Genomic DNA, 113,208 nt, shown 5'->3' on the forward strand with positions numbered 1-113,208 from the left:
CTCCCCCGCAGCCCCCAGCCCGTCCGGGTGGACACCGCATGGAGAACCACAGCCAGCAGGATCGCCACGATCACGATCGTGATGTCGACCGGTGCCACCCGACCGCCCGCGAACGAGAAGGAAGTGTTGCCCGCGAAGAAATCCAGCGAACGATGGTCGACGCCCCAAACCGCCATGATGACGCCCTCGACGATGACGAAGAAGCCCACGGTGGTGACCAGTGTGCCGTGATGGCTGTCCGCGGCAAGAGGACGGATCGCCACCAGGTCCTCGACGAACGCCAGCAATCCGCAGATCACCGCGCCGGCGACCACGACCACCGCGGCCGGCAGCCCGAAGGTGACAAGACCCGCGTAAGCGATGAACGTACCCAGCACCATGAGCTGGGCTTGGGCCAGGTTGAACACTCCGGCCTGAGCCAGGGGGAGGTTCAACGTGATCGCCACCAGCGCGTATACCGCGCCGATCGCGAGGCCCGACCAGACGACCGTCATCCCGTGTCCTTTCTCGACGGTTCGTCGTCGCCGGGTGGGGTCGCGTCGGCGACCCCACCCGGCGGCGCTCAGGGCTGGGAGACGATGAAGCCGTTGTCGCTTCCACTGGTACGCAAGGCGATGAAGTCGTCCGGTTTGAAGGCGGGCCAGTTACTCCCATCCTCGAACACGCTCTGCGAACCGGCGTAGAGCGGCATGTCCGTGGCCTTCAATTGCGTACGGGCGTCGTACACCCTCTGCCCGTCGGTCGTTCCTGCCTTCTCCACGGCGTACTTGACCAGAATGAGTCCCATGTAGGTGTGGACATAGGCCTGCATGGGTTCGGCCAGCGGGCCGCCATTTCGGGCGTCCATCGCGGCGACCGCCGCCTGCATGGCCGGGCTGTCGCCGACGGGACTGCCCTTGACGAGGTAGGCGGGGGCGATGACGGTCAGACTTCCGGCCTCGGCCTGGCCTACCTGCTTGACGATGTTGTTGGCTGCGAACGTTACGTCGCCATAGAGTGGGACGTTCCAGCCGAGCTTGGTGTGGCTGCGCACAACAACGCCCGCGGACGGCCCGAACATGCTGGCGACCACGACGTCGGGCCCGTCCGCTCGAAGCCGCTCGAGTTGGGCCGTGGCGTCGGCCGAGTCCGCGGCGACCTTCTCCACGCCGACGATGCTCACGCCATGCGCGGCTCCGATCGACTGGTAGTAGGTCGCGATCGCCTGTCCCGCCTCGTCATCAGTGACGACCAAGCCGACCTTTTTGTGGCCCTGGCTCGCCAGTTTGGCCAAAGTCGCATCGGCCCCATCGGCGGCACGCGGTGTCGGCGACATGTACAACTTGAAGTCCGCGAGGCTCGTGGATACCGGAGGGCCGCTGGCGAGCACACCCGCGGGCTGTGTGACCGTCAAGGCGGTGACGGCTTCGTCGCTGGTGAGACCGGCGACGACCAGGTTGGGCACCGCGGTGTCCGCCATCGCCGCCTGAGTCAACGACGCGACCTCGGTGGAATCTCCCTTGTCGTCCTTCACCGACACGTGCACCTGGCGGCCGCCGATTCCGCCGTGCGCATTGATCACATCAGCGGCTGCCTCGCCACCGACTTGAACGGCCTTTCCATACGAAGCCAACGGGCCACTCAGTGGGGCCAGGAGGAGCACTTGGTAGGTGTTCCCATCTCCCCCCGTGGCGGCGTCACCGCCGCCCGCGCATCCCGCCGCAGCGACCGACACTACCGTCGCCAAGGGCAGCAAGCCCCATCGGATCTTACGCTTCATTGCGTTCTCCCGCAGGTCCGGGCAAATGAGTGCACACACTTTGACATGCCAAAAAGCATGGGTCAACGGATACTCACCCTCTTGCCGAACACTCGCGACAATGATTGGATGGCATGCAATAGCGCATGCTAAGTTATAGGTACGTTGCGATCCCGGCGTAAGTTGATCTTCGCGCGCGGGAGCCTCGAGGAGGCGATGGGCCCATGAGTCCGACCACTGAACGACCGGTGCGCTGCGCGCTCGGAATGCTGGCTTCCGACAAGCACAACAAAGGGCTCAGGATGGTGGCGAAACTCTTACGCGATCAAGGGGTCGAGGTCGTTTACCTCGGCGAGTACAACACGGCGCAGACCATCGCCAAAGCGGTGGTCGACGAGGATGTGGACCTTGTCGGGATCAGCGCCTTCACGGGCAACTACGTCAAGAAGATGCAGGACCTCATGACCGAGCTGGAGCGAGTCGGCGCGAGTGATGTGCCCGTCATGCTCGGCGGACTGATCCATGCCGACGACGAAGAGGCGATCTACGCGGCGGGGGTCGACGTCATCTTCGGTCCGCGCAAGGGAACCGAAGACATCCTGGAGTACATCGCGAAGCTCAAGGCTACGGCCAACGCCCGCTGAGGAGTCAGGAAAGTCCCGTCAGAGAGGAAGCAGACCGTGAGCTCCAACGACGATGCCAAGGATGCGGTCACCGACGCCGTGACCGGCCCGGGTGGGAAGACGATCATCCCGCCCGTGTCGCTCAAGCTGTCTCGAACCACAACCTGGTCCGATATCGAGACCAAACCGGTTTATAAGCCGGAAGACACCACGGGCACGTACGAGGAGAAACTCGGCAACCCGGGCGAGTACCCGTTCACTCGTGGCTCGTTCCCGCAGATGTACCGCAGCCGGATGTGGACGCTGCGCAACATCGTCGGCTACGGGACCGCTGCCGACACCCGCGAGGGCATCGAGATGGCGCGACGGGCGGGACAGGCCGGCTTCAACGTCGTGCTCGACACGGTTTCGGGGATCGGGGTGGACCCGGATCATCCGGCGCTGGAGGCAGAAGTCGGCCTCGACGGCTGCTCGATCGGGCATCTGGACGATCTCGATGTTCTGTTCGACGGGATCGACCCGACCGAGACGGACGTCGCCTGGCACGCGACGCACAACATTTACCCCCTGATGGTCGCTTTCGCCAAGCAAAAAGGTTACGACCTGGCCAAGCTTCAGGGGTCGCACATGCCCGACTACCTGAAGTACAACCTGGACGGTGGCGGCGAGAAGTTCATGTCGCCCGAGCTTTCGCATCGCATGGCGATCGACACCGTCGAGTACGCCGTCCGTAACACTCCTAAATGGGCACTGGGATATCCGCAGGTCTACAACATCCGCGAGCGCGGGATCACCCCTGCCACCGAGATCGCGCTCGGACTCGCGATCGCCGCGACGACGTTCCAGGACCTGGCTGAGCGCGGACTCAGCGTCGACGAAATCGCCCCCAGCATGGCGTGGGTGTCCACATCGGACATCGACTTCTTCGAAGAGGTCGCCAAGTTCCGCGCCCTGCGGCGGATGTGGGCACGTATGGTGAAGGAACGGTTCGGCGGGACGAATCCCAGGGCGATGCGGCTGCGCATCGCGGTGCACACCTCGGGCCGGTCGCTGGTCTACCAGCAGCCGTTGAACAACCTGACGCGCACCGCCATCGAAACGCTCGCCGCGCTGGCGGGCGGTGTTCAGTCGGTGGAGACGTGCACCTACGACGAACCGGTCAGCATTCCGACGCACGAGGCCCGCGAGCTGTCCATCAGGCAGCAACTGATCCTGGCTCACGAGGTCGGCGCAGCCCGAACCGCCGACCCCCTTGGCGGCAGTTACTACGTCGAGTGGCTGACCGACAAGCTCGAGGAGGACGCCCTTGCGATCCAGGTCAAGCTCGAGGAGAAGGGCATCGTCAAGAGCGTCGAGGACGGGTCCTTCGAGGCACTGATGGACGAATACAACCTCAAGCGCCAGGAAGAGATCGACAACGGTGAGCGGATCCTCATCGGTGTCAACGCGTTCGTGCCGGAGTCCGAGCCGGAGCCGCAGCGCTTCACCTTCGACGGCGCGCCGGTGAAGGACTACGTCCAGGAGTTCAGGGCCAAGAAGGCACGGCGCGATCTGCCCCGGCTGGTCGCCCGGATGCGAGACGTCTTCGATTCGGTCCGCGACGGCAGGAACACCCAGCCCGCCATGGTCGAGGCGTTCCTGGCCGGTGCCACGGTCGGCGAGATGTCCGGGGTACTGCGGCAGGCCAGCGGCATGCAATACGACCCGTATCTCGTGCTCGAATCCCCGTTCGACTTCGAGCGGGCCCGGTACCTCGAGCATGTCTGACCCACGCCGCCCGGCGACACCGGCAGCGGAACCGGCCAACGGCGTGCCGAGGGTGCCCGCGGGCCGCCGGCTGCTCCGGCTGGAGGTTCGCAACGCGCGGACCCCCGCGGAGCGGAAACCGGAATGGATCAGGACGCGGGCGGTCGCCGGACCCCAGTTCACCGAACTGAGCTCCCTGGTGAAAACCGAGGGCCTGCACACCGTCTGTCAGGAAGCCGGCTGCCCCAACATTTTCGAATGCTGGGAGGACCGGGAGGCCACCTTCCTGATCGGGGGCAACCAGTGCACCAGGCGGTGCGACTTCTGCCAGATCGACACGGGCAGGCCGGACCCGCTCGACCCGGACGAGCCTCGCCGGGTCGCCGAAGCCGCCCGTTCGATGGGGCTTCGATATGCGACGATCACCGGCGTCGCCCGTGACGACTTGCCGGACGGCGGGGCCTGGCTGTACGCGGAGAGTATCCGGGCCGTGCACGAGCTGAATCCCGGTACCGGGGTGGAAATCCTCATCCCGGACTTCAAGGGCGTCCCACGGCTGCTTCGCCGCGTCTTCAACGCCCGTCCCGAAGTACTCGCGCACAATATCGAGACCGTTCCACGGATTTTCAAGCGTATCCGCCCCGCGTTCACCTACGACCGCTCCTTGGACGTGCTGACCCAGGCCAGAAACGACGGTCTCGTCACCAAGTCGAACCTCATCCTGGGCCTCGGCGAGAACCGCAAGGAGATCTCGCAGGCTCTGCGCGATCTGCACGATGCCGGCTGCGAACTGGTCACGATCACCCAGTACCTGCGTCCATCGGCACGACACCATCCGGTCGAACGCTGGGTCACGCCGGAAGAGTTCACCGAACTGGCCTCGGAGGCCGAGCAGGTCGGATTCAGCGGCGTGATGTCCGGACCGCTGGTCCGCTCGTCCTATCGGGCCGGCCGGCTCTACCGGCGCGCGCTGGACCACCGAATCCGGAGCAGCGATCAATCCGACAGAGGAAGCCGACCCCATGAGTGAAGAGCTCTACCGTGCTGCCTGGGAGCGGTGCGCACACAGTCCGGAGGAGTTCTGGCTCGAGCAGGCGAAACTCGTGGACTGGATACGCCCGCCCCAGCGCGCACTGGACGAGGCCGGCGCGCCGATCTACCGCTGGTTCCCGGACGCCACGCTGAACACGTGCGCGAACGCCGTTGACCGGCATGTGGCGGCCGGGCACGGCGATCGCCCGGCGATCATCTACGACAGCCCGGTCAGCTCGACCCAGTGCTCCTGGACGTACCGTGAATTACTCGGTGAGGTCAAGGCGGCCGCGGGAATGCTGAGCGGGCTCGGCGTCTCCAGGGGCGATCGCGTGGTCATCTACATGCCGATGGTCCCGGAGGCTGTCGTCGCGATGCTCGCCTGCGCACGGCTGGGCGCCGTCCATTCGGTGGTATTCGGCGGGTTCGCGCCCGCAGAGCTCGCCACACGGATCGACGATGCCCGGCCCCGGGTCGTCGTCGCGGCCTCGTGCGGGATCGAGCCGAAGGGGGTTGTCGAGTACAAGCCGCTGCTCGACGCGGCACTGGCCCTGACCACGCACCAGCCCGATGCGGTGGTCCTCAAACAACGGGCCCAGTGCCCGGTGGAGCTGACGAACCCCCGCGAACACGACTGGGACAACCTCCTCACCAGAGCCGTTCCCTGCGAACAACCGGTCGAGGTCAAGGCCACCGATCCGTTGTACATCCTCTATACCAGCGGCACGACCGGGAAGCCGAAGGGCGTCGTGCGGGACAACGGTGGCCATGCGGTGGCGCTCACGTGGGCGCTCGGGGCTGTCTTCGACGTCAACGGCGGCGACGTCCTTTTCACCGCAAGCGATGTCGGCTGGGTGGTGGGACATTCGTTCATCGTGTACGCGCCCCTGCTCCGTGGAGCGACGACCGTCTTGTTCGAGGGGAAGCCGGTCGGCACGCCGGACGCTTCCACGTTCTGGCGCGTGGCGGCGGACCACCGCGTGAAAGCCATCTTCACCGCCCCAACGGCGATCCGGGCGATCAAACGCGAAGACCCTCTCGGGCACCTGATCGACCGGCACGACCTGTCTTCGCTCAAGACTCTGTTCCTCGCCGGCGAACGGCTGGATCCCGACACCTACGCGTGGGCCGGTGAGCGGCTCGGCGTGCCCGTGGTGGACAACTGGTGGCAGACCGAAACCGGGTGGCCTGTCGCCGCCAACCTCCGCGGACTTGCCCCGATGCCGCTCAAAGCGGGCTCTCCCAGTGTGCCCGTACCCGGGTACGAGGTCCATGTCCTCGATGCCGAAGGTGCCCGGCTTCCGCCGGGCAACGAAGGCGCGATCTGTTTGAAACTCCCGCTTCCACCGGGAACCCTGCAGACTCTTTGGCAGGCCGACAACCGTTACGTGTCCGCATACCTGACGCAGTACGAAGGGTACTACCTCACCGGCGACGGCGGTTACCTCGACGACGACGGTTATCTCTACGTCATGGGCCGTACCGACGACGTCATCAACGTCGCCGGGCACCGGCTCTCCACCGGCGCGATGGAGGCCGTACTCGCCGCGCATCCCGCTATCGCCGAATGCGCGGTCATCGGCGTCCGCGACGAGCTCAAGGGCCAGGTCCCGCGCGGCCTGGTCGTGCTCAAAGCCGGCACCGAGATCACCCTGGAACAGCTGAGCCGCGAACTGGTGGCCCGGGTGCGCGAGGAGATCGGCGCGGTCGCCGTTTTCAAGGACGTGCGGGTGGTCGACGCTCTGCCCAAGACGCGCAGCGGAAAGATTCTGCGCAAGACCATGCGGCAGCTCGCGGACGGAGACACGCCCGACATCCCGCCGACCATCGAGGATCCGCTGGTGCTGCGCTCCATCGCACCGCAGCTTCAGCAATAGTCCTGACCGCACACTGCGGCGGCCCCGTCGTCTCTTCGGAGATGGCGGGGCCGCTTTGGTCGCCGTCCGGCCGGGACTTATCGCAGTGATCCGGAGCCCCGAACCACGAAGGCGCCGTGTCGTGGATGCGACACGGCGCCTTCGTGGCCCTGATGCGGATTCGGCCACTCAACCCTTCCGGGGGTTTCCCTTCGAGTTGATGTAGGCCATGAGGGTCCTGTGGAAGTGCCGGATACGGCTTTCCTGGTAAGTCGCGAGCGTCACTCCGGATTTGGTGCGGCTGAGCGCTTTGAGCCCACGCTGCACCTCCGGGATGTTGACGCGGTCCTGGTTGACGATGGCGGCGAGATTCCCCAATTCCGGGGCCTTGAGCCAGTCGCCGTCGCGTTCCAGCCAATGCACGGGCACCGGCTTCGGCCGGGGTTTGCCTTCCGGGACCGGGGTCAGGAACATGATCTCGGTGATGCAGGAGTCCGGGTCGTCGCGGTAGGGCCGAAACCGGTAGATGATGTTGGTGACCGACTGGTCCCAAGGGAAGAAGTTCGGGAACGCGAAGTACTGGATCGCGTCCATCACCTCGTACGAGGGACGCTGGGACAGGTCCATGCCCAGCAGGGGCCCGATCTCGGTCTTGATCGTCTCGATGATCTTGCCGCGGGCTGTGATGCCGTCGGGCAGTTCTTCGCTCGCGTCGTTGCTCAGATCGCGCGATGCCACACCGAGGACCTCTTCGTAGAACGCCCTGCCCTCGAGATAATTTTCGTAGATCTCCTGTTCCTCCAGCTTGCCGAGCGCTCCGCTGGCGACGCCGCGAGGTGTGATCAGGCGGTTGACGTTGTCCCCGAACAGGTCGTACTGGCTTGAGAAATCACCCGAGCTCGGCGCCGTCTGGGGATGGGTCTGCGGGATGTGGAAAGCCTCGATGAAGGCCTCCAGACCGACCTTCCAGTTGCAGGAAACCACCTGGGCAACGTGCACGGACTTGTACCGGGATTCGTAGCCCGCGTTCTTGAAGTGATCGGGCAACGGGGCCAGGAAGTCCTCGAGCGGTTCGGCGTCGGGGTCCATGTTGATGAAGACGAACCCGCCCCAGGTCGCGACCTTCGCCTCCGGCAACGAAAAGGAGCGATTCTCCAGGTGCTCGAAGTCCCAGCCGCACGGAATATCCTTCAGTTGCCCCTCGAGCGACCAGGTGAAACCGTGGAACGGGCACCGGAACTCCGGGACCCGCCCGTCGCGCGAACGCAGGATCCGCCCGCGGTGCAGACAGGCGTTCTGCAGCGCCTTGATCTCACCGGACCGGGTGCGCACGACGATGAACGAGTCGTTCGCGATCTCATAGACGATGTGGTCGCCCGGCTCCGGGATTTCCTCCTCACGACAGGCCATCTGCCAGACCTTGCGCCACACGTACTCGACTTCGAGATCGTGGAACTCCTTCGACAGGTACCTGTCGACGGGAATGTCGTCGTCGCCGAGGTCCTCCCACGACGGCCTCAGGTAATCGGGGATCGGTTCGCCGTCGCCGGCGAGGATCTCCATGTAGCTCGGCTGGGCACGTCCGCTCGTCTTCTTCTCGACGAGCGCGGCCATTTCGTCCAGCCTCGTCTCGGGGCCGGAATTCGCGTCCTGGCTCAACGGTCACTCCCTTGCTCTGACCGGACGGGCTCGTCAGGGGCAACATAGGTGCCCCCCACAAACTCGCACATCACTTGATCGGCGTGTGTCAGCTCACCCGAAATCCAGTCTCCGGTTCGGGTGAACACGCCCGAGGTCCCGGAACCCGGATCTTCCGCCAAGACCGTTCCGTCGTCCTGAAGGGTGAACGCGATCTTGGTCGTCGCCTGCACGAAACGTTTGGCCATCTGCACTCCACTATGTTGATGACGGTCCTCTCGCGGCTCCTTCAGTCGCGGACGACCCGACGGACCCCTCGTTTGAAAACGATGACCTCGCCGGGGTCGGCGTCTGACCGCATCCGCGTCTGGCACGCGAGCCTGAGCACTCCCGGCACGGAGCCGACCTCTCCCAGTTCCGCCAGGCCTTCGAGCTCCCAGGTGCCCGCGCCCTCGAGCAACTCGGCACCCGCGGTCACGGACATGAAACACATGTGACACGACCCCTGCCCATGGCAGGTCGTCGGCCAGCGAACTCCCTGCCGTTGCGCGCATTCGAAGACCGACTCACCGGGAGCCGGCCACAGGGTCACCCCGCCCGGATTGACGCGCACCAGCGAACCGTCGCGGGTGCCGGGCCGCGAATCTTCTGACGTCCCGTGGCCAGGAAGGTCGCTCACCTCAGCTCCTCCGCGTCATCGATGACATTTAATAGGCAGAATAGCATGCAATTTGGCATGTTACTAGAATCTCGCGTCATCATTCAAAGCACGCCGAGCCCTGTCCTGGCGGCGATTTCGTCCGCGAGAGCAGACGGTGAGGCGAGCAGCCGGCGCGAGGTGACCGCGCGTTTGTAGTACAGGTGCGCCGGATGTTCCCAGGTGTAGGCGATCGCGCCGTGAACCTGGATGGTGCGCGCCGCGGTCCGGTAGAACGCGGCCGAAGCCTGCAAGGCGGCCATGGACGCCGTTTCGCGGACGTCTTCGGCCTGTTCATCGACATTCCAGGCGGCAACCCGGACAGCTGCGTCCGCGGTCTCGGCATCGACGAGCATGTCAGCGCAGAGGTGTTTGATCGCCTGGAACGCGCCGATCGGACGACCGAACTGGCGACGCGCCACCGCGTGCTCCACTGCCATTTCCAGGCACCGGGACGCGCCACCAACCTGCTCGGCGGCCAGCAATACCATCGCCTGGGCGCGGATTCCAGGCAGCAGGGGCACAAGCTCACCGCCGGAACACAGGAGGTCGGCCGCGACTCGGTCGAATCGGATCGTCGTCAGCGATCTGGTCGGGTCCAGCGTTACGAGGCGCTGCCGGGAAACACCGGACGCGTCGAGCCGGACAGCGAAAATGCCGGGCCCGTCGACCGTGTTCGCGACGACGAGCGCCACGCCGGCCAGTTCAGCCTCGATCATCGCCTCCGAAGTACCGGTCAGCGACCACCGGGCATCCTCCACCTCCGCGGTCGGCCGGCCGGTCACAGCCCGGTGGTCACTGAAAATATCCCGCCCGGCCGTCGCCACGACCTCACCAGCACCCAGTTCGCGAAGGACGCGGTCACGGGCCTCGGTCTGCGGCAGTCCCAGCAGAGTCACCGTGGCGAGCCCGGCCGACGCGAGATAAGGGGAGCAGAACAGCTCCCGGCCGAACTCCTGTAACACTACGACGAGATCCAGGATCGTGCCGCCCGCGCCTCCGAGCGGCTCAGGGATCAGCAACCCGTGCACGCCCAGCTGTTCCCGCACCGCGGCCCACGCTTTCGCCTGCTGTCCGCTGCTGGCATCGGAATCCGGCCGAAGACCGGCGTGCGCCGTGGTGAAAGCGCGCACCGCGGCGGACAGGTCGCGTTGTTCCCGGCTCAGGTCGAAGTCCACGTCAGTTCCTCCCGGTCTCGGCACGGTCGCCGCCGTCGCGCGGCAGCCCCAGCACGCGTTCGGCAATGGTCGTGCGCTGGATCTGGCTGGACCCGCCGTAGACGGTGACCGGGCGGGCGTGCAGCAGGTCCGCGGTCCAGGCCGCCGGGCTCGACGGGTCGAGGCCGCGCGGCTGTGGACCCAGGGTGGCCACCGCAGGCGCACCGCTGGGCGCCAGGATGTCGTCGCCCAGGACATCCCTGGCGAGTTCCGTCACGGTCTGCCGGTACTCGGCCGTGACGAGCTTGAACACCGATGATTCCGCGCCCGGCGGGCGCCCCGACGCCCCGGCGGACAACGCCTTCATGGCGAGACAGCGCAGCAGATGCACTGTCGTGCGGCATTCCCCGAACCGCTGGCGCACGACGGGATCCCGCCGAAGATCGTGATCGCCGATGAGGCCGGCGAGCCGATCCAGCTCGACCTGGTAGGACAACGCCGCGGCCAGCCCGCCGGCACCTCGTTCGAAGCCGAGCAAGGTCAACGCGACGCGCGCGCCGTCACCGACTGCGCCGAGAACGTTGCCCGCCGGCGCGACCGCGTCGGTGAAGAAGACCTCGGCGAACTCGGTCTCCCCCGCCATGTTCTTGATTCCGCGAACTTCCACGCCCTCCTGGTCAAGGGGAACGAGGATCAGCGACAAGGCCTTGCTCTTGCGTGCGGTGGGGTCCGTGCGGGCGAGCACGAAGATCCAGTTCGCGTGGACACCGGCTGTCTGCCACATTTTGTGCCCGTTGATCACCCAGTTCCCGTCATGGAGCTCCGCCCGCGTGCGGAGTCCGAACAGGTCGGATCCGGCTTCCGACTCCGAATACCCCTGCGCCCACTTGATCTCACCGCTCAACGTCGCAGGCAGGAACCGGCGTTTCTGCTCCTCTGTCCCCCAATGCAACATGGTCGGCGCCAGGAGGATGAACCCGTTCCCATCGCATTCGGCGGGATAGTGCGGCACGCCGGAGCGAACGAACTCCTCGCCGACGAGAGCCTGTGCCACCACGTCCAGTCCGCGGCCGCCGAACTCCCGGGGCCAGGCGGGCGCGATCAGACCTGCCTCGACCAGCTTTTCACGCCAGGTGCGGGCGAACCGCTTGCGCTCCTCGGCGTCGAGAGCGCCGATACCCCGCCACCCGGCAGGCAGGTTACTGCGCAGGAATTCATGAACCTCGGTCCTGAATTCCGCGATGTCGGGTCGTGCACGCAGATCCATCAGCAGGCTCCTTGATGCGGTTCGGGATGGCGGCCGGCGGCTACAGCTGCCGAGAGGGGTGCTCGATGGGCGCGAATCGGAGGGTGGTGATGGCGTCGCCGTGCCCGCTACCGGTGTGACGAAGCCCGACGCGTGCACCCACGACGAGCTCTCCGGGATGCCAGTCGACCAGGTGGGCCATGACTCGCGGGCCCTCATCGAGTTCGACGTACGCCAGCGCATATGGTGCGGCCGCGGCATAAGCTCCTTCGCCACGGTGGACGATCGTGAAGCTGTAAACCGTTCCCTGCCCCGTCCCAGGCCGGTAACCCACGTCCGATTCCGGGTGCCGGGGACAGAACGGCCGGGGAACCCAGAAGTAGTGCCCGGCTTCGCAGAACGGGAGCAGCAGGCGGCCGGTTGCCAGCCCCGACCAGTACGGCGCCGCGTACCCGTCCAGCTCGGCTTCCATCCGGGGAAGGCGGGCCGCGTCGAAGGTGTACTCGCTCATTCGTCCCGCCCCAGGATCATCGTGGCGCTGCCCATCCGGCTGCCGAGGTAGCCCCCGGTGCCGTGTACGAGCGCGACCGCGCAGTCGGGCACCTGGACCGCGGACGCCGCCTCCCCCCGTAGCTGACGGACCGCTTCGAGGGTCCGGATCAGGCCACCCCGGTTCGCGGGGTGGTTGTTGCACAGGCTGCCACCGTCGGTGTTGACCGGCAGCGCGCCGTGCGGGGCCCGCAGAGTGCCGTCTTCGACGAACTTCCCGCCCTCTCCCTTGGCGCAGAAGCCCAGATCCTCGATCGTCTGGACCACCGTGATGGTGAACGAGTCGTAGATCGACGCATAATCGATGTCGCCGGTCCGCACCCCCGCGCGCTCAAGCGCGAGCGGGCCGGTCACCACCGCCCCGGTGTGGGTGAGGTCGATCCGGCCGAGATCGGTGTGCTTGACCGTGGTGGCCGAGCCGAGCACCTTCACGCACTGGCGGGAGAGCTTGCGCGCCACCGCTTCACTGACAACGACGAGCGCCCCGCCGCCGTCGGTGATCACGCAGCAGTCCAGGCGGTGCAACGGATCGGCGATCATCGGGGAAGCAAGGACATCGTCTGCCGTCACGGGGTCGCGCAGCATCGCGTCGGGATTGTGCTGGGCATGCCGGGACGCGGCGACCTTGACCTCGGCCAGCTGTGCCGCCGTCGTGCCGAACTCGTGCATGTGCCGGCGTGCGGCCAGCGCGTAGGACGCGACCGTCGTATGACCGTAGATGCCTTCGAACGCGTGGAACGGGGTGTCGACGGGCGCCGAACGACGCTTTCCCGTCCGGGGGCGGCCGGCCATCGTGATCAGCGCGATCTCGCAATCACCGTTCTCGATGGCCGTGGCCGCCTGGTCCGCCAAAGTCACGTAGGAGGACCCGCCGATGTCCGTCGATGCGACGTAACGCACCCGGAGGCCGAGAAAGTCGGCCATCACGGTGGCCCCACCCGGTGCGTCACCCGAGCACAGGTACCCGTCCACGTCGTCCAGGCTCAGGCCGGCGTCGCTCAGCGCACCGAGCGCCACCTCCGCGTGAATCTGGGCCACCGACTTGTCCGGTAAGCGCCGTCCCGGATGCTCGAAGGCTCCGGCGACGAACGCCGTGGCAGCCGAACTCATGTGTCCTCCTCACGTCCTTGCGCGGGTCGGCCGCGGCGTCGGCCGCGGCGCGGGTCAGTTCCTCGGGCCGCCCGCGACATAGATGATCTGCCCGTTGACGAAGGACGCGTCCTCGCTGCACAGAAGGGAGATGACGCCGGCGATGTCGCCGGGCACGGCCGTGCGCCGCATCGGGTTGCGCTTCGCGACATCCGCCTTGAAGGCGTCGAAGTCAACGCCGCGCCGTTCGGCCGTCTGGCGCACCATGTCCGTCTCGACGAAGCCAGGCGCCAAGGAGTTCGCCGTAATCCCGAACTGGCCGAGTTCCAGGGCCAGAGTCTTGGTAAAGCCCTGAATACCCGCTTTGGCAGCCGAATAGTTGACCTGACCGCGGTGGCCAAGGGCCGCGACACTGCTGATACTGACAATGCGTCCCCATCGCTGTTCCACCATGTATTTCTGCGCGGCGCGAGCGCAGAAGAAGGCACCGTTGAGATGCGTCCCGATGACCGTGGTCCAGTCCTCGTCGGACGTCCGGAACAACAGGTTGTCCCGGATCACCCCGGCGTTGTTCACCAGGATCCCGACCGGGCCGAGTTCCTCGGCTCCGTTCGCGACAGCGGATTCGACACTGTCCTTGTCGGACACATCGCACCCCACACCGAGTGCCCGGCCGCCGTCCTTCTCGATGGCGCGCGCCACGTCCCGGGCTCCGTCCGCGTTCAGGTCCGCCACGATCACACTGGCACCGTCGGCAGCCAGCCGTTCGGCCGTGGCGCGGCCGATGCCCTGCGCCGCACCGGTTACGAACGCGACCCGCCCTGTCAAATCCGTCATCAGTTCTCTCCTAGCGTCGAAGGCACCGACGGGTCGGCGTCCCGGTAGGTGAAGGTCCCGCCCTGCAGGACGGCTCCCCGGTCGTGCACGAGCTGGAAACGCAGCCCCTCATCGGTCTGCCACGTCTCGAGGGCAAGGTCGTCGCCGGGTAGCACTGGGCGGCGGAAGCGGGCGAAGCAGCGCCCGAACCTGGTTTCGTCGCCGGCGCAGAAGGCCCGCACCAGTTCCAGCCCGACGATGCCGAACGTGCACAGTCCATGCAGGATGGGCCGGTCGAACCCGGCCTTGGCCGCGATCCGGGGATCGGAGTGCAGTGGGTTGCGGTCGCCGGTGAGCCGGTACAGCAACGCCTGATCAGGACGAGTCGTCACGCGGATTGTCCGGTCGGCGGGGCGAGCCGGTAACCCGTCCGATGCCGACTCGCCCCGTTCCCCACCGAACCCCCCGGCTCCTCTGATGAAATAGCTGCACTCGGTCCTGACGAGCGGCAAGCCGGTTTCGTGCTCGACGCTGCCCGTACTCACCCGCAGCAACGCGCCACTGCCCTTGTCGAGCAACCCCGTCACTTGGGCGGTCACCTCCGCTTTCCCCTCCGGAGGCAGCGGATTGAGCAGCTCGACCGTCTGCTCGGCGTAGACCATCGACCCCTTCGGCAGATCCCCGAAACCCAGCCGGCCAGGCAGCTGCGCCTGGTTGATCAAGGCCCCGAAGGACGGCAAGACGCGTTGCCTGATTCCGGTCGAGTTCTCCGTGGTGTAAGCCAGCTCCTCGAGCGGATCGACACCAGCCCCGACCGCGAGGCCGTAAAGCAGCGCGTGGTCACTAGTCCAGGATCGCTCGAAAGTCGCTGACCGCCCCACTTCGGGCAAAGATGTCAGACCCATTTGCCTACCATATTGCATGCAAATTGCGGAGGCAAGGCTCAGTTGCCCCCCGGCCGGCGTTCGCTGTCCAGGACGAACAGTGCGTCCACCACGACAGCTTCCTTCGTGTCGGATGTGATGACCAGTGGGTTGACGTCGACTTCCAGCACTTCATCCGGCAGGCTCCGGCACAGCGTGAGGAAGTTCTCCACCACCGGCACCACGACCGCCGGGTCCGCACCGGGCATACCCCGGAAGCCGGCAACCAGGCGCCGATGGCGAAGACCGGCCAGTGCCCGGGTGATGTCGCCCGCGGCCGCGTCGAGAGACAGGATCTGGACGTCGTCGAGCGCTTCGGCCAGCACTCCGCCCAGTCCGAGGCTGACCACCGGACCGAACGTGACGTCGCGATGCATGCCGATGAGCAATTCGAGTCCGATCGACACCTGTTGCTGGACAACCACATCGGCGTCCGGCAAGCCCAGTTCGTCGGCGAGTTCGAGGAGCCGGGTCACCTCCTGCCTGAGCTCGTACTCGGACGAGATGCCCAGCGCGACGGCGTTCACCTCCGACTTGTGCGGCAGGGCGGCGCTTCGGATTTTCGCCACGAGCGGGGTACCCAGCTCGGCCCGAACGTCAGCGAGTGGCGTCGCCACGTCACAGACACGTTCGCGCACGGTGGGAATCCCGGCCAGCGCGAGCACCTTCTTGCTCGCGACCTCGTCGAGCGCGGCGTGTCCGGCATCGACCGCCGACGTCACCAGGGAGAGTATTTCCGCCGATGGCTTTCCGACGGCCCGGTGGCGAGGCTCGGACGTGTCGCCGCCGGCACCGAGCGCCGCCGCGATCGCCTCGACGGCGCGGTCCATCTCGGAGAATGCCGCGATGCCGGCTTTGTTGAACACGTCCAGCGCTTTACCTGTACCGCTTTGCCAGATCGCGACCAGTGGTTTGCCACCCTGGCGGTACCTCGCGGCGATCTGCTTCGCGACCTCTTCCTCCGAGTCCGGCAGCGCGCAGGACGCCACGATGAGGAAGTCCGAGTTGGCGTCGGCCTGCGCCGCGTCGAGGATGGCACCGAGGACGTCGAAGTCACGGACCATCGGGCCGCCACCGTCGAACGGGTTGTTGACATTCAGGTAGGGCGGGATCGCGGCCTTGAGTTTCGCCCGCGTTCCGGGGTCCCACGCTTCCATCGTCAGGCCCTGGTTGGACATCAGGTCCGTCAGCGCCACCGCCTGGGCGCCCGACACGCTCAGGACGAGCCCCCGGCGACCTCGGATGTCAGTGCGAACGAGCAAGGAGGCGAGTTCGATCAGTTGCGTGATCGAGCGCGCGCGGATCACGCCCAGTTCACGGAAGAGCCCGTCGTACACGCGGTCCGAACCTGCCATGGACGCCGTGTGCGATGCCGCCGCGCGCGCTCCTTCGGCAGTGGTTCCAGCCTTGAGAACAACGAGCTTCTTACCGGTCTCGCGCGCGGTTCGCGCGGCACTGATGAATCCTTCCGGGTCACGCAGGCCTTCGATGTAGCACAAGATCACCGAAACCGCCGGGTCCGCGACGAGCCGCTCGACGATCTCCGGGATCCCGAGATCGGCTTCGTTGCCGACCGAGAAGTACTTGCCCACACCGATGCCCGCTCGCTGTGCGGAAAGGAAGCAGGACGCCCCGACGATGCCGCTCTGCGAGACGATGGCGACCCCGTCATCGCGCACCGAGGACAGCGGGGGGCGTACCGAGTCGATCGCCACGGTGAACTGATTGTTGGCGACGCTGGCGATACCGTTCCCGTTCGGCCCGACCAAGCGGGGACCACCCTGCGCGGCCTCGACCATGTCCCGCTGCAGGCGCGCGCCTTCCTCGCCCAGTTCGGAAAAACCGGCACTGCCGACGTAGACAACCGGAACACCCGCCTGCCTGCATTCGGCGATCGCGGCGGGCACGCCCGCGGCGGCGATCATCACGACAGCAAGATCGATCGGGCGCCCGACGTCGAGGATGCTGCGATATGCGGGCAGCCCCTGGATCGTCCGCTCACGTGGGTGAATCGGGTAGATCTCACCGGTGAACCCGTAAGCCCGCAGGTGGTTCTGGTAGTGGTTCGCCTCAGGCCGGCTCGACGCGCCGATGATGGCCACGCTCCGGGCCCCGACGGCAGCATCGTACCAATCCCCGCCGCTCTGGGAGGTTTCCGCCATTTCTGCTCCTGGTCGCCGATCGGTTGTGTGTTCGCGAGAGTATCCGTTTCAGACCAAATTTCATATACTCTTGCATGCAATATTGCCGAGGATTAGTCTGTCAAAGGCACCGTCGCCCAACCGGAAGGACCCCACGGATGTACGCAGTGATCGGCCTGCTCCGCAAGAAGCCTGGCGTGACCACCGAGGAATTTCGTACCTGGTGGCACGAGAAGCACGTCCCGTACGTACTGCGGAACCCCGGCGTGGTGCATTACGTGACTTACCCGATCGACGAGGTGCGCGCGGATTTCGACGAGGACAAGTTCTCCGACGACGTCCACATCGACGGCGTCGCGGTGATCTACTACGAGTCCAAAGAGGTGTACCGGAACGCGCTCGAGTCCAAAGCGCTGAAGGCGGACAAGGCCCACCTGCAGACCGGCGTGGACGCCGAGGTGTTGTACAGCCTCCCCCACGTGCACAAGGGAACCGTCACGCCCTGATAGAGGATCGGACCAGCATGTCGCACAGCACGACACCCGTGGCCGGACCACGCGAGGACGAGACCGACCGCCTGAAGGAACAGATCGCTCGCGCCCGGACCGGCGAACTGCGGTCGCTCGCCCGACTGATCACCCGCGTCGAGAACAACGATCCGCTGCTCCCGAGGCTCTCGCAGGAACTGCTGGCCGTCGACAGTCGTGCGCGCATCATCGGTCTCACCGGCCCACCCGGTGTGGGTAAGTCGACCACGACGTCGGCTCTGGTCACGGCGTTCAGGACCGCGGGGCACCGCGTCGCGGTCCTGGCCGTCGACCCTTCCTCCCCATTTTCCAGCGGCGCGCTCCTCGGTGACCGCGTGCGCATGAACGTCCATGCCAAGGACGACGGGGTCTACATCCGGTCACTGGCCACCCGGGGCCACCTTGGCGGCCTCACCGGATCCATCAATCAGGTAGCCCGTGTCCTCGACGCGGCCGGCTACGACGTCATCTTGGTCGAGACCGTCGGAGTCGGGCAGAGCGAAGTCGAGGTTGCCGGCTTCGCGGACACGACGATGGTGCTGCTCGCGCCGGGGATGGGCGACGGCGTTCAGGCAGCCAAAGCCGGCGTACTCGAGATCGGAGACATCTTCGTCATCAACAAGGCCGACAAGGACGGAGCCGAGGCGGTCCGCCGCGACATTCGCAACATGATCGCCCTCAACTCATATGGTCCCGGCCAGTGGAAGCCACCGATCACGATGTGCGTGGCCAGCCGCACGGACGGAATCGGGCTACTCAAGGACAAAACGGACGAGCACTGGGTGTGGCTCGAAGAAACCGGCGAACTCCGCCAGCGCAGGAAACGACGCACGCGAGAGGAAATCGAGGGGATCGCCGTCGCGGAGTTGCGTGCGCGCTGGCGCGAGGGCCAGGACAACGATCGGCTGGAGAGAGCCGCCAACGAAGTACTACACGGAAGAGGTGACCCCTATTCGATGGCTACCACCTTCCTTCGGACACGCCCTTGACACGCCAGCTTGCCCACACGATCGTCGACCAAAAAGTGGCCACTCTGACACTCCATTTGCCCGGCTTCCGGCATGAGCCGTGTGCACAAGCCGTACAATCGGAGTCATGCGGACGTCATCCACTGCACGCGTCGAGGATCCCACGGAGCCGGCGCAGACCGACCCGTTGGTCGACAGGCTCCTTGCGTTGATCACGGACGGTGAGCTCTCTCCGGGCCAGCGCGTCGACCAAAGGGCGATCTCGGAACGGCTGAACGTCAGCCGCACCCCACTGCGCGAGGCTCTCAAGGCGCTCGAATCCGAGGGGATACTTTCGCACGAGCCCAACCGCGGTTACACGGTCACGAAGCTCACGGCTTCCGACCTGCTGCAGTATCACTCATTGCGGTTCCACATCGAAGGCGAACTGGTGGCGTCGATCGAGTGGCCCGACGAGGAACAGTTGAAAGCCCTGAAGAAAGCCAACGACTGGTACCGCGCGGCCGGCGATTCCGCGGAAATAGGGCAGATGGCGCGGGCGAACCGGGAGTTCCATTTCCTCCTGATGTCCTGGTCGCCGCTGAACATCATGTTCAACGAGCTGAAGCGCATCTGGCGGATCACCGACGCCTACCACACCGGGGCCTTCTCAACCCCCGAACGCCGCAAACGCGTCGTCTCCGAGCACGACGCCATCGTGCGGGCCATCGAGGCGAGGAGTCGCTCGCGGCTCATCAAACACATGACAACGCACTCCGAGCGGCAGAAGGAACTTCTGGCCGACTTCATCGGACCGGGCATGCCGGCCTGGGCCGCTCCCGCCGTCCTTCCGAAGGCCTCGCGAAGCTAGAGCCGTGCCGGACGGAGGGCTTGAGCGATCACTCGCTCCGGAGCGCTTCCTTGGTGTCCGTGCACGAGGTGTGGTCCCGCGACGACGGATATCGAGCGACGCGGGTCTCGCAACATCGGCGTCGGCCCTAGCCATCACGTCCGGTCACCGGCTGTGTCGGCTCATGTTGCGTTGTCGGGTGCCCAGCCATACCTGACAAGCCGACCGAGATCCGGGCCAGGTTTCCACGCTCCAGGCGACGCTTCCGTGGAAGACGGCGCAGCGGTCGATGTCTTAGGAGCCGAAGCCGACGCCGACCCCGATGGCGTACCGGAGTTCGAGGCTTCTCGGCGCTTGCCCGCTGTTCCCGCCAACCCAGAACGTGAAGACGGCGACGAGTCAGTCTCTGGCAGATTCGGTGCCGTTCAGTTCGACAGAGTCGCGCTGCAGCGCGGGGCCCGTGAGGTGTGTTTCGTAGAGGGATACGGGCAGGTTGCTGTCTGTACGCCGGAACGGGCTCGTTTGTGCCCACCGACGGGCACTCGACGAAGAATCGGCTATCCGGATTGGAGGGCCGCGTGGTCGAGGTCCTCCACCGGCTTGAACTGACCGATCTCGTCAGTTCCATCCCGGGACAGTCGGCTGTGGGCACGGCAGCGATCGTGGCCGAGACCCGAGGTCCAACTCGGTTCAACAGCCGCGCACGGCGATCAAACAGGCCGGACCCGCCCCGCTCGCCATGTGCACATCCCACGCTGCGCCGATCCGGATAGCGAAAAGTCCCGGGAGCTCACGCGAATAGCCCTGTGCTCACCACCCGCAATCACACCTGACTACCCTCGTGGAAAATCCGCTTACGCGGCGGCAAGCGTGTACCGCGCTCGCCGCCGCGCCGGCCGGATGTCATCATTCGCCGACAGTCCCCTGGAACGAACAGATCGTCGACGGGCGCGCCGATCTCGCAACCGTCATAGGAAACAGGCCAGAACGAGTTCCAGGAAGGGCACGAGCTGCACTCGGCGGTACGGATCGACCTTGACCGACCTTGTACGAAACCCCACTGTCTCCTGCTCGAACTCGATTGTACGTTGTCGATTCAGCAACCCTCATTGCCAACTGCCCATTGTTGCCGTTCATGATGTCGGTGACAGTGGCCCGGGGTGATCGCGGCGGCTTGAACGAACGGGGGACCGGGCGGATCTTCCAGCGGCAGAATGGATATACCGCCAAGCCGCCGGCAGACCAGAAAATCCATCCGTGCTCCACGGTAATGCGCCGCTGTCCGTTGAAGGCGCTGACGTTTTGCGCGGCGCTGCCATTCCGGTCCGATCGCTCATGTCGCCGCGGAGATGGTACCTCCCGGTAGAGCGCGTCGAAGCATCACGATCTTGGCTCCCATGGTGAGCCAGCGGCGGGCGAAGCTGGGGCTCGACTTTCGCCGGTTCCTTGGCCCGACCGACCGCGGCAACCGTGCAGCTCCGAGCAGTCATCACCCGAAGTTCGCTGCGCACGCCGCGCATTTCGTACCCTCGGCCGATCATGAGCCGGCCGTCTTGGCCGAGCGCTTGGCGAGGCGACGGAACGGTCCGCGGCCCGTGACGTGACCGACGATCAGCGCGGCGAGGATGATCACGCCGTAGATGGCGTTGATCCAGAACGACGGCACGCTGGAGAGCACGAGGATGTTCTGGATGATCCCGAGCAGCAGCACGCCGGTGAACGCGCCGAACATGCTGCCTCGTCCACCGTCGAGGCTGATACCGCCGATCACGGCGGCGGCGAAGACGGTGAAGATCATCCCGCTGCCCTGGTCCGCGGTGACCGAGGCGATCCGGCTGGTCAGCATCAAGCCGGCGAGTCCGGACAGGAGGCCTGCGGTCACGAACAGGCCCATGGTCAGCCGAGCGGTGTGGACTCCCGCCGCGCGGGCCGCGTCGGCGTTGCCACCCATCGCGAAAATCTTGCGGCCGGTCGCATGGAATCGCAGGAAAAGACCGGCGACGAGGTAGGCGATCAGCAGCAGCCAGACCTGTGCGGAAATGCCCAAAAAGAAGGTGTCCCCGAGGAAGGTGAACAAGGGCGGCAGGCTGCTGAACGTCTTGCCGCCGGACAGCCCCAGCGACAGACCGCGCAGGAGGATCTGCATCGCGAGGGTGACGATGAACGCGTTCAGCGACAGCTTCGCGACCATGGTGCCGTTGAACAGGCCGATCGCGGCGCTCACCACGAAGGCGACGAGCACGCCGAGGATCGGGGCGAGCTGAAGTCCCAGCCCGCCGTTCGATGCCGGCGCGACGACCAGGACGGCGATAACGGGCGCGAGACCGACGATCGACTCGAGCGAAAGGTCGAACTGCCCGCCGATGAGGACCAGGCTTTCGGCCAGCACCAGCAGGCCGAGCACGGCCGAGGTCACGAGCACGTTGTTGAAGATGTTCGCCAGCGTCAGGAACTCGGGGTTCACGATCGCGCCGATGATCATGATGATGACGATGAACGGGATGAGGGTGAACTGACGCAACCAGGCGCCGGACCGGCTCGCCCGGCGGATACCCGTGCCGGCGGATGCACTGGGCGTGGTCGGGGCTTGCAGTGCGCTCACGACGCGTCCTTTCCGTTGTGGTTCGTGCTCACCCGAGCGGGAGCAAGTTCGCTGTCGGCCGGCTGGTGGTCGTCGCCGCCGTGGATGGCGGCGACAAGGGTCGCTTCGTCCCAACCGGACGCGAGTTCGCGCCCGATACGGTTCTTGACAACTGCGACGGTGCGATCGCAGATCGCCAGATCCGCGTCATCGCTGGAGCAGACGACCACCGTGCAGCCGCGTCGTAACAGCTTCACGATCGTCCTGTAGATGGATTCCTTGGCGGCCACGTCGACCCCGGCGGTGGGGTTGATCAACACGATGAGATCGGGATCGGAGGCGAGCGCCCTTGCAAGGACGACCTTCTGCTGGTTCCCGCCGCTGAGTTCCTCGGCCGCTTGGTCCGGACCGGAGATCTTGATCGCCCACTCGGAGGCCAGCCCGGTGAAGATCGACCGCCGTCGGCGGCGGTCGACGACCCCGAAGCGTCGCGACAGCCTGGGCAGGATGGTCATAGTCGCGTTCTCCTCGACCGACAGCCCCGGCACGAAGCCGTCGTGGTGCCGGTCTTCCGGCACGCTGCCGATCCCCGCGGCGATCGCGGCACGGACGTTGCCACCGTCGATCGGGCGACCGTTGAGCAGAGCCGTCCCGGCGGACACCCGGGTCGTTCCGGCGATAACGCCGGCCAGCTGAATGTGTCCCGCCCCATCAAGACCGGTCAGCCCGACGCACTCACCGCGCGCGATGTCGAGCGAGACATCCTGCACCGCCCCAGCGACACTCACCGCGCGCAGCGAGACGAGGACGTCCTCGCGCTCGATCGCTCGATCGGCGACTTCGCGCACCCCTTGAGAGGCTTCGACGGGTCCGATCATGAGCTCCACGATCCGCGCCACGGATACCTCGTTAACGGGTCCTGTGTGCACGTCCGTCCCGTCCCGCAGGACGGTGATCGAGTCGCATACCTCGTAGAGCTCATCAAGGTGGTGGGAGACGTAGATGATCGTGACGCCGCGCGCCCGCGCCGAGGCGAGCCGGTCGAACAGCAGCCGGGACGCACCCTCGTCCAGGCCCGCCGTCGGCTCGTCGAGCAGGAGGATGCTGGGTCCCCGTGACAGGGCGCGGCAAATCTCGACGATCTTTCGCTCGACCGGAGCGAGGCTCGCGACGTCTCGGTCGGCGATACGCGCACAGCCCCACTCGTCCAGCAGGGCGACGGCGTCACGGCGGACCGCACGCCAATCGAGGAATCCGCCACGGCGCTGGTGCCTGCGGTCACCGAGGAAGATGTTCTCGGCGGCCGTCAACCCCGGCACCAGGGTGGTGCGCTGGAACACGCAGGCGATGTCGCTCGCTGACGAGTCCGGCCGCACCGGTTCCCCGTAGAGCCGGATGTCACCTTCGTCCGCAGTGGACAGACCCGTCAGGATCGAGATGAGAGTGGACTTCCCCGCTCCGTTACGGCCGATCAGGGCTCTCGATTCCCCGCGGCGAACGGAGAGATCGACTCCCGCCAGGGCAGTGGTCGGGCCGAACCTCTTGGTCAGCCCGCGGATCGCGATGGCAGGCGCCCCGTCAACCCCGTCGTAAAGCATGGTGGAACTCCTTTCCGGCGACACGCCGCGCGTCAGCTTTTGTTGCCCCACAGTGCGGGGTCGCTCGCGTTGGCAGCGGTCACGATGGAGGCGGGGAGCATGTCCGCGAGGTTCCCGTGAGCGTCGACGACGATCTGGCTGCCGTGATCGGTCGGTCCCGCTGCCTGGGCCTTGCCGGCGAGCGCGTCGCCGATGTACTTGATCGCATACCGCGAATAGAGATCGACCGGCTGGGGCACCAGCGCGTCCTGATAGCCATCGCGAATCTGGGCCAGGGCCTCGGTCCCACCGTCGATGCTGATGGTCACGACGTGTCCTGGCTGACCGGCTTTCACGTACTTTCCCTGTTGTTGCAGCACTTTGGTGACCCCGGCTTGCATGACCGTGTCACTGGCTTCGTAGATGCCGTCGATCTGCTGGCTCGAGAGCACCGATTGGGCGGCGTCCGTCGCCTTCTGGGAATCCCAGTCGGTCGGTTTGGACACGACCTTGATGCCGGGGAACGTCGTCGTCATGCACTGGTTGAAGCCCTCGGTGCGGTCACGGCCGTTCGCCGATCCGAGTGCACCTTGCAGCTCGAGGACGGTTCCCTTGCCGTTGAGCCGCTTTCCCATCTCTTCACACGCTTCTCGTGCCATGAGCACGTTGTCGGCGCGGACGACCATGTAGGCCTTGCCACCGTTGGGTGCGACATCGACGGTCACGACGGGCACGCCGCGCTTGTCCGCCTGCTGGATCGCGGGCACGATCGCGTCGCTGTCCACCGGGATCGTGATGACCCCGCCGACGTTCTGCGACAACAGGGTCACGATGTCGGTGACCTGCTTGGCCGCGTCCTCGTCCGCGTTCGTCGCGGGGAGCATGTCGACCTTCTGCTCACCGGCCTGCTCGGCGAGGTTGTCGAGCAGGACGACCTGGAACGGATCGCTCAACCGGGCTCCGGACAGACCGACCTTGTCCGTCTTCGGTCCTGATGAACCGATACCGGTCGTGGTGCACCCGGTCAGCAGCGCCGCGGCGCTCACCGCGGCACAGGCCAGCACGATTCCGGTTCGACGGCGGCTACTGGCACCTCTGACACGCATAGCGCGAGACCGGGGCATGAAGGCACTCCTTGGGGACGACCGCAACGCTGCGGTGTTACTGGCAAGTGGAAGCTGAAGGCGAACAGGAAAGCGAAGTACGAAAGTCAGCGGCCGCCGGTGATCTCGTCGAGGACGTCGGCGAGCGCGTCGTTCAGCTCATCCGCTTCGTCGGCGGTGGTCGTGAGGGGCGGGCGGATCTTCAGGACGCTGCCGTGCGGCCCCATCGCGCTGATGAGGAAACGCCGCTCTCGCAGGCGGTTGACGATGTCGAGTGCTCGCTCTCCATCGGGCTGTCCCAGAGCGTCCACGACGTCCACACCCAGGTACAGACCAGCGCCTCTCACGTCACCCAACATCACGGTGCGCGCGGCTGTTACGCGAAGCCGGTCGAGGAGGCGAGCACCGACCACGCGTGAGTTCTCGAGAAGCCCGTCCTCCTCGATCACAGACAGGACCGCCGCGGCCGCCGCGATACTCACGGTGTTGCCACCGAAGGTGTTGAAATAGCGGGCGTTGCGGCCGAAGTCGTCGAGCGCGGCGTCGGTGGCCACGACACCGGCGATCGGCAGCCCGTTTCCCATCGGCTTACCCATCGCCACCACGTCCGGCACGATCCCGTGCCGCTGGTAGCCCCACATCGCGTCGCCGGTCCGCGCGAAACCGGGTTGGACCTCGTCGGCGATATAGAGGCCTCCCGCGTCTCGGACGACGTTCCGCACCTCTCGCAGGAACCCGGCGGGTTCGGGCGCCAGGCCGTCGCTGGAAAAGAGGGAATCCGCGACGAAAGCGCCGAAGCCGATGCCGTGGCGTTCGAGATCGGCGGCCGCGGCGGCGACCGCCCGTGCCAACTGCCGGCCGACCTCGGACGCCGTGGCGCCCCGCGCGGGCGCGGGGACCACGCGGACGTGCGCACCGAGCGGCACTCCCGTGCCCAGGCTCGGCGAGATCTCCGCGGCCGCCATGGTCATGCCGTGGTAGGCGTTCTCGGTCACCACGACGCCGGGCTTGCCGGTGGCGGTGCGGGCGATCCGCAGTGCGAGATCGATCGACTCACTGCCGGTGCAGGTGAAGATCGCGCGGGTGAGCGCCCTGTCGTGGGTGTCGGCCAGTCGTTCGGCGTAGTCGACGAGCCCCTCGTGGAGGTAGCGGGTGTTCGTGTTGAGCTTGGCGACCTGCCTGGTGACGGCGTCCACGACGACCGGGTGGCAGTGACCGAGCGACGTGACGTTGTTGTAGGCGTCGAAGTAGGGGTGGCCGTCCGCGTCGATCAAGTACCGCCCTTCCCCGCGGACGAAGTGCAGAGGGCGGGCGTAGAGCAGTTTGTAGCCGGTGCTGAGGACGCGACCTCGGCGCTCGACGAGATCGCGGGAACTCGCGTCGAGCTCGTCGGCGTCGGCGATGTCGAAGCCGTTGATCATCCGACCGGTCAACGACTGGGTCATGACCTCTCCATCCTGTCGGGATCACTCCCTTATTTTTTCCCAACTTGGGCGATATTCAGTAAGGTAGACCGCCCGGCGCGCGTATGGCAAGGATGTACAGCAAGTTTTCCGGGGCACAGTGGCGCATCATTTGTTTCAAGTAGATGACATACTAGGTGGATCAGTACTGAGAGGCATGAGACAAAATCGAGGGCGGCTATCCGGCGCCGGGACCGGATCCGGTGGCCGGGACGGCGCAGCCGAAGGGGGAACACATGGGCGCGGACAGCGGCATGACGGGCGCGGGCGAACGGGCACCGATTGCGGCTGCACGACAGCACAACCGCGGGGCGGTGCTCGATCTCATCCTGCGGCAGCCCGGTATTTCCCGGGTCGGCATCGTTCAGCAGACCGGGCTGAGCCGCTCAACCGTTTCCCGGGTCACCGACGGTCTCATCGGTTCAGGCATGGTCGTGGAGGAGGCCGCGCCTCAGACAGCCGGGCGCGGCCGCCCGTCGCCACAGCTGCGGATCGCGACCAGCGTAGGACAGGTGGTCGGCCTCGACGTCGGCGTGGCGAGCTGCCGCGGAATGGCCACGAACCTCAGCGGTGAGGTACTGGCCCGGTTGCGGACCCCGACGCCCGCGGATCTGGACGTGCCGCGCTTCGCGGAGTGGCTGGCCGAACAGATCGACGGCTTGCGCGCGCAAGGCGGGCCCGGCCCGCTCCTGCACCTCGTGGTGTCGTTCCCGGCGAAGGTCAGAGACGGGCTGGTGATCGAACGGCCCGCCCGCGGGTTGAACCACCTGGCGGGCAGCGAACTTTATGCACGACTGTCCCGGCGCCTCGCGGTGCCGCTGACGTTCCGCAACGACCCTGACATGGCACTACTCGGTGAGATGCACGACGGCCAGGCCGTGGGACGGAGCGACGCCGTGCTCGTCATCATCAGCGCGGCGCTCGCCGCGAGCGTGGCCATCGACGGGCAGATCCTGGGTGGACGCCGGAAGATCATCGGTGAGTTCGGCCGGATGCCGTTCGACGACGCCGGCACACCCATGTCCAGCGTGCTCACCGCCCAAGGAATCACCGACCGTGCCGCGGAAGCCGGAGTCGTCCTGGAAACATTGCAGGACCTCGTCACGCGTGCTGGCGAGCCACTCGTCGACCGGCTGCGCGAGGAGTTCACGGCAGGCCTCACCCGCCTGCTCATCGCGCTGGCGCTCTCGGTCGACCCGGAGATCATCGTGCTCGCTGGCCGGCTGCTGGACCTCGCAGTGGACGTACTCGGCGACGTCCGAGCACGCCTGGCCGAGGTGTTGCCGGTTCCACCGGAGGTCGCGACCTCACAGACCCTGGGCTACTCCCAGCCGCGCGGCGCCGCTCAGGTCGCACTTCAAAGCGCTCGCGCCGAGCTCCTGGAACGAGTGCAACACGACAACGACGCCTGATCACCGGCGCGGTGCCCGGAATCGACGCGGCCGCTCGTGGTCCCCAGGCCCCGTCAACGCCTGGGGACCACGAATTTTCGCGGCCTCGATCGTTTCTCAGAGCGCCGGCACCGTATTGATGTACTTGCTCACCAAGTAGTCCTCGATGCCCTCGGCGCCGCCTTCCCGGCCGAACCCGGATTCCTTGACCCCGCCGAACGGTGCTTCCGCGGTCGCCAGTGCCAGGGTGTTGACCCCGACCATGCCGGCCTGCAGTCCCTCAGCGGCCGCGGTGGCCCGGTCCATCCGGTTGGTGAAGACGTAGCTCGCCAGCCCGAACGGCACCGCGTTGGCTTCCCGCAGCGCGTCGTCCACGGTGTCGAACGGGATGATCGGCGCGACGGGCGCGAACGGCTCGTCCGTCATGACCTTCATCTCGCTCGTCGCGGCACCGAGCACGGTCGGCTTGAAGAAGGTGCGGCCGAGGCCGGGATCGATCCCGCCTCCGGTGAGCACCGTGGCGCCCTTCCCGACCGCGTCCGCGATGAGCTCCTCCGTCGCGGCGACCCGTCGTTCGTTGATCAAGGGCCCCACGTCGGACGCGCTGTCGAGCCCGTCGCCGAGACGCAGCCGCTCCGTCTGGCGGACGAACTCATCGGTGAACTCCTCGAGCGCACCACGCTGCACGAAGAACCTGCTGGGCGACGCGCACACCTGGCCTGCGTTACGGAACTTCCCCGCCACGCACATCGCGGCGACCGCCCGGACATCGACGTCGTCGAACACGAGGACCGGAGCGTGGCCACCCAGCTCCATCGAGGTGCTCTTGATGCCCGCGGCCGCGACCCCGAGCAGGATGCGCCCCACCGGCACGCTGCCGGTGAGCGTGACCTTCCTGACGACCGGGGAGCGCAGCACCGGCTCACTGAGCTCCGCGGGGTCGCCCGGCAGGACCGCGAGCACCCCGGCGGGGAGGCCCGCGCGCCGGCACGCTTCGGCGAGCAGCATCGTGGAAAGCGGGGCCTCGGGTGGCGGGCAGATGACGACCGGGCAGCCCGCCGCGAGCGCGGGAGCGAGCTTGCGGGCGGCCAGCAACGCCGGGAAGTTCCAGGAACTGAACGCGGCGACGACCCCCACCGGCTCCCGCACGACCTGAATGCGATGGCCGGCGTCCTTGGCAGGTACCACGCGACCATAGATCCGGCGGGCCTCGTCGGCGTACCAGTCGAACTGGTCCGCGCTGGCCTCGATTTCCCAGACCGCCTGGGCGAGCGGTTTGCCCTGCTCACGCGAGAGCACCCGCCCGGCATCGATCGCCCACCCGCGCAAGACAGCCGCGACGGCGCGCAGCACCTGCGCGCGGTCCCAGCCGCCGGTGCCCGCCCAGACCGCGGCGGCCTCGTCCGCGGAGCACAAGGCACGTTCCACATCGGACTGCCCAGCGGCCGCGACGGAGGCGACCGGCGAGCCGTCCGCCGGGTTTTCGACGACGAACGAGGACGCTCCGGTTCCAGGAGACACCCACTCCCCCAGCACGAACGGCGAGCACGGCAGTCGCTCCCCCGCCGCCGGCCCCACAGCTGTGTCCACTTGCGACACCGACATCAGGCCAGGAACTCCTTCGGGAACGAGACGCCGACGGAACCGCGCGTCTTGGCGTCGATCGACGTGCAGTACACCCGGACACGCACGCCAGGGTTGGCGTTGAAGTGCAGCACGGTGTCCTGCTCGGGCATCTTGTGCTCGTCGACGAGCCAATCCATCATCCACAGGTAGGCCTGCCTGACCGCGTCGTCCCATGGGCGCTGCGAAGCGATCTGGATCAGCTCCACCGGCGTCTCGACACGCACGAAGGGCACCTCGTGTGCCTTCAGCACCTGGCACTTGAGCCGGATGTTCGCCGCGGTCTCGATCGGTGTTCCCGAGAACTCGGTGGCCTGGCTGGCGTGCACATCGCCCGCGTAGAGCAGGCCACCCGCGTGCGCCACGGGCACGATGAGCTTGTGGCCCTTGCGGAAGTCGGTGACGTCGAGGTTGCCGCCGTACCGGCACTGCATCGTCGCGGTGTCGTTGCCCTGTTCCGGCCGCAACGGTGCGACGCCGATGCACCCGACCATCGGGGCGAGCCCCCAGGACAACCCGCCTTCGATGTGCGCCGTGCCGTCCGAGGTGGTGCCACTGGGCCCGGCCTCGAAGTCGACCATGCGGGTGAAGGTCTGCTGGGCCTCGGGATGACGCAGGTGCCCCACCAGCGGGCCCCGGTTCTCTTCCGTGGCGATGAAACCCCGGCCGACGGGCTCGATGTCCTCGATCTCGATCACCAGGGCGTCCCCGGGCTCGGCGCCCCGGACGTGAACCGGGCCCGCGGTCGGGTTGATCTTCCGGTTCTCCCACACAGGGCCGAGGTGGCCCGGGCTGAAGTGATCGGCACCGGACTGGATCGTTCCGTTGAACGCGTCGTTGGTCTCGAGCACGAAGCTCTCGCCGGGGTCCACGGTGAGTTTCGGCTCCTGAACGGCGAGCGCGTACTCCCATGCTTCGGAACGAGGCAGGCGGGCGAGGTCGGGCACGATGATTCCTCCTGGTACGTCGGGATGTGCGAGGTTCGAGCCGGGCTACGGCCGGGACACCTGGACCGGTGACCGCCCGGCAGAGGGAGCGTCTCGGGCCGCGGCACGTAAGGCCGCGAGCCGGTCTCCGGTCAGCTTTTCGTTGCGGAGCAGGTACGCGCGATGGCTGGCGGAGTTCGTTCTGGCAGCCGCGCACCGCGCCAAGGTCAGCGCCAGCGCGCACCGGCCCCGGGCGATCTCGGGGACGAGCGCGATCTCGCCGGCGTCAAGCGGAAGCACCGCGTGGTACCCCGCGACGAGGTCGCCGATCGTCTCGGAAATGTCCGGCGCACGGCAAAAGTACGCGGCGGCAGTGCCGAGGTCCTGGACTCGCGGGGCGTACACCGCGTCGCCGAAGTCCACGATGCCGGTGACCCGGCCGTCCTCGACGAGAATGTTGTCCTTGTTGAAATCGTTGTGCACCAACTGAACCGGCAGTTCGGCGAGGCGGGGAAGCACGTCGTCACGCAGCCGTTCCAGCTCGGCGGCCAGCACGTCGCGGCCGGCGACGGGCGGTGTGGTCCCGGTCAGTTCGAGCAGTGCGTCGCCCGCGCGCCGGACATCCCAGCGGACCGGCACGGATCGCACGATCTTCGTTCCCGCCAGAGCCAGATCCAGCTCGGCCAGCGCCCTTCCGACAGCTCGCCGCTCAGCAGACCCCAGCTCATCCGGCTGAGGGCAGCTTCCGGGCAGCAAAGTGGTCAGCCACGCGCACCAGCGCCCAGCAGGTCCGGGCAGCGCGATCGCCGGGTCCACGTCGAACCACAGTGCTCCGTCCCGAGTGGACAGAGGAGTGGCGACCGAAGGCCGTGGCCGGCGGTCACTGAGGTACGCGAGAAGCCGCGGGTCGGCCGGCGGCTCGGAGCCGCGCCGGCTCACCTTCAGGAAGTACCGGCCGACGTCTCCCGCACCACGGAAGTTGAGGTCGACCTCGCCGCCGACGCGCTCGAAGCGCAGCGCGAGCCCGTACCGCGCTTCGACGGCACCGGCGAGCGCAGACTCCAAAGTCCCTGGACTCATCCCACCTCCTTGTTTCACCCATCGTGACACGAAAACAGGACACACTCAAGGCGCCGATTGTTAAATCCAGTGAACAGATGGCCTTGCACGCCTCGTCGACAGTGTCTAGTTTCAGTGTTCACGATAGGACAAAAGGAGATCGAGTGTCTGTCATCAGCATCCGGGCCACCACCGTCGGGGTCCCCCTCGCGCACCCGACCAAGATCGCCACGCGAATCCTCGACCAGCGGCAGTACCTCCTCGTGGAGATCACCTCCGACGACGGGCACCGCGGTGTCGGCTACACCTACGTCGGCACGGCGGGAGGCCGGACCGCCACGGCGTGCCTCGAGGAACTCCTCGGCCCGGTGTATCTCGGCCAGGAAGAAGACATCGAGGGCCTGTGGAAGCGGGCGTACCAGGAGACGCTTCTGACCGGGCGCCGCGGTTTGGTGCTGCGCGTGCTGTCCGCACTCGACATCGCCCTGTGGGATCTGCGAGCCGTACGGGCAAACGTGCCGCTCGCCGTGCTGCTGGGCGGTTCCGTCAACGCGCCGCTGCCCGCATACGCGTCGGGTGGCTATTACTCCCCTACCGATGACCCCGTCGCCGCGGTCGCCGCGGAGATCCGCGCGAACCGTGCCCAGGGTTTCACCGATCACAAGATCAAGGTCGGTGGTCTGTCGGTCGCGCAGGACGCCGAACGGGTCCGTGCCGCGATCGGTGAAATCGCCGGCTCAGGACGCCTCGCCTTGGACGCCAACAACGCTTACCAGTCCGTGCCGGAGGCTCGCCGCGCCTGTGAGGTCTTCGAGGCGGCAGCGGGTGACGCCGGGCTGTGGTGGTTCGAGGAACCGCTGTCCCCGGAAGCCGCCGCCGGGCACTCCGCCCTCGGCGCGCAACTGCGCACCCCGATCGCCACCGGCGAAATCCAGCAGACCCGCTGGGAGTTCCGCCCCCTGCTGGAAGCAGGCGGGATCGGCTACCTGCAGGTCGACGCCGGCGTGGCCGGCGGAGTTACCGAATGGCGCCGGATCGCCGCGGCCGCGGCGGCATTCGATGTCCCCGTGGCGCCGCACTGGCACCACAACCTGCACGCCCACCTGGGCGCGGCGACACCGAACAACGCCGTGATCGAACACTTCGCCATCGAGAAGAGCATCTACAACTTCGAGGAACTGCTCACCGAGGGCTCCCGGACCCGCTTCGGCGACGGCCAGGTCCACCTGTCCGACGCAGCTGGCCTCGGCATCGAATTCGACACCGAGGTCGTGGCCAAGTACCAGTTGGCCACGACCACGCTCCGCAGTAGCTGACACAAGCGAGGCTCTGCCGCTCGCGTGCAACGAGCGGCAGAGCTCGCGGCGGGGCCCGGCTCTGTGGTGCGGGTCTTTCCGCACTTCACCTTTGCTCGCGCCTGGTGTCACACATTTCCGGCGAGTGCCACGAAGGGGGCGAGCGCGTTCGGGTTCTGCAGGGCACCCACGCCGACCGCACGCTCCGGGCTGACCCCGGCGAGAATCTTCTTGACCGGGACTTCGCACTTCTTGCCGTTGAGCGTGCGCGGCACGGCGCCGACCGGCACGAAGCGGTCCGGGACATGGCGCGGCGACAGCTCGGACCGTAGCGTCTTGCGCAGTTTCGGCTCGAGGTCTTCCATCGTCGCCCCGGGCGCCAGTACGAGGAAGCACAACAGCGAACCCTCGTCCGGTGAACCGAGTGCGGTGGTGTCGATGACCAGGGAGTCGGCCACTTCGTCGAAGGCCTCGACGACGGCGTAGAAATCCGCCGTGCCCATGCGGACCCCGCCGCGGTTGAGCGTGGAGTCCGACCTGCCGTAGATCACGTATGAACCACGAGGCGTGGCGCGGATCCAGTCTCCATGCCGCCACAACCCCGGATAGTCCTGGAAGTAGGCCTCATGCAGCCGGGACCCGTCCGGGTCGTTCCAGAACATCACCGGCATCGAGGGCATCGGCCGGGCGATCACCAGCTCGCCGACCTCGTCCCGCAGTGCCTGACCCCGGTCGTCGAACGCGTGCACATCCGCGCCGAGGGCGGCGACGGAGAGTTCGCCGAGCCAGACCGGGACCGTCGGGGCGGAGCACAGGAACGCGGTGCACATGTCGGTGCCGCCGGATACCGAGCAGATCTGGATGTGTTCACCGGCGGCTTCGGCTATCCAGCGAAAGCCTTCAGGGGACAGTGGTGAGCCGGTGGATCCCAGCGCCCGCATGGCGGACAGATCGACTGTGTCCCTGGGGCGCAGTCCCGCCTTGAGGCACGATTGCACGTACGGCGCCGACACACCGAACACGGTGACGCCGTGCTTCTCCGCCAGCCGCCACAGCGCGCCGAGGTCCGGGTATCCAGGATTGCCGTCGAACAACACGACCGTCGCACCGACCAGTAGCCCGCCGATCAAGAAGTTCCACATCATCCAGCCCGTGGTGGTGAACCAGAAAAAGTTGTCACCGGGCCCGAGATCGTTGTGCAGGCGCAGCGTTTTCAGATGCTCGATGAGGATCCCGCCGTGACCGTGCACGATTCCCTTGGGCAGCCCGGTGGTACCCGACGAGTAGAGCACCCAGAGCGGATGGTCGAAGGAAACCGGCTCGAACTCCAGTTGCCCGGGTGCCGCGGTGAACTCCGTCCAGCGCGTGGTGTTCTCCAGCGTGGCGGATTCGTCGAGGTACTGAACCAGAACGGTCTGGCGCAAAGTGGGTAGCTCCCGCCGCAGGGCGGCGACCTTGTCCCGGATGTCGAAGCCCTTGCCTCCGTACCGGTAACCGTCCACCGCCAGGAGAACGACGGGTTCGATCTGGGCGAACCGGTCCTGCACCGCCCGCGCGCCGAAGTCCGGTGAGCATGACGACCAGATCGCGCCCAGCGACGCCGTCGCCAGGAACATCACCAAGGTCTCGATCGAGTTGGGGGCGAGCGCCACCACCCGGTCGCCCTTCCCGACGCCGGCCGCGATCAGACCGGCCCGCGCCCGCGCGACCTGGTCCCGCAGTTCGGCGTGAGTCGTGATGCGCTCCATGCCGTCCTCACGAACGAACCGGACCGCCACGTCCGCGTCCCGCCGGCCAGGGCCGGGTGTCAGAGCATGCTCCGCGTAGTTCAGCGTGGCCCCCGGAAACCATTGTGCGCCAGGCATTTCCCGCGCACCCAGGACTGCATGTGGCGCACTGCGCCAGCGCAGGCCACAGAAACTCGCCACCGCGGACCAGAACCCTTCCAGATCGCGGACCGACCACGCGTGCAGCGCGGCGTAATCGGTGTCGCGTCCGATGTCGATGCTCCTGTGCTCGCGGAGCCACCGGGCGAACTCGGCCATCGCGTTTTGCTTGGCATGCAAGGGAGACGGCGCCCAGATGAGCTCTGACATGGTACTGATCACACTCCGAGGAGTTCGGGGACAGACAGCGATGCCCGGGAGAGGGCCAGGAATCAGGGTGTTCCGGCCACAGGTGCGCTCTGGCTGTGGCGACGCAGAATCTGTTGCGCCTGAAGCAGAACGGGGCCGTCGACCATTCGCCCTTCGAAGGTGCGCACACCGTGGTTGTCCGCAGCGGCGTTGATCAGCGCCGAGGCCCAGCGCACCTGCTCGGCGCTGGGCCGGTAGGCCTGCCGGATCACCGGCACCTGGCTGGGGTGGATGGCGACGGTGGCGTCGAAGCCGACAGCGGCGGCGTCTTCGCATTCGGCCTGGAGCCCGGCCACGTCGACGATGTCCGTGTGGACGGCGTCGAGCGCGAGGAGGCCGTGAGCCTTGGCCGCGATCAAGGTGCGGCTGCGTGCGTAGCGGGCGACATCCCGGAAACCGCCTTCCACGTGGCGGCTGCCGGTCCCGCCCATCGCCGCGACGAGATCATCAGCGCCCCACATCGCGCCGATCACGTTCGGCGGCCGAACCAGTTCACCGACGCGCTCGATGCCCCGAGGGGATTCGATGAGGGGCACGACGAGCTGGTCGGACAGCGCGCGGATCGCGGCCGGGTCCTCGGCCTTGGGCAGCATGACCGTGCGATACGGGATTTCCCTGAGCAGTGCCCGATCCAGCTCGTGGTCGCGGGTGCCGGCGGCGTTGATACGAAGCACGATCCGCTCCAGCGGCGCGCCGGCTTCGCGGATCGCCCGACGAGCGGAATCCTTGTTCTCGGCGGCGACGGCGTCTTCGAGGTCCACGATGACCACGTCGGCCCGTTCGAGTGCCTTGTGCCAGCGATCCGGCCGGTCAGCGGGGCAGAAAAGCCACGCGGGTCCGGTGGGCAACCGAGAGGCGCCTGCCGGGTGCCCGAGCGGCGCGAGTCCGGTCATTCGCGAACCCGTCGCCGGGGGAAGGGCATGCCGGCGACGTTCGCCGTCGCACCGCCGTCCACCGGGATCACCGCACCGGAGAGATAAGTGGTTTCGGTGCCGCACAGGACAGCGATGACGGACGCGACTTCGCGGCGCGTGGCCAGGCGCTGTTGGGGTAGCTCGACCCGGGATTCCTCGCTGAAGGCTTCACGGACCCCGTCCATCATCCCGGTTTCGGTCGAGCCGGGGCAGACACAGTTGACCCGGATCCCGTAGCGGGCATAGTCCACAGCCCAGGACCGGGTCAACGCCACGACCGCGCCCTTGGACGCGGTATAGCCGTCGGCCCAGGTCATGGCTCCGATTCCGGCCACGCTGCCGAGCGTGACGATCGCGCCGGCATCGGCGATGTGCGGGTAGAAGGCGCGCACGCTGAGCATGGTGCCGGTGAGGTTGATGTCCAGTGTCCGATGCCAGGCGTCGAGGTCGAGCCGCTGGGCCGGGCCGTCGGCGGGGCGCAGGTTCACCCCGGCCGCGGTGACCAGCGCGTTGATCTTCCCGATCTCGGTGGCCACTTCCACCTGGCGGTCGGCATCGGTGACGTCGACGACGTGGTGCACCGCCCCGGGGACGCCTTTCCCGGCACGGTCGAGGGTGTGCACGGTCCACCCCTGTTCGAGCAGGCATTCCGCGGTCGCGCCGCCGATGCCCATCGCGCCGCCGGTGACGACGGCAGTCAGGTTCTCAGGCATCGTCCCCCCTGTCGAGCGCGAAGACCGGCAGCACGGTGCCGGTGCCCTCCACCGGGTGGAACCGGACGGCGACCCGGTCGCCACATTCCACTTCGGACGCTCCGGGACCGACGATGTTGGTCATCAGCTGGACTCCTTCGTCGAGCCGGACGACGGCCAGCACGTACGGCACGAGAGTTTCGAAGCCGCTCGGCGGACCGGCGACCTGCTCGCTGTAGGTGTAGACCTCGCCGCGTCCGGCGGACTCCCGCCAGCCGAGGTCTTCACTGAGACAGGCCGGGCACAGTCGCTTCGGGTACATGATCGCGACCTGGCACGAATTGCAGGTCTGGTACACCAGCCGGCCGTCGCGGGCCGCGTCCCAGAACGGGGCGGTCCAGGCCGTGGGCGCGGGGATCGGTCGGGGGGTCGTCATCTGGGTCAGCGCTCCTTCGACAGCACGGTGACGTGGGAATCCATCCAGGTGCCGCCGGACGCGGTCTCGACCGCGTTGACGGCGTCCGGTACCTGGCGCTCGCCGGCTTTGCCCATCAGCTGGCGGAAGGCTTCCACCAGCACGGCGATACCTCCACCGACGCCTGTGTGCCCCTGGGACAGCATGCCGCCGTTGGTGGTCATCGGCATGACCCCGCCGGGCGAGGTGTGCCCGGCGGCGACGAAGGCACCCGCGCGTTCGCCGCGGCACAGTCCCAGTGCGTCCATCGCGGTCAAAGCGAACACGGGATAGGCGTCGTAGCAGGCCGCGAGGTGGATGTCCTCGGGCGTCAGCCCGGAATCCTGATAGGCCAGCCGGGCCGCTTCCGGGAAGCCGAGATTCGCCAGATCGGTGTCCTGGGACAGCGTGTAGTGGGTGACCAGCGAGCCGTGCCCGCGGACATAGACCGGCGTGCTCGTGATCGCCTCCGCGTCCGCCACCGGGGCCACGATGTAGGCCGCGGCACCGTCGGCGAGCATGTTGCACTCTCGCGACCGCAGCGGCGTGGCGATCATCTTGCTGTTGAGGACCTGCTCGACGGTGAGGTCGTCGCGGTACATCGCGTGCGGGTTGAGCTTGGCCCATTCCCGCAGCGACACGCACACCGCGGCCAGCTCCTCCTCCGATGTCTTGGTCTCGTGCATGTAGCGGCGAGAGACCATCGCCCCGACTGCGTTCATGTTGTGCCCGTATGGCCGCTCCCATTCCTCGGAGACGCCGGTCGTCGCGAACAGGTCCACACCGCGCTGCGGCGGAAGCGAGCCGACCTTGTCCGAGTGCACGCACAGGATGCGTTTCGCGGTTCCGGAGCTCACGAGCGCCTCGGCGACGGCCAGCATGGTGGAACTGGTAGCGCCACCTGACATGACCTGCACGTTCATCGCCGCGCTGCGGAGCATGCCGAGTTCCTCGCACAGTCGCGAGAACACCAGGTCCACATTGAACTGCCGCGACGCCAGCGCACCGGTGGGGATGACCACGTCGATGTCGCGGGGGCTCAATCCGGCGTCGCGCAGCGCGGCCGCCGCGCTGAGCACCGCCGCCTCGATTTCGCTGCGGTCGGGGAACCGTCCGGTCGGGACCTCGCCGATCCCGACAACCGCTGCCGTCGCGGCACGCATCGCATCACTCCTCTGTGGCACCAATGAGTCACCGGAAGCGTACGAGCGTACGAATAATTCCGTCAACTCGTCGCGCAAAGGTCCACCGAAAACCCATTTACGTGCTCGTACTATGTAATCACCCATTAAAATATCGATGGTTGTGACTCGTACGCTCGTACGGTAACTTGCCCACTCGACAGCAGTTGCAAGGCTCGGACGACCTCAAAGGAGAGGCCCATGGCCGCCATGCACACTTCGAAACACGTCCGCCCGGTACTGGCACTCGCCGCACTCGGTCTGGCGCTGATCACCAGTGCCTGCGGGGCAGGCGCATCCGCGCCCAAGGTCCCCACCGACCCCGCCACCCTCAAGACCGTCGACACCGCGGTACAGCAGGCTTACACCGGTACCGACCGGCCGATGCCCACCTCGGCTCCGCCGATCCGGCCCGCCCAGAACCTGTGGATCATCTCCTGCAGCCAGAGCGCACCGGGCTGCGCCACCCCGACCCTCGCGATGCAGACCGCGGCACAGAAGGTCGGCTGGACGGCCACGGTGGCGGACGGGAAGCTCGACTTCTCCACCTACAGCAACCTCATCCGCCAGGCGATCGCGGCCAAGGCCGATGCGATCACACTGGTGGCCATCGACTGCGGCTCCGTTCAGCAGCCGCTGCAAGAGGCCCGTGCCGCGGGCGTCAAGATCTACGGCCTGCTGAGCTTCGACTGCGACGATCCCACTGTCCGGGGTCAGAAACTGTTCGACGGAAGTCTCGGCCTCGGCGGTGGCACGACGCCACTGGCCGACTACCTGCGCGGACTCGGCGCCACCGCCGCCAACTACATCATCAACCGCACCAACGGCGCCGCGGTCGTCGTCGAGATCCACGAAGACGACGTGCTGTTCGACAAGTACGTCGGGGAGGGCTTCGAAAAGGCACTCGCAGCCTGCTCGGGATGCGCCTCGAACAAGGTCGCGATCACCGCCGCCGATTACGCGGGCACCGCCGTGCAGTCGAAAGCGGCAGCCGGCATCGCCCGCCAGCCCAACGCCAACGCCGTGTTCTCCCCGGTCGACGCGCTGATCACCCTCGGCGTCGGACAGGCATCCCGCGCCCTCCCCCAAGGTTCCATCCTGGCCGGAATCGGCGGCCTGCCGCCCAACGTGGAACAGATCGCCGCCGGCGGTCCGCAGACCTTCGTGGCCGGCCTGCCGTTCACCCGCATCGGCTGGGCCGCCGTCGACGACCTCAACCGCATACTGCGGAACCAGCCCCAAGTCGACCAGGGCATAGGCACCCAGGCCATCGATGCCCAGCACAACCTGCCCAAGAAACCCGCCTTCTACGACGGAAACGTCAACGCCGAAGGCGCACCCGCCACGGACTACGTCGCCGCGTACGGCAAACTTTGGAATCTCGCATGAGGGCGGCACCAGCCAACCGGGCCACGAGTCCGGTCCGCGCCGAACCGGCGCTGGAAGCGCTCGCGGTGTCGAAGACCTACACGGCGGCCCCTGTGCTGGAGCAGGCCGCTCTACGGCTCCACTACGGCGAAGTGCACGCATTGCTGGGCGGGAACGGCAGCGGTAAATCCACCTTGATCAAGATCCTCGCCGGAGTGGTGCCCGCCGACCCTGGCGGCACCGTGACCGTCGCGGGCGAGCAGTCCGCGCTCAAACACTGGACTCCGGGCGAGGCGCGCCGCCGGCACCTGCGATTCATCCATCAGGATCTCGGCCTGGTTCCTGATCTCACGATCGCCGAAAACCTCTTCCTGGAGGCACGTCTGGGTGCTCGCCGCGGACTGATCTCGTGGCGGCGAATCCACCGCGGCGCAACGGAAGTCCTGCGCCGCTTCGACCTCGACGTCGACCCCGCCGGCAGGACCGCCGATCTCACTCTCGCCGAACAAACGCTGCTCGCCGCCGCGCGGGCTCTGCACGACGTGGCCGACGACGCGCGCGCTGTCGTCATCCTCGACGAACCGACGGCGGCGTTGCCGTCCGGCCAGGCCGAACAGCTCATGTCCGCCATCCGTTCCTACGCCGACCGAGGCCACGCGATCCTTGTGGTCACCCACCGGCTCGGCGAGGTGGTGTCCGTATGCGACCGGATCACCGTGCTGCGCCAGGGACGCGTCGTCCACCATGGACCGCTGGCCGATCGGCGGTCGGAGGATGACCTCGGCCGGCTCATCACAGGCGTCGATGCCGCCGCGGAGTCACGCCATGGCGTCGCGCACGGTGCCGCACCCGGCACCACCGACGATGGTCTGAAACTGACCGGTGTCGCCACCGCGTCCCTGCGCCCGGTCGACCTCGCCGTGCGTCCCGGCGAAGTCGTCGGGCTCGTGGATGCCGGTGGTCGCACCGGTCCGTGCATCCTCCGGGCGGTGTTCGGGCTCGAAGCGGTGACCGCGGGCACCGTCGAACTCGGTGGCCGGAAGCAGCGGCTACGTACTCCTGGGCGGGCTATGGCGCGCGGGATCGCGTACTTGCCGGGGCAACGCCTGCGCGATGCCCTGTTCCCAGGCTTGCCGGTGAGTGCGAACGTCCTCATCGGCTCGCTTCCGCGCCACTGCCGGGCCGGTGTGCTGTCGCGCCGCCGCGAACGACGCACGGTGGACCGGGCGATCAAGGACTTCGGCGTCTGGCCGCCCGACGCCGCGGCCGAGGTCACCAGCCTGTCCGGCGGCAACCAGCAGAAGGTCTCGGTTGCCCGGTGGATGATCCGGTCGCCGCGCTATCTCCTGCTCGAAGAACCCACCCAAGGCGTCGACATCGGCGCCCGCGCGGAGATCTGGGATCTCATCGGCGGCGCCGTTCGCGATGGCGCCGCGGCCTTGGTCGTCAGCTCGGACTACCAGGAACTGGCCGCCCATTGCCACCGGGTGCTCGTGTACGCCCGCGGCGAACTCGTCACCACGCTCACCGGCGCGGACCTCACCGTTCCCGCCATCGCGGAGGTAGTTCATCATGCCTGACTTACAGCAGCACGCGCGGACAGACGCCGCACACTCCACCGCTGACCAGACGCCCACCGCCAACACCCGCGCCCGGGGCGCCCGACGCGGGTTGGGGCTGGTCGAACGCTACGCCGTTCCCGGCCTGCTCGTCGTGCTGGTGATCGGGTTCTCCTCGTTCCCGGCGACGGCTGCCGCCTTCCCCACCCGGACCAACATCCAGAACCTGTTCTCCGGGCAGGCCGTACTCGGGATCGCCGCGATCGCCGTGCTGATCCCGATCATCGCCGGCAAATACGATCTGTCTGTCGGGGCGGTGCTCGGCGCGTCGTCGTTGCTCGGCGCCGGGCTGATGGCGCGCAACGGCATCCCCCCGTCGGCCGCGATCCTCATCGTTCTCGCGGCCGGGATCGTCATCGGGTTCGTGAACGGGTACGTCGTGGCGTATCTCGGCGTCAACTCCTTGATCGTGACCACGGCGACCGCGACGGTCATTTCGGGATTCGTCCTGTGGTACAGCCAATCCCAGGTGATCACCGGCATTCCGCTGTCGATCACCGACGCCGCCATCGGCGAGTGGCTGGGAGTGCCCAAACTCGTGTTCGGTTTCGCCCTGATAGCCGTGCTCGCGTACCTGATGCTGCGTTTCACGCCGTACGGCCGCTACATCTATGCCATCGGCTCCAATTCCCGTGCCGCCGGGCTCGTCGGCCTCAACGTCCCCCGGCTCACCTGCAGCACATTGGTACTCAGCTCCGCACTCGCCGCGCTGGCGGGGATCGCCCAACTGGGCCTGCAAGGGTCGGCCAGCCCCCAGCTCGGCCCCGGGTTCACGCTGCCCGCGTTGTCCGCGGTCTTCCTCGGCAGCACCACGATCCGCCCGGGCACCTTCAACGTGGCCGGCACCGTCATCGCGGTCTACCTGGTCGCCGTCATCGTCAACGGCCTGACCCTGGCCGGGGCTTCCGACTGGGTCCAGCCGGCCTTCAACGGACTGGCCCTGCTGGCGGCGGTCATCCTCGCCGCCGTGATCAGCCGCCGCCGGGCGCGCCGCGCACCGGCTACCTGACCGTTCCGTTCCCCGGATCGTTCCCGACGCCGTTTACAGTGCACAACCAGCAAGGAGTGAAAAGCATGGACAAGCCGGAACTTTTCCTCAGCGGTCTCCGCTTCCCCGAAGGCAGCCGTTGGCACGAGGGACGCCTGTACTTCTCCGATATGCACACCGGGCAGGTCCTGGCCGTGCACCCGGATACCGCCGAACTGACCGAAGTGACCTGCCTCGACGGCCAGCCCAGCGGGCTCGGCTGGACGGCCGACGGCGCGCTGGTGGTCAGCTCGATGCTCGACAACAAGGTCTACAAAGCCGCGGCGGACGGGTCGTTGAGTATCTGGGCCGACGTGTCCCCGCTGACCAGCTGGCCGACCAACGAGCTGTGCGTCAGCCCGGGCGGCCACGGCTACCTGGGCGGTTTCGGGTACGACTTCTACCACGAGGCCACCCCCCAGCCAGGGCAGCTGTGGCACATCGCCCCGGATGGCTCAGTGTCTCTCGGCGCCGACGGTTTCACCTTTCCGAACGGCACCGTGATCCTGCCCGGCACCAGCACCTTGGTCGTCGCCGAGACGTGGGGCCACCGCCTGACGGCCTTCGACATCGGACCGGACGGCGCGCTCACCAACCGGCGCGAATGGGCGAAGCTGTGGGCGGACAGCACCGCTGACGGTCTCACCGTCGACCGCGAGCACGGCATCTGGATCTCCTCCATCGTCGAGCACAAGTTCGTCCGCGTGGTCGAGGGCGGGAGGATCACCGCCGAGATCGACATGGGTGACGAGCTCGCCGTGGACTGCGCGCTCGGCGGTGCCGACGGGCGCACCCTGTACCTCTCGACCTCCAACAGCTGGCACCCGGCCGAGACCGCCGTCCGCGAAGGACGTGTTTACCGAGTCCGGGTCGAGGTCCCCGGTCCCTCGGACTGACCTTCGACGAGCTCCGAAGCCACGACACCGCACAGAGGAAAACACCGTGGACATCTCGTTCTTTCTCCGCCACATGCACGGCGACCTCGCCCGCTTCGAGCCCGACCGGCCCGCGCTCAGCCTCGGCGACTCCGCTCCGGTCACCTACCGAGAGCTCGGGGAACGCGCCAACGCCTATGCGCGCAAGCTTCTCGAACTCGGTGTGGAGCACGGCGATCGCGTCGGCATTCTCATGTACAACAGCGTCGAATACTGGATCGCGTACTTCGCGATCACGCGCATCGGTGCCATCGCGGTCCGGCTCAACTTCCGGCTCGCCCGTGATGAGCTCGACTACGTGCTCAACGATTCCGGAACCACCGTCCTGCTCGCGGACACCGACCTCCTGCGGCCGCTGGACACGCTGCGTGCCCGGATCCCGGTGCGCTCGTACCTGGCCTTCGGCGGCGGTGTCACCGAACGGCCGGCCTGGGCGTTGCCGTGGTCCGATCTCGAGGACAACCCCACGAGCGAGCTCGACAGGCCGCTCCCGGCCGGCGACGACGGCGCCATGATCATGTACACCTCGGGCACCACAGGCCGCCCGAAGGGCGTGCTGTGGTCGCACGGCATCACCGCGTGGTGGGCCGCCATGCAGATCATCGAGTGGAAGTACGAAGCCGAGTCGGTGATGATGGTGACCGGCCCGCTCTACCACATCGGCGGGCTCGAGAACTACATGCTGCCCACCCTCGCCATGGGCGGTCACGGCGTGATGGCCCGCAGCAAGAACTTCGACCTCCGCCGCACGCTGGAGATCGCCTCCGCGAAGGGTGTTACCGACCTGCTGCTCTTCCCCGTCATGATCAACCAGTTCGTCGCCGACGACTCGCTTCACGAGATCGACCTGTCCCGCGTGCGACGTATCTTCACCGGCGGGGACGCGCTCCCGCCATCGGTCTGCGAAAAGCTCAAGGTAAGGCTGCCGCGGGCAGACCTGATCCAGCTGTACGGGCTCACCGAAGGCACCCCGATGGCGACCTGCAGCGCGCCCGGCATGGGCTACGCCCGGCCGGCGAGCGTCGGCCGCGCCTATCCCTTCGTCGAGGTGTCGGTGCGCGACGAACTCGGCGATCCGGTTCCGCCCGGCGCGGTCGGGGAGATCTGGACCCGCAGCCCGGCCAACTCGCTCGGCTACTGGAACCAGCCGGAAGAAACCGCTCGCACCTTCACCGACGGCTGGTGCCACACCGGCGACCTCGGCGTGGTCGAAGACGGGACGTTGTCCATCGCCGGCCGGAAGAAAGACATGATCCGCAGCGGTGGCGAGAACATTTCAGCGGCCGAGGTGGAAGACGTCCTGTTGCAGCACCCGGCCGTCGGGGACGCCGCTGTGGTGGGCATCCCGGACCCCACCTACGTCGAAGCCGTCTGCGCCGTCGTCGTCACCAATGGCACACCGGTCAGCGCCGAGGAACTCATCGACCACTGTCGCACCCGGCTCGCCGGGTTCAAGAAGCCGCGAAAAGTCCTCTTCATGGACGAACTGCCGCGCACGCCTTCACAGAAGATCCAGAAGTTCAAGATCCGTGAACTGATCTCCGCGGGAGCGCTTCGAACCAGCTGAAACCCCCTGGGTAACGTGGTCTCGACAGCACTGTGGAGGAGGCGACCCCATGCCGGGCGGCCGCAACGGACCGGAAACACGCCAGCAGATCATCGACCGGTTCAGCGAACTCGTGGCGGACCACGGTTTCGAGGAGGCGAGCGTGTCCATGCTCGCCTCCTCGCTCGGCATCAGCAAAGGCACGGTCGTGCACCACTTCCCCTCCAAGAACCTCATCCTGTGCGAGGCCCACCTCCAGTACATGGACCGCCGCGTGCGGGAGATGTACCGGATCCTGGAACACGTTCAGGTCCCCGAACATCAACTCGCCGCCATGATGTACTGCATCATCCGCGCGCATCGCGACGACCGGCCCGGCACGATCTCCTTCCTTCGCGAGCAATCGCGATTCCCCTTCGGCGGCGACGTCGCCAATCTGCGCACGCTGCGCAACGAGTTCACTTCGATCATGACCGGGATCCTCCGGCGGGGCCAGCTGTCCGGAGCGTTCGCATTCGAACAGGTCACCCTGACCGCCATGCAGATCTTCGGACAGTGCAACTACGTATGGACATGGTTCCGGCTCGACGAAGCCGCCACCGTCGAAGAGGTCTCCGCCGAGTTCGCCGCGAACATCCTCCGGGGAGTACGCGCGACCGGCAAAGCAGATGATCCTGAATTCTCCCCGAAGAAACTGCGAGAATTCTTCGTCAGCCTCACTCCCCATCTGGCCCCGCACCACCCACCGGCCGGGAGCCGCCGCACCGCGTGAGCCTGCCGCGACAGCTACTTTGCGAGGCGGGAGAGGCAAAACCGGCGATCACACACGGCTTCCGGCCCGGGGATCGGCCAGGGAGAACCCGCCGTCGACGGTCAGGGTCTGGCCGGTCATGGTCGTGGCGTGCAGGGCGAGGAATTCGATGACCCCGGCGATGTCGTCCGGCGCGGACACGCGGTTGAGCAACGCCGCCTGTGCCGTCGCTTCCTCACGGGCCGCGATGCCTTCCAGCGGCCAATCGCTCGTGACCAACCCGGGCGCCACCGCATTGACGCGCGCGTGGGGGCCGAGCGCTCGGGCGAGGTTCTTGGTCAGGTTCACCACCGCGGCTTTCGACGCCGCGTAGGCCATGCTGCTGCCCGGCGCGTCGAGGCCGGCCAGGGAGGCGGTGTTGACGACCCCGGCGCCGTCGGCCAGGTGGTCCTTCGCGGCACGGACGCACCAGAACGTGCCCAGGACGTTGGTGCGCCACACTTTTTCCCACACGTCGTCGGTGAGCAGGTCAAGGCGCGAGGACGGGATCACGTGCGTCACGCCGGGAGTTCCGGCGTTGCAGACGAGCGCGTCCAGCTTCCCGAAGCGGTCCACGACGGACTCGATCATCGCGAGCACCGAGGGCTCGTCCGAGATGTCGCCGGGCGCGCCAAACACGTCGTAGCCTTCGGCAGTGAGTGACGCGACGAAGTGCTTGCCACGTTCGTCGCCGGGCAGGAAGTTGACCGCGACCCGGCAGCCCGCGGCGATGAACCGCTCCACGCAAGCCTTCCCGATCCCCGACGCCGCACCCGTCACGAGGACTCGGGACATCACGCGGGACCTCCGTCCACAATGCACTGAGCCGATAGATCGCCGTCGCCGCGGGTGTGCAGGATCCGGGCGTCGACGAACTCCCGCACGTCGAGCGCGGCAAGGCGGTTGACGACGTGATGAAGCGTCGGCAACTGCGCGAAAGTGGCGCTATGGAAGGCGAATCGCCCGGAACCGGTCCACGCGCGTTCCACCACCGGCGGCTGGGCGCCGGCGGGGGTCATCGTCACGTAGTCCGCGTCGGCGCCGGCTCCGCCGGTCCGCGGGATGTACTTGCGCACGAGCACGCCTTCCGGCCGCGGGGTGTGCGGGTTTCGTTCACCGGGCGAGGTTTCGACGAGGTCGCGCACGGCGAGGTCGACGAAGGTGAAGCCGTCCCAGGACGCCGACCCGCGCGACGCTCCGCCGGTATGGGTGTGTCCGGGGATCTCGGCATACAGCTTGGGATATCCGAGCTCCTCGCGGCCCGTCATGATCGCATCGGGCAGGTTTTCCCACAGCACCGGGAGATAGTCGAAGGCGCGGCCCCCGACGAGCACCGGGACGCGCACCCGGACGATGTTGTATCCGCGTCCGGCCAGCCAGCGCAGATCGGAGAGGTAGTGGGCCTCGACCACGACCACCGGATCGGCGGGCAGGGCCATGTCCTCGGCGAGGAGCGGCTCCAGCCCGTCGACGCGTGCCGTGACTTCGAGCCGGATCCGGCGGTTCTCCCCCGACTGGCGGTCCGGGACGTGCCGGGGTCCGTTCGCCGGCCCGAACCCCAGCGGCATCCTCGTCATGTAGGGCGTCATGCCAGCGGCTCCTCTTGCAGGGCGGGCGCGGCCGGGGCCCGGGCCGGGTCGGGCCCGAGCGCCCAGGTGCTGATCGTGCCGAGCACCGAGAACACCGCGGAGTACGCGCAGACGATCCAGATCGTGCCGGTCCAGCCGACCAGCGCCGTGGCGATGAGCGGGGCGAGCGCACCACCGAGCAGCGACCCCGCCTGATAGGTGAGCGTCGAGGCCGTGAAGCGCACCTCGGCCGGGAACCGCTCGGCGATGTACGTCGCCAATGCGCCGTAGGAGGTCGCGTAGAGCACCCCGTGCACGAGGAAAGCCGGGATCAACGCGGCCATCGAACCGCTCTTGACCGCTCCGAAGAGGACGAACACCCACGGAATCAACGACGCGCTCCCGAGCAGGACGACCCGTTGCCTGCCGCGTTCGGCCCACCTGCCCGCAAGCGGGACCGCGATCGCCATCGCCGCGGAGCCGAGCAACAGAGCGGCGAGGATCTGCCCCCGGCTGAACGCCCCGCTGGTCTGGGCGTAGGACACCGAAAACGTGCTGACCCCGTAGAAGTAGACGCCTGTCCCCATGACGACACCGCTGACCAGCAGGATCTGTTTCGGGAACCGGCGCAGCGCGTCGACGAGCGGGAGCTTCGGGAGTTCCCCGGCTTTCTCGGCCCGCGCGAACTCGGGGCTCTCCTCGATCGAGGTGCGGACCCACAGGCCCAGCGCGATCAGCAGACCGCTGATCAGGAACGGGATACGCCAGCCCCACGACAGGAAAGCCCCGTCCCCCAACGAGGACACGGCCAGGAACCCGAGCGTCGAGAGGATCAGGCCGATCGGCAGTCCCATGTGCGGCAAACTGCCGTACAGGCCGCGGCGTCCCGGCGGAGCGTGCTCGACGGCGGTGAGCACCGCGCCGCCCCATTCCCCGCCGACTCCGGCGCCCTGCACCATGCGCAGCACCACCAGCAGGAGCGGGGCCCACAGGCCGATCGCGTGGAACGTGGGCAGCGCCCCGATCAGCATCGTCGCCAGGCCCATCATGGTCAGCGACACCATCAGCATCTTCTTGCGGCCGACGCGGTCGCCGAAATGCCCGAAGATCAGGCCGCCGACCGGGCGCGCCGCGAAACCGACGGCGAAGGTCGAAAAGGACAGCAGCAGCCCGGCCTGTTCGCTGTGGCTGGGGAAGAACAGCGGCGCGAACACGGTGGCGGAGGCCGCACCGTAGAGCATGTAGTCATACCACTCCACCGTCGTGCCGATGATGACCGACATTCTCAGCTTCGCCAGCTGACGGGGGCGCGGCGCCGGGCCCAGGGACATGCTGCTCTCCAATTCGACGGTTCGACACTCCGCGTCCGGTGTCGCAGGCTGTCACTCAACGTGGCCCGCCCGCAGGTCCGCAACACCCCGGGCGGCCCTCGTCCGGACTCGCTCGCAGGCCGGAACCATCGACCCCTGTGTGTTCACCTAGTGAACGACAGGGGTTACGTTGGTGTCATGCAAGACGACGGTGTCCGGGTCATCAGCCGCGCGGCGACCCTGCTGCGGCTCGTGGCCGCTCAAGGGCCGGGTGGGTGCACGACGAGTGAGATCGCGCGGCTCGCGCACATCGCGCGGCCCACCGTGCACCGGCTGCTCACCGCGTTGCACGAGGAGGGCTTCCTCGACCGCGAGCGGCAGTCCGGCCGGTGGAGCATCGGACCGGAGATGTTCCTGCTGGGGCGGGAATCCTCCGAGCACTACCGCGCCATCACCCGCGGCCAGGAACTCGTCACCAGCATCGCCCGGCGCTCGGGCGAATGCACGTTCCTCTCGGCTCGCCGCGCGGACGAAACGGTGTGCCTGCTGCGCGAGGAAGGCAGTTTCCCGTTGCGGTCACACGTGATGCACGATGGCGTCCGCCTGCCGCTGGCGGTCGCGTCCGCGGGGATGGCCATCCTGGCGCAACTGCCGGACCGCGAGGTGCGGGAGTACCTCGACAGCGTCGACCTCGTCCCGCAGTGGGGCGCCATGTACAGCAGGGACAAGGTCGAGACACGGATCGCCGAGACGCGCGCCCAGGGGTACGCGGTCATCCCGGGGCTGGTAGCGCCCGGCTGCTGGGCGATCGCCGCCGCGGTGTTCAACGCCCGGCGCGAGCCGATGTGGTCGCTGAGCATCACCGCGGTCGAGGCGCGGACCGGCGACGGGCGCCTCGAACGCCTGGGACAGTCCCTGCTCGACGAAGCGCACCACCTCTCGCAGACGCTGGCCGGCATGGCCTCGCGCGCGCCCGCGACGCCGATGCCACTGTCCTGATATTGCTCGCACAGTGAACATCCGTGGCCGGTCCGGTTGGCTGGCGAACAGCTCGCATCCGGGCCATGTCTTCACCGGCCGTCGCGACCTAGGTTGGTTTCGGCCCTACGACCCGACGCGAGGAGTGATGGATGTACGGCAAGGTGGCCGTGATCGGCGCCGGCACGATGGGGCGCGGACTCGCGCTCTCGCACACACTGGCCGGTTCCAGCGTGGCCCTGTACGACGTGTCGGGCGCGGTCCTGAGTGCTGCCCGCGTGCTCATCGCTTCCGCGGCGGAAACGCTGGTGACGGGCGGCCTCCTCGACGCCGCCGAATCCGAGCGCGTACAGGCTTCGATCACGATCGAGCCGGATCTCGCCACGGCCCTCGCCGGCGCGTCGCTGATCGTCGAGACCGTCGTCGAAGATCCGGACGTCAAACGCGCGGTGTTCGCCGACCTCGACCGGCTCGCTCCCGAAGACGCCGTCCTCACCAGCAATTCCTCGCGCCTTGACGTCTTCCCGCTGGTCCCCGCCAGTCGCACCGGCCACTTCCTGATCGCCCACTGGTACAACCCCTCGTACCTGACCGACCTGGTCGACGTGGTCCCGCACCCGGACTGCCCCGCCGAGCGCGCGGACCAGCTCGTCGCCTACCTCCGCCAGGCGGGCAAACGACCGGTACTGCTGCGCAAGTTCATGCCGGGCTACCTCGCCAACCGCATCCAGTCCGCCATCGCCCAAGAGGTCTTCTTCTTGCTGGACAACGGTTTCGCGACCCCACAGCAGATCGACGACTCCATCCGGTACGGCCTGGCCGAACGGCTGCTGGCGCACGGCTACCTCGAGAAATGTGACTACACCGGACTGGAGCTGATGCAGCGCACCCTGGCCAACGCCACCTACACCCCGCCGCCCCAAACCGTGAAGTCGCCGGCACTCGACGCGCTCGTGGCGGCCGGACACACGGGAGTCATGGCCGGAGCGGGTTTCTACGACTACGGCGACACCGAGCCGGCGGAGCTGCTCGCCGAACGCGACCAGCGCCTGATGCGGCTCCGGCAGGCCCGCTCGTGAGCGACGCGCTCTTCGACCACCCTTCCCAGCGGGACGACTGGCTCGACCTGACAACGGAAACAGCGTTGGACCCGGACCAGCCGATCGTCGACGCGCACCATCATCTCTGGGCACGCGAGAACTTCGGCTACCTCCTCGACGCCTTCACCGACGACGTCGTCGCCTCCGGTCACAACGTCGTGGCATCGGTGTACGCCGAGTGCACCAGCGGCTGGGAGGAATCCGGCCGGCCCGACAACCTGCGCGCGGTCGGCGAGGCCCGTTTCGTCGCGGCCGAACGGCAAAGCACCCGTCGCGGACCGCTCGCCGACCCGCTGGCCGGGTACGTCGCCTATCTCGACGCGCTCGACGAAAGTACTGTCCGGCAAGCGATCGAGGCCCATCGCGCCGTCCCCGGCGCCCGGCTCCTCGGCTTCCGGCAGTCGGCAACCTGGGACCCGGACCCGGCCGTGAAGGTCATCGCCCGCACACCACCGGCCGGACTCCTGGCCTCCGACGAGTTCGCCCGCGGATTCCGGCACATCGCCGAAGCGGGTCTCACCTTCGACGCCTGGGTCTTCCACACCCAGCTCGGAGACGTCGAACAACTGGCACAACGCTTCCCCGGCACGACGATCGTGCTCGACCACGCCGGCGGCCCGATCGGCCTCGGCGGCTATCGCGACGCCGAAGTGTTCCCTGCCTGGGCCACCGCCCTGCGCCGACTTGCCGCACGCCCGAACGTCCACCTGAAATTCGGCGGGCTCGCGATGCCGTTGCGCGGCGAACACTGGCACGAAGACGAACGGCCGCCGGGTTCGGACGTACTCGCCGAGCACTGGGCACCCTGGTTCACCGAAGCGATCGAGGCCTTCGGGACAGCCAGGACGATGTTCGAGAGCAACTTCCCGGTCGACCGGATCAGCGGGCACTACGGAACCCTCTGGAACGCCTTCAAACGACTGGCCGCCGCCCTGTCCGAAGACGAGAAGGACCAGATCTTCCGGACGACCGCGGTGCACACATATGGACTGCGGCTCACCTCTCGTTGATCGCGTGGACCGACCCGAGCTCAGTTCTCGTCGGCCGGACCTGGATCATCAAGGAAAGCGGGTCAGGCCGACGATCTCGTCGCGACTGTGGGAGCGTGCCTGCCGAGGCCGGTGTGCACAGTGGGCCGCACAGTCGAGCCCGTTCTCGTTTGTCCTATGTAGACCTTGGCACGGGGTCACGCTTCGTCCGTATCCAACCGCCAAGGCGCATCGCGCCGTACGCCGGCGGGAACGCAGGTATCACCAGCAGGTACTCCGGCTGATGATACTTCCACGCAAGACCCACAAACCCAGCACCATGGCAAGTCCGCTGGGCACACGGACCGGGCACCCGGGCTCGTCGTGCTATCTCCACGACTGACGCTGGCCGCAGCGCCGGCCGCGTCCAACGGAGCCCCAGTACGCCGAGGTCCGCTCCGTCGACAGCGACAAGGTCCACCCGGGTCGACGCCCAGCCGTCTGAACGCCGGATGGCGTGCCGTGACCGTTCAGGCCGGCCCTGCCCAGCGCATGCGGCGCCGCCGCCCGGGGCGGGACCTGTGGTCGAGGTCGCCGTGGGAGTTCATGTTCAATGGCCGGGCCGGGTGGCGCGGACCCCGTCGCGGGTCGCGGCGGGAAACCGGCCGAATCGGTCGCGGTAGGCGCGGGCGAAGCAGCCGGGGTTGGTGAATCCCCAGTACGCTGCGATCTCGGCGACGGAGCCCACGCCTTGTCCGAGATCCTCGTGAGCGCGATCGAGGCGCACCTGACGCAGGTATTGCAGAGGGCTGAGCCGGTGCCGATCTTGGAACGCGTACTGGAGGCTGCGTACGCTCACGCCCGACATCCGGGCGAGGTCGGACATGGTGCAGCCGCGGTCGGGTGCGCGTTCGATCTCGTCGATGACCCGATCCAGCGCGCTTCGGGGGCGTGCTTCCGTGCGTCGGTGACCAGGTTCTCGGTGCAGGAGTGCGGCTGGGACATCAGCAAGGCGGCGACGAGGCCGCGTTCCAGCAGCTCCAGGTAGTGCGCCGGCAGCCTGAAGTTGGCCAATCCGTGTCGCTTTCGCCTCGCGCGCTCCACTACGGTGGATCGAGGATCGCCGACGATGCTGGCAATGTATTCGTCCAGCACGGACAAGGCGATATTCGCCAGCAGCGGGGACAGGATACCCCCTTGCGGCGGGCCAGTGCGGGTATCTCTCATGATCAGGTCCCGAGACAGGATCCCGGCCTTGAGGAAATGTCTTGACCAGGTAGAAGCGCGCGGCAGGAAGCTGCGCTCCTCGACCATGGACCGCAACTCGTCGGGAAACACCCCGGCTCCGCGCCGGGCTTCGATGCAGTGGGCCGTCTCGCCATCCACACCAGCAGTGCGGGCACCCTTGTTACGCCGCACACGATCCCACGCAACAAGCGGAAACGCGGGATCGACAACGAGGGTGCACAGCTCGTCAAACCGGCGATGAGGCTCCTCTCTCGCCCAACGGTGCTGCGCGCAAGCTTGCCTCGACGAGGCCGCGGAGGCCGCCGGATAGCGAGCCAGGATGTCAAGGATTGCCTGCTGCTCCACGGAAACGACGGCTACGCCGGGGACCTGCCGTTCGAACAGCGGCTGCGCGACGTGATGGCGGTCGAGATCGCCGACGGCACCGCGCAGATCCAGAAGATCATCATCGCGCGCGAGCGGTACGGCCGGGAGTTCGTGCCCTACCGGCGTTGATCACGCCGCGCCGAACGTGGCCCTCGCCGTGAACAATGGTTTGCCCGCGGCGTCGACGACCGTCGTACCCGCGACGGCAAGCCTCCTGCCGCGGCGTTCGACGACAGAGCTGAGCGCGATGGGCGGCCCCGCTACCACCACCGGGCGGTGGTAGCGCACCGTCAGATCGAGCACGGTCAAGTCCGCGCCGCCTTCGGCCGTGATCAGGTTCCGCAGTACGGCGCCCGACAGGAACGCTTGCACGCCACCGTGCATGATGCCGTACTGGTTGGCCACCTCGGGCGTCAGCTCCAGCCGGATCTCGCGCGGATCCCCCGCTCCGGCGACCTGGCCGAGCAGGCCCGCGAGCACGGTCTCCGGGGAAGTGACCGGCGTGCCGGGGTTCTGCGGCTGCTCGGCGACGACGGCGAAGCGGCCGGTGCAGCGGGCGATCACCCGGCCGTCCGTTGTGCTCAGCCGGGCGCCGGCCAGCACCGTTCCGTTGTACGTCTCCAGAGTTTCCGCCCGCGCTTCGACGGTCTGTCCCGGGCCCGGGAACTCGCCCGCGGCATCGATGCGCAGGCTCGCCGTGCGGCAGCCGTAGCCCGGGTCGAGCGTGGTCCGGACCGAACGCCCGGCCGACAGGTCCAGCAGGGCGCCGACGTAGCCGAGCGGAGTGGCCGCCGCCGTGACCTCGGGCCCTGGCAGGTCGCACGACCCCGTGATCCGTCCCGGTGCGCCTCCGGTGACCCGGATGCCGAACAGGGACTCGGCCGGGCTGAGCGGGCCGCCGACGACGGCGTCGACGCGTTTCCACTCCCGCAGCGGCGAAATCGCCGAGGTCGAATCGGTGGTCAACCATCCTCCATCATGCGACATATCCATGTAGCAACTAGGTTCAACTGTAGAGTAAAGGGCGCGGCTGTGCAGTGTTCGGCCGGTCTCAGCCGGTCAGCTTGGCCAGCACCTGATCCGCGGTGAGCAGATGACAGCCCAGCCAGCCCGCGACCGACAGCGCCGCGCCGTGGATCTCCGCGCTGTTCGCCCCGCAAGCATCATCCACAATGGACACCGAGTACCCCAGATCCCAGGCCGCCAGTGCGGACAGCAGCACGCAGGCGTTGGTGATCACGCCGCAGAACACGACGTCGGTCACGCCGGCGTTGCGCAGCAGGATGTCCAGGTTGCCCGTGGCGAACGCCGAGGAGCCGACCTTGTCCACGACCGCCTCGCCCGCCCGCGGCGCCAGCGCGTCCAGCACCTCGAACTCGCGCGTTCCCCGCAACGAACCCGAGCGCTCGTGCAGGTCACGGATGTGCGGCTGCGAGTCACGGTAGTCACCGAACTGCGCGCCGACCCTGGTGAACACGACCCGCGCGCCCGCCGTGCGGAACTTCTCCAGCAGCCGCGCCGAGTTGGGCAGCACCTGTCCAGCCAGGCGTTTCCAGTAGTACTCCAGATCGACGCCGTCCTCGGCGAACACCTTGGCGAGCCCGCCCGCGGGGTCGGCGTCGAAGGTGGTCATATCGATCACGACCAAGGCTGTCCTGGCGGGGTCGAACGACGTCTCCGCCGGGGTGATGACGGTTTCCATCGCGCTCAACCTCCGTAGACCGCGTTCAGCTGGGCGGTGTCGAAGTACTCCTCGAACGACGCGATCTTCCCGGCACGGAAGCGGAAGATCTGGACATAACGCCCTTCGTAGCAAAGGTGCTTGCCGCCCCAGTACGGACCGGTGCGGACGTCGATGTCGCTGTGGGAGCGGGTGACGATCGTGTCCGGGTCGGCGCCGGGGATGATCTCGTCGATGTACCAGTCGAACTTGCCGTGCATCTCGTCATGGATGGGATCCCAGAAGGCTTTCACCGCCTCCCAGCCGGAGTGCACGGTCACCGTGCAGTTCTTCACGTCCGCCGTCGCGTACGGGGTGACGACCTGGGGCGCGTCGTCGACCCAGAGCCGGTAGAAACGCTCCTTGTCCTTGAGGTACAGGGAAAAGAACTCGGTGATCACGTCGGCGTTGCTCATGCTCGCGGCTCCAGGTGGGACGGGCGGTCTTCCAGGATCACGGTCTTGTTCTCCAGGTAAGGGCGGAGGCCGTCGACCCCGCCCTCCCGGCCGAGGCCGGACTGCTTGAACCCGCCGAAGCCGATCCGCATGTCACTGCGGAACACGTTGTGTCCCACCGTGCCCGACCGCAGGCGCCGCGCCACCGCGTAGGCGCGGTCGACGTCGTCGGTGAACACGGAGTTGTTGAGGCCGAAGATGGTGTCGTTGGCCAGTTCGATCGCGTGGTCCTCGTTCTCGGCCGGGATCACGCTCAGCACCGGGCCGAAGATCTCCTCGCGGGCCACGGTCGCCCCATTGTCCACATTGGCCAGTACCGTCGGCTCGTAGAACCAGCCGCGGTCGAGTTCCTTCGGGCGGCGTCCGCCCGCGGCCAGCCGTGCACCCTCGGAGACACCGAGGTCCACGTAGTGCTCGACTTTTTCCAGCTGACGCCGGGTCGCGATCGGGCCCATGCCGGTGGCCGCGTCGAACGGGTCGCCGAGCTGGACCTTGCCGAACACCCCGGCGAGCGCGTCCACGAGTTCGTCGTGCCGGTCACGGCTGACGATGATCCTGGTCAGCGACGAGCACACCTGGCCGGTGAGGAAGCAGGCGTAGCCGCCGATCGCCTCCGCGGCCGCGCCGAGATCGATGTCGTCGAGCACCACCGCGGCCGACTTCCCACCTAGCTCCAGGGTGAGGCGGGCGATCCGCTCGGCCGCGATCCCGGCGATCTTGCGCCCGGCGGCGAGCGAACCGGTGAAGCTGATCTTGTCCACACCGGGATGCCGGACGAGGCGTTCCGAAGGCCCGCGGTCGGCGGTCACCACGTTGAGGACGCCCCGTGGGAGGCCGATCTCCTCGGCGATCTCGGCCATCACGTAGCCCGCGCCGGGAGCCTCCGGTGAGCATTTCAGCACGACCGTGCATCCGGCCAGCAGCGCGGGCGCGATCTTGTAGGCCATGATGTTGATCGGCGCGTTCCACGGCACGATCGCGCCCACCACCCCGACCGGCTCCCGCACGATCAGCGCCAGCTCACCTCCACCGGGCGGGCTGTCGAAGCGCTCTTCGAAGGGGAAGGTTTCCGCCAGGTCGGCGTAGTAGCCGTAAACCGCGCCGATCGTGCCGGCGAAGGCGTGCGCGACCGCGTGTGTGCTGCCCATCTCGCTCGGCCAGATCCGGGCGACGTCGTCCACCCGCTCGTCGAGTTTCGCCGCGATGGCACGGAGATAACCCGCTCGCTCCCCAGGGGACAGTCGCGGCCAGGGGCCGTGATCGAAAGCCGTGCGCGCGGCGGCGACCGCCCGGTCGATGTCGGGTTCGGTGGCCTCCGCGACGCGGAGGAACACCTCTTCGGTGGCCGGGTTGATCACCTCGATCCGGCCACCGGACGCGGGATCGACCCAGGCGCCGTCGAGATAGAGGCTGTCCGGGCGCGCGATCGGCGCCGCGGTCGAGTCGGACATCGTTGTCTCCCTCAGATTCAGATCGTGACGGTACGGAGTTCGGGCAGGACGTCCTCGGCGAACTGGGTCAGGAACCGTTCCTGATCGTGGCCGGGGCCGTGGAAGACGAGGTGGCCGAACCCGGCGTCGAAGTACGGTTTGAGCTGAGCGAGCACTTCCGCGGGCGCGGAGGCGACGATCCAGCGCCGGGCCACCTGCTCGAGGGGCAGCGCCCCGGCGAGGCGCTCCATCTCCACCGCCGAGGACACGCTGTGTTTCTGTTCGGGTGTCAGGGAAAGCGGGGCCCAGAAGCGCGTGTTCGCGAGCGCACGATCCGGGTCCCGGTCGTAGGAGAGCTTGATCTCGATCGTCTTGTCGATCCCTGCCGGATCGCGGCCGGCCGCCGTCGCGCCCGCGGCGACGGCGGGCAGGAGCTTGTCGTTGTACAGCTCCATGCCCTTGCCCGAGGTGCAGATGAACCCGTCGCCGGCCTTGCCCGCGTATTCGGCCACCAGCGCCCCGCCCGCGGCCACGTACACCGGCACCGGCTGTTCGGGCCGGTCGTAGATCCTGGCGCGGGCCAGTTCGTAGTAATCGCCTTGGAACGAAACGGTTTCGCCGCTCCACAGCTCACGCATCAGGCTGATGGCCTCTCGCAGCCGCGCGAACCGTTCCCGGAACTCCGGCCATTCCCGGCCCGAGACCGCGATCTCGTTGAGCGCCTCACCCGTTCCCGCGCCGAGGATCACCCGGCCGTTCGACAGCAACGACATCGTGGCGAAACTCTGCGCGAGCACCGCCGGGTTGTAGCGGAACGTGGGCGTGAGCACGCTCGTGCCGATGAGCACCCGTTTCGTGCGCTCGGCCACGGCAGGCATCCACGCCAGCGCGGACGGCGCGTGCCCACCCTGATCACGCCAGGGCAGGAAGTGGTCCGACACCCACACGCTGTCCAGCCCGACCGCCTCGGCCAGCACCGCGTACTCCACGAGGTCGCGCGGCCCGAACTGCTCCACCGACGCCTTGTACCCGAGCTTGAGGCCGGTCACCGCACCATCCCCAGCCCGCCGTTGACGGCGATGATCTGGCCGTTGATGAACCGGGCGCCGTCCCCGGCGAGGAACACCATGACGGGCGCGAAATCCCGCTCCGGGTCGCCGAGCCAGCCACCGAGCGGCACCCGGGAATAGCGGTCACCACGGTCTTTCGTGCCGGCGTCGGTCATCGGGGTCGCGATAGCCGGCACGACGGAGTTCACGCGGATGCCCTGACGGCCCCATTCGTCGGCGACCGTACGGGTCCAGGCCATCACCGCCCCCTTCGTCGCGGAGTATCCGGCGAGCCCGGCGATCGGGTTGAGCCCCGCGTCGGAGCCGAAGTTGAGGATCGCGCCCGTGCCCGCCGCTTTCATGACCTCGAACGCCGCCTGGCCGGCATAGACGGTGCCGCGCACGTTGATGTCGAAAAGGAAGTCCAGGTCCTCCGGGGTCAGCTCCTCGGCGGGTTTCGCCCGCTGCACCCCGGCGATGTTGACCAGGACGTCGAGCCCGCCCATCGCCGACGCGGCATCGCGGACGGCTTCGGTGACCTCGGCGTGGTCGGAAACGTCCACAAAGGAGAACCGCGCCGATCCCGGCCCTTCGGCCGTTGCCTTCTCGGCGACCGACCGGCCCGCGCTTTCCTTGATGTCGAAGGAGAACACCTGCGCGCCTTCGCGGGCGAACGCGCGCACGGTGGCCTCGCCCATGCCCTGCGCGCCACCCGTGACGATGATCCGTTTCCCGTCGAGCTGCATCCCGGTCACGCCTTTCCGGCGGGCTGGGCGGCCCGCAGCTTCCGGTGGTCCCAGCTGATGACGCGCTTGGGGTGCACCACGATCACCGCGCGGTTGTGGATGCTGCGCTCGACGATCCGTTCGACGTCCGCCGGGGAATCGTCGGCGCCGCTGTGCCGCGTGCGGTAGAGGTACTCCCCCACCGTCCACAGTGCATCGCGGTCGTCGCGCACCTCGCCGTCGCCGATGAGCGTCAGCCCGCGCAGGTCGTAGTACTTCTCGCCCTCTTCGCGCATGACGGTCACCCGGGGATCGCGCCGCACGTTGACGACCTTCTGCGCCTTCCGCTTGGCGAGGAACGCGACCTCGTCGCCCAGGAACGCGTAGTACAGCGCGGTGGTGTGGATGTAGCCGTCCGGCCCGATGGTGGACAGCGCCATCTTCCCGGTCGGGCGGAGGAACTCCTCCTGCTCGGCCGGGGTCATCTTGATTTCGGCACGCCGGTCAGCGCCCATGTTCGCTCCTTTCCACCGCGCGGCGCACCAGCCCGGCGAACTCCGCCGGGCGGCGCCGGTGCGCGGTGTGATCACCTGCCTCGACCGTTTCCAGCCGGGCATCCGGAATGCGTTCGGCGAGTTCTTTCGCCGAACGTGCGTGACGGTCGTCGGTGGCCGTCCCGTAGGCCACGACGACCGGGACGGTCACCTGCCCGGGTTCGAACGGGGCCGGGTCGTGCGCGGCCGACCACAGTTCGGCGGCCCACGCGGGCGCGGACCGCAGGAAACCTTCGCGGCGGTCCGGCGGAAGCCGGTCCCACCGTTCACCGAGGTGCCTGCGCAGGAACCCTTCCGCCGCGCGGCGAGCTTCCTCGTCCGGCGCGTCACGTCGCGACGGCAAGGATGGGCCGGGCCACCATGGCTGCCAGGGCATCGGCGGCTCGTACACCAGGGCCGCCCGCACGAGCCCCGGTTCCCGGACCGCCGCCGCCAGCGCGATGACCCCGCCGAGGCTGTGCCCGGCCACCACCGAGGGCGTGCCGTCGAGCACTTTCAGCAGATCGTCCACGTGCCCCGGCAGGTCGGGCGTGCCCTCGCAGAGCGCGGAACCGTACCCGCGGCGGTCGTAGGTGAGCACCGTGCAGCCGTCCAGAAGTGCCGCGGTGGCACGGAAACTCGCGGACGAGTCCATGGATCCGTGCACCAGCACGATCCTCGGGTCAGTCACGGGGCATCCCGAGGCATTTTTCGGCGATCGAATTGCGCACGATCTCGTCGGTGCCCGCGAAGATGTGCACTCCGGGTTCGCCGAGCAGGAACGAGTTCCACGAGAAGGTGCCCCATTCGCCGGTGTCGGCGATCAGGCTCGGCCCCAGCACCCGGCTGACGAAACCGGCGCCCGCGCGCAGGTTCGCGCTCAGCGCGAGTTTCGACACCAGCGGTGCCGGGTCCGTGCGCAGGAACGGGGCGGCCACCCGGTCCGTTCCCCGGCTCCCGAGCTGGCGTGCCGCCCAGAACCCGGTCAGCACCTTCACCAGCTCCTGCCGGACGAGCGGATCGCCGGCCACGCCCATGGCCCGCACCAGTTCCACGAACCGGGTGCCATTGGCGATCCCTGAGCCGGATTTGCCCATGCCGCCGCCGATCCCGGCGCGTTCCCTGGCGAGGATTTCGCGCACGACATCCCAGCCCTGGCCGACCTCGCCGAGCCGCCGGCTGTCCTCGGCGATCGCGTCGTCGAGGTAGACCTCGTTGAACGCGGCACCGCCGGTCATCTGGGTCAGCGGCACCACGCGAACGCCGGGCTGGTGCATGTCGAGGACGAAGGCGGAGAACGCGCCCTTGCCCGGTTTTTCCCCGGTGCGGCAGAACACCACGCCGATGTCGGCCAGGTGCGCGTCCGAGGTCCACACCTTCTGCCCCGTGATGCGCCAGCTTCCGCCGTCGCGGACCGCGCGCGTGCGGGCGGAGAACAGGTCGGATCCGGCGTCGGGCTCACTGAACAGCTCGCAGGCCACCAGGTCACCGCGCTGCAACGCGCGCGGGACGGTGGAACGGATCTCCTCGGTGGCGTACTTCAGCAGCACCGGCCCGATCACGTGGTCGAGCTTGAAGTAGCTGTCGTTGGGCACGTCGAACTCGCGCTCCAGGCGCCGGTAGGCCCGCACGTACTCGGCGGACAGCCCGCGCCCGCCCAGGTCTTCCGGACCGGACAGCCAGCCGTACCCGGCGTCGAACCGCTTGCGCCGCCACTCGCGCGCCTCGGCGAGCCGTGCCCGCTCCTCGTCGGAATCGGGCTCCTCCCACAGGTCCACGCCCGTGTCCGCACCGACGCCCCATTCGAGCTTGCGCCGGGTGGGCGGGCGCGGCGGCAGGTGTTCCGCGAGGAAGGCACGCGCCTCGCGCTCGAACTCCTCGACGGTCTGGCTGGTCATGCGATCACTCCCGAGGTGCGGAGGGTCTCGATCTCTTCCGGCGTCCGGCCGATTCCGGCCAGTACCGCGTCCGTGTGCTCACCGGGAACCGGTCTGCGGCGGGCTTCCGAAGGGGTGCGGGCGAACCGGGGAGCGGGTGCGGGCTCGGGGAATCCGTCGACGTCGACGAAAGCGCCACGTGCCGTGTGCACGGGGTGTGCGACGGCTTCGGCCGGTGTCAGAACAGGCGCGAAGCAGGCTTCCACACCATCGAAAGCCGCGCACCATTCGTCGCGGGTGCGCCCGGCGAACGCCGCCGCGAACGTTTTCTTCCTTGCTGCCCACTGGTCACGGTCGTACTGCGGGAAGGCGTCGCCGTCCGGGATGCCGAGCGTGGCGACGAGCTGTACGTAGAACTTCGGTTCGATGGCGCCGACGGACACGTGGCGGCCGTCGCGCGTGCGGTACACCTCGTAGAAGGGGGCGCCGCTGTCGAACAGGTTCGTCCCCCGCTCGCCGGACCAGCGCCCCACCGAACGAAGGTGGTGCACCACGGTCATGAGCAGCGACGCGCCGTCCACACAGGACGCGTCGACGACCTGCCCGCGCCCGGACGACGCCCGTTCCACCAGCGCGGCACAGACTCCGAGCGCGAGCAGCATGCCTCCGCCACCGAAATCGCCCACGAGCGACAAGGGCGGGACCGGATCGTCCCCCGCCCGGCCGATGGGGTCGAGCGCGCCCGCCATCGCGATGTAGTTGATGTCGTGCCCGGCGACGCCCGACAGCGGGCCCTGCTGGCCCCAGCCGGTCATCCGGCCGTAGACCAGGCGCGGATTGACCGCCAGGCAGTCCTCCGGGCCCAGCCCGAGGCGCTCGGTGACGCCGGGCCGGTTGCCCTCCAGGAAAACGTCCGCGCCCGCGATCAGCTCCGCGACCAGTTTCCGGCCTTCGCCCTGTTTCGCGTCGATCGCGATCGACTGACGTCCGCGGCCGAAGGAGTCGAGCTTACGGGCCCGCTCCGGGTCGCGCGCCGGCCGCTCCACCCGGACGACCTCGGCGCCGAGATCGGCGAGCAGCATGGCGCAGAACGGCGCCGGGCCCTGCCCGCCCATCTCGACGACCCGGGCGCCGTGCAGGGTTCCGGTCATGGGCGGTTCTCGTCGACGAGGTCCTCGAGCCCGCGGTCGGTCCACTGCTGAAGCAGCTCACGTTTGGCGATCTTGCCGATCCCGGACATGGGCAGCTGCTCGCGGCGGATCCACCATCGCTCCGGCACCTCGAACCGCGCCAGCTTCTCCTTGCACAGCTGGGTCAGCTCCTCGATACCCGGCAGCCCGGCGTCGGCGTGCGGCACCACGACGGCGCCCACGATCTCGCCGAGATCCTTGTCCGGCACGCCCAGCACCCCGGCATCGGCGACGGCCGGGTGCGACAGCAGCGTGTTCTCCACGTTCGCGGCCGCGATGTTCTCGCCGCCGCGGATGATGACCTCCTTGACGCGGCCGGTGACGTAGAGGTAACCCTCGTCGTCGATCCGGCCGAGGTCGCCGGTGGCGATCCAGCCGTCCTCGTCCTCGATCGGGCCTTCACCGAGGTAACCCTCGGGCACGTTGGGCGTGCGCCCCATGATCTCGCCGATGCCCTCGGAGTCCGGGTTCGCGATCCGCACCTCGACCACGGGCAGCGGCTTGCCGACGCGGCCAGGGTGGTCGCCGATCTCCGAGCCCGCCCCGGCGGCCAGCAGCCCGCCGGACTCGGTGAGCCCGTAGAGGCTGCCCACCCGCCCTTTGACGTTCGGGAACGCCTGCCGGATCCGCTCGCGCAGGTTCGCCGGCACCGCGGAACCCCCGAGCGGCACGGACTTCAGCGTGGAAGTGTCCCATTCGGACAGACCGGGGTAGTCGAGCACGCGGGTCACCATCGTCGGGATGCTGCCCCACGACTTGACCTTCTCCTCCTGGATCAGGCGCAGCACCTCGGCGGGGTCGAACTTCCCGTTCAGCATCACGATCTTCCCGCCCTGCAGCAGGGTCGCGCAGCTGACCTGGACGCCTGCCAGGTGGAACAGCGGCACGGTCTGCAGGCTCGTGGTGCCGACGTAGTCGTCGGGCAGCTCGTCGGGCAGCCGCCGGGTCATCGCCAGCAGGTTGTGCAGGTTGCCAATGATCGTCCGCTGGGACATCAGGATGCCCTTCGGCGTCCCGGTGGTCCCGGAGCTGAACATGATGACCGCGGGGTCCTCGTCCGACACCTCGGCCTCCGGCAGCACCGCCGGATCGCCCGCGTCCACAATGGAGCGGAGCTCGGCGAAGGAGACCCGCGGCACGGAATGCAGCTCACGGTCGGAGATCATCAGCTTCGACTCGCTCTTGCGGACCAGCGTGTCGACCTCGTGGTCACTCCACCACGAGTTGCCGAGCGCGGTCACGGCGCCGAGGCTCTGCACGGCCCAGAACGCCACTACCCACTCGATGCTGTTGAAGCCCAGCAGCAGAACCCGGTCGCCCTTGGTGACCCCGTAGGCGGCAAGGCGGTTCGCCACCGCGGCGACCGCTTGTTCGTGCTGCTCGAACGTCAGCCGCCGCTCCCCTTGCACCAGCAGCTCGCGCCCGGTCCACCGGCGGGCACCGATGAGCAGGTCCCGCACCCGGTGCGGGCGGTCCTTGTACATCAGCGACGGCCGCCCGTGCACCGTCCCGCGCACGACCTCGCGGCCCCATTTGATCTCCGGCTGTTCCAGCGCCTGCATTCAGGATTCCTCTCGCACTACTTCCGGCTGCACACCGGCCGCGGGACGGCCGGGCAGAGTCTTGATCTCGTCGCCCGCCCCGGTCACCACCGCCATCTCCCGCGCGTCGGGCAGCAGCTTCCACGCCACGAACACCTCGGCGAGCGCGACGACCGCCACGTAGTAGGCCGGGGCGACACTGTCGAATGTGGACACCAGCCACGTCGCCACCAGCGAAGCGGTGCCACCGAACAACGCGAACCCCAGCTGGTAGGGCAGCGCGCTCGCCGACGCGCGGACGTCGACCGGGAACAGCTCGACCACGGCGAACCCGGCGGCCAGGTTCATCGGGTAGACGAACACGATGTAGACGGCGATCGCGAGCGTCGCGGCCACCGGGCCCTGCCCGACCAGCAGGAACGCGGGCACGGTCCAGATGACCAGGCCCAGCGCCAGCCCGGCGGCGAACACCTTGCGCGACAACCGGTCCGACAGCCTGCACACGTAGTGCACGGCGGGCATCGCGATCAGGAACGCCAGCGCCATCACCAGGAGTGCCTCGGACATGGTGTAGCCCTCGAACTTCACCATGAGCGTGACCATGAACCCGATCAGCATGTACCCGGACAGCGACACGATCCCGATCCACGCGAACAGCGTGAACATCTCGCGGCGCACCGTGCGGAACGCCTGCACCAGCGGGATGTGCCGGCGCCCGGCCCGTTCCACCTCGGCCGCGGCGGCCCGGTAGGTCTCCGACTCCTGCAGTTTCATCCGCAGGTACAGGCCGAGCAGCCCCAGGGGAATGCCGATCAGGAAGGGCACCCGCCAGCCCCAGGCGTCCATCTGCGCCTTCGTGGTCACCGAGCTCATCAGCAGCGACAGCAACGCGCCGCCCATCACCCCGGCCATCACCGAGAGCACCAGCCACGAACCGTTCCGCCCGCGTTCGCCCACCGGCGAATGCTCGATCACGAGCACGTAGGACCCGCTCTGCTCGCCACCGGCGGAAAACGCCTGCGCCAGACGGCACAGCAGCAACAGCAACGGTGCCCCGACACCGATCGCGGCGTATCCGGGCAGCAGCCCGATGGCCGCGGTCGAAATGCTCATGAGCACCACCGCGATCAGCAGCGCCCGCTTGCGCCCCCAGCGATCCGCGACGTGCCCGAACACGATCGCGCCGACCGGCCGCATCACGAACGAACCGCCGTACACGGCGAAAGTGGCCAGCAGCGCGGCCTGGCTGCTGAACGCCGGAAAGAACTGCTGCGAGATGGTGATGGCGAAGAACCCGTACAGGGTGAAGTCGTAGAACTCGATGAAGTTGCCGATCGCGCCGGCCCGGGTCGCGCGTGCGCGCCTGCTCCGGGCCGCCGCGGAGGCGGGGTGGGCTTCGGTGGTCATGACGATCCTCCGTGCTGTTACACGACGTCGGGTAAACGGGGGATGCTCAACTGTCCTTTTCGGACTTGACTGCGCCCGCGGAGTGCAGTGCGCCGATCTCGGCGTCGCCGTACCCGGCTTCGCGCAGGATCTCGTCGGTGTGCTCGCCGAGCCCGGGGGCGTAGCCGCGCGGGCCGGTCGGCGCGTGCTCGAACCGGATGGGGTTGTTGGGGATGAGGTACTTGCCGTATTTGGGGTGGGTCAGCTCGGTCACCGCCTGGTTGGCGACCACCTGCGGGTCGTCGAGCGCGTCTTCGAGGCGGTGGATGGGACCGCAGGGCACGCCCGCCGCTTCGAGCTGCTCCAGCCACACGTGCGCGGGCCGTTTCTCGAACACGGTCTGCAGGCGGGCGCACAGCTCGTCGCGGTGCTCGATACGGCCGGAGTTGGTGGTGTAGCGCTCTTCGTCGAAGTCACCGTACTCCGCCAGCATCGGCAGCAGCTTGCGCCAGAACTTGTCGTTGAGCACGGCCAGGATGAAGTACTTGCCGTCGGATCCGGTGAACGGCTGGTACGGGACCAGCTGCGGATGCCCGCCGCCTTGGGGCCGGAACGGCACGCGGGTCTTGTCCCAGGCGGTGATGTAGTTGGCGAACGAGGCCACCTGGCCGTCGAGGAGGTTGATGCTGATCTTGTCCCCGCGGCCGGTGCGGTCCCGCAGCCGGAGCGCGGCGCAGACCCCGAAGCCGAGGAAGTACGAGCCGACGAAGTCCGCGATCGGCACGCCCACCTTCACCGGGCCGCCGCCGACCTCGCCGGTCACGCCCATCATCCCGCTCATCGACTGGGCCAGGATGTCCATGCCGGGCTGATGCGCGCGCGGGCCGGTCTCACCGAACGCGGTGATCGAGGCGTAGATCAGGCGGGGGTTGAGCTCACGCAGTGTGTCGTAGTCGATGCCCATCCGCCGCACCGCGTCCGGGCGGAACGCGACGACGAAGACGTCGGCCTCGCGGATCAGCCGCCGCAGCACCTCCTGCCCTTGCTCGCTCTTGAGGTCCAGCGAGATCGACCGCTTGCTGCGGTTGACCCCGAAGAAGTAGGCACTCTCGCCGGGGTCGAACGCGCTGTCGACGTAGCGGAAGCTGTCCCCGGCAAGCGGTTCGACCTTGATCACGTCGGCACCGAGGTCGCCGAGCATCGAGGTCCCGTAGGGCCCGGCGCCGATCTGGGAGAGGTCCACGATGCGGACCCCGGACAGCGGCAGCGCGTCTTCGGCGGAAAGGTCGGTGTGCAACGGACTGCTCATCTCCTACCCCTCGTTGTCGGGCGTGGCCGCGACGCAGGTGCTTGCTATTGGTCAAACCATTAGAAGCCAGCACCGCCGGGATGTCAACCGCTTCTGACTCCGCCCGGTCCGTGTTACGGTCAGCGGAAAACTAATGGTTTGACCAAAGGAAGACGTTCGTGACGGAACAGGTCGAAAGCAGGGACATCACCGTCGACGGCTTGCGCGCGCACCTCACCGCACCCGTGGGCGGGAAGCCGCGTGCGGCCACGCTGCTGCTGCCGATGATCACCGGGATCGGCAGGCGGGTGCGGGAGTTCGGCGAGTCGGTCACGGCCCGCACCGGCGCGCTCACCCTTGCCTGGGATCCCTGGCACGGCAAGAGCTCCGACGACACCGAGTTCGCCGAACTGCGGGAGCTGCACGCCAAGCTCGAGGACGAGGCGGCGCTCGGCGAACACCGGCGGTTGCTGGACCATCTTCGCTGGGAGTACGGGATCTCGTCACCGTCGGTGGCCGGCTGGTGCCTTGGCGGACGCCTCGCGCTCATCCTGGGCGCCCGCGCGCCGGAGCTGTCCGCCGTGGTCGCCTACCACCCGACCCTGCCGCCCGAACCGGCGCCCGGGCACACGGTCGACGCGATCGCGGCCACCAGGGACATCCGGGCTCCGGTGATGGTGCACTACCCGGGCAAGGACTCCCTGGTCCCGCGGGAAAACTTCACCCGGCTGCAGACCGCGTTGCAGGAGCGCGACACCGAGTCCGCGACCATCGTGCACCTCTACCCGCGGGCCAAGCACGGGTTCAGCGACGACCGGCGCCACGGGGAACGGGTCAACGCGGACGCGTGGGCCGTTTCCTGGCCACAGACACTGGAATTCCTCTCCGCGACAGCCAAGACGGAAGGCGAGGACGCCTGATGGAGCTCAAGGTCACCAAGTACGAGATCGACGACGGCGTCGCGACGGTGTGGTTCCACCGGCCGGGCCGCGGCAACTCGTGGACCAGCCGCATGAACGCCGAATACCGGTGGCTGATGGACACCATCGACCGCGATCCCCGGGTCCGGGTGGTGGTGCTCACCGGTTCGGGCGACCAGTTCTGCGTGGGCGCCGACGCGAAGGCGCTCGAGTTCTACACCGAGACCGAAAAGGACTACGCCGACACCGTCGATCCGGCGGCGCTGGCCCAGCCTGGCACGGGCGTGCACGAGGAGTTCGAACACGACCTGGTGTGGCACTGGGGTCTCCGGGTGCCCGTCATCGCGGCGATCAACGGCGCCTGCGCGGGCATCGCCGCGGCCATCGCGAGCTTCTGCGACCTGCGGTACGCGGCCGAAGGCATCAAGTTCACCACCTCCACCCCGCGGCTCGGGCTGCCCTCGGAGTACGGGCTGTCCTGGGTGCTGCCGCGGATCGTGGGTACCACCAACGCCGCCGACATCCTGTTCACCGGACGGGTCGTGCGCTCGGAGGAGCTGATGCGGATGGGGTTTCTCAACGGGCTCTACCCGCGGGAGGGCTTCCTCGACGAGGTGTACCGGACCGCGCGGATGATCGCCGACCAGGTCTCGCCCGCCGCGATCACGTCCGCGAAGCGCCAGCTGTACGCGGACCTGTTGTCCCACAGTGTCGGCGGGGCGATCGAGCATTCCAAGGATCTCATCGGCGTGATGATGCGGCAGCCGGACTTCAAGGAGGGCGTGGCGGCTTACGCGGAGAAACGGCGCCCGCGGTTCGCTCCTGGTGCGTGAACGTGTCCCCGGCCCGCGGGCCGGGGCACTCTTACGCGTGCACGAAGCCGGTGAACAGCCGCCGTGTCGTGCGGTACGCCGTGGCGTACTCCACGCGGAACCCTTCCGGCGCCGAGGAATCCGGGATGACCGCGGCATCCACCTCGAGTGGCCCGGACGGCGACCCCAGCCGCAGCGAGCCTTCCCGGTCGCGTACGTGCCGGTGCACCACCGAGCCCGGCAGGCGGGCCGCGATGGCCGTGCACATCGCCCCGGTGAGCGGAAGCGCGCGATGGGCCTTCCCGTTGGACCAGAAGCGCACCAGCAGGTCGATGTCGTCCGCCGGCACCTCGTCCCCGGACAGCGTGCGGTAGGCCGCGGGCGGCGCGACCACGGCCACAAAGGGCGTCATCCGCCGCTCCCCCGCCGCCTGCTCGTCCTCCGCCAGTCCCATCCGCACCGAGCCCTGTCTGCGCACCGTTTCGACCCGCGTAACGAGCTCGTCGAGCGCTTCCGGCAGCTCGGTGGCGGTCAGGCCCATGTCAGCGGCGTCGAGGAAGACGACCGGGTTGCTCGCGTCCACCAGACTCGCCGGGACGGCCAGCTCCGTCGTGGCCTCCCCCGAAGGCAGCAACGCTCCGGTGGCCGCGCCACCCGGCTCCAGGAAGTCCAGCCGGACCGGCGCCCCGGTACCCGCGACGCCCTGCAAGCGGTAGCCACCTCCGGCCACACTGCGGCCGTCCCGCACCGCGAAGGTCGAGCGGATCACCTTGCCGGTGTTGACGTTGTGGATACGCACCGAGGCTTCGCGGTCACCCGCGAGGACGAGCCCCTCGTCGACGGCGAACGGCCCGATGGCCGAGGACATGTTGCCGCAGTTGCCGGTGTAGTCGACGGCCGGCCGGTCCACCTGCACCTGCGCGAACAGGTAGTCCACGTCCGCGTCCGGCCGTGACGGCGGGCCGACCACGCAGACCTTCGACAGCGACGACAGTCCGCCGCCCATGCCGTCGAGCTGGCGCCCGTACGGGTCCGGGCTCCCCATCGCCCGCAGGAACAGCTCGTCCCAGGCCGCCCGGTCCGCCGGCAGGTCGCGCTCGTGGAACACCAGTGCCTTACTCGTGCCGCCGCGGATGAACGCGGCCCGGTACTCGGCCGGCATCGGTCTCCTCTCAGAACGGCCGGGGCGCGGGCCCGGCCTCGGTCACGGTCAGCGTCATCGCGCCGATGGTGTCGATCTCGATGGTCACCTCGTCGCCGGGCGCCACCGGGCCGACCCCCTTCGGCGTGCCGCTCGCGATCACGTCTCCGGGGCGCAGGTCCACGACGGACGAGATGAGCTCGATCGCTTCCGCCACGTCGACGATCATGTCCTTGAGCGCGGCGCCCTGCCGCCGGTCGCCGTTGACCGACAACCGGGACGACAACGCGGTCAGGTCCCCGGCCTCGTCGGCGGTCACCAGATGCGGGCCCAGCGGGGTGAAGCCGCGGAAGGACTTCCGCAGCGACCGTTCCTCTTCGAACTGCCCCGGCTCGATCCGCATCGTCAGGTCGATCAGGCAGGCGTAACCGAAGACGTGCTCCATCGCCCGTTCCCGCGGCACGTTGCGGGCGGGCTTCCCGATGATCACGCCGAGCTCGCATTCGTGGTCGAACCGGCGCGAAGACCCGGCGGGCAACGGGATCGGCTCGCCCGCGCCGCTGACCGAACCCGCGGCCTTGAGGAAGAACCCGTTGTCCCGCGCGGTTTTCCCGGTCTTCGTGATCGCGCGGGAACCGATCTCACCGATGTGCGCGTGATAGTTCGCCGGGATCGCGAACAGCTGCGGCGGCGCCGGGTTCGCCGCGCGCAGCACCACTGAGGACGCGGGCACGGCCGGGAACCGGGACAGGTCCGAGAGCCCCACGTCGGCCCAGTTCCGGATCAGCCAGTTGATCCGCTGCTCGGGCCAGCACCCGGCGGGCACGACCGAGGTGATGTCGCGGATGTCTTCACCCTGCACGACGCCGACGCGGAACTCGTCGAAAACAGCCAGCCTCATCGGACGATTTCCTCGTGGTAGACGTCGAGCATCCGGTAGACGGGACTGTCGTCGATCCGGAACAGCCTCGCCTCCTTGCCGTGGGAGTTGACGTGGCGCACCGGCGCCCACGGCGGGACGGCGAGGAAGTCCCCCTTGCCCCAGTCGAAACGCTCGTCACCGACGAACGTGGTGCCCGCGCCGTCGATGACCCAGTACACCTTGCTACCGCTGTGCCGGTGCGTAACGCCCTGGAAACCCGGGCGCAGAGCCTGGGTCTTCATCGACATCGAGGGCAGCGCCGGGCCACCGCCCGCCGGGTTCTGGTACTCCAGGATCACGTCGTCACACGGGTCGGGCGCGAGCCCCTTGGCCGACTCCAGCGCGGCCTCGGCCTGTTCGCGCGAGTACACCAGCAGCGGGTTCTGCCGGGGCGCGGGCGTGGCGCCAGGCGGCCGCAACAGCCCGGAACCGAACTCCCGCCAGGACTTCTCCGGCTGCTCCCCCACCGGCTGCACGTCCTCGGGATAGGGGTCGAAGAAAATGTTCTCCAGCTTGCGCATCAGCGAAACGTCGAGCACGTCGAGCCAGATCATCGGCTCGTCGCCGTGGTGCACGTGGTCGTGCCAGGCCCAGTTCGGGGTGAGCACCAGATCACCCTCGTGCATCGGGTAGTTCTCGCCCCCGACCGTCGTGCGGCAGCCGTTGCCGTACATGACGAACCGGAACGCGTCCGGGCTGTGCCGGTGCGCGGTGGCGACCTCGCCCGGGTTGATGTACTGGATCGAAGCCCAGAACGTCGGCGTGGTCCCGTATTCCAGCCCCGGGTTCGCCAGCCGCAGGGTGCGCCGGTCACCGCCGGGGCGCAGGTCCAGCACCTCGCCCAGCTCACGCAGGAACGCCTCCAGCTCCGCCCACCGCCAGTGCATCGGCCGCATCGGCGACCCGGGAACGCGCGTGAACAACGGCGGATCGTCGGGCTGCGCGATCTTCAGGCCCGAGCGCGCGAGCTTGTCCCGCAGCCGCAGGCGGGCGGCCGTGTCGTCGGCGGCTCGCGCCGCGGTGTCGGTCATCGCTTCCTCCCGGATCCATTGGTTTGACCATTTCAGTATGGTGGCACCCCGGCGACCCCGTCAACATTGACGAAACCAAATGGTTTGACCATACTGGCGTCCGGTTCCACTCACGGAAAGGTCCGAGCGCATGGTCCAACGAGTACCCGTTCTCATCGCCGGCGGCGGCCCCGTCGGCCTGGCGCTGGCGGGTGATCTCGGCTGGCGCGGCGTGGCGTCCGTCGTCGCCGAGGCCCGTGACGGTTCCGTGTTCCAGCCCAAAATGGACATGGTCGGCATCCGCACCATGGAGTTCTGCCGCCGCTGGGGCATCGTCGAGGACGTGGAAGCGGCCGGGTACAACCGTTCCTACGTCCAGGACTGCGCGTGGGTGACCAACCTCAACGGGTACGAGTTCGGGCGCGAGGCCTTTCCCCCGCCGGAGCGCGAAAAGCCGCCGCCGCAGAGCCCGCAGCACCGCGAGCGCTGCCCGCAGAACTTCTTCGACCCGGTGCTGACCCGCTTCGCCGCCTCCACCGGCCAGGCCGACATCCGTTACCGCACCGAGCTCGTCTCGTTCACCGACCACGGTGATCACGTGCGCGCCGTGCTCCGGTCCACGGAAACGGGCGAGACCTGCGAACTCGACGCCGACTACCTGGTCGGGTGCGACGGCGGCACGAGCACCGTGCGGACCGCGCTGGGCATCGGGATGAGCGGCGACGGGGCGCTGACCTACACCGCGAACGCGATCTTCCGCTGCGACGGCCTGGAAGACCTGCACACCACCACGCCCGGCTACCGCTACATCTTCATCGGCCCCGAGGGCACGTGGGCCACGCTGGTGGCCATCAACGGCCGCGACCAGTGGCGGTTCTCGCTGATCGGGGACGCGACCGAGCGGGAGCCGACGAACGAGGAGATGCGCGCGGCCATCGTGCGCGCCGTCGGCCGCGAGTTCGACTTCGAGATCCTCTCGATCCTGCCCTGGGTCCGGCGCCAGCTCGTCGCCGACAGCTACCGCAAGGGCCGGGTGTTCCTGGCCGGGGACGCCGCGCACCTGACCTCGCCGACCGGCGGTTTCGGGATGAACACGGGCATCCTGGACTCGGTGAACCTTTCCTGGAAGCTCGCCGCGCGGCTGCACGGCTGGGGCGGCGAGGCGCTGCTGGACAGCTACGACTTCGAACAGCGGCCGGTCGCCGTCCGCAACGTCACCGAGGCGGGCGACAACCTCAAGCGCATGCTCGCGCCGCGGATCGCCCGCCCGGAACCAGCGTTGTTCGCCGACGACGACAACCCCGCCACACAAGAAGCCCGCAAACGCTTCGGTGACGACTACACCGAGATGATGAAGCGCGAATGGCACAGCATCGGCATCCACCTCGGCTACGTCTACGAGGGCTCGCCGGTGATCGTGCCGGACGGGAGCCCGATCCCGGCCATGACGGTGTCGAGCTACACCCCGTCGGCCCGCCCCGGTTCGCGCGCGCCGCACGTATGGCTGGGCGAGGACCGCTCGCTGCTCGACGAGTTCGGCCCGGGTTTCGTGCTGCTGCGCTTCGATTCTTCGGTGGACGCACGACACCTGCTCGCGGCGGCCGAGGAGGCCGGCGTGCCCGCGCGTGTCACCGACGTCGATTCGGCGGAAGCGGCCGCGCTCTACGAGCGCAAGCTGGTGCTGGTCCGGCCCGACGGACAGGTCTGCTGGCGCGGGGACGAAGTGCCCGCCGACCCCGCGGCCGTGGTCCGGCGGGTGACCGGGCAGCCGGCGGAAATCGCGGTGAGGGCCTGACATGGATGCCACACCCGAAACCACGGCGGACAGCGTGCTGGCCGAGTTCGCGGCCGGGATCTGCCGCCGGATGGCCGAAGGACTGCTCGAGCACACCGGCGGCGAGCTGCGCTCCTTCCTCTCGGCCGAATCCGCGCGGTTGCAGGCGGCGCTGGCCGACCCGGCCACCCTCGAACCGGCCGAACAGCCGCACGACCCGCCGCGGTTCAGCCGCAAGGGCCACGTCGTGATCAACACGAACCCCGTGACCAGCCACCGGAACGTCCTGGCTCCGCTGCTCACCGAGAAGCTCGAAGACGACCGGGCCGTGGCCACCGTGGGCCCGCTGCCGCGCCAGTACCAGGGCCCGCGCGGCATGCTGCACGGCGGCTACGTGGGAGTGCTGCTGGACCAGGTGCTGTGGGACGTCGTGTTCCATCGCCTCGGACACGCGAGTTTCACCCGCACCCTGAACCTCACCTACGAAAGCCCGGTCCCGCTCGGCGAGGAACTCACCGTCGAAGGCCGCGTGACGAAGATCGACGGGCGCAAAACCTTCGCGGAAGGCGAGTTGCGCAGCGGTGACACCGTCTGTGCCCGCGCCGAAGGCCTGTGGGTGTCCCCTCGATGAGGCACCCGGTGTGCTTCCTGGCCGGGGCCGGATCGCGGTGGCTACACTGGCCGCGTCCAATGGTCAAAACATTAGTAGTTGGGGGAGGCCGGTAGATGACCGAGTCCGGCTCTTCACGTGCCGTCGCGTCCGTGAACCCGTGGGGCGCCGACGGGGGCGGCAACGCCTCCGCGCTCTTCACGAAGGTCCGCACCCGCCGCGGCTTCGAGTACATCTACGACCAGATCCGCGACGCGGTGGCCGACGGGCGGCTGCGTCCTGGCGACCGGCTGCCCGCCGAACGCGACATGGCCGAGATCTTCGGGGTCAGCAGGCAGGGTGTGCGGGAGGCGATCCGCGGCCTGGAGACCACCGGGCTCATCGAGTCCCGGCCTGGCGTCACGGGCGGGGCGTACATCCGCGAGGGCGACCCGCAGATGGTGTCGCGGGCGCTCGGCGACCTGGCCTCGCTCGGCGCGCTGTCGTCGGAGGATTTGCTCGAAGCACGGATCCTGCTCACCTCCACCGTGGTCCGGCTCGTCGTCGAGCGCGCCACCGAGGAGGACTTCCGCCTGCTGGAGGAAGACGTCGCCTTCACCGAAGAGGCGTCGAAGAACACCGAGGCGAGTTTCGAGCGCACCGAGCAGATCACCGAGTTCTACCGGATCCTGGCCAAGGCCACGCACAACCAGGTCCTGGTGATCCTGACCGACTCACTGGCGCAGATCGTGCACCTGCGGCTCAACCGGGTCGGGCCGCCACCGAACCGGGACATCGGCAAGATCCGCCGCCGGATCCTCAACCGGCTGCGCGAAGGCGACGCCGACAAGGCGATCGCGGAGATCACCCGGCACCTGCGCCGGCTGGAGAAGGCACTGGTCGCGGCCGAGAAGGAACACGCGGCGGCCAACGGCACCCGCTGAGGCAGCACGGAAAAATGCCCTGGCCCTCCGTTCCGGGGGCCAGGGCATTTTTCGCGGGTCAGAGCTGGACGGCGACGAACTTCGTCTCCAGGAACTCGTCGATCCCCTCCGGGCCGCCTTCACGGCCGAGCCCGGACATCTTCACGCCGCCGAACGGCGCGGCCACGTTGGACACCGAGCCCTGGTTGAGCCCGACCATCCCGGTCTCCATCGCCTCGGACACCCGCAGGGCGCGCCGGTGGTTCTCGGTGAAGATGTAGGCGACCAGGCCGTAGTCGGTGTCGTTGGCGGCCGCGATCACCTCTCCTTCACTGTCGAACGGGATCAGCGGGGCGACCGGGCCGAAGATCTCCTCCCTGGTGATGCGCGCGGCCTTGGGCACGTCCTTGAGCACGGTCGGCTGGTAGAAGTAGCCCGGCCGGTCGGGGCGCGCGCCGCCCATGACCAGCTCGGCACCGTTGGCCACCGCGTCGGCCACCAGTGTTTCCACGGTGCCGCGCTGCTTCTCGGTGATCAGCGGGCCGAGGTCGACGCCTTCGTCGACCCCGCGCCCCTGCACGAAGCCCGTCATCCGGTCGGCCAGCTTGCCCGCGAAGGTGTCCATAATGGACCGTTGCACGTAGACCCGGTTGGCTGCGGTACAGGTTTCGCCGCCGTTGCGCATCTTCGTCATCATCAGCCCGTCGAGGGCGTTCTCGATGTCCGCGTCCTCGAAGACGATGAACGGCGCGTTGCCGCCCAGCTCCATCGACACCTTCAGCATGCGCTTCGCGGCCAGCTCCGCCAGGTGCACCCCGACCTGGGTCGAACCGGTGAAGGAGAGCTTGCGCGCCTTACCGGACGTGATCAGCGGCTCGAACACCTCGGCGGGCGAGTTCGTCGGCACCACGTTCACCACACCGTCGGGAATCCCGGCCTCGGTGAAGATCCCCGCCAGCAACAACATCGTCAGCGGCGTCTCCGGCGCCGGTTTCACGACCGTCGTGCAGCCCGCGGCCAGTGCCGGGGCGATCTTCCGCGCGCCCATCGACAGCGGGAAGTTCCACGGCGCGATCAGGATCGCCGGGCCGACCGGCTGCCTGGTGACGATGATCCGCGCGCCCCCGGCCGGGCTTTCCTGGTAGTTGCCCCGGATCCGCACCGCCTCTTCGGCGAAATGCCGGACGAAGTCGGCGGCGAGCGCGATCTCCGCCTTGGCCTCGCCGACCGGCTTGCCGGCCTCCAGCGTCATGACGAGCGCCAGCTCGTCTGCCCGCTCGTGCATCAGCTCGAACGCCCGCCGCAGCATCTCCGAACGCTGCCGCGCCGGCACCTTGCCCCAGGATTTCTGCGTCGCGACCGCGACGTCCAGCGCCCGCGCACCGTCCTCCGGCGTGCCGTCGGCGACCTGGCACAGCACCTCGCCGGTGGAGGGATCGTGGACGCCGAAGGTGCCGCCGCCGCTCGCGTCACCCCATTTCCCGCCGATCAGCAGCTGTTTCGGCGCGGCCGCGATCGCGGCCCGTTCCTGGTCGATCGTGATGGTCACCCTTGACTCCTCACCGCGAAAACCGTCTCGAGGGTTTCAAATGGTTTGACCATAAGCGTAGCATGACGTGCAGCCGCGCCGAAGCGGAAAGGCTTGGCGTGCAAGCGATCACGTGCCCACGGGGCCCGGACTGGAGGAACAGCATGCGATTGGCGAACAAACGAGCCCTCATCACCGCCGCGGCGTCCGGCATGGGCCGCGCCGGAGCAGAGCTCTTCGCCCGTGAAGGCGCCAGGGTGGCCGCCGTCGACCGCGACGCGGAAGCGCTGAAGTCCGTTGTGGACGGCATCAACGCCAACGGCGGCAAGGCCGAGGGGTTCGTCGCCGATCTCTCCGACAACGACGCGGTCACCCGGTGCTTCGGCGAGGCCACGGCCTGGCTGGGCGGCATCGACGTGCTGTGGAGCCACGCGGGAATGCCGGCGCCGTCGGAGTTCGAGGGGTTCGACCTGGGCCGGTACGAGCGCGCGGCGCAGCTCAACGTCACCCAGGCGACCCTGCTGGCCAGCCTGGCGGCCACCGGGATGCACAAACAGGACAAGGGATCCATCGTGTTCACCTCGTCCTCCTCCGGTCTGGTCGGCTCGGCGTCGAGCCCGCTGTACTCCTCGCTGAAAGCCGCACTGATCGGGCTGACCAAGGGGCTCGCCGTCCGGTACGCGGCCGAGGGCATCCGGGTCAACGCGATCTGCCCGGGAATGGTCGCGACTCCGATGCTCTACAACGACTTCATGGCCGACTCCCCGTTCAGCCGGGAGGAGACCGAGAAGCGGTTCCTCTCCGCTATCCCGATGGGCCGCCCGGGACAGCCGGAGGAAATCGCGCACGCCGCGCTGTGGCTGGCCTCCGACGACGCCTCCTTCGTGACCGGCGTAGCGCTTCCGGTGGATGGCGGGCTCGTCGCACGCTGACCTTGCCGACGACGATGAGGGCCACCATCGGTGATGGTGGCCCTCAAGGCTTTTCCGGTCATTCCTCTTCCGGCGCCAGCCGCACGGTGATGCCGTCGAGCGCGGCGTCGTGGGCGACCTGGCAGGAGAGCCGGGACGTGGCCTCGTCGTAGTATTCGGTCTCCTCGAGCAGTTCCAGCTCGTCCTCGCTCCGCTCGCCCAGCCGCCCCACCAGCTCCGGGTCCAGGAAAACGTGGCAGGTCGCGCACGAAGCGGTTCCGCCACAGGACGCGAGCACCGGGAGCCCGTTGTCCCGCAACGCTTCCATCAGCGACTGGTCCGGTTCCCAGGACAGCTCGTGGGACTCCCCTTCGCGGTCGAGCGCGGTCACGCCGATGGTACCTGCGGCGACCGTCGAGTGCTCAGCCATGGATCTCCTCCTTACACAGTGGCCAGGTACTGGGCCTGGGACAGTTTCACGCCGGGGTCCGCGGCGAGCCCGCGGTCGATCAGGGCGCCGGACGCGATGAGTTTCCTGGCAGGCGCGAAATCCCGGGCGGAACCGACCGTGTCGATCGCGGCCAGCCGCCCGTCACGCAGATACAGCACGGAGAAACGGCCCTGGCCCGGCGTTCCCCGGAGCAGGACCTCGTCCCCGGGCTCCCTCAGCCCGGCGGTCTGCAGCCGGACACCGTGCTGAACGGTCCAGAACCACGGCACCTCGGCCTTCACCCGGTCACTCCCGGCGATCGCGTCGGCGGCCGCGATCCCTTGTGCCACGGCGCTTTGCACGCTTTCCAGCCTGCGGTCGATCCCCTCCTCGGGGCACACCTGCCGGACCACGTCGCCGACGGCGTAGACGTCCGGATCCGACGTCCGGCACTGCCGGTCCACGAGCACGCCGTCCGCGCATGCGAGACCGGCTTCCTCGGCCAGCGACTGGTTCGGCACGACACCGATCCCGGCCACGACGACGTCCGCCTCGTGGACCTCGCCGCTCGACGTCACCACCTTCTCCACCGCTCCGGCACCCTCGAACGCCGTCACGCCCTCGCCGAAGACGAACCGTGTTCCCTCGGCCCGGTGCAGATCCTCGTAGAACCGGGACACCACATCGGACGTCACCCGGCTCATCACCCGGTCCTGTGCCTCGATGACCGTGACCGCGCACCCCAGTGACCGGGCGGCCGCGGCGACTTCCAGCCCGACGTAGCCCGCGCCCACGAGCACCACCCGGCGGCCGGGCGCCAGCTCCCCGCGCAGCGCGCTCGCGTCGGCCGCGGTCTTGAGCGTGCGGACTCCGCGCAAGTCGCTGCCGGGCACGGGAAGCGTACGGGCGGTGGACCCGGTCGCCAGGATCAGCTTCCCGTACCTCAGCCGTTCCCCGTCCGCGAACTCGATCTCCCGCGAATCCCGCAGGACCCGCGCGACCCGCTTCCCGCCGATGCGGGCGATCCCCCGCGCGGCGTAGAAATCCGCCTTGCGCAACGGGTTCGGCGTGGTGACCGCGCCCTTGAGCACGTCCTTCGACAACGGCGGCCGCTCATAGGGCAGGGCCTCGTCCTGGTCGATCAGGACCGTCTCCCGGCCCAGCTCGGCGAGCCGTGCCGCGGTCTGGACACCGGCATGGCCGGCGCCCACGATCACGATGGGGCGTCCGTCCACTTCGGTCACTTCCCGCCTGCCGGCACGAGGTCGACCCGCAGCGACTCGGGACCGGTCGTCATGCTGTTGCCCTTGAGGAAGACCAGGTCCCGGTCCGGGTCGAAGGACACGGACGCGACCTTCTGCCCGAGCAGTTCCGCTGTCACCCGGGTCTCCAGCCGGGCCAGCGGGGCGCCGAGGCAGCTGTGGATCCCGTGCCCGAAACCGAAATGCCCCTCGGCGTCGCGGTCGATGTCGAACTCGTCGGCCCGCGGCCACACGTTCTCGTCCCGGTTCGCCGAAGCGATCAGCAGCCGCACGATCGAGCCCGCCGGGATGGTCACCCCGCGGACCTCCACGTCCTCACTGGTCCGCCGCACCGCTCGGTGGACGGGGCCGCGCATCCGCACGAGCTCCTCGACGAACCGCTCGGCGTCCGCCGGGTTGTCGCGAAGCCTGCCCAGCAGCGCCGGATTGTAGGTCAGCTCGCGGAAACCGCCGCCCATCAGGCGCATCGTCGTCTCGAAGCCGGAGACGAACACGAACCCGCACAGCTCGATCGCCTCTTTTTCGGAGATCAGCCCGTCGTCCAGCCAGGACCGGGCGATGCTGCCGCCGACCGACTCGCTCTTGGCTTCGTAGAGCCGAAGCAGATTGCCGTGCAGGTACTCGAAGAACTCGCGCGTGTACCGCTCGTCCTCCGGGGTGCCGGGTGCGCTGCGGGCGAGCCGGGCGAAGAAGATGAACATCTGCTCCGACAGGAACGAAACGTGCTCCAGGTCGTCGATCGGGACGTCGAGGATGCTGCTGATGGTGGCCATCGTCAGCGGGCGGGCGTAACCCTCGAGCACTTCGCCCCCGCCGGAGGCGATCATCTCGTCCAGCTTCGCGCCCGCGACCTCCCGCACTCGCTGCTCCACGAGCCCGATCGTCTTCGGCGTGAACGCCGCGGCGACCACCTTGCGCAGGCGCGAGTGGTCCGGCGCGTCCATCAGCGTCAGGAACGCCAGCTCCTGCACGTCATTGACCTGGGAGCGGAAGATCTTCGGTTTGCGCAGCGCCCAGCGGACATCCTCGTGGCGCGCCACCATCCAGACGTCGCCGTCGGTGTGCCGGACTCGCAGCACCGGCGCGTTCTTCCGCATCCACGCGTAGTGCGCGTAGGGCTCGCCCTGCGTGCCCGTCTCGTCGATGATGCGGTACGGCTCGAGGCCTTCGGGCCAGTCGAGCTCGTGGGAGTACGGCGGCAGCTGCGCGGTCGGCGTCGTCATCGACATCGTCCGTCCTTTCGAAGTCTTGCGTGGCCTGAGATCCACTCTGACAACGGGTGAGGACGGCACGTAGCCGGATTTCGGTGAGTAAAAGAATTGGCCCCGGCCCGGTGAAAAACGAAAAGGAGCGGCGGCCCGCAGGCCACCGCTCCTGCACCCGCGCCCGTGTCAGCCGGACTGGTAGCGCTGCTCCAGTTCGTCATAGAAAGGCTTGCCCACCAGGCGCTGCCGCTCTTTCCAGCCGGTCAGGTCACCGGCAACGGAGGCCAGCGAACCGGTCTCCTTGAGCCCTTCGAGCACCCGCAGCGTGCCCTTGACCGCGCCTTGCAACGGCGCGTTCGCGAACAACGCGATCGAGAACCCGCCGAGCTGGTCCAGCGGGACCATCGGGGTGCGCCCGCCCTCCACGAAGTTGATGACCTGGGGACCGCCGAGTTTGCGCGGGATGTCGTGGATCTCCTCGACGGTCTGCGGCGCCTCCAGGAAGATCACGTCCGCGCCGGCTTCCTGGTATGCCGCGGCTCGCTCCAGCGCGCCGTCGAACCCTTCCCCCGCCCTGGCGTCGGTCCGGGCGATGATCAGCAGGTCGTCGTCGGTGCGGGCCTCGGCCGCCGACCGCACCTTCTGCACCATTTCGGCGGAGCTGATCAGCTCCTTGCCGCCGAAATGCCCGCAGCGCTTGGGAAAGCGCTGATCCTCCAGCTGCACGGCGTCGGCACCGGCCCGCTCCAGCTCACGGATCGTGCGCCGGACGCCGATGGCGTTGCCGAACCCGGTGTCCCCGTCCACGATCAGCGGCAGCGTGACGGCTTCACGGATCGCCGCGACGTGCGCGGTCAGCTCGCTCAGGGTGACCAGGCCGATGTCGGGCGTGCCGAGGAAGGTGTTCGCGATGCCGGCCCCGGTCACGTACACCGCCTCGAAGCCCACCTCCGCGATCAGCCTCGCCGTCAGCGCGTTCGCGGCGCCGGGCACCACCAGCAGCGGGCCGTCCGTCACGCGGGCGCGCAGCTTCCTGCGGGTTTCGCTCATTCCTCAGATTCCCATCCGCCGCGCGACGAGCTCCCGGTGCTGATCCGGCGTCCCGAACAACGCGGCATTGCTCTTGGCCCGGCGGAAGTACAGATGCGCCGGATGTTCCCAGGTGAAGCCGATCCCGCCGTGCACCTGGATGGTGTCGTAGGCGATCCGGACGAAAGTGTCCGAGCACAACGCCTTCGCCATACTCGCTTCGGCGGGCAGCGCCGCCGGGTCGTGCACGGCACAGTCGGCGACGCGGTACACGGCGGCCTTCGCGAGTTCGACCGCCATCAGCATGTCGGCGAGTTTCTGTTTGATCGCCTGGAATCCGCCGATGGGCTTGCCGAACTGCTCCCGGGTCCTGGCGTACTCGGCCGACATCTCCACCAGCCGCAGGGCGCCGCCGACGTCCTCCGCGGCGAGTGCCAGCGAAACGAGATCGAGCGCGCGCTCGACCGCGGGCAACGCCGCGCCTTCCTCGCCGAGCAGCTCGGCAGGCGTGTCCGCGAGCGCGATCCGGGACAGCCTGCGCGTGCGATCCATGGTCTCCATCGGCGACACGGCCAGCCCCGCAGCCCCCGCGCGAACCAGGAAGAGGCTGACGCCTGCCGAGGTCGTGGCCGTGACGAGCAGGATCCCGGCCGCGCCGCCGTCGAGCACGTAGAGCTTCTCGCCGGACAGCCGCCAGCCGCCGTCCCGCTGTTCCGCGGTCGTTTCCACCGCGCCGGGATCCCAGTCCCGGGCGGATTCCACCAGCCCGGCCGTGGCCACCACCTCACCCGCGCACAGTCCCGGAAGCAGCTCGCGCGCCTGGTCACCACCGGTCTCCAGCAGGAGGTTCGCCGCCAGGACGGCACTGGACAGCCAGGGCGCGCCCAGCAGCGCCCGGCCTGTTTCCTCGGCCACGATCGCCACCTCGACCTGCGAGAACCCGGATCCGCCGTAGTCCTCCGGCACGGCCAGCCCGGCCAGGCCGAGCTGGCCGGTCAGCTGCTCCCAGACCGCCTTGTCGTAGCCCTGGTCGCTGTCGAGCAACCGCCGCACCTGGGCCTCGCCGGAATGGTCCGTGCAGAACTTCCGGAGGACCCGGCGCAGCTCGTCCCGCTCCTCGCCGAATACCGATGCCAAGCCAGGACCGTCCCTTCACCGCTCGCAACCTAATGGTTTGACCAATACGCTAGACTTCGCCCCGCGGGAGGTCAAGCACGGAGGACCGGCGCTTGACACGACGGGGCCGGTCGGCACAATGGACAACCATTCCGGGCTCCCGGAACGCCTTCGAAGAAATCCGTCACCGGTGTCCACAATGGATCACCGGGCACGGATCCCGTTTTGTCGGCGCCGTTTCTCCCTGAACCATTGAGTGCACAATGAGGTGTCGCACATGGAAACCACGGCCGGAACCCCAGCCCCGACCGGCATCGGCAAGATCCGCCGGGCGGGCGCGATCGGGAACTTCATCGAGTACTTCGACAACGCCCTCTACGGCTTCTTCGCGGTCACGATCGCGAAGCTGTTCTTCCCCGCCTTCGACCCGGTGGTGGGACTGCTGTCCACCTTCGCCCTGTTCGGCGTCTCCTTCGTGGTGCGGCCCCTCGGCGCGATCGTGTTCGGCCACATCGGCGACCGGTGGGGCCGCAAGACCGTGCTGATCAGCTCGATCCTGCTGATGAGCATCGCCACGGCGCTCGTGGGCGTGCTGCCCACGTACTCCGCCGCCGGCGTACTCGCCCCGGTCCTGCTGCTGTTCTGCCGGCTGTGCCAGGGTTTCTCGACCGGGGGTGAATCGACCACCGCCCTCGTGCTCGTCGCCGAGCATTCCCCGGTCCCCGACCGCGGACGCAACGTCGCGCCGCTCATCTCGGCCACCATCGCCGCGAGCGTGGCGGCCTCGCTGACCGCGATGATCGTGAGCCTCGCCGTCCCGGCGTCCGCGCTCAGCGGCGGGTTCTGGCGGGTGCCGTTCCTGATCGCGATCCCGCTGGGGGTCGTCGGGCTGGTCCTGCGGCTGCAGGTCGACGACGCCGAGGTCTACAAGTCCGCCGCCGAGGTCTCGACGGTGATCGGCAAGAAGCACACGCCGCTGGCGCAGGCCTTCCGGACGGCCAAGAAGGGAATGCTGGTGCTGTTCCTGTGGGTCGCGCTCCAGGCGACCGCCGGGTACATCACCGTGAGCTACATGGCGACCCACCTGATGCATTTCGACGGGCACAGCACCATCAGCACGTACGCGATCATCGCCGCCGGCCTCGCCGTCGCCACGGCCGCGATGCCGCTGCTGGGCAGGCTCACCGCGCGGATGAGCCGCAAGACGTTCGCGATGGCGATGGCGGCCGGGCTCGTGATCTTCAGCTATCCCGCGTTCCTGCTACTCGGCCAGGGTGCCGTGGTCGCCACGATCGGGCTCGCCGCCTTCGCGGTCCTGCAGTTCGGCACGATGATCAGCTCAGGGCTGGCCGTGGTCGAGCTGTTCCCCGTGGACGTCCGTGCCAGCGCGTCGGCACTGCCCTACGCGCTCGGCTTCGCCGCGTTCGGCGGCACCGCACCGTTCATCTCGACCTGGCTCGCGGCCGAGTTCTCCCCCACCGCGCCGGCGTTCTACGTCATCGTGCTGGCGGTCATCGGGTTCTTCGTCGGCTGGCTCGGCCTGCCCAACGCCCGGGAAATGGCCGTGCTGGCCGACGGTGGCACGGACGTCGGCACGGGGCAGGAGACTGGTGCGGAGCGACGCATGCCCGCATGATGAAGTCCGAGCAGGAAGTCCGGAAGTGAGGCAACGGTGCCCAAGACCGAGGGCGAATCGCTGATCAGCCGGGTCGCGCGCGTGCTGGAAGCGTTCGACCGCGACACCGAATCGGTGTCGCTGAGCACGCTCGCCAACCGGTCGGGGCTGCCGTTGCCCACCACCCACCGGCTCGTCACCGAACTGGTCCGCTACGGGCTGCTCGAACGCGACGGCACCAAGGAGATCCGGATCGGGCTGCACCTGTGGGAGCTGGCCGGGCGGGGCAACCGGGGGCTGGACATCCGCGACGCTGCCCTGCCGTTCATGGTCGACCTGCGCACCGCGATCCACGAAATCGTCACCATCTCGGTGCTCGACCAGGGTTCGGCGCTGTTCCTGGAGCGCCTGGCCCCGGCGGCGACCACCCTCGTGGCGGGCCGGATGGCGGAACGGCATTCGCTGCACGCCTCCTCCTCCGGCCTGGTACTGCTGGCGTTCTCGCCGCCGGACTACCAGGAGGAGGTGCTCTCCGGCCCGCTGGAACGGCTCACCGACGAGACCGTCACCGATCCCGCCCAGCTGCGCCAGATCCTGGCCGACATCCGGCGGCGGCGGATGGTCTACGCGCCAGGGATCGGTACCGTCGACTGGAGCGGCATGGCCGTCCCGGTCACCGGGGCCGGCGGCGAGGTGGTGGCCGCGCTCAGCGTCGTCTATCGCCGCGGCACCGAGCGCCCGCTGGCCCACGAACACGCCATGCACACCGCGGCAGCCGGGATCTCCCGCGTGCTGACGCAAGGACGGCACCGCCCCTGAACCCCAGGTCAGGCACCTGCTCAGGAGCGCGAGAGCACTGCTGCTGACCGTGCTGGGAGATTTCGCGTGGCCGGAGAACCGGCCTGTGTGGACGTCGGCCCTGCTCTACGCCCTCACTGGAATGGGTCGTGAGGAGCGCACAGCGCGGCAAGCCGTCGCGCGCTGCGCGAAAGCGGGCTGGATCGAGAAGACCAAACACGGACGCACGGTCTCCTGGACACTGACTCCGCAGGGCGCCGAAGTGATCTCTTCCGGGGCGCGCCGGGTCGGCGGGCGTGCCCCGCGCAAATGGGACCGCCGCTGGCTGATCCTTTCGACCACCGTCCGCGAGTCACGCCGCGCGACGCGCACGCGCCTGTACGCCGGGTTGCATTGGGCAGGCTTCGGCAGCCCCACACCGGGTCTGTGGGTCTGCCCGCACACCGACCGGCTCGACGAGGTGACGCGCCTGATCGAGGACCTCGGCCTCAAGGACGAAACGATCGCCTTCATGGGGACCGCCGAGGCCGTGGGCATCCCGGAAACGGAGCTGGTGCACCGGTCCTGGGACCTCGACGCGCTCCGGTCGTACTTCGAACAGGTCCTGCTCCAGTACGGCGATCTGACGCCGGCCCCCGGTGACGACACGTTCTTCGCCTACCTGGGGATTGTCAGCGAGCTACAGCGGTTTCCCTACCGCGACCCGAAACTCCCGGAGGAGCTGGTTCCGGACTGGGTCGGCAGGAAGGCCGCGTCGACGCTGTGGAACCTGCGCGACAAATGGTCGAAAGAGGCGACCCGGCGCTGGGCTGAGCTCAACGCCGGGCCCTGACTCAAGCCCGGAACGCCGCACCGGCGGCGGCCGGGAACCGGGTGTCCACTTCCGCAAGCAACTCCGGTGACAGCGACAGGCCTCCCGCGGCCAGGTTCTCCGCCAGGTGTTGCGGCCGCCCGGCGCCGGGGATCGGGACCGCTCCCTTCGCCATCAGCCACGCGAGCGCCAGTTGCGCGGGCGTGTATCCGTGCTGCCGGGCCAAGTCCAGGATCGAACCGAAGGCGCTCACGTTCGCGGCGAGGTTCTCCGGCGAGAAACGGGCGTTGCGGGAACGGAAGTCCCTGCCGGGCATCTCCTTGATCTCGCCGGAGAGGAAACGCCGGTCGGCCAGGAATCCGCTGCCAAGCGGGCCCCAGGCGACCAGTCCGGTCCCGGTTTCGTCGCAGGCCGGGATCAGCTCGCGCTCGGGATCGCGGTGCCACAACGAATATTCGGTCTGCACGGCGGCTATCGGGTGCACCGCTGCCGCCCGCCTCAGTTCGTCTGCCGTGACATTGGACAGCCCGAGGTGGCCGACCTTGCCCGCCCGGACCTGCTCCGCCATGGCCCCCACGGTCTCCTCGACCGCCACCCCGGGATCCGGGAAGTGCAGGTACCACAGGTCGATCCGGTCCACGCCGAGCCGCTCGAGGCTCGCGTCGATGGCGCGCGCGACGTGCTCGGGGCTGCCGTCGACGAAGAGCTTCATCCGGTAGCCGACCGAGATCCGGCGGCCCTGGTCCGGCCCGGCATACCCGAATTTCGTCGACAGGACGACTTCTTCGCGACGCCCTTCGATCGCCCGCCCGACCAGGCGTTCACCTTCTCCGCGGGAACCGTAGGCGTCGGCGGTGTCGATCAGCGTGACCCCGCCGTCGAGGGCCCCGCGGATCGCGCGGACGGCCTCATCCTCGCTGATTTCGCCATACACGCCAGGCGAAAGCCCTATGGTGCCCAGCCCCAGCGCCGACACGGTGAGACCGGCGCCGAGGCTCCGGGCAGGCAGCGCGGTCACGGCGAAACCACCGCGCGCAGTACCTCCGGCGAACCTTGAAGGGCCGTACGCTGCATGTGGTGCAGGACGGCCCGGATGCCACCGAGTTCCTCACCACCGCCCGCGCGACCCGGCCCACCATGCACCGTATGCGGCAGGGGCGAACCATGGCCGGTGGACTCGCCCGCGTTGTCGCGGTTCAGCAGAAGAAGCCTGCCGTGCCAGGGAGCCAGCCCGCCGCCGACTGCGCTGACGAACGCCGCGTCGTGGCTGACCACGCTGCCCGCGAGGCTTCCCGCGCCGCGTGCGGCCAGTTCGACCGCGTGCGCCGGGCCGTCGTAGGGCAGCACAGTGCTGACGGGGCCGAACGCCTCGACAGCGTGCGGTGCCCGCGCGTCCGGGTCGGCGCGCAGGAGCAGGGGCGGCAGGAAGCCCCCGTTTTCGGCATTGGCCCCGGAAAGCCCGAACGCGTCGGGATTCCCGTGCACCAGCTGGGCTTCACCGGTGAGCGTCTTGAGGGCCCGCCGTACCTCGTCCCGCTGGGACAGACTCGCCAGCGGTCCCATGTGGACACTGTCGTCCGCCGGGTCGCCGACGTGGATCTCCGCCAGTTTCGCTGTGACGGCGCCGATGACGTCCTCGATCACTGCCCGAGGGACCAGTGCGCGCCGGATCGCGGTGCACTTCTGGCCCGCCTTCACGGTCATCTCGGTGACCAGCTGCCCGACGTAGAGGTCGAACTCCGGCGTGCCAGGGCGTGCGTCCGGGCCGAGGACCGAGCAGTTGAGCGAGTCGGCCTCGGCGGTGAACCGGACCGCGTTCCCGGCTACCACCGGATGCGCGCGCAGCGCCGCCGCGGTCGCGGCGGAACCGGTGACCGACAACAGATCCTGGCCGGTGAGGTGGTCCGCCAGATCCCCGGGCGGGGCGCACACCAGCTGCAAGGCTCCCTCGGGCAGCAGGCCCGACTCCACGATGCGGCGGACCACCAGCTCGGTCAGGTAGGCCGTCTGGCTGGCGGGCTTGACCACCGACGGAACCCCGGCGAGGAACGCGGGCGCGAACTTCTCCAGCATGCCCCACACCGGGAAGTTGAACGCGTTGATCTCGACGGCGGCACCCGTCAGCGGCGTGTACACGTGCTGGACGGCGAAGGTGCCGTTCTTGCCCACCTGCTCGGGCCCACCGTCGGCCAGCAAGCCGCGCTCGGGCAACTCCCGTGCCCCTTTGCCACCGTAGACGAACAGGACTCCGATGCCACCGTCCACATCGACCGTGGAGTCCCGTTTCGTCGCGCCGGTCCGGGTCGAGAGGGCGTGGAACTCGTCGAGGTGCCCGCGCAGGAACTTGCCGAGGTCCTTGAGAATCGCCGCGCGCTGGTGGAAGCCGAGCGCCCGCAGCGCCGGACCGCCCACCTGCCGGGCGTAGCCGAGAACCTCTCCGAAATCGGGGCCGCTCAACGGAATCCGCGCCACCTCGGCCCCTGTGGTGGCGTCGGGCAGTGGGCGTCCTTCGCCCTCGAAGCCGCGCCAGTGCCCGAGGACATGGCTTTCCAGCATCCGGGTCATTCACTGTCCTTTCCGGACTTGGCCGCGTAGCCGGCGATGAAGTCGGTGTCCACGCCGATGGGCCCGGTGTTCACGGCACCGCCGGGCGCGCCGAGCACGTCGTCCCGGCCCGGGAGCGGTTTCTCGAAGAAGGCACGGTTGTCCTCGACGAACTGCTCTTGGTCATCGGGGACCCGGCGGTCCTGGCTGATCGCCTGCACTGGGCAGGCCGATTCGCAGTTGCCGCAGTCGATGCATTCCAGGGGGTTGATGTAGAGCTTGCGTTCCCCTTCGTAGATGCAGTCGACGGGGCACTCCTCCATGCAGGAGCGGTCCATCACGTCGATGCACGGCTCCGCGATCACGTAGGGCATGACAGGTTCTCCTCGGACTTCTCAAACGGATGCCGGCGCGTCGGTGGAATGTCCCGGGAACACGGGCTGCGCCGGGTCGAGGTGGTGCGCCGCGTTGTTCACCGCCGTCGCGGCCTCGCCGAAACCGACCGCGATGAGCCGCACCTTGCCCGGGTAGTCGGTGATGTCGCCCGCGGCGAAGATCCCGGGCACCGTGGTGCGCATCGCCGGGTCGACCACGATGTGCCTGCGGCCGGTGACCTCGATCCCCCACTCCAGCAGCGGGCCCAGGTTCGCCGTGAACCCGAGCGCGGCGATGATCTTCTGGCACGGCAGGGTTTTCACCGCGCCGCCGGTGGTGCTGACCTCGACGCCGTCGATGGCCCCGGTCCCGTGCACCGCGCTGATCTGGGCGTTGGTGATGATCTCCACGTCCGACGCCTGGACCGCCGAAACGGTGGCCGGATGGGCGCGGAAGGTGTCTCGGCGGTGCACCAAGGTCACGGAGTTGGCGACCGGGTGCAGCGCGTGCGCCCAGTCGAACGCGCTGTCACCCCCGCCCGCGATGACCACGTCCGCCCCGGCGTAGTCCTCCAGCCGCCGCACGAAATACGCCAGCCCCTCGCCCTCGAACACCCGCGCCGCCGGCAGCGGCCGCGGCGTGAAGTTCCCGATGCCACCGGTGATCAGCACCGCGCCTGCCCGGACCGTCACGCCCTCGCGGCTGGTCACCACGAACTCCTCCCGGCCATCCGGCCCGGGCACTCGTTCGAGCGCGTCCGCGCGGTGGCCCAGCAGGTACTCCGGGCCGAACGGCTCCGCCTGGGCCAGCAGCCGTTCGACGAGCTCCCGGCCGCGCACGGCCGGGAACCCCGCGATGTCGAAGATCTCCTTCTCCGGGTACAGGGCGTTGACCTGCCCGCCCGGTTCCGACAGCGAATCCATCACCGCCACGGACAGGCCGCGGAACCCCGCGTAGTAGGCGGCGAACAGCCCGGCCGGGCCTGCCCCGACGATCAGCAGATCGACGGTCTTCGCAGTAGTCATCGCGGCCGCCTCACGGGAGGTAGACGTACTCGTAGTCGAAGGGCTTGCCGTTGATGCCCTGGCGCGGCGGCGCGACCCAGCTGGCGATCCTGCCGCGCTCGTACACCGGGTACATCAGCGACCGCACGAACGTGAAGTCCTCGCTGGTGGGCAGCCACTTCGCGCGGCACTGCTCCCAGGTCGCGGCGTCCAGCACAGTCCCTTGTGGACTGATGTGGAAGTCCGAGTACACCCCGACCTCGCGGTTGAACCCCACATGCGGCAGCGACAGCCGGAAGTCGATCCCCGCGTCGGAGAGGATCTTGTTCCAGCGGTTGAGGCCGTTCTGGCAGTCCGCGCTGTATTCACCGCGCAGATCCAGGTTCAGCAGCAGCAGCGCGGACAGCTCCTCCTGGGTCCAGATGCCGTCGGCACCGGGCTTGTCCAGGAACATCGCGTCCTCGGTCAGCTTGTGGTCGTCGGTGCGCCGTTCCTCCTGCCAGCGCCCCTTGAGCCCGGCGGTGAAGTAGTTGGCGGCGTTGGTGGAGGTCTCGCTGCCGAACAGGTCCAGCGAGACGCTGTAGTGGAAGTTGATGTAGCGCTGGATGATCTCGAGCGGGATCCCGCCGTGCGCCGCGATGTCCATCGTGTCGTGCTCGCGGATCAGGTCGGCGGAACGCTGCACCACCCGATCGACACCGGTCGTGCCGACGAACATGTGGTGCGCTTCTTCCTTGAGCATGAACTCACACGTGCGGGAGAGCGGGTCGAACGCCGACTCCTTCAGCGTGCCCAGCTGGTACTTCCCGTCGCGGTCGGTGAAGTAGGTGAACATGTAGAACGCCAGCCAGTCCGCGGTCTCCTCGTTGAACGCGCCGAGGATGCGGGGCGAGTCCGGGCTGCCCGAGTTGCGGAACAGCAGGGCTTCCGCCTCTTCACGCCCTTCGCGGCCGAAGTAGGCGTGCAGCAGGTACACCATCGCCCACAGGTGCCGGCCCTCTTCGACATTGACCTGGAACAGGTTGCGCAGGTCATACAGCGACGGGGCGGTCAGGCCGAGCAACCGTTGCTGCTCCACCGAAGCCGGCTCGGTGTCGCCCTGCACCACGATCAGCCGCTGCAGATCCGCCCGGTACTCCCCCGGCACCTGCTGCCACGCCGGCGCGCCCCGGTTCTCCCCGAACGCGATCCGCCGGTCCTGCCGCGGCTCGGACAGGAAGATGCCCCACCGGTACTGCTCCAGGGCGACGTGGTCGAAATGCGCCCAGCCCTCCCGGCCGACGCTCACCGCCGTGCGCAGGTACACACCCTGGTTCTCCAGGGCGGGCCCCATCTCACCCCACCAGTTCAGGAACTTCGGCTGCCAGCCCTCCAAGGCCCGCTGCAGCCGCCGGTCCGAGGACAGGTCGACGTTGTTGGGGATCTTGTCCTCGTAGTTGATGGATGTCGTCACGGCTCACACCCGCTTCCTGTCGAAGATCGCTTTCGTCCCGGTGCCGTAGCGGCGCAGCGCGCCCTCGGCGCCGGAGGCGTTGGGCCGGATGAAGATCCAGTTCTGCCAGGCGGAGAGCCGGCCGAACACCTTGGTCTCGACGGTTTCCGGGCCGACGAACCGGTGGTTCGCCTCCATCCCCGTGCACGCGTCCGGGGACAGCGCCGCCCGGCTCTCGACCACGATGCGGACCTCGTCTTCCCAGTCGATGTCGTCCGGGGCGTCGGTCACCAGCCCCAGCTCCTTGGCTTCGAGCGGGGTGATCGGCCGGCCGGTTTCCTTGCCGCGCAACCAGTCCAGATGCTCGGCGTGGCCGTAGAACCGCGACTCCAGCCGCGACAGCCCGTTGCCCATCGGGAAGGCGCCGAAGTTGGCTTCGGTCAGGCGGATCGCCGCGCGCTCCTCGGAGTCCTCATCGTCGATCGGAGGGCCGTCGAGAATGTACTGCCGGTCGCAGGCCAGGGCCAGCTCGGTCAGCATGCCGGTGAAGCAGCTACCCGGCTCGATCAGCGCGATCAGACTGCGGCTGGTCACGTCGAGCCGCTTGAGCGTGCGCTTGAAGTACTGCACGATTTCGTTGGCCAGCCAGTGGCTCCCGGCATGGGCCAGCAGCAGCCGCTCGTAGCCGTCGACCACGTCCGGGTCGCCTTCGGTGCGCAGCACCCACGTGCCCAGTTCCGTTTCGTTGGCACGCAGCCGCAGGATCAGGTCGTCCAGCTCGCGGGTGACCTGAAGCGGCCAGAACCGGGCGCCGACACCATCCAATGTGGACGGAGCGGACTCGCGCGGGACCCGCACGGTCACCGCGACCACGGAATTCGCGCGATCGAACTCGGCGGACACGTACTCGTAACGGATACCGTCCGCAGTGACCTCGCGGTCGAGCGGGACCAGCTCCACACCCTGGGCATCCGCGGGCCGGTTCGACCTGAGCGCGAGTTCGGCGGCCCGCCGCCGGACCGCGTCGTCGAACTGACGGGGCGGCACGATCTCGTCCACCAGGCCCCAGTCCACGGCCGTCTTGCCGCGCACGCCATCCGAACGCGTGGCGAACACGTCGGCGAGATCCTTGCGCACCCCGCGCTTGTCGACCACCCTGGTCAGCCCGCCAGTGCCCGGCAGCACACCCAGCAACGGCACCTCCGGCAGCGAAACAGCGGAGGAGTTGTCGTCCACCAGGATGATGTGGTCCGCCGCCAGCGCCAGCTCGTACCCACCACCCGCGCAGGCGCCGTTCACCGCGGCCAGATACGTCTGTCCGGAGTGGAGGGTGGTGTCCTCCATCCCGTTGCGCGTCTCGTTCGTGAACTTGCAGAAGTTCACCTTCCACGAGTGCGCCGACCCGGCCAGCATCCGGATGTTCGCACCGGCGCAAAAGACCTTGTCCTTGCCGCTGGTCACCACGACGGTCCTGACCCCGGGATGCTCGAACCGCAGCCGCTGGGTCGCGTCGTAGAGCTCGATGTCCACGCCGAGGTCGTAGGAGTTGAGCTTCAGCTCGTAGCCCGGAACCAGGCCACCGTTCTCGTCGACGTCCAGCACCAGCCAGGCGATCTCGCCCTCGACGCGCAGTCTCCAGTGCCGGTAGGTGTCCGGGTGCGCGTCGAAGGAGACCTCCGGCCCGGCCGGGGCGTCCGCCCTCGTTTCCCTGTCCGCGATGACTGTCATGGGCCCTCCTTCGTTACCGACAATCTACAAGTTTTATTTGGATCGTCAATATTTAGTAGAATGTTAGCGTTGGAGACGCAACCCACACAAGACGTGTCCTCGCCGAGCGCGTGCTCGCCAGGCATGACGAAACGGAGGTATCGGCGAGGTGTTCGGTCCATAACGGACAGAGGAGCGACACCCCCGGCACGGCGCAGGCGTCGCGCGTGCCGCGCCGACCGCGTTCGCGCCGGGTTCCCCACCGCGGGCGTGTGCGCCGGGCAGGAACGGGACGATTTCCCCAGCCCAGGGAGACCCGCGGACGGTGGACTGCGCCATCACGCCGGAGGACGTGACCCAGCTCCAGCACACGTCCGGGACGACGGCCTCGCGGTCATTGACCACACCGCGTTCGTGCCGCACCAGGGTTTCGAGGAAGAAACACTCCGCTTCGGCGCCGTCCGCGCATCGAGCGCCGAACGGTGGCCCCCTGAGGCAGCGCCTCCGCCACGCCGCCGGGCCACCTCGGCGCACGTCACCATGACGGTAATGTTGTCCAGGACCGAGGTGGTGATAAGTGATGGCAGAGGGCGGGAACAGGCCCCGCGTGTCCCGGCGGCGCGAGGTTTCGCATGCGAGTGCGAGGTCGCTGCTGGTGACGATGCTCGGCGAGTTCGTGCTGCCGCGCGGCGAACCGGTCTGGACCTCGACCTTCGTGCACATGCTGGCGCGCTTCGGGATCGAGGAGAAGGCCGCGCGCCAGGCCCTGACCCGCGCCGCCAGTGAAGGGTGGATCGTGTCGGAGCGGGCCGGGCGGCGGGTGCGCTGGCAGCTGACCGCTCCCGGGCGCAGGCTCCTGACCGAAGGGGCGGAACGGATCTACGGCTTCGGCCGGGCGCAGCAGGACTGGGACCGGCGGTGGCTGATCCTGCTCGTGTCCATCCCGGACTCCCAGCGCGATCTCCGGCACCGCGTGAAGAGCCAGCTGTCCTGGGCGGGTTTCGGCTCGCCGACGCCCGGGGTGTGGGTCAGCCCGGACACCACGCCGCCGCCGGAGGCGGAAAAGATCATCGCCGAGCTCAAGGACGGCGGGCAGGCGATGTCGTTCGTCGCGGCGCACGGTGACGTCAGCGACGAGGTGGACATGGTCGCGAAAGCGTGGGATCTCACCGGGCTCGAGGCGAACTACGAGGCGTTCATCGACGAGTTCACCGGCCTGAAGCCCCGCGCCGGCGACGCCACCTTCGACGCGCTCGTCCGGCTCGTGCACGAATGGCGCCGGTTCCCGTTCCTCGACCCCGGGCTGCCGCGCGACCTGCTGCCCGCCCGCTGGAGCGGCGAGCAGGCGGCCAGGCTTTTCCACAAGCAGTACGACCAGTGGCGCGAACGTGCCGTGCGCTACTGGGAAACCGTCGCGGACGCCGAGGAAGCCGCCTGACGCCGGCGTTCACATGTCACGTCCCCCGGTGACCTCCAGCACCGCCCCGGTCACGAACGACGACATGTCGCAGGCCAGGAACAGCACCGCGTTCGCCAGTTCGTGCGGCTCCCCGGCGCGGCCCAGCGGGGTGTCCTGGATCCGCGCCTGCCATGCCCCCTCCGCCATCGCCCTGGCGCCGGGCGTACCGAACAGGCCAGGCTGCACCGTGTTCACCCGGACGCCGAACGGCGCCCACTCCTTCGCGGCCGTCTTCGTCAGCCCGACGATGGCCGCCTTCGCCGCGGCGTAGTGCCCCTGCGCGATCCCTCCGGTCTTGGCGACGATCGACGAGATGTTCACGATCGTGCCGCTCCCCTGCCCGCGCATGGCTTTCGAGGCTTCCCGCATCATCAGCCACGATCCCTTGAGGTGGACGTCGAGCACCTCGTCCCAGACCTCGACGGTCATCTTCCGCAGGGTCGACGGTTTGATCACGCTCGCGTTGTTCACGAGGACGTCCACCGAGCCGTACGCGTCCTGGCACGCCCGCACGAGGTGCTCCGCGCTCGCCGGGTCGCGGACGTCGGCCTCGACGCACATCGCGGTGCCGCCACGATCCTCGATCCGTGCCGCGACGCTCGCGGCGGCCACGGCGTTGAGATCCGCGACCGCGACGCGCGCCCCATGCCCGGCGAACACCTCGGCGATCGCCTGCCCGAGGCCCTGTCCCGCGCCGGTGACGATGACACTGCGCTGGTCGAGCAGTTTCGCGCTGATCATCCCGGTACCCCGGCGGTCGTGGTCTCGTCCCGGTCCACTCCCCCGGATCCGGTCCATTCCCGGAGCAGCTGGGCCCGCAGCACCTTGCCCTGCGGGCTGGTCGGCAGCAGCTCGGACCGCAGCCACCAGCGCGTCGGCACCTGGAACCGCGCGAGTTCGCCGGTCACCTGGGCTCGCAGGTCCCCGGCCGTGGCCGTGGATCCCTTGCGCAGCACGACGACGGCGCCGACCTGTTCCCCGAGTTCCGCGTGGGGCAAGGGCAGCGCGGCCGCCTCGACCACGTCCGGCAAGGTCGTCAAGGCTTCCTCGACCCGGGCGCAGGCGATGTTCTCGCCGCCCCGGATGATGATTTCCTTGCTGCGCCCCGACAAGTACAGATAGCCGTCCTCGTCGACCCAGCCGCGGTCACCGGTGTGCAGCCAGCCGTCCTCGTCGACCGGCGAAGGCGCCTCGGGCAGGAACCCGCTCATCAGGCCGGGACTGCGCGCCAGGATCTCACCGGCACCTTGCTCGTCCGGATCGACGATCCTGATCCGCGCCACCGGCAGCAGTTTCCCGACCGCGCCGGGCCGCTCCCGCAGTTCCTTCGCCGAACCCATCGCGAGCAGCCCGCCGGTTTCGGTCATGCCGTAGAGCGAACCCGCCCCGCCGCCCTTGAGGTTCGGGAAGGCACGCCGGACCCGCTCGGTGAACCCCGGCGGGGACGCGGAGCCACCGAGTCCGATCGAGCGGAGGCTGGAGACGTCATGGCGCGCGAAATCCTCGTGTTCCATCAGGCGCACCACCATGGCGGGTACCGCGCCCCAGGTCCGCACCCGCTCCTGCTCGATCAGGCGCAGCACCTCCGCCGGGGAGAACCGGCCCGCCTGATAGACCAGCCGCCCGCCGGTCAGCAACGGGCTCATCAGCACCTGCACCCCGGCGAGGTGGAACAGCGGGACGGTCATCAGGCTGACCGAACCGGGATGATCGCCGGGCAGTTCGGGCGGCAGGCGTTTCGCCGTGCCGAGCAGGTTCTGCATGTTGTTGACCACGGACCGCTGGGACAGCACGGTGCCCTTGGGCGTGCCCGTGCTGCCCGCCGTGAACAGGACCAGGGCCGGATCGTCCTCGGCGACCTCGGGCAGTGCGAAGGGCCCGGGGTCCACGCCGTCGAGTAACGGCGTGACCCCGGTGATGTCGGCCGAACCGACGCCTTCCGGCACCCTGTCCGCGGCCTCGTCGTCGACGATCACCAGCCGGGGCGCGATGCCCTCGATGAGGCCGCCCGCCTCGGACACGCTCCACCAGGCGTTGCCGAGCACCACGACCGCGCCGAGCAGATGGCCGGCCCAGTACGTGATGCCGAGCTCGAGCCTGTTGCGGCACAACAACATCACCCGGTCGCCGCGCTCGACCCCGTGGTCACGCAACCACAGCGCGGTCCGGATGACGGCCTGTTCGTGCTGGGCGAAGGTCAGCCGGTGCCCGTCCTGCACCAGGTGCACGCGGTCCGGCCAGCGACGGCCGTCGAGCAGCAGCTCGGCGACCGAACGCCGCCGGTCCCGGTACACCGGCGAGGGCCGCCCTTGGACGTCCTCGGTGACCACCTCACGGCCCCAGGCGGGGCCGGTCCGTTCCGGTTCACTCAGCATGGGCCGCACCCGCTTCTTCCCGGAACCGCGCGTCACGCTGCTGGTAGGCGGCTTTGGTGCCCTGCTCGCGACGGGTGCGGAAGAAGTTGAACTCGTCCTTCTCCAGCGACATGTTGGTGCCCAGGGTGTGCCCGACGAAACCGCGCTGGAACTGCTGGGTCGCGCCGAGGGAGTCGAGCGCCATCTGGTGGATCGCCTTGCCGGTGACGAGCGCGTCCTTCGGGTTCCGCGCCACCCGGAGCGCCCAGTCCTCGGTGGTCTTCTCCAGCTCCTCCTCGGGCACGGAAATGTTGGCCAGTCCCAGTTCCACGGCCTCGGGCCCGGCGAACTCCGAGCCGAACAGCAGCATCTCGCGGACCTTCTTCGGGCCGTACTGCAGCAGCAGGGTGTTGAGGTGCCAGGTGTTCCCGGCGAACCCGAGACGCTGTTCGGCGTGGCTGAACTTCACGGTGTCCGCGCAGACCACGAGGTCCACCAGTTCGGCGAGGTACATGCCGAAGCCGACGCACGAGCCCTGCACCTGCGCGATCACGGGCTTCGCCGCGTACTGGAAGGCCATGTAGCCCTCGGCGAGCCGCCGGTCGATCTTCAGCCGGGTGCGCTGGTTCATCCGGACGTGCCTGCCGTCGGCGTCGCGTTTGTTCAGCCCGTAGACCTCGACGACGTCGTCGAAGTCGTGTCCGACGCAGAAGGACTTTCCGCGGCCTTTCAGGATGATGACCTTGATGTCGTCGTCGTCCTCGAGCTCGTGCAGCCGCTCGACGAGGAAGTCCGCGTCGTCGAAGGTCAGCGCGTTGCGCTTGTCCGGGCGGTTGAGCACCAGCCGCCCGATCGCGCCGTCTTTTTCCACCAGTACGGGTTCGTCTGCCATCGTCGGCCTCACTTGCTGATCGGGTTACCGGAAAACGCTTGCGTGACACGGGTGTTCTGCTCGGCGAACACCCTGGATCCCGAGGCCCACGGCCTGCCGGGGATCCGCAGCACCCGGCCGTCCGTCGTGGTCAGGTGATCGAAGAAGTCGCGGTGCCGGCTCAGCTGCGGGTCGGCCAGCACCTCGTCGACGAGGCGCACGGGCGCGACCGGCACCGTGTACCGCTGCGCGAGTTCGAGCAGCTCGTCGCGGGTGTGGCTCATCAGCCACGGGCTGATCAGCTCATCGACCTCGTCGGGGTAGCTGATCGCGATCGCGTACAGGTCCCGGTAGCGCTCCTGCCGGGACCAGTCCGGCTGCCCCATCATCTCCAGCAGGCTGTCCCATTCCCGGGCGCTGCGGCAGATCATCGCCACATAGCCGTCCTTGCACGGGAAGAGCCCGAACGGGAACCGGCCACCGGAACCCGGTGCACGCCTGCCGTCCCGGCGCAGCGGGATCCGGTAGTACGTCGCGACCGCCCCGTAGATCCGGACGTAGGAGGCGAGCACCTCGGTGCCGGAGATCTCGGCCAGATGCCCTTCTCCCGTCTCGGCAGCCACGTTGAGCGCTGCCGCCGCGGCGGCGGCTCCATGCAGTCCTAATTGGAGCGAGCCGAGACCGTAGGGCAGCGAAAGCGGTTCGGCATCGGGCCTGCCCACCATGTACATCAGGCCGCTGAGCGCCTGCATCGCCAGTTCGCCCGCGTTCCCGTCGTCCGCCCAGCCGACCGCGGGCAGCCGCACGTAACACATCCGCGGCGCCCGTGCGTGCACCGTTTCCCAGTCGAGCCCGCGTTCCCGCAGCTCACTCGCGGGCAGGTCGGTCACGAACAACGACGCGTAGGGCAGAAGCTCCTGCACCACGATCGCGTCGCTCCCGTCCTGGTGGGTGACGACATCCTTGCCCGCGTCGAGGTAGAGCCGCGCGGCCGGGGACAGAGCGTCCCGTCGGCGTTCGTCCTCGACCGTGACGACATCGCCGCCCGCGTCCGCCATGAGTTTCGCGGCGAAGGCGGCCGCCCTGCTGCCGCCGACCTCGATCGTCAGCGTGCCGTCGACCATCGCGCCCATCAGTGGAACACCCCGTTCGCCTCGTAGTCGCCGAATTCGCGGGCCCCCAGGTACCGCCCGAAGACCTCCTCGTTGTCCTGGCCCAGACACGGGGCCGGGGCCCCAACCTTGGGCACCACGCCGTCGAGCTGCCACGGCACGCTCGTGATCGTCAGCTCGCCGATCAGCGGATGCGGATGCGCGACGCGCTGAAGGAAGCCCCGCTCCGCGAAGCGCTCGTCCGCGGCGACCGCGGCGGGACTGAGCACGGGGGCGCATTCGAGGCCACGCTCGCGAAGCCTGCCGAGCAAGGTTTCGCGGTCCGGCCGCTCCGCCGGCGCGGGGATCTCCGCCCCGGCGGCCACCCACTCGTCCTCGTCGGCGGTCGGCAGTACCGACCACGGCTCGTCCTCGGGGCCCTGGTTCCCGCGTGGTCGCGGGACCGCGCCATCGAGCTGCTGTTCGACGAACGCCTCCCCGATCAGGCTCACGCAGGCCTCGGTCTGCGAGATGTCGGCGTGCTGGCCGCGTCCGGTCTTCCGCCTTCCGTAAAGCGCGGCCAGCGCAAGGAAAACGCCGTTGAACGTGCAGTTCAGATCGGCCAGCGCGAGTGCCGAGCAGCCCACGACCTCGCCATCGGAATACCCGATCAGCCCCTCGATACCGGCCAGTGACGTCATCACCGGGGCATACGCGCGCTGGGTCCGCAAAGGGCCCGTCTGCCCGTACCCGCTGGCCGAAACGATGATCAGCCGGGGGAACTCTTCGAGCAGCGTGGCCACCGGCATGCCGAGGCGTTCCAGCCAGCCGGGCGCGAAGTTCTCGATGAAGAGGTCGGCGTCGGAGAGCAGTTTCCTGAACAGCTCCTTGCCCTCGGCTGTTTTGAGGTTGAGGGTGACGCTCTTCTTGTCCGCGTTCGCTTCGTGCAGCAGCTGGAAGGCTTCGTCGGCGGGGAAGCCCTCGGGATCGTCCGGCCGGGGCAGCCGAGCCCGGTTCACGTCGATCTTCGCGCGCGACTCGACCTTCACGACCTCCGCGCCCAGCTCAGCCAGCACCCGGCCGATCAACGGGGCGGCGACACCGGTGGTCACCTCGACCACCCGCAGCCCCCGCAGCCAGCCGACCTCGCCGAAGACCTCAGACATCGGTACCCACCTCCACGCGCTCGCCGAGGAAGTCCTGCGAGCGCAGCACCCGGCCGCTGACGCCCGCGGATTCCTTACCGCACAACCGGAGTACGGCTTCGGCCAGCACCTCGGGGCGTTCCGTGTCGGGGTTGTCCTCGGTGGTCACGCCGTGGAACACCGTGCCAGGCGTGGGCACGATCTTGCTCGGCCCGATCGCATTGACCGTCACGCCGTCGCTGTGGACCTCCGCCGCGAGCCCGGAACTGAAGCGCTCCAACGCGGCCTTGCACATGCCGTAGAGCGTGGTCGTTCCCTTGGCGCCCCACCGGCTCGGCGGTACCCGCGGGTGGCGGGCCACGTCGGAGGTGAGGTTGCAGATCCGGCCGGAGCCGCGGGCGCGCATACCCGGCAACACCAGCTGGCTCAGGTGCAACGGCGCGTGCACCCCGATGGCGAACATCAGCTCCGCCCGGGCGAGGTCGAACTCCGCGGCCGGGGAGAAATACGCGATCGCGGCGTTGTTCACGAGGATATCGACCCGCCCGAACTCCCGTTCCGCCTCCGCGACGAGGGCTTCCCGTTGCCCGGCGTCGGCCAGGTCGGTCGGCACGGCGATCGCCCTGCCCCCGGACGCGTTGATGGCTGCCACGGTCTCGTCGAGCGTGCCGGACAGCCGGCCCGGTTTCTCGGCCGTGGAGCGCGCGGCCGCGACCACGGCGGCCCCTTCCGCCGCGAGCCGGGCCGCGATCACGGCACCGATGCCCCGGCTCGCGCCGGTGACGATCGCGACCGCGCCCGCCAGTGACTGGGTCATTTCCTTCTCCTTGTTCAGCGCAGCACGCCGGTGCTGTCGACCGCGGCGCGCAGGAGTTCGAGCTCCTCGGGCCGCGGGACCGGCGTCGTCTGGATGTCTTCGTGGTGGGCGAGCTCGAATCCCGTGTTCCGGGTGATCTCCTCGACCGAGGACCACGGGTGCACGGTGCGGACGCGCATCGTGTGCCCGTGCCCGCCGAAGTCGAATGTCCCGAGTGGACTGATCAGCAGGCTGGGGCCACCGCCGGGGAGGCCGAGTGCGTCGCGTTCCGTTCCCGTGCGGCCGAACCCGAGTGCCGAGACGAAGTCGACCTCCGGCCGGAAGTTCCGCGTCGAGTGCTCCCCCATGACGATGAAGAACTCACCGGCGTGTCCGGCGAGCACGCTCGCGCCGATCGCGCCGGGCCCGCGCACCTTGGGTTTCGCCCAGTCGCCGACGGCGACGGTGTTGAGGTTGCCGAACCGGTCGACCTGGATCCCGCCGAGTACGGCGAAATCGAACGCCCGGCGGCTCCAGTCGATGAGGTCGATGTTGTCGCTGAGCTCGGTGAGCGCCTCGGCCCCGTCGATCAGTGCCTCGTCCGCGATGGGCAGGAGTCGTCCTGGTTTCGGGTTCACCACTCCGGACGGCCCGGAGAGGAACGACAGCCCTGGCGCGCTGGTCAGCTGCGCCAGCGCGCACCCCGCCGCGGCGACTTCGGATCGGGTGCCGAGGATTCCCACCGTGTCGTCCCGCAGCTGCCGGGACAGCACCACCGCGGTGAACTCCGGCATCGTTGCCTGGTCCTGCATCGCTCACACCTTCCCGGCGGTGGCCAGCACGTGGCGCTCGAGGTATTCCCGGCGGCCGGCCTCCGTCGCCGCGAGCCGCGAGTATTCGGCGAGATGCTCCAGATCCGGTGGGTAAAGCCCCTGGCTCCCACAGGGTTTCGCGCCCTCGGACGCCGGTACCACCGCGTCGACGAGGAAGCCGGGGATCTTGGTCGCGCGGGGATCCGCGCGGAGTTCTTCGCCGGGCACGATTTCGTCCACCGACGCGATCACCGTGCGCGCGGCGCGGGCGATCAACTGGTCGAAGAACGTCGCGCCGAGGAACTGGAGGTTGCCGTACTCGTCGCCGCGCTGGGCATGGATGAGCGCGACATCGGGCACGGCGGCCGGTACCGCGTAGAGCTTCGCGCCCTCGGCCAGTGGATGCTCGAACGGCCGGTACCACTCCGGGTTGACCGAGGGCAGATCCGTCCCCAGATCGTGGATCACGCCGAAGGGCAGGTCATCAGCCGCCGCGCGCAGGGCCGACGCCAGGCCCGGCCCGTCGATCTCGGCGATCTTCAGCGTGCCTTCCCTTGCCGCGGAACGGAAAGCCGGCGCGAAGCCGAACTGTTCCATGGTGAGGAAGGGAGTCGCGATCTCGGCGAGGCGGCCCGCCGCGATCAGCAGGTCCGGCCCGATCGCCCCCGGGCTGCTCACCAGGCGGAGGTCCCGGGCACCGGAGCGGATGACCTCCCGGACGACCGTCATCGGGGTGTTGTAGAACGTCCAGCCGCCCAGCGCGACCGTGCTGCCATTGGTGACCAGCCCGGCCGCGTCGGCGGGCGTCACGACTTTGGAACGCCGTCGGGTCATGTCATGCTCCTCCTCCACGGCTTCCCGCCGTGCTCGGACGGCGCTGTCAGTCCCGGTATCGCTCCGGGAGCCGCGGCCAGATGTCCGGGGACAACTCGGCCAGCTTCCACAGCGCGGGCAGCGCCGCCGCCACTTTCTCCCGCTCGTCGGCGGAGAGGTCCGCGAGCCGTTTCTCCAGCATCGCGGTGCGTTCTTCGAGTGCTTGCGCCAGCCGCTGGCGCCCCTGCCGGGTGATCGACACCCGGACCACGCGCCTGTCCTCGGGCGCCGCGGTCTTGGTGACGAGCCCGGCGGAAACCAGCCTGGCCACGACCTCGGTCATCGACGAGGTCGCGATGTCCTGCGCCTGTGCCAGCGCCGACACCGTCAGCGAATCGCCCAGCGAGAGCTGGCTGAGCACCTTGGCCTGGGCGGGAGCCAGCGCCTGCGTCCTGGTTCCCGCCCGCAGCCAGTCCCCGATCGTGGTGACCGGGATCCGCAGCGCTTGCGCTGTCTCGTGCAGGGTCAGTTCCGCCGGCGCCTTGGCGAGCAGCCGGCCGAACCGGATGAGTTTGGGGATCGCTGACATGGTCAGATTCTGTAGGGTACCGAACTATCTGTCAACCGTCGATTGCGAAGCCTACTCCTTGCTGTCAAGGAGAAAACCGCGATTGACAATCATCCCGGTATCGTCGCAGACTGCGATGTAGCTAGGTACCCGAAGTATTTTTGGCAAGGGAGCCGACATGACTGCCGAAGGCCGGGACGGCTGGCGGACACCACCACGGGAACAGCACCCGACGCTGGCCGAGATCTCCGCGCGGCTGAAGGTCACGCGCTGCGAAACAGCGGCGAACGGGGTGGCGACGGTGTGGCTGCACCGGCCGGACCGCCGGAACTCCTGGACCGCGCGGATGAACGCGGAGTACCGGGCGATCCTGCGCGCACTGGACGCCGATCCGGCTGTCCGGGCCGTGGTCGTGACCGGTTCCGGGAACAGCTTCTGTGTCGGCGCCGACAGCCGCGCCCTGTCCGGTTACGTGGGCACCAAGTCCTACGATCCCGGGCTGCCGGACGACGCCGCCGAGCCCGGTTACGGGGTCCGCGACGAGTTCGACGCCGACATGGTCTGGCACTACGGCCTGCGCGTGCCGGTGATCGCCGCGGTCAACGGGGCGTGCGCGGGCGTGGCGGTGGCGCTGGCGGCGTTCAGCGACGTGCGGTTCGCCGTGTCCGGCGCGAAGATCACGGCCGCCTCCCCGCGGCTCGGTCTGCCTTCGGAGTACGGCCTTTCCTGGATCCTGCCCCGGCTCATGGGAGTCACCCACGCCGCGGATTTCCTGCTGTCAGGCCGGGTCGTCGACTCGGACTTCCTCGCCAAGGCAGGGTTCTTCAACGCCGTGTTCCCGCGAGCCGAGTTCGCCGAAGCCGTCGGCGACTACGCCGCGCAGCTGGCCGCCGCGTCACCGCAGGCGGTCACCTTGGCCAAACGCCAGCTCTACACCGATCTGCTCCAGCACGATCCGGCCTTGTCGGTGCGGCGGAGCAAGGACCTCACCGGCCGGATGATGACCACCGACGATTACCGCGAAGGTGTGTCGGCCCTGGTCGGGAAACGGGCTCCGGTGTTCGGGCCCGCTTGATTCCCGCGCAGACCGATGGAGGCTCACCCATGTCCCACCCGCGAGGTCCCCTCGCCACGCCCTACACCGAACTGGTCGGCATCGAGCATCCCGTCGTCCAGGAAGGCATGGGGCCGTTCAACACCGCCCGGCTCGCGGCGGCCGTGTCCAACGCCGGAGGCCTGGGTACCGTCAGCGTGCCGGGCACGGCAGGCGATCTCCACGAAGCCGCGCGGCAGCTGCGGGACCACATCGAGTCCTGCGCGGCCGCGACGGACAAGCCCTTCGCCGTCAACATCCCGGTGGGGCACGGCCGGGACGGGCAGATCGCGAAGTTCGCCCGCGTCTACCTCGACGAGGTCCTCGCCGCGCGGAAGGCCGACTCCGCACTGGAACGGCAGCTGAAAGTCCTCACCACCTCGGCGGGGTTCCCCACCGGCCTCACCGCCGAGCTGCACGACCACGGCCTGCTGCACCAGCACAAAGTCGGCTCCACCCGGCACGCGGTGAAAGCAGCGGCGTCCGGAGTCGACGCCGTCATCGCGGCCGGCCTGGAAATGGGCGGGCACGCTCCGGCCAGCGGCATGCATTCGTTCGTGCTGCTGCCCAACGTCGTCGATGCCGTGGACGTGCCGGTGCTCCTGTCCGGCGGCGTACGCGACGGCCGGGGACTGGCCGCCGCCCTGTGCCTCGGCGCGCAAGGAGTCGCGCTGGGCACCCGGTTCGCGGCCACGATCGACAACACCGACTGGCATCCCGCTTATGCCGAGGCGATCCTCGACGCGGGTGAGGGCGACGACGCGGTGCTGGACGGTGTCTTCGGCCCGTGCCGCGTCAAACGCAACAAGGCCTACGCCGCGTTGAGCGCGAATCCGGTCGGGTCGGCGGAAAAAATCGAGGCGATGCGGCGCGCGCAACTGGACGGCGACGTCGAGAACGGGCTCGTCCTGATGGGACAGGTCGCGAGCGGGATCACCGGTTTGCACCGCGTCGCGCGGCTCGTTCCGCAGCTGGCGCGGGACGCGGCCGCTCTGGTGGCGAACACGAGGAGGCAGGGATGACCTGGGATGAGGGTTTGACGTGGGCACCCGAGCTCACCGACGAGGAGCAGCGCTGGCAGCTCGTCGCGGAAGAGCTCGCGGGCGGCCCGTTCGCGCTACGGGCGGCCGAGATCGACGCGACCGGGAACTACCCGTGGGACAACGTCGGCCTGCTCACCGAATCCGGGCTGACCGGCCTGCTCCTGCCGGCCGAGTACGGCGGTGAAGGTGCTCCCCTGTCCGCGGGGTGCGCGGTGGCCGAAACGATCGCCCGCGTCTGCGCTTCCACTTGCACCATCTGGAGTTCCTACGCGATCGGCTCGCTCCCGTTGCTGTACGCGGGATCCGAAGCGCAGAAACGGCGCTATCTCCCCGAAGTCGCGGCGGGCAAGGCGATCGGGTTCGGGCTGACCGAACGGCACACCGGGTCCGACCCGTCGAATGTCCGCACCAGCGCGGAGAAAACGGCGGACGGGTGGTCACTCGAGGGCGAGAAGTGGCTGGTGGGCAACGGCGGTTCGGCGCACTACTACACGGCGTTCGCCCGTGATGGCGGGAAACTGACCGCCTTCCTGCTCGAGCGCGACGGCGACCGGCTGGTGATCGACGACTACCAGGACAAGATGGGCCTGCGCGGCACCACGACGAGCAATCTCAAGATCGACTGCGAGGTGCCCGCCGATCGTCAGGTCGGCGAGCGGGGCCGCGGGCTGGCGCTCGCCCTGCAGACGCTCAACACCGGCCGGGTGCTCGCCGCCGCGCTGTCCTGCGGGATCGCCGAGGCCGCCTTCGCCGCCGCCTCGCGGCGCGCGGTCACCCGCGAAGCGTTCGGCGGGCCGATCATCGGCCACCAGGGCATTTCCTTCTGCCTCGCCGATGTCGCGACCGAACTGTCGGCAGCCAGGATGATGACCTGGCAGGCCGCCCGCGGCGCCGGACCGGGCGGTCCCGACAGGCAGCTCTCGTCGATGGCGAAGCTCTACGCCAGCGAAGTCGCCCACCGTGCCGTCGACGCGGCGCTGCAGGTGTTCGGCGCGGAGGGCTACGCCAAACCACATCCGGTCGAGCGGGCGTACCGGGATCAGCGGATCCTGGAGATTTTCGAGGGCAGCTCGGAGATCCAGCGCGTCTCGCTCGGCCGCGGCATCGCCGCGTTCTACGCCTGAGTCGTGGTGGGCCCGGGGTGCCGGGCCCACCACGACTCAGGCCTTCGCGAGCAGCGACTTCAGCTCGAAGCAGTCATCCGCGGCCTGCTCAGGCGTGACGTGCACCCCGGCTGCGAGCAGACGGCGTGCGGCCATGTGATCGGCCGGACGCGCCACGGACTCCACGGCGGTCAGCTCCCCAGCACGAAACCGGAACGCGGAGAACCTCCGGGCGGCCACGTCACCGCGCAGCACGATCTCGTCGGCTTCCCCGGAGAGACCGGCGATCTGCAGTTTCAGCCCACCCTGGTCACTCCAGAACCACGGCACAGCGTCGTAGGCGCCCGCACGCCCGGCGATGCTCCCGGCCAGGTACCGCGCCTGGTCGACCGCGTTCTGCACCGACTCGATCCGGCCCCGGCCCGCGCCCGAAGGACGGACGAAGGCGGCACAGTCGCCGATCGCGGAAATCGCCGGATCCTCCGTGCGCAGCCGCTCGTCCACCACGATCCCGTTCCGCACCGGCAGTCCGGCGTCGCGTGCCAGTTCCGCGTTGGGCTCGACCCCGATGCTGCTGACCACGAGACCGGCCTCGGCCGGCTCACTATCGACCACGACCCGGCACTGCCCACCGGGTAACGGTTCGATGGAGTCCACTGTGGACCCGATACGGAAAGTGACGCCGTTTTCCTCGTGGTGGGCGCGAAACGCCTCCCCCACGACGGGGCTGACCGCCCGGGCCATCAGACTGCCCGCCGCCTCGACGACGGTGACGTCCACTCCCCTGGCGGCCGCCACGGCCGCGAACTCCAGCCCGAGGAATCCCGCGCCCACGACGACGGCTTTCTCGGTCCCCGCCAGCCTTTTCCGCAGCCGGGCCGCGTCGTCCAGCGTGCGCAGCCCGAGAACCCCGGGCGTGTCCGCGACGAGACTCCTGTTGCGGGCGCCGGTCGCGAACACCAGCTGCCGGTACGGATGACGCCCGCCGTCGGCGGTCAGCACCGCGCGCTCCGCGCGATCGACCCGGGTGACTCGCGTGGCGAGCGTCAGCTCGATCCCGCGCCCGGCGTAGTGCTCGTGGTCATGGAACGTCAGCGCCCCGGCCTCGCAGGCGCCCCCGAGATAGGCCTTCGACAGCGGAGGGCGCTGGTACGGCAGGTGTGGTTCGTCGCCGAGTACCCGGACCGGGCCGGGGTACCCCTCGTCCCGCAGGTAACCGGCCAGGTGGCACGCGGCCTGGCCGGCTCCCACGATCAGCACGCCGGCGTCGGCCATCAGGACTCGACCTTGATCGCCAGCGCGGGGCACAGGCGCGCCGCCTCGCGCACCGCCTCCCGCTCGGACTCGGGCGGATCCTCGTCCAGCACCACGACGAGACCGTCGTCCTCGTTCTGCGAGAACACCGCGGGGGCGGCCATCGCACAGAGGCCACCGCCCACACAGGCGGATTCGTCCACCGAGAACTGGGGTTTCCGCTCGGGCCGCCGCGATGTCCAGGTCAGCGGAAGCGATTTGATGCCATACACGAACGCGTCGAAGTTGAAGTTCAGCTCCCGCTCGGGAACCGCCAGCCGCAGCGCCGGAAGACGCTGGAACAGCGTGCTGAACACGATCTCCAGCTCCGCGCGGGCCAGCTGCTGACCGAGGCACTGGTGCACGCCGAAGCTGAACGCCAGGTGGTGCCGCGCTTCGCGGTGGATGTCGAACGCGTCCGGGTCCGGGAACTGCTCCGGGTCCCGGTTGGCCGCGGTGACCATCGCCAGCACTCCCTCGCCCGCCCGGATCAGCTGCCCGCCGACCTCGACGTCCTCCAGCGCCACGCGCGGGCCGTTGTAGTGGACGATGGTGTGGAAACGCAGCATCTCCTCGACCGCCCCCGGCACCAGCCCGGGGTCCGCGACCAGTTCGTCGCGCTGCGCGGGGTTCAGCAGCAGCGAGAGGGTGCCGAGCGCGATCATGTTCGCTGTCGTCTCGTGCCCGCCCATCAGCAGCAGCTCGATCGTCGCCAGTGCCTGTTCCCGGCTCAGGTGCCCCGGCTGGACCTGTTGGGTGACGAGCCTGCCGATCAGGTCGTCGTGGGCGTCCGGGTCGCGCATCTTTTCGGTGATCAGCTCGTCGAGGTAGGCGCGCATCTCTTCGCCCGCCCGCACCGGTACTTCCGGGGCAGCGGTGAGGTCCAGCTTCGCCTGTGCCCGCTCCTGGAAGTACTCGCGATCTTCGTAGGGCACGCCGAGGATGCCCGCGATCACGGTGGTGGGCAGCGCGAGCGCGAACTCCTCGGCGAAGTCGGCGGGTGGCCCCTTTTCTTCGAGCCTGCCGAGGAGTTCGTCGACCGTCCGCTGGATCGCCGGGCGCATCTTGCGCACCTGCGCGAGCGTGAACTCGCGGGTGAGCATCCGGCGGTGGCGGGTGTGCTCGGGCGGATCGAGCCGGATCAGCGGCGCGGGTTCCTCGTTGATCAGCAGGGAAGCCCGCGCCGGCGAGATGAACGGGTAGCCGGGCTTCCCCGGTTCGGTGGAGAACCGGCGGTCACCGAGCACGGCCTTGACGTCCTCGTAGCGCGTCAGCAGCCACGCCGGCTTGCCGTCGGGCATCGTGACCTGGCTGACCGGTGCTTCCGCACGGAGCCGCGCGTACTCCGGCGGCGGGGTGAACGGGCCGCGCCGCATCGGGAAACCGACACTCATCGTGCCTCCTTCGTCCTGCGTCAGAAAATGGTGTTGCCTGCGTCGACGACCAGTTCCGCGCCGGTCATGAACTTCGCGTCGTCGGAGGCGAGGAACAGCACGGCGTTGCTCACGTCGCCTGGTTCGAGCCGCTCCACCGGCAGGGCGTTGACGAACGCGCCGCCGAGACGCGGGTTGGTCTCGATCAGCTCGCCGATCCGGGCGAGGCCATGGGTGAGTTCGGTGACCACGCCCGCGGGATGCACGACGTTGACCCGGATGTGGTGCTGCGCCAGTTCGTTGGCCAGCGTGCGGGCCACGCCCACGAGCCCGTGCTTCGCGGCGACGTAAGGGGCGAAGAACGGGTTCCCCTTGACGCCACAGGTGGATCCGGTCGCGATGACCGATCCCCCGCCGGCCCGGACCAGATGCGGGACCGCCACGGTGATCGTGTTCCAGGCGCCGGTCAGGTTGGTGTCCAAAGTGTCCTGCCACACCCGCGGCGTGACCTCGTCCCACGCGCCGAGCACGCAGATGCCCGCGTTGGCGACGACGATGTCCAGGCGGCCCAGTTCTGCCACCCCGCCGGTGAGCGCCGCCTCGAGCTGTCCGCGGTCACGGACGTCGGCCTTCCGGGTCACCACCCGGCGGCCCAGCGCCCGCACTTCCTTCGCGGTCTGTTCGAGGTCTTCCTCCGTCGCCATCGGATACGCGGTGGTTTCGTAGTCCTCGCAGATGTCGACGGCGATGATGTCGGCGCCTTCGCCCGCCAGGCGCAGCGCGTGGCTGCGCCCCTGACCGCGTGCGCCGCCCGTGATGAAGGCGACCTTGCCGTCCAGTTTTCCCGTTGTGCTCACACCGGCTCCTGTTCCGTGGATTTCGACTCCTGGATCCGAACGTCGTCCCAGTGGTTCCGGCCGAACGTGACGGCGATGGCGCCGAGCACACCGAGCACCGCGCAGTAGGCGGCGATCCAGCCCCATCCGGTCGCGTCCCTGGTGACGATCGCCGAGGCCACCAGCGGCGCGAACCCGCCGACGACCCCGGCCAGCTGCTGGCCCAGCGAGACGGCGCTGGAGCGCACGTCGGCCGGGAACAGCTCGCAGTAGAAGGCGGGCGCGATCCCGTTCACCACGGCACCGCCGAGGCCCAGCACCAGCACCGCGCCGAGCATGATCAGCCAGCTGTTCCCGGTGGCCAGCAACGCGAAGAACACGAAGATGAACGCCGACATGCCCAGCAGGCCCGCGATCAGCAGCCCGCTGCGCCCCAGCCGGTCCGACAGCGCGCCCCAGCCCGGGATCGTGGCGGCCAGCAGTGCCACGGCGATCGTGACGAGCGTGAGCATCATCGTCCTGGACACGTGGAACTGCGTCGTGCCATAGGAAAGCGCGAAAACGCTGACCATGTAGAAGATCGTGTTCGGCCCGCCGGACAGCACCGTCGCGACCAGGACCTCCTTGTAGTGGTGCCGGATCACCTTCACCACCGGCAGCTTCGGGACCAGCCCCGCCTCGCGGAGCTTCGCGTGCTGCTCGGGTTCGGTCACCGCCCGGCGCAGGAACAGCCCGACGCCCGCGATCAGCACCCCGATCAGGAAGGGCAGCCGCCAGCCCCAGCTGAGGAACTGCTCGTCCGGCAGCAGCGACAGGATCGCGAAGATCGTCGTCCCGATGACGAGCCCGAAGAAGGAACCCGCGTGCAGGAAAGAACCGTAGAACCCACGACGGCCCGGGGGCGCGTGCTCGACGGTGAGTGTCTGCGCGTTGCCCATCTCCCCGCCGAGCGCCAGGCCCTGCACGGCCCTGAGCACCACCAGGCCGACCGCGGCGGACTGCCCGATGACGGCGTTGGTCGGCAGGATGCCGATGCCGAAGGTCGTCAGCCCCATCAGGCCGAGCGTCAGGTAAAGCGCTTTCTTGCGGCCGTAGCGGTCACCGATGTGCCCGAACACGATCCCGCCGAGCGGCCGGATGACGTACCCGACCGCGAGCGTGGCGAACGCCGCGACGGTACCCACGGCCGGCGAAAGCCCGCTGAAGAACAGCTTGTTGAACACCAGCGCGGCGGCGGTGCCGTAGATGAAGAAGTCGTACCATTCCAGGAGGTTCCCGATCGAAGCCGACAGCGCGACGCGCAGCGGCCCCGGGGTCCCGTCTCGTTTGCCCATGATGTTCTCCTTGCACGCTCGACGTTGAAAGTGCACCTGCGACGAACTTCAGGGCCACGGCTCAGGCGGCGGGCCCCACCGCGATCGATCGCGGTTCGAGATAGGCGGCGAATCCTTCCGGGCCGAGTTCCCGGCCGAGGCCGGACTGCTTGAACCCGCCGAGCGGGCTGCCGAACGCTTGCGGGTGCCCGTTGACACTGACCATCCCGGTGCGGATGCGGCGCGCCACGGCCAGCGCGCGTTCGGCGTCGGCGCTCCACACGGATCCGGAAAGCCCGTACACGGAATCGTTCGCCATCGCCACGGCTTCCTCTTCGGAGCCGTAGGTGATGACCGAGACCACCGGACCGAAGATCTCCTCACTGGCCACCCGCATCGAGTTGCGGACGCCCGCGAGCAACGTCGGCGCGGCGAACCAGCCGTTGTCCAAAGTGGACCCGAAAACCGGGCGCCTGCCGCCGACCACGACCCGTGCCCCTTCGGCCTTTCCCGTCTCCACATAGGACTCGACGCGGTCACGCTGCGCCTCGTTGATCAGCGGGCCGAGGTCGGTGCCCGGGTCGAGTGGGTCGCCGACACGTTGCGCGGAATACGCCGCCGCCAGCGCCTCCACCACCTCCGCTTCGCGCGCGGAGGGGACCAGCACCCGGGTCTGCGCGATACACGCCTGCCCGCTGAGCATGAAGGACATCGGCAGCAGCCCGGGCACGAGCTGCCCGAGATCGGCGTCAGGCAGGACGATCGCGGCCGATTTGCCGCCCAGTTCCAGCGTTACCCTGGCGACGCGCTCGGCGCACAGCGCCATCACCCGGCGGCCGACCGCGGTGCTTCCGGTGAACGCGACCTTGTCCACTCGCGGGTCCGTGACGACAAGCTCACCGATGTCGCGGCCGCCGGGGACCACGCTGAGCACGCCTTCGGGCAATCCGGCCCACGCCAGTGCTTCCGCGAGCGCGTAAGCGGACAACGGCGTGTCCGGCGCGGGTTTGAGCACCACCGAACAGCCGCTCGCGAGCGCCGGGGCCAGTTTCATCACCGGGTTGCTCAACGGGCCGTTCCACGGGGTGACCGCCCCGACGACGCCCACCGGCTCCCGGCTGACCAGGCTGCCGTTCGTCCCGTCGTGCCGGTGCTCCTCGTACTCGAACTTCTCCGCGTAGTCCGCGTAGTAGCGAAGGGTCCGGATCGGGTTCGGGATGTGCACGCGCTGGGCGTACGACAGCAGGACACCCATCTCGGACGTCATCAGGTGTGCCAGTTCGTCCAGGTGCGCCTCGAGGATGTCCGCCGCGGCACGAAGCACCCGGGCACGCTCGGCGGGCGCGGCACGACTCCACACGCCGGAGGCGAAACTCGCGCTCGCCGCGGCGACAGCGGCGTCCACATCGGACGGAGCCGCGAACGCGGCGACACCGGCAACCTCACTGGTCGCGGGATTCAGCACATCGGCGCGAGTACCGCCCGAGGGTTCGCTCCAGCGGCCGCCGACGAACAACCGTGGCCGCTCGGCATTGGCGATTGACTTACTACTAATTGTCATCGCTTCTCCAAAAAATTGTCGTACAGGACTGTAAGCCTGCTCACAGGGGCGGTCAACACCTCACCGCCCGGGGCGCACGGCCTCCTCGTCGAGCCAGGCCCGCACGGAATCGTTGTGCTCACCCAGACGCGGTGGCGGCAGATGCCGTTCGCGCGCACCGGCGTAGGGAAGCCCGTCGAACCGCAAAGGCGGCCCCGGCAGCGCGACGCGACCCGCCGCCGGGTGGTCCACTTCGATCAGCAGCCCCTGCGAACGCGTTTGCTCCCAGGCATAAGTCTCATCCAGGGTCCGGACTTTCCCTGCCGGGACACCGATTTCCCGGAGCCGCCCGAGCCAGTGCCCGGCACCCTCGGCGGCGAGCACCCGCTCGATCGCCGCCGTCAGCTTCCCGCGTTCGGCCACCCGGCCGGAGTTCGTGGCGAACTCCGGCTCGTCGAGGTCCAGCAGCTCCGCCAGCCGTTTCCAGTGCCCCTCGCTCCCGCACGCGATCTGCACCGGCGAATCCGCGGTGCGGAAGAGGCCGTAGGGGGCGATGGACGGATGCTGGTTGCCGGTCGCCTGAGGCACTTCCCCCGCGACGGTCCACCGGGTTCCCTGGAAGGCGTGCGCGCCGACGATCGCCGCGAGCAGACTCGTGCGCACGACTTTCCCTCGCCCGGTGCGATTTCGTTCGTGCAGCGCGGCCAGCACGCCGTAGGCCCCGTACATCCCGGCCAGCAGATCACCGATGGGCACCCCGGTCTTGGCTGGTTCGCCCGGTCCCGGGCCGGCCAAGGACATCAGCCCCGCCTCGCCCTGCGCGATCTGGTCGAAACCGGGGCGGTCGCGGTCCGGGCCGTCGTGCCCGAACCCCGTGATCGACAAGATGACCAGGCCGGGGTTGAGCTCCCGCAACCGCGGAATCCCGAAGCCGAGCCGGTCGAGCACGCCCGGGCGGAAGTTCTCCATCAGCACGTCGGCGCGGGCGATGAGCCGGGTGAGCAGCTCCGCGCCTTCGGGCGTCTTGAGGTCGGCCGTGACCGACTCCTTGTTTCGGTTGCAGGAAAGGAAATACGTCGACTCCGGCGCGTCGGCCGGGCCGGCGAACGGCGGCCCCCACCGCCGGGATTCGTCCCCATCCGGGGATTCCACCTTGATCACCCTGGCGCCCAGATCGCCGAGCATCATGCCCGCGTGCGGCCCGGCCAGCGCGCGGGTCAGGTCCACCACCACAAGATCGGAAAGCATCGTCGCTCCTCGCCCGGGATCGCCCGTCCGAAATAATGCTACGTCTTTTTGTAGAAACTACAAGATTAAGTAGAAGATCAGAGATAACGGTCGGCGATGGCCTGGTTGTAGCGGTGGAACAGGTCCGCCACGGTCCGCCGGTCCTCCTCGGACCAGCCCGCCAGCATTTCGGCCGTGCCGACGCGGCGCTGTTCGCGAATGTCGCGCATCACCGCCCGGCCCTTCTCCGTGGCCGCGACGATGCTGCGCCTGCGGTCCCGGGCATCGGGCTCACGCGTGACGAGCCCGGCCTTGTGCGCGGCCGCGACCTGACGCGCCGCGGTGGACGCGTCCAGCCCCAGCTCCGCGGCCAGCGTCATGACGTCCAGCGGCCCGGACTGCTCCAGCGTGAGCAGCAAGAGGTACCCCGACCGGTCCGCTTCCGCGTAGAACTCACCGCGCCGCCTGAGCATCTCCAGATTGCGAGCCAGCACGGCGGTCTCGAACTCGATGGCCTCGATCGGCCCGGGGTCCACGTCAGCGATAGCTGTACCATACATGTTTTGGGCGGACGAGAAAAGCACGGTTCACCGCCCCGTTCCGGCCAGCAGGGAAATCGCCTCCGCGGCGCGGA

Annotated in this window: 106 protein-coding genes (1 of these 106 only partly in view); 32 read left to right on the top strand and 74 right to left on the bottom strand. The window is 68.6% G+C overall.

Annotated features, from left to right (window positions below; translation table 11 throughout):
* Positions 1-494, bottom strand: a 494-nt coding sequence (locus FPZ12_RS07140; RefSeq protein ID WP_424923576.1) for an ABC transporter permease subunit, incomplete at its 3' end; no start/stop codon positions are given.
* A 68-nt stretch (positions 495-562) separates the two neighbouring features.
* The gene (locus tag FPZ12_RS07145; RefSeq protein WP_144747014.1) at positions 563-1,759 is read right to left on the bottom strand and encodes an ABC transporter substrate-binding protein; all 1,197 of its coding nucleotides are present in this window, start codon (positions 1,757-1,759) and stop codon (positions 563-565) included.
* A gap of 203 nt (positions 1,760-1,962) precedes the next feature.
* Between FPZ12_RS07145 and FPZ12_RS07150 the strand changes: the two genes are divergently transcribed.
* The 4 genes from FPZ12_RS07150 to FPZ12_RS07165 are packed head-to-tail and all read left to right on the top strand — an operon-like array spanning position 1,963 to position 7,016.
* Complete coding sequence (locus FPZ12_RS07150) at positions 1,963-2,382, top strand: cobalamin B12-binding domain-containing protein (RefSeq protein WP_144747015.1); 420 nt, start codon at positions 1,963-1,965, stop codon at positions 2,380-2,382.
* Positions 2,383-2,418: 36 nt separating this feature from the next.
* A complete protein-coding gene (locus FPZ12_RS07155; RefSeq protein ID WP_208025777.1) occupies positions 2,419-4,128 on the top strand; it encodes a methylmalonyl-CoA mutase family protein in 1,710 nt (569 codons plus the stop codon).
* A gap of 43 nt (positions 4,129-4,171) precedes the next feature.
* Positions 4,172-5,137 (top strand): lipoyl synthase, encoded by a 966-nt coding sequence (lipA, locus tag FPZ12_RS07160; RefSeq protein WP_208025785.1) that lies wholly within the window; start codon positions 4,172-4,174, stop codon positions 5,135-5,137.
* On the top strand, positions 5,130-7,016 hold the full coding sequence (locus tag FPZ12_RS07165; RefSeq protein WP_144747017.1) for an AMP-binding protein: 1,887 nt from the start codon (positions 5,130-5,132) through the stop codon (positions 7,014-7,016). The genes lipA and FPZ12_RS07165 overlap by 8 nt, the downstream gene beginning before the upstream one ends.
* Positions 7,017-7,184: 168 nt before the next feature.
* Here the strand turns inward: FPZ12_RS07165 and FPZ12_RS07170 are convergent, their stop codons facing one another.
* The 10 genes from FPZ12_RS07170 to FPZ12_RS07215 form a co-directional block, all read right to left on the bottom strand.
* Positions 7,185-8,654: an aromatic ring-hydroxylating oxygenase subunit alpha gene (locus FPZ12_RS07170; RefSeq protein ID WP_144747018.1), complete on the bottom strand. Its 1,470-nt coding sequence runs from the start codon at positions 8,652-8,654 to the stop codon at positions 7,185-7,187.
* Positions 8,651-8,881, bottom strand: a complete 231-nt coding sequence (locus FPZ12_RS07175) for a transposase (protein ID WP_144747019.1) — start codon at positions 8,879-8,881, stop codon at positions 8,651-8,653. Before FPZ12_RS07175 ends, FPZ12_RS07170 begins: the two co-directional genes overlap by 4 nt.
* Positions 8,882-8,922: 41 nt before the next feature.
* Positions 8,923-9,312: a 2Fe-2S iron-sulfur cluster-binding protein gene (locus FPZ12_RS07180; protein WP_144747020.1), complete on the bottom strand. Its 390-nt coding sequence runs from the start codon at positions 9,310-9,312 to the stop codon at positions 8,923-8,925.
* Positions 9,313-9,395: 83 nt separating this feature from the next.
* Positions 9,396-10,508 carry an acyl-CoA dehydrogenase family protein gene (locus FPZ12_RS07185; protein WP_166462616.1) on the bottom strand — a complete coding sequence of 371 codons (1,113 nt, stop codon included), beginning with the start codon at positions 10,506-10,508 and terminating at the stop codon, positions 9,396-9,398.
* A 1-nt stretch (position 10,509) separates the two neighbouring features.
* Positions 10,510-11,754, bottom strand: a complete 1,245-nt coding sequence (locus tag FPZ12_RS07190) for an acyl-CoA dehydrogenase family protein (RefSeq protein WP_144747022.1) — start codon at positions 11,752-11,754, stop codon at positions 10,510-10,512.
* 40 nt (positions 11,755-11,794) lie between these two features.
* Complete coding sequence (locus FPZ12_RS07195; RefSeq protein ID WP_144747023.1) at positions 11,795-12,244, bottom strand: Zn-ribbon domain-containing OB-fold protein; 450 nt, start codon at positions 12,242-12,244, stop codon at positions 11,795-11,797.
* Positions 12,241-13,392 (bottom strand): thiolase domain-containing protein, encoded by a 1,152-nt coding sequence (locus FPZ12_RS07200; RefSeq protein ID WP_144747024.1) that lies wholly within the window; start codon positions 13,390-13,392, stop codon positions 12,241-12,243. The genes FPZ12_RS07195 and FPZ12_RS07200 overlap by 4 nt, the downstream gene beginning before the upstream one ends.
* A 54-nt stretch (positions 13,393-13,446) precedes the next feature.
* Positions 13,447-14,208 (bottom strand): SDR family NAD(P)-dependent oxidoreductase, encoded by a 762-nt coding sequence (locus FPZ12_RS07205; RefSeq protein ID WP_144747025.1) that lies wholly within the window; start codon positions 14,206-14,208, stop codon positions 13,447-13,449.
* Positions 14,208-15,092, bottom strand: coding sequence for a MaoC family dehydratase (locus FPZ12_RS07210; RefSeq protein ID WP_166462617.1), 885 nt, complete (start codon positions 15,090-15,092; stop codon positions 14,208-14,210). The genes FPZ12_RS07205 and FPZ12_RS07210 overlap by 1 nt, the downstream gene beginning before the upstream one ends.
* Positions 15,093-15,130: 38 nt before the next feature.
* Complete coding sequence (locus FPZ12_RS07215) at positions 15,131-17,272, bottom strand: acetate--CoA ligase family protein (protein WP_144747027.1); 2,142 nt, start codon at positions 17,270-17,272, stop codon at positions 15,131-15,133.
* Between the two features lie 137 nt (positions 17,273-17,409).
* Between FPZ12_RS07215 and FPZ12_RS07220 the strand changes: the two genes are divergently transcribed.
* The 3 genes from FPZ12_RS07220 (at position 17,410) to FPZ12_RS07230 (ending at position 19,596) form a co-directional block, all read left to right on the top strand.
* Positions 17,410-17,757, top strand: a complete 348-nt coding sequence (locus FPZ12_RS07220) for an EthD domain-containing protein (RefSeq protein ID WP_166462618.1) — start codon at positions 17,410-17,412, stop codon at positions 17,755-17,757.
* Between the two features lie 17 nt (positions 17,758-17,774).
* Positions 17,775-18,767 carry a methylmalonyl Co-A mutase-associated GTPase MeaB gene (gene meaB / locus FPZ12_RS07225; RefSeq protein ID WP_144747029.1) on the top strand — a complete coding sequence of 331 codons (993 nt, stop codon included), beginning with the start codon at positions 17,775-17,777 and terminating at the stop codon, positions 18,765-18,767.
* Positions 18,768-18,873: 106 nt separating this feature from the next.
* The gene (locus FPZ12_RS07230; RefSeq protein WP_144747030.1) at positions 18,874-19,596 is read left to right on the top strand and encodes a GntR family transcriptional regulator; all 723 of its coding nucleotides are present in this window, start codon (positions 18,874-18,876) and stop codon (positions 19,594-19,596) included.
* A 1,516-nt stretch (positions 19,597-21,112) separates the two neighbouring features.
* Here FPZ12_RS07230 and FPZ12_RS07235 read toward each other — a convergent pair.
* The 4 genes from FPZ12_RS07235 to FPZ12_RS07250 form a co-directional block, all read right to left on the bottom strand.
* The gene (locus FPZ12_RS07235) at positions 21,113-22,177 is read right to left on the bottom strand and encodes an ABC transporter permease (protein ID WP_208025778.1); all 1,065 of its coding nucleotides are present in this window, start codon (positions 22,175-22,177) and stop codon (positions 21,113-21,115) included.
* A complete protein-coding gene (locus FPZ12_RS07240) occupies positions 22,174-23,754 on the bottom strand; it encodes a sugar ABC transporter ATP-binding protein (RefSeq protein ID WP_144747031.1) in 1,581 nt (526 codons plus the stop codon). Before FPZ12_RS07240 ends, FPZ12_RS07235 begins: the two co-directional genes overlap by 4 nt.
* 32 nt (positions 23,755-23,786) lie before the next feature.
* Complete coding sequence (locus FPZ12_RS07245; protein WP_166462619.1) at positions 23,787-24,839, bottom strand: sugar ABC transporter substrate-binding protein; 1,053 nt, start codon at positions 24,837-24,839, stop codon at positions 23,787-23,789.
* Between the two features lie 104 nt (positions 24,840-24,943).
* Positions 24,944-26,281: an aspartate aminotransferase family protein gene (locus tag FPZ12_RS07250; protein ID WP_144747033.1), complete on the bottom strand. Its 1,338-nt coding sequence runs from the start codon at positions 26,279-26,281 to the stop codon at positions 24,944-24,946.
* Positions 26,282-26,535: 254 nt separating this feature from the next.
* Between FPZ12_RS07250 and FPZ12_RS07255 the strand changes: the two genes are divergently transcribed.
* Entirely contained in the window at positions 26,536-27,711 is a 1,176-nt protein-coding gene (locus tag FPZ12_RS07255; protein ID WP_144747034.1) for an ROK family transcriptional regulator, read from the top strand.
* A gap of 96 nt (positions 27,712-27,807) precedes the next feature.
* Here the strand turns inward: FPZ12_RS07255 and FPZ12_RS07260 are convergent, their stop codons facing one another.
* Genes FPZ12_RS07260 through FPZ12_RS07270 form a run of 3 tightly spaced genes read right to left on the bottom strand, consistent with a single transcriptional unit; the run spans position 27,808 to position 31,319 of the window.
* Positions 27,808-29,295, bottom strand: coding sequence for an NAD-dependent succinate-semialdehyde dehydrogenase (locus FPZ12_RS07260; RefSeq protein ID WP_166462620.1), 1,488 nt, complete (start codon positions 29,293-29,295; stop codon positions 27,808-27,810).
* A complete protein-coding gene (locus FPZ12_RS07265; protein ID WP_144747036.1) occupies positions 29,295-30,260 on the bottom strand; it encodes an acetamidase/formamidase family protein in 966 nt (321 codons plus the stop codon). Before FPZ12_RS07265 ends, FPZ12_RS07260 begins: the two co-directional genes overlap by 1 nt.
* Before the next feature lie 45 nt (positions 30,261-30,305).
* Complete coding sequence (locus tag FPZ12_RS07270; RefSeq protein WP_144747037.1) at positions 30,306-31,319, bottom strand: phosphotransferase; 1,014 nt, start codon at positions 31,317-31,319, stop codon at positions 30,306-30,308.
* Positions 31,320-31,462: 143 nt separating this feature from the next.
* Here FPZ12_RS07270 and FPZ12_RS07275 point away from each other — a divergent pair, with 143 nt between their 5' ends.
* Complete coding sequence (locus tag FPZ12_RS07275) at positions 31,463-32,614, top strand: mandelate racemase/muconate lactonizing enzyme family protein (protein ID WP_144747038.1); 1,152 nt, start codon at positions 31,463-31,465, stop codon at positions 32,612-32,614.
* A gap of 107 nt (positions 32,615-32,721) precedes the next feature.
* On the opposite strand, the gene FPZ12_RS07280 is transcribed toward FPZ12_RS07275, so the two are convergent.
* The 5 genes from FPZ12_RS07280 to FPZ12_RS07300 form a co-directional block, all read right to left on the bottom strand.
* Positions 32,722-34,689, bottom strand: coding sequence for an acetoacetate--CoA ligase (locus tag FPZ12_RS07280; RefSeq protein ID WP_144747039.1), 1,968 nt, complete (start codon positions 34,687-34,689; stop codon positions 32,722-32,724).
* Positions 34,690-34,751: 62 nt separating this feature from the next.
* A complete protein-coding gene (locus FPZ12_RS07285; protein ID WP_144747040.1) occupies positions 34,752-35,621 on the bottom strand; it encodes an HpcH/HpaI aldolase/citrate lyase family protein in 870 nt (289 codons plus the stop codon).
* Positions 35,618-36,355, bottom strand: coding sequence for an SDR family NAD(P)-dependent oxidoreductase (locus FPZ12_RS07290; protein ID WP_144747041.1), 738 nt, complete (start codon positions 36,353-36,355; stop codon positions 35,618-35,620). Before FPZ12_RS07290 ends, FPZ12_RS07285 begins: the two co-directional genes overlap by 4 nt.
* Positions 36,348-36,770, bottom strand: coding sequence for a Zn-ribbon domain-containing OB-fold protein (locus FPZ12_RS07295; RefSeq protein ID WP_166462621.1), 423 nt, complete (start codon positions 36,768-36,770; stop codon positions 36,348-36,350). The genes FPZ12_RS07290 and FPZ12_RS07295 overlap by 8 nt, the downstream gene beginning before the upstream one ends.
* 5 nt (positions 36,771-36,775) lie before the next feature.
* Complete coding sequence (locus FPZ12_RS07300) at positions 36,776-37,951, bottom strand: thiolase family protein (RefSeq protein ID WP_144747042.1); 1,176 nt, start codon at positions 37,949-37,951, stop codon at positions 36,776-36,778.
* 219 nt (positions 37,952-38,170) lie between these two features.
* Between FPZ12_RS07300 and FPZ12_RS07305 the strand changes: the two genes are divergently transcribed.
* From FPZ12_RS07305 to FPZ12_RS07330, 6 genes are all read left to right on the top strand, one after another.
* Positions 38,171-39,358 (top strand): sugar ABC transporter substrate-binding protein, encoded by a 1,188-nt coding sequence (locus FPZ12_RS07305; protein ID WP_144747043.1) that lies wholly within the window; start codon positions 38,171-38,173, stop codon positions 39,356-39,358.
* Positions 39,359-39,450: 92 nt separating this feature from the next.
* The gene (locus tag FPZ12_RS07310) at positions 39,451-40,917 is read left to right on the top strand and encodes a sugar ABC transporter ATP-binding protein (protein ID WP_166462622.1); all 1,467 of its coding nucleotides are present in this window, start codon (positions 39,451-39,453) and stop codon (positions 40,915-40,917) included.
* On the top strand, positions 40,910-41,965 hold the full coding sequence (locus FPZ12_RS07315; protein WP_144747045.1) for an ABC transporter permease: 1,056 nt from the start codon (positions 40,910-40,912) through the stop codon (positions 41,963-41,965). Before FPZ12_RS07310 ends, FPZ12_RS07315 begins: the two co-directional genes overlap by 8 nt.
* Positions 41,966-42,030: 65 nt before the next feature.
* Positions 42,031-42,879, top strand: a complete 849-nt coding sequence (locus FPZ12_RS07320; protein ID WP_144747046.1) for an SMP-30/gluconolactonase/LRE family protein — start codon at positions 42,031-42,033, stop codon at positions 42,877-42,879.
* Positions 42,880-42,925: 46 nt separating this feature from the next.
* Positions 42,926-44,485, top strand: a complete 1,560-nt coding sequence (locus tag FPZ12_RS07325; protein WP_144747047.1) for a class I adenylate-forming enzyme family protein — start codon at positions 42,926-42,928, stop codon at positions 44,483-44,485.
* A 49-nt stretch (positions 44,486-44,534) separates the two neighbouring features.
* Entirely contained in the window at positions 44,535-45,236 is a 702-nt protein-coding gene (locus FPZ12_RS07330) for a TetR/AcrR family transcriptional regulator (RefSeq protein ID WP_144747048.1), read from the top strand.
* 48 nt (positions 45,237-45,284) lie between these two features.
* Here the strand turns inward: FPZ12_RS07330 and FPZ12_RS07335 are convergent, their stop codons facing one another.
* The 3 genes from FPZ12_RS07335 to FPZ12_RS07345 are packed head-to-tail and all read right to left on the bottom strand — an operon-like array spanning position 45,285 to position 48,153.
* Entirely contained in the window at positions 45,285-46,049 is a 765-nt protein-coding gene (locus tag FPZ12_RS07335; protein WP_144747049.1) for an SDR family NAD(P)-dependent oxidoreductase, read from the bottom strand.
* A complete protein-coding gene (locus FPZ12_RS07340) occupies positions 46,049-46,843 on the bottom strand; it encodes an acetoacetate decarboxylase family protein (protein WP_144747050.1) in 795 nt (264 codons plus the stop codon). The genes FPZ12_RS07335 and FPZ12_RS07340 overlap by 1 nt, the downstream gene beginning before the upstream one ends.
* On the bottom strand, positions 46,840-48,153 hold the full coding sequence (locus tag FPZ12_RS07345) for an MFS transporter (RefSeq protein ID WP_144747051.1): 1,314 nt from the start codon (positions 48,151-48,153) through the stop codon (positions 46,840-46,842). Before FPZ12_RS07345 ends, FPZ12_RS07340 begins: the two co-directional genes overlap by 4 nt.
* 177 nt (positions 48,154-48,330) lie before the next feature.
* On the opposite strand from FPZ12_RS07345, the gene FPZ12_RS07350 reads away from it, so the two are divergent.
* The 3 genes from FPZ12_RS07350 (at position 48,331) to FPZ12_RS07360 (ending at position 51,220) form a co-directional block, all read left to right on the top strand.
* A complete protein-coding gene (locus FPZ12_RS07350) occupies positions 48,331-49,131 on the top strand; it encodes an IclR family transcriptional regulator (protein ID WP_144747052.1) in 801 nt (266 codons plus the stop codon).
* A gap of 131 nt (positions 49,132-49,262) precedes the next feature.
* Positions 49,263-50,189 carry a 3-hydroxyacyl-CoA dehydrogenase family protein gene (locus tag FPZ12_RS07355; protein ID WP_144747053.1) on the top strand — a complete coding sequence of 309 codons (927 nt, stop codon included), beginning with the start codon at positions 49,263-49,265 and terminating at the stop codon, positions 50,187-50,189.
* Complete coding sequence (locus FPZ12_RS07360; RefSeq protein ID WP_144747054.1) at positions 50,186-51,220, top strand: amidohydrolase family protein; 1,035 nt, start codon at positions 50,186-50,188, stop codon at positions 51,218-51,220. Before FPZ12_RS07355 ends, FPZ12_RS07360 begins: the two co-directional genes overlap by 4 nt.
* 568 nt (positions 51,221-51,788) lie before the next feature.
* Here the strand turns inward: FPZ12_RS07360 and FPZ12_RS07365 are convergent.
* Both FPZ12_RS07365 and FPZ12_RS07370 read right to left on the bottom strand, forming a co-directional pair.
* Positions 51,789-52,064, bottom strand: coding sequence for a helix-turn-helix domain-containing protein (locus FPZ12_RS07365; protein ID WP_144747055.1), 276 nt, complete (start codon positions 52,062-52,064; stop codon positions 51,789-51,791).
* The gene (locus FPZ12_RS07370) at positions 52,034-52,564 is read right to left on the bottom strand and encodes an RNA-dependent RNA polymerase family protein (protein WP_166462615.1); all 531 of its coding nucleotides are present in this window, start codon (positions 52,562-52,564) and stop codon (positions 52,034-52,036) included. Before FPZ12_RS07370 ends, FPZ12_RS07365 begins: the two co-directional genes overlap by 31 nt.
* Positions 52,565-52,702: 138 nt before the next feature.
* Here FPZ12_RS07370 and FPZ12_RS07375 point away from each other — a divergent pair, with 138 nt between their 5' ends.
* On the top strand, positions 52,703-52,921 hold the full coding sequence (locus tag FPZ12_RS07375; RefSeq protein WP_243769720.1) for an acyl-CoA dehydrogenase family protein: 219 nt from the start codon (positions 52,703-52,705) through the stop codon (positions 52,919-52,921).
* Here the strand turns inward: FPZ12_RS07375 and FPZ12_RS07380 are convergent, their stop codons facing one another.
* From FPZ12_RS07380 to FPZ12_RS07440, 13 genes are all read right to left on the bottom strand, one after another.
* Entirely contained in the window at positions 52,922-53,758 is an 837-nt protein-coding gene (locus FPZ12_RS07380) for a PaaI family thioesterase (RefSeq protein ID WP_166462623.1), read from the bottom strand.
* An 85-nt stretch (positions 53,759-53,843) separates the two neighbouring features.
* Positions 53,844-54,494, bottom strand: a complete 651-nt coding sequence (locus FPZ12_RS07385; protein ID WP_144747058.1) for a cysteine hydrolase family protein — start codon at positions 54,492-54,494, stop codon at positions 53,844-53,846.
* Between the two features lie 5 nt (positions 54,495-54,499).
* On the bottom strand, positions 54,500-54,928 hold the full coding sequence (locus tag FPZ12_RS07390; RefSeq protein ID WP_144747059.1) for a nuclear transport factor 2 family protein: 429 nt from the start codon (positions 54,926-54,928) through the stop codon (positions 54,500-54,502).
* Positions 54,925-56,418: an aldehyde dehydrogenase gene (locus FPZ12_RS07395; protein WP_144747060.1), complete on the bottom strand. Its 1,494-nt coding sequence runs from the start codon at positions 56,416-56,418 to the stop codon at positions 54,925-54,927. The genes FPZ12_RS07390 and FPZ12_RS07395 overlap by 4 nt, the downstream gene beginning before the upstream one ends.
* 17 nt (positions 56,419-56,435) lie before the next feature.
* Positions 56,436-57,446, bottom strand: a complete 1,011-nt coding sequence (fgd, locus tag FPZ12_RS07400) for a glucose-6-phosphate dehydrogenase (coenzyme-F420) (RefSeq protein ID WP_144747061.1) — start codon at positions 57,444-57,446, stop codon at positions 56,436-56,438.
* Positions 57,443-58,192: an SDR family NAD(P)-dependent oxidoreductase gene (locus FPZ12_RS07405; RefSeq protein WP_144747091.1), complete on the bottom strand. Its 750-nt coding sequence runs from the start codon at positions 58,190-58,192 to the stop codon at positions 57,443-57,445. Before FPZ12_RS07405 ends, fgd begins: the two co-directional genes overlap by 4 nt.
* A 5-nt stretch (positions 58,193-58,197) precedes the next feature.
* Positions 58,198-58,686 carry a pyridoxamine 5'-phosphate oxidase family protein gene (locus FPZ12_RS07410; protein WP_166462624.1) on the bottom strand — a complete coding sequence of 163 codons (489 nt, stop codon included), beginning with the start codon at positions 58,684-58,686 and terminating at the stop codon, positions 58,198-58,200.
* The gene (locus FPZ12_RS07415; protein ID WP_144747063.1) at positions 58,676-59,395 is read right to left on the bottom strand and encodes an alpha/beta fold hydrolase; all 720 of its coding nucleotides are present in this window, start codon (positions 59,393-59,395) and stop codon (positions 58,676-58,678) included. The genes FPZ12_RS07410 and FPZ12_RS07415 overlap by 11 nt, the downstream gene beginning before the upstream one ends.
* Entirely contained in the window at positions 59,388-60,602 is a 1,215-nt protein-coding gene (locus FPZ12_RS07420) for an acyl-CoA dehydrogenase family protein (RefSeq protein WP_144747064.1), read from the bottom strand. The genes FPZ12_RS07415 and FPZ12_RS07420 overlap by 8 nt, the downstream gene beginning before the upstream one ends.
* A complete protein-coding gene (locus FPZ12_RS07425; protein WP_144747065.1) occupies positions 60,599-61,732 on the bottom strand; it encodes a CaiB/BaiF CoA transferase family protein in 1,134 nt (377 codons plus the stop codon). Before FPZ12_RS07425 ends, FPZ12_RS07420 begins: the two co-directional genes overlap by 4 nt.
* Complete coding sequence (locus FPZ12_RS07430) at positions 61,729-63,333, bottom strand: class I adenylate-forming enzyme family protein (RefSeq protein ID WP_144747066.1); 1,605 nt, start codon at positions 63,331-63,333, stop codon at positions 61,729-61,731. Before FPZ12_RS07430 ends, FPZ12_RS07425 begins: the two co-directional genes overlap by 4 nt.
* The gene (locus FPZ12_RS07435) at positions 63,334-64,719 is read right to left on the bottom strand and encodes an MFS transporter (RefSeq protein ID WP_144747067.1); all 1,386 of its coding nucleotides are present in this window, start codon (positions 64,717-64,719) and stop codon (positions 63,334-63,336) included.
* A 46-nt stretch (positions 64,720-64,765) separates the two neighbouring features.
* Positions 64,766-66,007, bottom strand: coding sequence for a CaiB/BaiF CoA transferase family protein (locus FPZ12_RS07440; protein ID WP_144747068.1), 1,242 nt, complete (start codon positions 66,005-66,007; stop codon positions 64,766-64,768).
* 158 nt (positions 66,008-66,165) lie between these two features.
* Between FPZ12_RS07440 and FPZ12_RS07445 the strand changes: the two genes are divergently transcribed.
* Both FPZ12_RS07445 and FPZ12_RS07450 read left to right on the top strand, forming a co-directional pair.
* Entirely contained in the window at positions 66,166-66,906 is a 741-nt protein-coding gene (locus tag FPZ12_RS07445) for a dienelactone hydrolase family protein (protein WP_144747069.1), read from the top strand.
* The gene (locus FPZ12_RS07450; protein ID WP_144747070.1) at positions 66,906-67,739 is read left to right on the top strand and encodes an enoyl-CoA hydratase-related protein; all 834 of its coding nucleotides are present in this window, start codon (positions 66,906-66,908) and stop codon (positions 67,737-67,739) included. The genes FPZ12_RS07445 and FPZ12_RS07450 overlap by 1 nt, the downstream gene beginning before the upstream one ends.
* A gap of 31 nt (positions 67,740-67,770) precedes the next feature.
* Here the strand turns inward: FPZ12_RS07450 and FPZ12_RS07455 are convergent, their stop codons facing one another.
* The 3 genes from FPZ12_RS07455 to FPZ12_RS07465 are packed head-to-tail and all read right to left on the bottom strand — an operon-like array spanning position 67,771 to position 70,812.
* Entirely contained in the window at positions 67,771-68,880 is a 1,110-nt protein-coding gene (locus FPZ12_RS07455; protein ID WP_144747071.1) for a 2-methylaconitate cis-trans isomerase PrpF family protein, read from the bottom strand.
* A 10-nt stretch (positions 68,881-68,890) separates the two neighbouring features.
* Complete coding sequence (locus FPZ12_RS07460) at positions 68,891-69,760, bottom strand: fumarylacetoacetate hydrolase family protein (protein ID WP_144747072.1); 870 nt, start codon at positions 69,758-69,760, stop codon at positions 68,891-68,893.
* A complete protein-coding gene (locus FPZ12_RS07465; RefSeq protein ID WP_144747073.1) occupies positions 69,757-70,812 on the bottom strand; it encodes a cupin domain-containing protein in 1,056 nt (351 codons plus the stop codon). Before FPZ12_RS07465 ends, FPZ12_RS07460 begins: the two co-directional genes overlap by 4 nt.
* Positions 70,813-70,942: 130 nt before the next feature.
* On the opposite strand from FPZ12_RS07465, the gene FPZ12_RS07470 reads away from it, so the two are divergent.
* The 3 genes from FPZ12_RS07470 to FPZ12_RS07480 all read left to right on the top strand — a co-directional run bounded on the left by FPZ12_RS07470 (position 70,943) and on the right by FPZ12_RS07480 (position 74,098).
* On the top strand, positions 70,943-72,586 hold the full coding sequence (locus FPZ12_RS07470; RefSeq protein WP_144747074.1) for an FAD-dependent oxidoreductase: 1,644 nt from the start codon (positions 70,943-70,945) through the stop codon (positions 72,584-72,586).
* A 1-nt stretch (position 72,587) separates the two neighbouring features.
* A complete protein-coding gene (locus tag FPZ12_RS07475) occupies positions 72,588-73,196 on the top strand; it encodes a PaaI family thioesterase (protein WP_144747075.1) in 609 nt (202 codons plus the stop codon).
* A 95-nt stretch (positions 73,197-73,291) separates the two neighbouring features.
* Entirely contained in the window at positions 73,292-74,098 is an 807-nt protein-coding gene (locus tag FPZ12_RS07480) for a FadR/GntR family transcriptional regulator (protein ID WP_144747076.1), read from the top strand.
* Positions 74,099-74,156: 58 nt separating this feature from the next.
* Here the strand turns inward: FPZ12_RS07480 and FPZ12_RS07485 are convergent, their stop codons facing one another.
* Positions 74,157-75,620, bottom strand: coding sequence for an NAD-dependent succinate-semialdehyde dehydrogenase (locus FPZ12_RS07485; RefSeq protein ID WP_166462632.1), 1,464 nt, complete (start codon positions 75,618-75,620; stop codon positions 74,157-74,159).
* Positions 75,621-75,769: 149 nt separating this feature from the next.
* Here FPZ12_RS07485 and FPZ12_RS07490 point away from each other — a divergent pair, with 149 nt between their 5' ends.
* On the top strand, positions 75,770-76,537 hold the full coding sequence (locus tag FPZ12_RS07490) for an SDR family NAD(P)-dependent oxidoreductase (RefSeq protein WP_144747077.1): 768 nt from the start codon (positions 75,770-75,772) through the stop codon (positions 76,535-76,537).
* Between the two features lie 58 nt (positions 76,538-76,595).
* Here the strand turns inward: FPZ12_RS07490 and FPZ12_RS07495 are convergent, their stop codons facing one another.
* From FPZ12_RS07495 to FPZ12_RS07515, 5 genes are all read right to left on the bottom strand, one after another.
* Positions 76,596-76,946, bottom strand: coding sequence for a 2Fe-2S iron-sulfur cluster-binding protein (locus FPZ12_RS07495; protein ID WP_144747078.1), 351 nt, complete (start codon positions 76,944-76,946; stop codon positions 76,596-76,598).
* A gap of 11 nt (positions 76,947-76,957) precedes the next feature.
* Complete coding sequence (locus tag FPZ12_RS07500; protein WP_166462625.1) at positions 76,958-78,181, bottom strand: NAD(P)/FAD-dependent oxidoreductase; 1,224 nt, start codon at positions 78,179-78,181, stop codon at positions 76,958-76,960.
* Positions 78,182-78,186: 5 nt separating this feature from the next.
* Positions 78,187-79,437 (bottom strand): cytochrome P450, encoded by a 1,251-nt coding sequence (locus FPZ12_RS07505; protein ID WP_144747080.1) that lies wholly within the window; start codon positions 79,435-79,437, stop codon positions 78,187-78,189.
* A 162-nt stretch (positions 79,438-79,599) separates the two neighbouring features.
* Entirely contained in the window at positions 79,600-80,463 is an 864-nt protein-coding gene (locus FPZ12_RS07510) for an isocitrate lyase/PEP mutase family protein (RefSeq protein WP_144747081.1), read from the bottom strand.
* A 3-nt stretch (positions 80,464-80,466) separates the two neighbouring features.
* Positions 80,467-81,579 carry an acyl-CoA dehydrogenase family protein gene (locus FPZ12_RS07515; protein ID WP_144747082.1) on the bottom strand — a complete coding sequence of 371 codons (1,113 nt, stop codon included), beginning with the start codon at positions 81,577-81,579 and terminating at the stop codon, positions 80,467-80,469.
* A 256-nt stretch (positions 81,580-81,835) separates the two neighbouring features.
* Between FPZ12_RS07515 and FPZ12_RS07520 the strand changes: the two genes are divergently transcribed.
* The 3 genes from FPZ12_RS07520 to FPZ12_RS07530 are packed head-to-tail and all read left to right on the top strand — an operon-like array spanning position 81,836 to position 84,803.
* Positions 81,836-83,194, top strand: a complete 1,359-nt coding sequence (locus FPZ12_RS07520; protein ID WP_144747083.1) for an MFS transporter — start codon at positions 81,836-81,838, stop codon at positions 83,192-83,194.
* Positions 83,195-83,230: 36 nt separating this feature from the next.
* Positions 83,231-83,992: an IclR family transcriptional regulator gene (locus tag FPZ12_RS07525; RefSeq protein ID WP_144747084.1), complete on the top strand. Its 762-nt coding sequence runs from the start codon at positions 83,231-83,233 to the stop codon at positions 83,990-83,992.
* Positions 83,993-84,032: 40 nt separating this feature from the next.
* Positions 84,033-84,803, top strand: coding sequence for a PaaX family transcriptional regulator (locus tag FPZ12_RS07530; protein ID WP_279537775.1), 771 nt, complete (start codon positions 84,033-84,035; stop codon positions 84,801-84,803).
* A 1-nt stretch (position 84,804) separates the two neighbouring features.
* Here FPZ12_RS07530 and FPZ12_RS07535 read toward each other — a convergent pair whose 3' ends face one another.
* The 6 genes from FPZ12_RS07535 to boxC are packed head-to-tail and all read right to left on the bottom strand — an operon-like array spanning position 84,805 to position 91,865.
* Entirely contained in the window at positions 84,805-85,800 is a 996-nt protein-coding gene (locus tag FPZ12_RS07535; protein WP_243769721.1) for an aldo/keto reductase, read from the bottom strand.
* Entirely contained in the window at positions 85,797-87,347 is a 1,551-nt protein-coding gene (gene paaZ, locus FPZ12_RS07540; protein ID WP_341771208.1) for a phenylacetic acid degradation bifunctional protein PaaZ, read from the bottom strand. Before paaZ ends, FPZ12_RS07535 begins: the two co-directional genes overlap by 4 nt.
* Positions 87,344-87,700, bottom strand: a complete 357-nt coding sequence (fdxA, locus tag FPZ12_RS07545) for a ferredoxin (RefSeq protein WP_144747085.1) — start codon at positions 87,698-87,700, stop codon at positions 87,344-87,346. The genes paaZ and fdxA overlap by 4 nt, the downstream gene beginning before the upstream one ends.
* Positions 87,701-87,721: 21 nt before the next feature.
* Entirely contained in the window at positions 87,722-88,726 is a 1,005-nt protein-coding gene (locus tag FPZ12_RS07550) for an NAD(P)/FAD-dependent oxidoreductase (protein ID WP_144747086.1), read from the bottom strand.
* A gap of 10 nt (positions 88,727-88,736) precedes the next feature.
* Entirely contained in the window at positions 88,737-90,158 is a 1,422-nt protein-coding gene (boxB, locus tag FPZ12_RS07555; protein WP_150980215.1) for a benzoyl-CoA 2,3-epoxidase subunit BoxB, read from the bottom strand.
* 3 nt (positions 90,159-90,161) lie between these two features.
* Positions 90,162-91,865 carry a 2,3-epoxybenzoyl-CoA dihydrolase gene (gene boxC, locus FPZ12_RS07560; protein ID WP_144753007.1) on the bottom strand — a complete coding sequence of 568 codons (1,704 nt, stop codon included), beginning with the start codon at positions 91,863-91,865 and terminating at the stop codon, positions 90,162-90,164.
* Between the two features lie 559 nt (positions 91,866-92,424).
* On the opposite strand from boxC, the gene FPZ12_RS07565 reads away from it, so the two are divergent.
* Positions 92,425-93,282, top strand: coding sequence for a PaaX family transcriptional regulator (locus tag FPZ12_RS07565; protein WP_144753005.1), 858 nt, complete (start codon positions 92,425-92,427; stop codon positions 93,280-93,282).
* A gap of 9 nt (positions 93,283-93,291) precedes the next feature.
* On the opposite strand, the gene fabG is transcribed toward FPZ12_RS07565, so the two are convergent.
* The 9 genes from fabG to FPZ12_RS07610 are packed head-to-tail and all read right to left on the bottom strand — an operon-like array spanning position 93,292 to position 101,774.
* Complete coding sequence (gene fabG / locus FPZ12_RS07570) at positions 93,292-94,044, bottom strand: 3-oxoacyl-ACP reductase FabG (protein ID WP_144753002.1); 753 nt, start codon at positions 94,042-94,044, stop codon at positions 93,292-93,294.
* The gene (locus FPZ12_RS07575; protein WP_144752999.1) at positions 94,041-95,678 is read right to left on the bottom strand and encodes a class I adenylate-forming enzyme family protein; all 1,638 of its coding nucleotides are present in this window, start codon (positions 95,676-95,678) and stop codon (positions 94,041-94,043) included. Before FPZ12_RS07575 ends, fabG begins: the two co-directional genes overlap by 4 nt.
* The gene (locus FPZ12_RS07580) at positions 95,668-96,549 is read right to left on the bottom strand and encodes an enoyl-CoA hydratase/isomerase family protein (RefSeq protein WP_144752997.1); all 882 of its coding nucleotides are present in this window, start codon (positions 96,547-96,549) and stop codon (positions 95,668-95,670) included. Before FPZ12_RS07580 ends, FPZ12_RS07575 begins: the two co-directional genes overlap by 11 nt.
* An 8-nt stretch (positions 96,550-96,557) precedes the next feature.
* Positions 96,558-97,661: a CoA transferase gene (locus FPZ12_RS07585; RefSeq protein WP_144752993.1), complete on the bottom strand. Its 1,104-nt coding sequence runs from the start codon at positions 97,659-97,661 to the stop codon at positions 96,558-96,560.
* Complete coding sequence (locus FPZ12_RS07590; protein WP_144752991.1) at positions 97,661-98,785, bottom strand: CaiB/BaiF CoA transferase family protein; 1,125 nt, start codon at positions 98,783-98,785, stop codon at positions 97,661-97,663. Before FPZ12_RS07590 ends, FPZ12_RS07585 begins: the two co-directional genes overlap by 1 nt.
* Positions 98,778-99,581 carry an SDR family NAD(P)-dependent oxidoreductase gene (locus FPZ12_RS07595; protein WP_144752988.1) on the bottom strand — a complete coding sequence of 268 codons (804 nt, stop codon included), beginning with the start codon at positions 99,579-99,581 and terminating at the stop codon, positions 98,778-98,780. Before FPZ12_RS07595 ends, FPZ12_RS07590 begins: the two co-directional genes overlap by 8 nt.
* Positions 99,582-99,595: 14 nt before the next feature.
* Positions 99,596-100,372, bottom strand: coding sequence for a CoA-transferase subunit beta (locus FPZ12_RS07600; protein ID WP_144752985.1), 777 nt, complete (start codon positions 100,370-100,372; stop codon positions 99,596-99,598).
* Between the two features lie 3 nt (positions 100,373-100,375).
* On the bottom strand, positions 100,376-101,206 hold the full coding sequence (locus tag FPZ12_RS07605; RefSeq protein WP_144752982.1) for a CoA transferase subunit A: 831 nt from the start codon (positions 101,204-101,206) through the stop codon (positions 100,376-100,378).
* 46 nt (positions 101,207-101,252) lie between these two features.
* Positions 101,253-101,774 (bottom strand): MarR family winged helix-turn-helix transcriptional regulator, encoded by a 522-nt coding sequence (locus tag FPZ12_RS07610; protein ID WP_144752979.1) that lies wholly within the window; start codon positions 101,772-101,774, stop codon positions 101,253-101,255.
* Between the two features lie 157 nt (positions 101,775-101,931).
* Here FPZ12_RS07610 and FPZ12_RS07615 point away from each other — a divergent pair, with 157 nt between their 5' ends.
* The 3 genes from FPZ12_RS07615 to FPZ12_RS07625 are packed head-to-tail and all read left to right on the top strand — an operon-like array spanning position 101,932 to position 105,013.
* Positions 101,932-102,828: an enoyl-CoA hydratase-related protein gene (locus FPZ12_RS07615; RefSeq protein ID WP_144752976.1), complete on the top strand. Its 897-nt coding sequence runs from the start codon at positions 101,932-101,934 to the stop codon at positions 102,826-102,828.
* Positions 102,829-102,857: 29 nt separating this feature from the next.
* Entirely contained in the window at positions 102,858-103,868 is a 1,011-nt protein-coding gene (locus FPZ12_RS07620; protein ID WP_144752973.1) for an NAD(P)H-dependent flavin oxidoreductase, read from the top strand.
* Positions 103,865-105,013 (top strand): acyl-CoA dehydrogenase family protein, encoded by a 1,149-nt coding sequence (locus tag FPZ12_RS07625; protein WP_144752970.1) that lies wholly within the window; start codon positions 103,865-103,867, stop codon positions 105,011-105,013. Before FPZ12_RS07620 ends, FPZ12_RS07625 begins: the two co-directional genes overlap by 4 nt.
* Before the next feature lie 36 nt (positions 105,014-105,049).
* On the opposite strand, the gene FPZ12_RS07630 is transcribed toward FPZ12_RS07625, so the two are convergent.
* The 8 genes from FPZ12_RS07630 to FPZ12_RS07665 form a co-directional block, all read right to left on the bottom strand.
* Positions 105,050-106,267: an NAD(P)/FAD-dependent oxidoreductase gene (locus FPZ12_RS07630; RefSeq protein ID WP_144752967.1), complete on the bottom strand. Its 1,218-nt coding sequence runs from the start codon at positions 106,265-106,267 to the stop codon at positions 105,050-105,052.
* Positions 106,267-107,679 (bottom strand): cytochrome P450, encoded by a 1,413-nt coding sequence (locus tag FPZ12_RS07635; protein WP_144752964.1) that lies wholly within the window; start codon positions 107,677-107,679, stop codon positions 106,267-106,269. The genes FPZ12_RS07630 and FPZ12_RS07635 overlap by 1 nt, the downstream gene beginning before the upstream one ends.
* 20 nt (positions 107,680-107,699) lie before the next feature.
* Complete coding sequence (locus tag FPZ12_RS07640; protein ID WP_243769722.1) at positions 107,700-108,515, bottom strand: mycofactocin-coupled SDR family oxidoreductase; 816 nt, start codon at positions 108,513-108,515, stop codon at positions 107,700-107,702.
* The gene (locus FPZ12_RS46310) at positions 108,512-109,828 is read right to left on the bottom strand and encodes an MFS transporter (protein WP_144752958.1); all 1,317 of its coding nucleotides are present in this window, start codon (positions 109,826-109,828) and stop codon (positions 108,512-108,514) included. Before FPZ12_RS46310 ends, FPZ12_RS07640 begins: the two co-directional genes overlap by 4 nt.
* A gap of 61 nt (positions 109,829-109,889) precedes the next feature.
* Positions 109,890-111,368, bottom strand: a complete 1,479-nt coding sequence (locus tag FPZ12_RS07650; RefSeq protein WP_144752955.1) for an aldehyde dehydrogenase — start codon at positions 111,366-111,368, stop codon at positions 109,890-109,892.
* Positions 111,369-111,428: 60 nt separating this feature from the next.
* Complete coding sequence (locus FPZ12_RS07655; RefSeq protein ID WP_144752953.1) at positions 111,429-112,595, bottom strand: CaiB/BaiF CoA transferase family protein; 1,167 nt, start codon at positions 112,593-112,595, stop codon at positions 111,429-111,431.
* Between the two features lie 77 nt (positions 112,596-112,672).
* Positions 112,673-113,110: a MarR family winged helix-turn-helix transcriptional regulator gene (locus tag FPZ12_RS07660; RefSeq protein WP_166462627.1), complete on the bottom strand. Its 438-nt coding sequence runs from the start codon at positions 113,108-113,110 to the stop codon at positions 112,673-112,675.
* Between the two features lie 51 nt (positions 113,111-113,161).
* A protein-coding gene (locus tag FPZ12_RS07665; protein ID WP_166462628.1) for an amidase family protein crosses the window boundary here: on the bottom strand, positions 113,162-113,208 show its 3' end. 1,300 nt of this gene lie beyond the right edge of the window; the window shows 47 of its 1,347 coding nt (coding positions 1,301-1,347); its start codon lies beyond the right edge, outside the window — the gene reads right to left on this strand; its stop codon occupies positions 113,162-113,164.

Origin of the sequence: Amycolatopsis acidicola, from assembly GCF_007713735.2 — a bacterium.
Taxonomy (GTDB): Bacteria; Actinomycetota; Actinomycetes; order Mycobacteriales; family Pseudonocardiaceae; genus Amycolatopsis_E; species Amycolatopsis_E acidicola.

Excerpts from the sequence above, each read along its gene's own strand:
- FPZ12_RS07145 (WP_144747014.1), bottom strand. The coding sequence starts at position 1,759 with ATGAAGCGTAAGATCCGATGGGGCTTGCTGCCCTTGGCGACGGTAGTG.
- FPZ12_RS07150 (WP_144747015.1), top strand. The coding sequence starts at position 1,963 with ATGAGTCCGACCACTGAACGACCGGTGCGCTGCGCGCTCGGAATGCTG.
- FPZ12_RS07165 (WP_144747017.1), top strand. The coding sequence starts at position 5,130 with ATGAGTGAAGAGCTCTACCGTGCTGCCTGGGAGCGGTGCGCACACAGT.
- FPZ12_RS07175 (WP_144747019.1), bottom strand. The coding sequence starts at position 8,881 with ATGGCCAAACGTTTCGTGCAGGCGACGACCAAGATCGCGTTCACCCTT.
- FPZ12_RS07190 (WP_144747022.1), bottom strand. The coding sequence starts at position 11,754 with ATGGATCTGCGTGCACGACCCGACATCGCGGAATTCAGGACCGAGGTT.
- FPZ12_RS07195 (WP_144747023.1), bottom strand. The coding sequence starts at position 12,244 with ATGAGCGAGTACACCTTCGACGCGGCCCGCCTTCCCCGGATGGAAGCC.
- FPZ12_RS07200 (WP_144747024.1), bottom strand. The coding sequence starts at position 13,392 with ATGAGTTCGGCTGCCACGGCGTTCGTCGCCGGAGCCTTCGAGCATCCG.
- FPZ12_RS07205 (WP_144747025.1), bottom strand. The coding sequence starts at position 14,208 with ATGACGGATTTGACAGGGCGGGTCGCGTTCGTAACCGGTGCGGCGCAG.
- FPZ12_RS07210 (WP_166462617.1), bottom strand. The coding sequence starts at position 15,092 with ATGGGTCTGACATCTTTGCCCGAAGTGGGGCGGTCAGCGACTTTCGAG.
- FPZ12_RS07215 (WP_144747027.1), bottom strand. The coding sequence starts at position 17,272 with ATGGCGGAAACCTCCCAGAGCGGCGGGGATTGGTACGATGCTGCCGTC.
- FPZ12_RS07220 (WP_166462618.1), top strand. The coding sequence starts at position 17,410 with ATGTACGCAGTGATCGGCCTGCTCCGCAAGAAGCCTGGCGTGACCACC.
- meaB (WP_144747029.1), top strand. The coding sequence starts at position 17,775 with ATGTCGCACAGCACGACACCCGTGGCCGGACCACGCGAGGACGAGACC.
- FPZ12_RS07230 (WP_144747030.1), top strand. The coding sequence starts at position 18,874 with ATGCGGACGTCATCCACTGCACGCGTCGAGGATCCCACGGAGCCGGCG.
- FPZ12_RS07240 (WP_144747031.1), bottom strand. The coding sequence starts at position 23,754 with ATGCTTTACGACGGGGTTGACGGGGCGCCTGCCATCGCGATCCGCGGG.
- FPZ12_RS07245 (WP_166462619.1), bottom strand. The coding sequence starts at position 24,839 with ATGCGTGTCAGAGGTGCCAGTAGCCGCCGTCGAACCGGAATCGTGCTG.
- FPZ12_RS07250 (WP_144747033.1), bottom strand. The coding sequence starts at position 26,281 with ATGACCCAGTCGTTGACCGGTCGGATGATCAACGGCTTCGACATCGCC.
- FPZ12_RS07255 (WP_144747034.1), top strand. The coding sequence starts at position 26,536 with ATGGGCGCGGACAGCGGCATGACGGGCGCGGGCGAACGGGCACCGATT.
- FPZ12_RS07260 (WP_166462620.1), bottom strand. The coding sequence starts at position 29,295 with ATGTCGGTGTCGCAAGTGGACACAGCTGTGGGGCCGGCGGCGGGGGAG.
- FPZ12_RS07270 (WP_144747037.1), bottom strand. The coding sequence starts at position 31,319 with ATGAGTCCAGGGACTTTGGAGTCTGCGCTCGCCGGTGCCGTCGAAGCG.
- FPZ12_RS07280 (WP_144747039.1), bottom strand. The coding sequence starts at position 34,689 with ATGTCAGAGCTCATCTGGGCGCCGTCTCCCTTGCATGCCAAGCAAAAC.
- FPZ12_RS07285 (WP_144747040.1), bottom strand. The coding sequence starts at position 35,621 with ATGACCGGACTCGCGCCGCTCGGGCACCCGGCAGGCGCCTCTCGGTTG.
- FPZ12_RS07290 (WP_144747041.1), bottom strand. The coding sequence starts at position 36,355 with ATGCCTGAGAACCTGACTGCCGTCGTCACCGGCGGCGCGATGGGCATC.
- FPZ12_RS07295 (WP_166462621.1), bottom strand. The coding sequence starts at position 36,770 with ATGACGACCCCCCGACCGATCCCCGCGCCCACGGCCTGGACCGCCCCG.
- FPZ12_RS07300 (WP_144747042.1), bottom strand. The coding sequence starts at position 37,951 with ATGCGTGCCGCGACGGCAGCGGTTGTCGGGATCGGCGAGGTCCCGACC.
- FPZ12_RS07305 (WP_144747043.1), top strand. The coding sequence starts at position 38,171 with ATGGCCGCCATGCACACTTCGAAACACGTCCGCCCGGTACTGGCACTC.
- FPZ12_RS07315 (WP_144747045.1), top strand. The coding sequence starts at position 40,910 with ATGCCTGACTTACAGCAGCACGCGCGGACAGACGCCGCACACTCCACC.
- FPZ12_RS07320 (WP_144747046.1), top strand. The coding sequence starts at position 42,031 with ATGGACAAGCCGGAACTTTTCCTCAGCGGTCTCCGCTTCCCCGAAGGC.
- FPZ12_RS07330 (WP_144747048.1), top strand. The coding sequence starts at position 44,535 with ATGCCGGGCGGCCGCAACGGACCGGAAACACGCCAGCAGATCATCGAC.
- FPZ12_RS07335 (WP_144747049.1), bottom strand. The coding sequence starts at position 46,049 with ATGTCCCGAGTCCTCGTGACGGGTGCGGCGTCGGGGATCGGGAAGGCT.
- FPZ12_RS07340 (WP_144747050.1), bottom strand. The coding sequence starts at position 46,843 with ATGACGCCCTACATGACGAGGATGCCGCTGGGGTTCGGGCCGGCGAAC.
- FPZ12_RS07345 (WP_144747051.1), bottom strand. The coding sequence starts at position 48,153 with ATGTCCCTGGGCCCGGCGCCGCGCCCCCGTCAGCTGGCGAAGCTGAGA.
- FPZ12_RS07350 (WP_144747052.1), top strand. The coding sequence starts at position 48,331 with ATGCAAGACGACGGTGTCCGGGTCATCAGCCGCGCGGCGACCCTGCTG.
- FPZ12_RS07355 (WP_144747053.1), top strand. The coding sequence starts at position 49,263 with ATGTACGGCAAGGTGGCCGTGATCGGCGCCGGCACGATGGGGCGCGGA.
- FPZ12_RS07365 (WP_144747055.1), bottom strand. The coding sequence starts at position 52,064 with ATGTCCGACCTCGCCCGGATGTCGGGCGTGAGCGTACGCAGCCTCCAG.
- FPZ12_RS07385 (WP_144747058.1), bottom strand. The coding sequence starts at position 54,494 with ATGGAAACCGTCATCACCCCGGCGGAGACGTCGTTCGACCCCGCCAGG.
- FPZ12_RS07390 (WP_144747059.1), bottom strand. The coding sequence starts at position 54,928 with ATGAGCAACGCCGACGTGATCACCGAGTTCTTTTCCCTGTACCTCAAG.
- FPZ12_RS07395 (WP_144747060.1), bottom strand. The coding sequence starts at position 56,418 with ATGTCCGACTCGACCGCGGCGCCGATCGCGCGCCCGGACAGCCTCTAT.
- FPZ12_RS07405 (WP_144747091.1), bottom strand. The coding sequence starts at position 58,192 with ATGCAGCTCGACGGGAAACGGATCATCGTCACGGGTGGCGCGCAGGGC.
- FPZ12_RS07410 (WP_166462624.1), bottom strand. The coding sequence starts at position 58,686 with ATGGGCGCTGACCGGCGTGCCGAAATCAAGATGACCCCGGCCGAGCAG.
- FPZ12_RS07420 (WP_144747064.1), bottom strand. The coding sequence starts at position 60,602 with ATGACCAGCCAGACCGTCGAGGAGTTCGAGCGCGAGGCGCGTGCCTTC.
- FPZ12_RS07425 (WP_144747065.1), bottom strand. The coding sequence starts at position 61,732 with ATGACCGGAACCCTGCACGGCGCCCGGGTCGTCGAGATGGGCGGGCAG.
- FPZ12_RS07430 (WP_144747066.1), bottom strand. The coding sequence starts at position 63,333 with ATGCAGGCGCTGGAACAGCCGGAGATCAAATGGGGCCGCGAGGTCGTG.
- FPZ12_RS07435 (WP_144747067.1), bottom strand. The coding sequence starts at position 64,719 with ATGACCACCGAAGCCCACCCCGCCTCCGCGGCGGCCCGGAGCAGGCGC.
- FPZ12_RS07440 (WP_144747068.1), bottom strand. The coding sequence starts at position 66,007 with ATGAGCAGTCCGTTGCACACCGACCTTTCCGCCGAAGACGCGCTGCCG.
- FPZ12_RS07450 (WP_144747070.1), top strand. The coding sequence starts at position 66,906 with ATGGAGCTCAAGGTCACCAAGTACGAGATCGACGACGGCGTCGCGACG.
- FPZ12_RS07455 (WP_144747071.1), bottom strand. The coding sequence starts at position 68,880 with ATGCCGGCCGAGTACCGGGCCGCGTTCATCCGCGGCGGCACGAGTAAG.
- FPZ12_RS07460 (WP_144747072.1), bottom strand. The coding sequence starts at position 69,760 with ATGAGGCTGGCTGTTTTCGACGAGTTCCGCGTCGGCGTCGTGCAGGGT.
- FPZ12_RS07465 (WP_144747073.1), bottom strand. The coding sequence starts at position 70,812 with ATGACCGACACCGCGGCGCGAGCCGCCGACGACACGGCCGCCCGCCTG.
- FPZ12_RS07470 (WP_144747074.1), top strand. The coding sequence starts at position 70,943 with ATGGTCCAACGAGTACCCGTTCTCATCGCCGGCGGCGGCCCCGTCGGC.
- FPZ12_RS07475 (WP_144747075.1), top strand. The coding sequence starts at position 72,588 with ATGGATGCCACACCCGAAACCACGGCGGACAGCGTGCTGGCCGAGTTC.
- FPZ12_RS07480 (WP_144747076.1), top strand. The coding sequence starts at position 73,292 with ATGACCGAGTCCGGCTCTTCACGTGCCGTCGCGTCCGTGAACCCGTGG.
- FPZ12_RS07490 (WP_144747077.1), top strand. The coding sequence starts at position 75,770 with ATGCGATTGGCGAACAAACGAGCCCTCATCACCGCCGCGGCGTCCGGC.
- FPZ12_RS07495 (WP_144747078.1), bottom strand. The coding sequence starts at position 76,946 with ATGGCTGAGCACTCGACGGTCGCCGCAGGTACCATCGGCGTGACCGCG.
- FPZ12_RS07505 (WP_144747080.1), bottom strand. The coding sequence starts at position 79,437 with ATGTCGATGACGACGCCGACCGCGCAGCTGCCGCCGTACTCCCACGAG.
- FPZ12_RS07510 (WP_144747081.1), bottom strand. The coding sequence starts at position 80,463 with ATGAGCGAAACCCGCAGGAAGCTGCGCGCCCGCGTGACGGACGGCCCG.
- FPZ12_RS07520 (WP_144747083.1), top strand. The coding sequence starts at position 81,836 with ATGGAAACCACGGCCGGAACCCCAGCCCCGACCGGCATCGGCAAGATC.
- paaZ (WP_341771208.1), bottom strand. The coding sequence starts at position 87,347 with ATGACCCGGATGCTGGAAAGCCATGTCCTCGGGCACTGGCGCGGCTTC.
- fdxA (WP_144747085.1), bottom strand. The coding sequence starts at position 87,700 with ATGCCCTACGTGATCGCGGAGCCGTGCATCGACGTGATGGACCGCTCC.
- FPZ12_RS07550 (WP_144747086.1), bottom strand. The coding sequence starts at position 88,726 with ATGACTACTGCGAAGACCGTCGATCTGCTGATCGTCGGGGCAGGCCCG.
- boxC (WP_144753007.1), bottom strand. The coding sequence starts at position 91,865 with ATGACAGTCATCGCGGACAGGGAAACGAGGGCGGACGCCCCGGCCGGG.
- FPZ12_RS07565 (WP_144753005.1), top strand. The coding sequence starts at position 92,425 with ATGGCAGAGGGCGGGAACAGGCCCCGCGTGTCCCGGCGGCGCGAGGTT.
- fabG (WP_144753002.1), bottom strand. The coding sequence starts at position 94,044 with ATGATCAGCGCGAAACTGCTCGACCAGCGCAGTGTCATCGTCACCGGC.
- FPZ12_RS07575 (WP_144752999.1), bottom strand. The coding sequence starts at position 95,678 with ATGCTGAGTGAACCGGAACGGACCGGCCCCGCCTGGGGCCGTGAGGTG.
- FPZ12_RS07580 (WP_144752997.1), bottom strand. The coding sequence starts at position 96,549 with ATGGCAGACGAACCCGTACTGGTGGAAAAAGACGGCGCGATCGGGCGG.
- FPZ12_RS07585 (WP_144752993.1), bottom strand. The coding sequence starts at position 97,661 with ATGGGCGCGATGGTCGACGGCACGCTGACGATCGAGGTCGGCGGCAGC.
- FPZ12_RS07590 (WP_144752991.1), bottom strand. The coding sequence starts at position 98,785 with ATGTCTGAGGTCTTCGGCGAGGTCGGCTGGCTGCGGGGGCTGCGGGTG.
- FPZ12_RS07595 (WP_144752988.1), bottom strand. The coding sequence starts at position 99,581 with ATGACCCAGTCACTGGCGGGCGCGGTCGCGATCGTCACCGGCGCGAGC.
- FPZ12_RS07600 (WP_144752985.1), bottom strand. The coding sequence starts at position 100,372 with ATGCAGGACCAGGCAACGATGCCGGAGTTCACCGCGGTGGTGCTGTCC.
- FPZ12_RS07605 (WP_144752982.1), bottom strand. The coding sequence starts at position 101,206 with ATGACCCGACGGCGTTCCAAAGTCGTGACGCCCGCCGACGCGGCCGGG.
- FPZ12_RS07610 (WP_144752979.1), bottom strand. The coding sequence starts at position 101,774 with ATGTCAGCGATCCCCAAACTCATCCGGTTCGGCCGGCTGCTCGCCAAG.
- FPZ12_RS07615 (WP_144752976.1), top strand. The coding sequence starts at position 101,932 with ATGACTGCCGAAGGCCGGGACGGCTGGCGGACACCACCACGGGAACAG.
- FPZ12_RS07620 (WP_144752973.1), top strand. The coding sequence starts at position 102,858 with ATGTCCCACCCGCGAGGTCCCCTCGCCACGCCCTACACCGAACTGGTC.
- FPZ12_RS07625 (WP_144752970.1), top strand. The coding sequence starts at position 103,865 with ATGACCTGGGATGAGGGTTTGACGTGGGCACCCGAGCTCACCGACGAG.
- FPZ12_RS07630 (WP_144752967.1), bottom strand. The coding sequence starts at position 106,267 with ATGGCCGACGCCGGCGTGCTGATCGTGGGAGCCGGCCAGGCCGCGTGC.
- FPZ12_RS07635 (WP_144752964.1), bottom strand. The coding sequence starts at position 107,679 with ATGAGTGTCGGTTTCCCGATGCGGCGCGGCCCGTTCACCCCGCCGCCG.
- FPZ12_RS46310 (WP_144752958.1), bottom strand. The coding sequence starts at position 109,828 with ATGGGCAAACGAGACGGGACCCCGGGGCCGCTGCGCGTCGCGCTGTCG.
- FPZ12_RS07650 (WP_144752955.1), bottom strand. The coding sequence starts at position 111,368 with ATGACAATTAGTAGTAAGTCAATCGCCAATGCCGAGCGGCCACGGTTG.
- FPZ12_RS07655 (WP_144752953.1), bottom strand. The coding sequence starts at position 112,595 with ATGCTTTCCGATCTTGTGGTGGTGGACCTGACCCGCGCGCTGGCCGGG.